Origin of the sequence: Streptomyces sp. DSM 15324 (genome assembly GCF_001514285.1) — a bacterium.
In the GTDB taxonomy this organism is placed as follows: Bacteria; Actinomycetota; Actinomycetes; order Streptomycetales; family Streptomycetaceae; genus Streptomyces.
The window spans coordinates 171,446-284,713 of sequence record NZ_KQ949027.1 but is presented as its reverse complement, the minus strand read 5'-3'; the positions used below and the strand labels follow the sequence as shown (position 1 = coordinate 284,713).

Here is a 113,268-nt window from a genome sequence, read left to right as displayed (position 1 = left end):
CCGCCGGTCTCCGTGACGGCGTCCTCGGGCTCCTCGTCCGGCTCCGGACGGGCGTCCTCGGGCTCGGGCTCGGGACTGGCGTCCTCCGGCTCCTCGGGCGCCTCCTGGGCCTCGGGACGGGCGTCCTCCGGCTCCGGACGGGCGTCCTCGGGCTCGGGACGAGCGTCCTCCGGTTCCTCGGGACGGGCATCCTCGGGCTCCGGACGAGCGTCCTCCGGTTCCTCGGGTTCCTCGGTCCGTTCGGGTTCCTCGATCTCCAGTTCGCGTACGGAGAGAACCCGTGTCGCCGTGTCGACGCCGCCGCGCGAGGCCTTCGGGGCCCCGTTCTCCCGGGCCACCGCCACCCGCGGATCGCGTGCCTCGGGAACCGTACCCGCGCTCCCCGACGTCGGTTCCGCCGACGACTCGCGCTGCTTCGACCTGTCGGGGGACTCGCCCGCCACCGATGCCTCCTTGTGCCTGTCGAACCGTGAACGCCCGCCCCGGACCCGCCTCGGGGCGTGTCCGAACCATGTACCAGTGTCCTGTGCAGAGGGCTTGGCTCCTGCGGTAGACGAGAACGACATACCTACTGGTTCCACTACAAACAGGTCACGCACCCTCGACAGACCAATGTGAGAGGGGTCACCCTGTCATTCATCCACGCGGGGAGGCATGGATGGGCAGGAGCCGCAGAACGATTCCGGAAGAGCTTCTTCTGCTGGCGTTGGACCCGACCACGGGTACCACCGCACAGCCGCAGTCGCTCGACCTTGGTCTGGCCGGAGCACAGCTAGTGGAGCTGGCGCTGGCCGGGCGGATAGCCCCTGACGGGGATCGTATCGCCGTGGTGTCCCCACGGCCGACAGGAGATCCGACACTGGACTGCGCACTGGAGTTGCTGCGAAGGCGTGGCGCTCCGGTTCGTGCCGTCCACTGGATCGGCGGGCCGCGTCTCGGGCTGCGCCAGACCTACCTCTCGCATCTGGAGCGGTGCGGCATGGTGCATGCCGTGGCGGGTCAGATGTGCGGGGTGCTGCCGACCACTCGCTACCAGGCGACGGACACCGAGATCAGCCGGGAGATCAGGGCCCGGCTGGACTCCGCGATCCGCACCGGCGTACCGCCGGACCCGCGGACCGCGGCGCTCGCCGCACTGGCGCACGCGGTCGGCCTCGGCAAGCACCTGTACCCGGGGAACGAGGGACGCTCGTCCCGCTCCCGGCTGCGGGACCTGATCAGGCACGACCCCATGGGCGGTCTCGTGGCGCACGCCGTGATGGACGTCCAGAACGGCGCGGCGGCCCAGCCGCGCCGCAACCCGGCGGCCCCGGCCGGCCGGCCGACCGGACCGGGCGGACGGCCCGTACCGGAACCCGCCCGTGGAGTTCCGGCACAGCCGCGCCGCGGTCCCATGGCGCGTGTCGTGGCCCACTGAGCCGCACTTCCACGACACACCCGGCACGACCCGCATGACCGCACTCGCAGGACCTGTAGAACCCGTAGAACCCGTAGAACCCGCAGAACCCGTAGGCCCGTTCGGGAGCCGCCGCGGCCGCGCGGGGTGGTGAGGCCGTACGTCCGTCGCGACGCACGGCACCGCCGCCCCGCGCGGACGCATGTCCGGGGCGTGCCGGGGGTGTTGTGCGGGGCCTGCTCCGAACTGGCCTGGGGCGGCCGCATATCCACCGTTTTCCAGCGGTACGAAGCGCCTTGGTGGCAGTCTGCTGAACAGCAGATACGCAAAGTGTCAATGACAGGCATGCAGCCGGAGGTGCGCGTCCCGTGACGTCCAATGTCAATCCCACGGTCAGGCGACGCCGGTTGGGCCAGGAACTGCGCCGGCTCCGTGAGGAGAAGGGCATGACCGCCGAACAGGTCGCCGAGCGCCTGCTCGTGTCCCAGTCGAAGATCAGCCGTCTGGAGAACGGCAGGCGCAGCATCAGCCAGCGTGATGTGCGCGACCTCTGTGGAGTCTACGAGGTCGAGGACCAGCGCATGGTGGAATCGCTGATGGAAATGGCGAAGGACTCCCGGCAGCAGGGCTGGTGGCATGCCTTCGGGGACATTCCGTACAGCGTGTACATCGGTCTGGAGACGGACGCGGAGTCGCTGCGGGTGTACGAACCCCAGACCGTCACCGGCCTGTTGCAGACCCGCGCGTACGCCGAGGCCATCATCCGGGGAGCGTTGCCGGAGCGGCCGGAGGCCGAGGTCGAGAAACGGGTGCAGGTGCGGCTGCGGCGGCAGGAACGAATCACCACCGAGGACGGGCCGTTGCGGCTGTGGGTGGTGCTGGACGAGGCGGCGCTGCGCCGGGTCGTCGGCAGCCGGCTGGTGATGCGCGAGCAACTGGAGCATCTCGCCGAGCTGTCGAGGCTTCCGCACGTCACCGTGCAGGTGCTGCCGTTCGAGGTCGGCGCCCACCCCGGCCTCAACGGCCAGTACACGATCCTGGAGTTCGCCGACGCCTCCGACTCCAGCGTGGTCTACATCGAGGGTGTGACGAGCGACCTCTACCTGGAGAAGGCGTACGACGTCCAGCAGTACTCGGTGATGTACGAACACCTGCGGGCGCAGGCGCTGAACGTGGAGCACTCGCGCCGTGTCATCGACGACCTGGCGAAGGAGTACGCGCGGTGAACCTCCCCCGGGAGGGGCCTTCCGGGGGAGCGGCGGGGGATAGTACACCGTCGACATGCTCGACTGGAAGACTCACCTGGAATATGCCATTCGACCGAGTGAATGACTCCTCCGATTAGCGGGGTTGGCGAGTAGCGTCGATCACGCCAACGATCACCGACGTTGGCGCAAAACCGTGACTCGCCAACTGGCTAACGGAGCAATCAATGGCAATTCGTCTGGGCGCCACGGAAACGTGGACGACGTCCTCCTACACCAACGGCAACGGCGCCTGTGTGATGGTCAGGTCGACCGTCCTGGAGACGCTGGAGCTCGGGGACACCAAGATCCCCGAGGGCCCCAAGCTGGCCTTCCCGGCCGGCGCGTGGAACGCCTTCGTGGCGTCGGTGAAGGAGTAGGGCGAGGAACGCTCCCCGCACCACACACCGGTTCCACCTCGACCATCGCACAGCCACCGACAGAGCCCTCTCGACAAGATCGCCGTCCTTGCCGAGGGGGCTCGGCCTGTTCCGGCCGGTCCGCCGTCTCTCCGCTAGCCGCGACGGACGGGGAACGCCACGTCGCACACCGGGTCCTCGGGACCCGCCGCGTCCCAGTCGGCGAAGTAGACCTCGCGGCACGGGCCGTCGTACTCCCAGCCCTCCCGCTTCATCCACGCCTCCACCGCCTCGAACGCGGCGATGATCTGCGGATGGGCGACCTGCGCCTTGCTGATCCGGGTGGACGCCAGCCGACGGGCCGGTTCCACCTTCACCTCGATCCGCCGGGACCGCCCCTGGGCGGCCGCCCACGCCCGGGCCGCCGCCGCGTCGGCGACCGGCACACAGGACTCCGCCGGTCCGTCGCTCTCCATCGACACCTCGGCGTGGTACGCCACGAACGGCGCGCCGGTGGCGCCGCCGCACGCGCCCGCCGCCTCCTCCAGCCGGCCCAGGGCGGCGGGGATCCAGCTGGGCAGCTCGTCCGCCAGCACATGACGGGTCTCGGTGATGATCACCTGCTCGGGCACGTCGACGATCTCGACCTCGAACTTCTCGTACATCTCGGAGTTCCTCCCCGACAGTCGTCCACGGAGGTACTCGGCGAGCGTGCGCCGGGCGGCGAACCGGCCCTCGGCCTCGGCCCAGTACGCGGCGAGCAGCTCCGCGCCCTCCGCGCCACCGGTCTCGACCACCTCGGCGATCCGGGCCAGCGGCATGTCGAGCTGGCGCAGCATCGCCACCAGCCGGGCCCGGTCCACCTGCCCGGCCCGGTAGTAGCGGTAGCCGCTGGTCTCGTCGACCCGTGCCGGGGCCAGCAGGCCCAGCCGGTCGTACAGACGCAGCGCCTTGGCCGTGAGCCGGGCCCGCGCGGCGAATGCGCCGATGGTCAGCAGTTCGTCGTCGTCGCGTACGTCCACCTGGTCATCCTCCGTCACCGGACGGTCTGCTCCGCCCGGCGACGAGGAGACTCCGCCTTGCCCCAGGGACAAGGTCAAGCGGTCAAGCGGTCGAGCGGTCCCGAACGGCAGGCCTAGCCGAGCTGCGCCTCGATCGCGGTGACGATCTCGTCGGACTCCGGCTCGGTCTGCGGCGAGAAGCGGGCCACGACCGTCCCGTCCCGGCCGACGAGGAACTTCTCGAAGTTCCAGCGGATGTCACCCGTGTGGCCCTCCGCGTCCGCGAAGCCGACCAGCCGCTCGTACAGGGGGTGCCGGCCCTCGCCGTTCACCTCGACCTTCTCGGTCAGCGGGAAGGTCACGCCGTACGTCGCCGAGCAGAACTCCGCGATCTCCTCGGCGCTGCCGGGCTCCTGCCCGAGGAACTGGTTGCAGGGCACGCCGAGCACGGTGAACCCCTGGGCGGCGTACCGCTCCTGGAGCTTCTCCAGCCCGTTGTACTGCGGGGTGAGACCACACTTGGAGGCCACGTTCACGATCAGGACGACCTGCCCCGAGTACTCCGAGAGCTGCGCGGACCCGCCCTTGAGGGCGCCGATCTCGACATCGAGGGGGGAGGAAACGGCATCAGTAGTCATGGGCGGATGCTAGCCCCGCCCGGTGCACCCCTCCTCAACCGGGGGCACTCTCCCTTTCCGGTGCCGGTGCCGGTGCCGGTGCCGGTGCCGTCCCTGGTGCAGCTCCCCGTTCCGATGCCGTCGCCGTCCCCGTCGCCGTCGCCGCACCGGCCAGTACCTCCCCGGCCGCCGCCCGCGAGTACAGCACCGAACGGCCCGCCCGTCGCCGCTCCACCAGGCCCGCGTCCCGCAGGACCCGCAGATGCCGGCCCACCGAGCCCAGCCCCTGCCCGGTCAGCGCGACCAGCTGGGTGGTGCTCAGCGCCCCCTGCCCGAGCAGCACCAGCACCGCCGCGCGCCCCGGACCCAGCAGCGCGCCGAGGGCCGCCGGCACCACCCGCTCCCGGTGGTCCCCGGCCAGCGGCCCCGCGCATGGGTACACCACCGCGTACCGCTCCCGCCCCTCCCACGACACCCACCCGGCCCTCGGCGTGACCGGCACGAACACCAGCTCCGCACCGGAGATCTCGCGGGGCGGGTACGCGTGCGCGTTCACCTGGAACCGGCTCTCCCCGAGCCAGCGCGTCCCCGGCCGCAGCGAGTCCAGCACCGCCGCCCAGCCGCCCCGGCTGACCTGCGCCGTCCGTGCGACCACATCCGCCTCCAGCACATGCCGCCGACGCTCCCAGGAGGGCCGTACGGCCGTCTCCCAGACGTACTCCAGCAGCGCGGCCGCCCGCTCGGGCAGATCGTCGCGGTCCAGGGCGGCGGGCGGCGGCCCGCCGACCGAGAGCCGCAGATGCGCGCGGGCCTGAGCGGGATCCGCCGCCCGCACCCGCGCCACCCCCTCCTCGAAGCTCTCGCCGTCGCGCGGGGTGGGGGTGAGGAAGTCGGCGATCCAGCTCCGCCCCAGCCCCGCCCGGATCAGCAGCCCGGTCACCGGGTCCGCCGCCAACCGCGCGCGGTAGGACGGCAGATGGGCCCGCAGCCAGTCCTGCTCGCCGGGATGGGCGCCCACCCCCCACTGGAGCAGCTTCACGCTCGCGAAGGTCTCCGCGAGCGGCGAGAGCACGAACCGGCTGCGGGCCAGCGTGTCCGCGTTCACCTGCCACCAGCCCACCGCGGACCTCCGGGTGCCGTACGACGTTTCGCGGGACCGCGAAACAATAACCGGCCCCTCCCGGGCCGCCCGAGACTCCGGCCATGACCGCTACCGGCTACCGACAGCTCCTGCGCACCCCGGAGTTCACTGCGCTCTTCCTCTCCTCCGCCGCCCACACCGCCGCCCGGACGATGAGCGGACTCGCCCTGGGCACCCTCGTCTTCCGGGCCACCGACTCGCCGCTGCTGTCGGCGGTGAGCATGTTCGGCCCCTCGCTCGCCCAGGCCGTCGGCGCGACCCTGCTGCTGTCGGGCGCCGACCGGCTGGCCCCGAGGTCCACCCTGATCGGCCTGTCCCTCGCCTTCGCCGTCACCACGGCGGCCGTCGCCCTGCCCGGCCTCCCGGTCCGGGCCGTCCTCGCGGTCGTCCTCCTGGAGGGTCTGATCGCCTCGCTCGGCGGTGGTGTCCGCTGGGGCCTGCTGCACGAGATCCTGAGCGGCGACGGGACGTACCTGCCGGGGCGTGCGCTGTTCAACGTCATGAGCGGGCTGACGCAGGTCGCCGGGTACGCCGTCGGCGGCGCCCTGGTCGTCGCCCTCGCCCCCCGTCCCGTGCTGCTGCTCGCCGCCCTGCTGCACGCCGCGGCCGCGCTCGCCGCCCGGCTGGGCCTGACCGCCCGGCCGCCGCGTGCCACGGGCCGCCTCTCGGCCGCCGCGACCTGGCGCACCAACGGCGTCCTGTGGTCCGCGCGGCCCCGTCGCCTCACCTACCTCGGCCTGTGGGTCCCGAACGGCCTGGTCGTCGGCTGCGAGGCGCTGTTCGTGCCGTACGCCCCGGATGAGGCGGGCACGCTGTTCGGGTGCGCGGCGCTGGGGATGCTGGCGGGCGACGTCACGGTCGGCCGGTTCGTCCCGCCGGCGGTTCGGGCCCGGCTCGCCACGCCGCTGCTGCTCCTGCTGGCCACCCCCTACCTCTGCTTCGTCCTGCGGCCCGCCCTGCCCGTCGCCGCCCTCTGCGCGGCCCTCGCCTCGGTGGGCTTCGGGGCGAGCCTGGTCCAGCAGGAGCGCCTGATGCAGCTCACCCCGGCCGGGCTCGGCGGGCAGGCGCTGGGGCTGCACTCCGCCGGGATGGCGGCCATGCAGGGCGTGGGCGCGGCGGTGGCGGGCACGCTCGCCCAGTTCGGCTCCGCGGCCACCGCGACGACGGTGATGGCGCTGATGTCGCTCGCGGTGACGGTGGGGCTGGCCCTGGCGGGCGGCCGGGGCGACGGGGCCGGTAGCCCGGTCGGGCGGGCCCGGTCCGCGACACGGCGGTGACCGTCACCGTGTCGTCGCACGCGGCGTCGGGTACGTCACCGGGTCCGCGCCTGGACGAACGTCAGCTTCACCCTGCGGGCGGTTGCGGTCGGGAGAGCCGTTGCCCGCGCCGCCCGCACCGCCTACCGTCCCCGACGCGGAGTTCTACGGTGTGACGATCCGTACGTGGCGGTGGCCCTCCCGCGGGAAGGCGGGCGGGGCGGCGGGCAGGACGCCGTCGAGCACGTACCCCGTCTTCTCGGCGACCCGGCAGGACGCGTCGTTGTCCGCCTGGTGCAGGAGTTCGAGGCGGCTCAGGCCGGCCGGCGCGAAGGCGGCGCACGCCCAGTCGGTGAGGGCGCGCAGGGCGCGGGGCGCCACGCCCCGGCCGCGCGCGGGGGCGGCGGTCCAGTAGCCCACCTCGGCGGTGGGGGCGCCGGGACCGGCCGTCTTCAGGACCGCCTGACCGACCAGCGGTCCACCCGGACGGCCGTCGTCGGTCCTCGCGCCGTCCTCCGGGCCTGCGGGCTCCTCCACCACGGCGAAGCAGAACCGGGTGCCGGACGCCCACCCCTCCTGCTGGGCGGCGATCCAGCGCGCCCCGTCGGCCTCGTCGTCCACCCGGTGGCTCGTCCAGCGGCGCAGCACGGGGTCCCGCAGCGCCGCGACCAGCGCGGGGGCGTCCGTCGGGCGCCAGGGGCGCAGGGTGAGGGCGGGGGCGCCGGGGTGGGCGGCGGCGCGGAGGACGACGGGGAGGGGCGGCATCGGGCGATCGTACGCCGGGCCCTCAGGCGAGCAGCCGGCGCTTCTGCTCCTCGAACTCGGCCTCGCTCAGGATGCCTTGGGCCTTCAGATCGCCGAGCTGCTTGAGCTGGTCGATCTTGTTGGTCATCTCGTCCGCGGTGGAAGGGGGAGCCGCGGGCGTCGGCGGGGGCTGCTGGTAGCCCTGGGGCTGCTGGTAGGCCTGCTGCTCCTCGGCCTGGGCGGCCCAGCGGCCCTGCTGACGGCGTGACACTCGGTTGGATACCGCGGTCGCCGTTCCCGCCACCACCGCGGTGCGGGCGACTCCGCGCAGAAGACCAGGCATGGCGATCCCCTTCTCGTCCGGGACGGGTCCTCGGGGTCCCTCCATTGCAGCACGCTCTGTCCTGATCTGCCGGGTTCGGTAATCCGTGGCAGCCTGATCCTGTGTGTTCGCCGAAGCGAAGGAGCTCGACATGGCCACGCACGGCAGGGGAATGACGGACACCACGGCCCGCGGGGGAATGGCCGTGTCCGGCTGGACACTGTTCGCCGCGATCATGATGGTGTTCGGCGGCGTCATGGCGATATTCGAGGGAATATCCGCCATAGCCGAGGACGACGTGTTCGTCTCGACGCGGAACTACACCTTCCAGTGGAGCCTCACCGGGTGGGGCTGGATGCATCTCGTGCTCGGCATCGTGGTCACGCTGGCGGGCATCGCCCTGTTCAGCGGAGCCATGTGGGCCCGTTTCGTCGGTATCGTGCTGGCGGGCCTGTCCATGATCGCCAACTTCGCCTGGCTGCCCTGGTACCCGTTCTGGGCCATCATGCTGATCGTCATCGACGGCTTCGTGCTGTGGGCGCTGTGCGTCGGGCCGAGCCGGGACACCCGGGCGATGACCTGATGACCACCTGACCCCACCCGTGCACGTCTCCCCTCTCCGCACGGCAGGCATCACTGCGCCGTTCGGCCCCGGCGGTCACCCGCACGTGCCGCCGGGGCCCGACTGGCCGGGCCCGAGGGCGCGCCGGTGTCTTCGTGGGGTTTCCACCTGTGTGAGGGCCCGCGTGGGAGCCCGCGTGAGGGCCCGCGTGAGGGCCCGCTCGAGCGGGCGCCGCCCCGGCCCGGATTCATACGACTGGTCCCGTCCCGGATGACGCGGACCGCGGGTCGCGGGAGCCTGGGCGCAAGAGAGCCCGACGACCGGAGCCCGACGACCTTTCCGCAGGGCTTCCCGCACAGACGAGGACCCGTCGCCATGATCTGTCACAGCCGCGCCGGCCGGCGGGCCGCAGCCGTCGCTCTCCTGCTCGCCGTCGCGGGCTGTACCGGGCACTCCGCCGTGGGCACGATCGAGTACACGACCCCCGAGAAGCGGGTGGTGCAGATCCAGAGCCCCTCCCGCGACGGCTGCCACCCGCTGCCCGGCGGCGCTCACCACGTCGACAACTTCACCGACGACGACATCCGGCTGTACGCCAACACGGACTGTGCGCTGACGACGGCAGGCAACAACCAGAGCGGCCGCGTCGGCGGCGAGTCCTTCTACCTCGGCACGCAGATGTCCGTCGAGTACACGGACGGTCAGTCCCCCTGGCTGAGCTACTCCGTCGTGGGCGGAGGCGGCTGAGACGGCCGCACCCCGGCCGGGCCCGCCGGGACGCACCCCGGCCGGCCCGGCCGGGGTGCGTCCCGCGGACCGTCAGGTCAGTCAGGAGGCGGCCTCGGCGGCTTCGAGCGAGGCGAGGACGGCCTGGACGTTCAGCCGTCCGGAGGCGACCAGTTGGGCGCCGCCGCGCCGCAGGGCCGCGGCGAACGGCGCCGCCCACAGGTTCTCGTACACCAGCAGCCCGGCGGAGTTGCCCGGCTCCACCGCCGCGGCCGCCTCCTCCAGGTCGTCCTGGCCCAGCACACCGGAGTGGACGCCCTCGAAGACGGTGAGGTCCAGTTCCCCGTCACCGGTGAGATCGGCGATCTCCAGGGCGGTCACCGAGCCGTCCTCGTCCTTCCTGATGAACATCAGGTCCAGGATCCGGACGATGCCGCGGTCCACCAGATCGACCAGCAGCGGGAAGGCCTCACCCGTCATGCGGTTGCCGGGGAACTCCACGACCAGGTAGTCGATGGGTCCCATCTCCTCGATGTGCTCGCTCACGGCCGTCACCTCTGGTGCTCGGGGGTCCCCCGACAGCCATTGCAACACCGGACCAGGGCCGTCGCACCCGCTGCCCGGTCACCCGCCCGGCCGCCCCGCGGCCCGTCCGGTCACCCCACCGGCCCCTCCCGGCTCGCCCGCCTGCCCCCGCCGGGATCTTCTCGGAGGCATGACAGGCAGCGAAACACCGCCGCCGGAGCGGCAGCCGGACCGCGCGCAGGAGCGTGAGATCGAGGAACTGCACCGCCGGGTGCGGGAGCTGGAGAGCGCCCGCCACGAACCGAAGCACCGGCTGCGCGCGCTCGGCTCCACCCTGCTCATCATCCTGGCGTCCCTGCTGGCCCTGCTCGCGGTCGTCGCGGTCTGGGCGAACAGCATCGTGCGGGACACCGACCGCTATGTCGCGACGGTGGCGCCGCTCGCCTCGAACCCGGACGTCCAGAAGGCCGTCACGACCCGCGTCACCGACGCCGTGATCCGGCAGATCGACGTGGACGCGCTGGTCAAGCAGCTCAGCGACGCGGCGGCCGAGAAGGGCGTGCCGCCCAAGGTCGCCGGTCTCGTCGCCAACCTCGACGGCCCCATCACCAGCGGATTGAAGGAGCTGATCAGCACCACCGTGATGCGCGTGGTCTCCAGCTCCGCCTTCGAGACGGCCTGGAAGAACGCCAACCGCCGGGCCCACGCGGCCGTGGACAAGGCGCTGACGGGCAGCTCCGACAGTGTCGTGCAGCTGAAGGACGATCAGGTCGCCATCGACGTCGGTCCGATCGTCGCCCAGGTGAAGGACCGGCTGGTCGCGTCGGGACTGACCGTGGCGTCGAAGATCCCGGCCGTCCACACGGACTTCGTGGTGGTCCAGGGCAAGGACATCGGCAAGATCAAGACGTATATGCGCATCCTGGAGGTCGTCGGCAACTGGCTGCCGATCATCGCGGTGCTGGTCGCCGCCGCGGGCGTGTTCGTGGCCGCCCACCGGCGAAGGGCGCTGATCGGGGCCGCGATCGGCTTCTTCCTCGCCATGGTGCTGCTGGGCGTGGCCCTCACCGTCTTCCGCGCGGTGTACCTCGACCATCTGCCCCAGGGCACGAACGAGGGCGCGGCGGGCGCGATCTACGACGCGCTGGTGCGGTTCCTGCGCTCCAGTGTGCGGGCGGTCGGGGCGCTGGCCCTGGTCACGGCCATCGGCGCGTTCTTCGTCGGGCCCTCCCGGCCGGCCGTCTTCACCCGGCACTTCTTCAGCAAGGGCATCGGCGCGGGCCGGGACGTGGCCCTTTCGGCGGGCCTGCGGCTCGGCCCGGTGGGGCGGTTCGTGCACCGCTTCAAGATGTGGATCGGGGTGGTGATCCTCGCGGTGGCCGCGATCGTCCTGTTCACCTGGAGCTATCCGACCATGGCGGTGGTGATCTGGACGGCCGTGATCGTGCTGGCCGCCTTCGGCATCCGCGAGTTCCTCGACACCGGGGAGACGGGGGAGACCATCAGGAAGACCGGAGACACCGGAGAGCCCGGGGGCACTGGGGGCACCGGAGGCGCCGGGGAGACCGGGGGCAGCGGGCCGGAGGGCGCACCGAGCACCGTCTGACGGGCCGAGGGGCCACCGGGCCGACGCGCTGAAGAGGCTGACAGGCCGACCGTCCTGCTCTGGGTGCGCGCGGCCGGATGCCGGGGCCGGCTGGGCGGGACGGCGATCGCCACACCGATCAGCACCAGGTCAAGGACCATCGTGCCCCCCGCGCGGCCGCGCGCCCCCCACCACGCGACCGCTCTCGCCCATGGCCCCATGGTCACCGCCGGGCCGCACCCCCGCACCCCGGCGTCCCGCCGGCGGCGCTCGCCGGGGCCGACTCGCCGGGTCCCCCGTCCGGGGCTACGTTGGAAGACGGACCGCGGCCGATCATTTCCCCCCTCACCACCCGGAACAGCCCCTGTGCCCCCGTGCCCCCGTGGCCCTGTTCCCGAGTTCCCTCTTCCATCCGGCAGCACGTACGTGCTCCGAGGACGGCGGTCCGTATGTCCGAGGCGCGGCACTACGACGTCATCGGCACCGGTGCGGGCGGCGGCACCCTCGCCCACCGGCCGGCCCCCGGCGGGAAGCGCGTCCTGATGCTGGAACGGGGTGACCACCTCCCCCGGGAACGCGACAACCGGGAACGCGACAACCGGGAACGCGACAACCGGGAACGCGACAACTGGGACTCCACGGCGGTCTTCGTGCGCGGCAAGAACCACGCCCCCGAATACTGGTACGACCGACACGGCCCGCGAGGACCCCACCGAGCGGCCCACGAGCGCCCAGTACGCCCATGAGCCGGTCCGGCACGAGCCGCCGATCCATGCCCCTCGGTGCCACCGCCCACCAGGCCGGCACGGTCCGCTTCGGCGACGATCCCGCGAGTTCCGCGCTCGACGTCACCTGCAAGGCCCATGACCTCGACACCCTCTACGTCGTCGACACGAGCTTCTTCCCGAGTATCGGCGCGGTCAATCCGTCGCTGACGGCCATCGCCAACGCCCTGCGCGTCGGCGACCACATCGTGGAGCGTCTGCAATGAGCGAAAGCAACCCCACCGGTCACGACATGCGCCACCGCACCCCGAAGGAGCGCGCCGAGCGCGGCAAGGCCGCCCGCGACGCCGTCCCGAGGTCCGCGCACGCCGAGTTCACCCCGCCCCCCAAGCGCACCGACCCGGTCGACATCATCGAGGGCCAGTCGGCGAAGCGGGTCCCCGAACTCGTGCCCATCCGCTACGGCAGGATGAGCGAGTCCCCGTTCCGCTTCTACCGGGGCGCCGCCGCCATCATGGCCGCCGACCTCGCGGAGACACCCCGCACCGGCATCCGGGTCCAGTGCTGCGGTGACGCGCACATGCTGAACTTCCGGCTGCTGGCCTCGCCGGAACGCCGGCTGATGTTCGACATCAACGACTTCGACGAGACCCTGCCCGGCCCCTGGGAGTGGGACGTCAAACGGCTGTCGGCCAGCCTGGTCATCGCGGGCCGCGCCAACGGCTTCGGGGCCAAGCAGCGGGCGCGCGTGGTGCGGGCCGCCGTAGGGGCGTACCGCGAGGCGATGCACAAGTTCGCGGGCATGACCAATCTGGAGGTCTGGTACACCCGCTTCGAGGCGGACGAACTCCAGCGGCAGTCCGGCCTGGACCTCGACGCCGAGACCAGTGAGCGCTGGGCACAGACCCGGGAGCGGGCCAGGGAGCACGACACCCTTCAGGTCTTCGGGAAACTCACCCATGTCGTCGACGGCGAGCGCCGCATCGCCAACGACCCGCCGCTGCTGGTCCGGCTCGACAGCCTGTATCCGAAAGGCGAGCGCGGCGCGCTGGAGACGGAGCTCAGCCGGCTCGTCGAGCGCTACGGCCAGACCCTGGAGACCGACCGCCGCTTCCTGCTGGAGAGCTACCGCGTCGCCGACATCGCGCGCAAGGTCGTCGGCGTGGGCAGCGTCGGCACCCGCTGCTGGATCATCCTGCTGCTCGGCAAGGACGACGAGGACCCGCTGTTCCTCCAGGCCAAGGAGGCCGACGAGTCGGTCCTGGCGCCCTACGCGGGTGCCAGCGGGTTCCGCACCCAGGGCGAGCGGGTCGTCGCCGGGCAACGGCTGATGCAGGCCACCAGCGACATCTTCCTCGGCTGGGAGCGCGTCACGGGCATCGACGGCCGCCGCCGGGACTTCTACGTCCGCCAGCTGCGCGACTGGAAGGGCATCGCCGTGGCCGAGAACATGTCGCCGAAGCGGATGGCTCTGTTCGGGCGGCTGTGCGGCGCCACCCTGGCCCGCGCCCACGCCCGCTCCGGCGACCGCATCGCGATCGCCTCCTACCTGGGCCGCGCCGACGTCTTCGACCGCGCGCTCGCCACCTTCGCCGAGCTGTACGCCGACCAGAACGAGAAGGACCACCAGGCCCTCCTGGACGCGGTCAGGTCAGGACGCGTCCTTGCCGAGTCGGCCTGAGAGGAGGGCACGCCGTGGACCGCTACCCGCCCATCGCCGACCACGGGCTGATCGGGGACCTCCAGACCGCCGCGCTGGTGACCTCCGAGGGGGTCGTCGACTGGCTGGCGGCGCCCCGCTTCGACTCGCCGAGCGTCTTCGCGTCCCTGCTGGACCATGAGCGCGGCGGACACTTCCTGTTCGCGCCGACCGCCCCCGACGTGACGCGCCGCCAGCTGTACTACCCGGACAGCGCCGTCGTCGTGACCCGGTTCCTGTCACCGGACGGGGTCGGCGAGGTGATCGACCACATGCCCGTCATCACCTCCGGCACCCCGTCCGACCGGCACTCCGTGGTGCGGGTGGTGCGGACCGTGCGCGGCACCGTGCGCTTCGACCTGGACTGCCGGCCCCGCTTCGACTACGGCCGGGCGAGCCACACCCTCGACCTGGCCGACGCGTCCGCCGCCTTCCGCACCCGCGGGGCGACCGGTTATCTGCGCACGACGTTCCCGCTGGAGCCGCACGGCACGGACGTCCGCGGCTCGGTCACGCTGAACGCGGGCCAGTCGGCGGCGGCCGTGTTCACGGTGTGCGGCCCGGACGGCGAGGCCCCGCCGCCGCCCACCGTCGACTCGGTCGAGGCGGGCATGTGGGACGTCATCGACTTCTGGCAGCGCTGGGTGCGCACCTCCCGCTACCGGGGCCGCTGGCCGGACATGGTCAACCGCTCGGCCATCACCCTCAAGCTCCTCACGTACGGCCCGACCGGCGCCCCCGTCGCCGCCGCCACCATGGGACTGCCCGAGCAGGTCGGCGGGGAACGCAACTGGGACTACCGCTACACCTGGGTGCGCGACGGCTCGCTGTCCGTGCGGGCCCTGCTCGACCTGGGCTTCCTCGAGGAGGCCGCCCAGTTCATACGCTGGCTGGGCGACCGGCTGCGGTCCCGCGCCGGCTCCGGCGCCGAACCGCTGCAGATCATGTACCGGGTCGACGGCGACCCCGTGCTGACCGAGGAGACCCTCGACCACTTCGAGGGCTACCGGGGGTCGAGCCCCGTACGCGCCGGGAACGGCGCCGCCGACCAGCTCCAGCTCGACATCTACGGCGAGATGTTCTACGCGATGTCCGAGGGCATCGACGAGATCGGCCAACAGGTCGGCTACCACGGCTGGAAGGGCCTGACCCGGCTCATGGACTGGCTGAGCGAGCACTGGGACCGGCCCGACGAAGGCGTCTGGGAGACCCGCGGCGGCCGCAAGGACTTCACCTACAGCCGGGTGATGTGCTGGGCCGCCTTCGACAACTGCCTGCGCATGGCCGAGCAGTTCCGCCGGCCCGCCGACACCGCGCGCTGGACCCGGGCCCGCGACGAGATCCTGGAACAGGTCATGGAGCGCGGCTGGAGCCAGAAGGAACAGGCCCTCGTCCAGCACTACGGCGGTGACGTCCTCGACGCCTCGCTGCTGATCGCCCCGCGCGTCGGCTTCATCGCCCCGCGCAGCCCCGGCTGGCTGTCCACCCTCGACGCCATCGACCAGCGACTGGTCTCCGACAGCCTGGTCTACCGCTACGACCCGGCGGCCTCACCCGACGGACTGCGCGGCTCGGAGGGCACGTTCAGCCTGTGCACCTTCCTGTACGTCGACGCCCTCGCCCGCTCCGGCCGGCTCCCGCAGGCCCGCTACACCTTCGAGAAGATGCAGACGTACGCCAACCACGTCGGCCTGTTCGCCGAGGAGATCGGCCCGAGCGGGGAGCAGCTCGGCAACTTCCCGCAGGCCTTCACCCATCTGTCGCTGATCATGGCCGCTTCGACCCTGGACGACGCGCTCGACCGGATTCCGGCGCGCTGAACGGCGGGATCTCCGGACCCTGCGGCAGCATCTCGACCACGACGAAGGCGAGCACGGCGGCCAGCACCACCAACGCCACTGTGTCCACATTGCCCAGCAGCAGCACGACCAGCACCACGCTGCTCACCGGCACCTTGAGGGCGGCGGTCACCGAGGCCGCCATCCCGGCCGCCATCGCCGGCACCAGCCCGAGCCCGGGCAGCGGCGCGAGCAGGGCGCCGGCCGCCCCGCCCAGGAACAGCGAGGGGAAGATGGGGCCACCGCGCATGCTGCCCAGACACAGCCCGTACGCGAGCGACTTGAAGGCGAGGACGGCGATCAGGGCGCCCACCGGCCAGGCGTGCGGGTCCTTCGCCAGCTCGGACAGGGTGGCCTCCCCGGACAGCGCGGCCTCGGCCGGGGAGCGCCCGGTGGAGACCGCGTACAGCGTGACGCAGACCGCGACACCGATGCCGCACAGGGTGGTGTTGCGCACGGTGTGCGTCGTGACAAACCCGGCGGTGAACCGTCCGCCCACGAAGATCCAGTGGACGGCGAACGCGATGACCGGCGCCAGCACCAGCACCCACAGCACATCCGGCCAGTCGAGCGGCGGCGGCTTGGGCAGACCGATGTCCAGGCTGCCCGTCTCGAAGCCGGTCCAGTGTACGAACCCGGTGAAGATCAGGTCCCCGACGCCGCTGGCCAGCAGGGCCGGCAGCATCACCGCGAACAGCTGCGGGCCGCCCACGCCGGCCACCTCCATCAGCAGCACCGCGCCCACCACCGGGTTCCCGAACAGCGCCGAGATGGACGCCGCGGACCCGGCCGCCGCCAGCAGCCCCGCGCTCGCCTCGGTCTGCGGCGCCCGCACCAGGCTCGCGAACAGCAGCGCGAGGCTGCCGCCCAGCGCGATCAGCGGCGCCTCGGGGCCCAGCACGACCCCGAGCGGCAGACCGACCATGGCGGCCACCACGACCCCGGGCAGCGCCGCCTTGGTGATCCCGCCCGCGTGCAGTCCGCCCGCCGGCACATGTCCGCCCCGTCCGGGGAACCGGGCGGCCACCACACCGACCACGAGCCCCGCCACCGTCAGCAGCGGCAGCCCCCACCACCAGGGGGCGTGCTGCCAGCCCAGGTCCTGCGGCCACTCCTGCCAGACCAGACGCTCCAGCTTGTTGACCGCCGCGAGGAACCAGAACGCGATCAGCGCCACCGGGACGCCGATCAGCCCGCAGAACACCAGCGCCTTGCGGTACTCCGGCCGGTTCAGCATGGTCCGCAGCACGTCGGCTTCCTTGGGCTGGCTGCCCGTCGTCCGGTCGGCCGTCGTCCGGCTGGCCGTCGTCTCTCCGCTCTTGTCTTCGCTCATAACGGAACGAAGCTATCCGTATCGCCCGGTGTCGCCCGCTGCCACGCCGTGGGCACCCGCGGCGCCCACCCCTGTGCGATCGTGGTCCCGTGACCCTGGAGGACCTCGTCCGGCTGCGCCGGGCCCGTGACGCGATGGACCGGCACTACGCCGACCCGCTCGACGTGCCGGCGCTGGCGCGCCTCGCCCTGATGTCCCCCGGCCACTTCTCCCGCAGCTTCCGCGCCGCCTTCGGCGAGACGCCGTACAGCTATCTCATGACCCGCCGCATCGAGCGTGCCAAGGCGCTGCTGCGGCGCGGCGACCTCAGCGTCACCGAGGTCTGCTTCGAGGTCGGGTGCACCTCGCTCGGCTCGTTCAGCTCGCGGTTCACCGAGATCGTCGGCGAGACGCCGAGCGCCTACCGGGCCCGCGCCCACGACGAGGGCGCCGCCGTCCCCGCCTGCTACGCCAAGATCCACACCAGGCCGGTCAGGAGGGCCGCCGGGGATGCGGGCAGGAATGCGGGCAGGGATGCGGCCAGGAATGCGGGCGGCGACGCCGCCGGGGAGCCGCCCGGGCCCGCGGGGGCTGCCGCCGCGGGTGCGGCCGCGGATGCCGTCAGGAATGGAGAAGCGAAAGCGGGTCCCCGCCCGTAGCGTGAGCCGCATGGCCCACACCGTCGCTCCGCACCTCGCCGACAGCCACGACCTGATCCGTGTGCACGGCGCACGCGTGAACAACCTCAAGGACGTCAGCGTCGAGATCCCCAAGCGCCGGCTGACGGTGTTCACGGGCATCTCCGGCTCCGGCAAGAGCTCGCTCGTCTTCGGGACGATCGCGGCCGAGTCGCAGCGGCTGATCAACGAGACGTACAGCGCCTTCGTCCAGGGCTTCATGCCCACCCTGGCCCGGCCCGAGGTCGACGTGCTCGACGGGCTGACCACCGCGATCATCGTCGACCAGCAGCGGATGGGCGCCGACCCCCGCTCCACCGTCGGCACCGCCACCGACGCCCACGCGATGCTCCGCATCCTCTTCAGCCGCCTCGGCACCCCGCACATCGGCCCGCCCAGCGCCTACTCCTTCAACACCGCCTCGGTCCGCGCGAGCGGCGCGATCACCGTGGAGCGCGGCACCCAGCGCGCCGTGAAGGCGACGTACACCCGCACCGGCGGCATGTGCCCGCGCTGCGAGGGCCGCGGCTCGGTGACCGAGATGGACCTGACCCAGCTCTACGACGCAACCAAGTCCCTCAACGAGGGCGCGCTCACGATCCCCGGCTACAGCATGGACGGCTGGTACGGCCGCATCTTCCGCGGCTGCGGCTTCTTCGACCCCGACAAGCCGATCCGCCGCTACACCAAGCGCGAACTGCACGACCTGCTCCACAAGGAACCCACCAAGATCAAGGTCGAGGGCGTCAACCTCACCTACGAGGGGCTCATCCCGAAGATCCAGAAGTCGATGCTCGCCAAGGACGTCGACGCGCTGCAGCCGCACGTACGGGCCTTCGTGGAGCGGGCCATGACCTTCACCGTCTGCCCCGAGTGCGACGGCACCCGGCTCAGCGAGGGCGCCCGCTCCTCGAAGATCGAGGGGCTGAGCATCGCCGACGTCTGCGCGATGCAGATCAGCGACCTCGCCGACTGGGTGCGCGGACTGTCCGAGCCGACCGTGGCGCCGCTGCTCGAAGCACTGCGGCAGAGCCTCGACTCGTTCACGGAGATCGGCCTCGGCTATCTCGCCCTCGACCGGCCCGCGGGCACCCTCTCGGGCGGCGAGGCCCAGCGGGTGAAGATGATCCGTCACCTCGGCTCCTCGCTCACCGACGTCACCTACGTCTTCGACGAGCCCACCACCGGACTGCACCCGCACGACATCCAGCGCATGAACGACCTGCTGCTGCGCCTGCGGGACAAGGGCAACACCGTCCTCGTCGTGGAGCACAAGCCACAGGTCATCGCGATCGCCGACCATGTCGTCGACCTCGGCCCCGGCGCGGGCACCGCCGGCGGCACCGTCTGCTTCCAGGGCGGGGTGGCCGGGCTGCGGGGGAGCGACACCGTCACCGGCCGCCACCTCGACGACCGGGCCGCCGTCAAGGACACCGTGCGCACCCCCACCGGGAAGCTGGAGATCCGCGGCGCGACCACCCACAACCTGCGCGACGTCGACGTGGACGTCCCGCTCGGGGTGCTGACCGTCGTCACCGGCGTCGCCGGCTCCGGCAAGAGCTCCCTGATCCACGGCTCCATCCCGGCCGGCGAGGGCGTCGTCTCGGTCGACCAGGCGCCGATCCGCGGCTCGCGCCGCAGCAACCCGGCCACGTACACCGGACTCCTCGACCCGATCCGCAAGGCCTTCGCCAAGGCCAACGGCGTCAAGCCCGCGCTGTTCAGCGCCAACTCCGAGGGCGCCTGCCCCACCTGCAACGGCGCCGGGGTCGTCTACACCGACCTCGCGATGATGGCCGGCGTCGCCACCACCTGCGAGGAGTGCGAGGGGCGGCGCTTCCAGGCGGCGGTCCTCGACCACCACCTCGGCGGCCGGGACATCACCGAGGTGCTGGCGATGTCGGTGGCCGAGGCCGAGGAGTTCTTCGGCGGCGGTGAGGCGCACACCCCGGCCGCGCAGCGGGTCCTCGGCCGGCTCGCCGACGTCGGCCTCGGCTACCTCACGCTCGGCCAGCCCCTCACCACCCTCTCCGGCGGTGAACGCCAGCGCCTGAAGCTCGCCACGCACATGGCCGACAAGGGCGGCGTCTACGTCCTCGACGAGCCCACCGCCGGCCTCCACCTCGCCGACGTCGAACAACTCCTCGGCCTGCTGGACCGCCTGGTCGACGCCGGCAAGTCCGTCATCGTCGTCGAGCACCACCCGGCGGTCATGGCCCACGCCGACTGGATCATCGACCTCGGCCCCGGCGCGGGCCACGACGGCGGCCGCGTCGTCTACGAGGGCACCCCGGCCGACCTGGTCGCGGCCCGCTCGACACTCACCGGCGAGCACCTGGCGGCGTACGTGGGAGCCCCGCAACGGGGTTGAGAGCGCCCGTGGTTGACGGGTGAGATGGCCCGCCACTACCTGTGGCAGGCCGGGCACCGCGCCCTCCTCGGCGGCGTCCTGCTCTTCCAGCAGGAGCACGTCTGGCTCGCCGACACCCCCACCCCCGGTGACCGCGCCGCCTGGATCGGCCTGCTGGACGACATGGCCGCCCTCGGCCCGGACCTGGTCGTCCCCGGCCACCGGCTGCCCGGCACCGCGGCCGACGCCTCCGCCATCACCGCCACCCGCGACTACCTCCTCGCCTTCGAGGAAGAGCTGGGTAAGGCGGCCGACGGCGCCGCGCTCACCGAGGCGCTGGTCAAGCGCTACCCGGACAACGGCATGCTGATCGCCGCCCCGATCGGTGCGAAGGTCGCCAAGGGCGAGATGAAGTGGGGCTGACCGGCATGAACGACTTCGCCACCTCCCCCGCGCCCGCCGACGTCGTACGCCGCCAGTACCTCGCCTCGGCCGCGGGCGACCTGGACGCCCTGCGCGCCACCCTCGCCCCGGACGTGGAGCGGACCGAGATGGCCGGCTTCCCGCTGGCCGGCACCTACCGCACCCCCGAGGGCGTGACCTCCCACGTCATGGAGAAGCTCGGCCAGGACTGGGACGGCTGGACCGCCCACGACGACACCTACGTCGTCGACGGCGAGAACGTCGTCGTCCTGGCCCGCTGCACCGCGACCAAGAAGGCACCGGCAAACCGTCGACGTCCGCGTGGCCCATCACTTCATCGTCCGCTTCGAACAGTTCGTCGACACCGCCCTCGTCCGCCGGGCCATGACCGACTGAGCCCGCGCCCACCGGGGAACAGCCGCCCGGGCGGCACCGCTGACGGGGTGCCGCCCCGGTCCTTCACGAAGCCGGTTCCTGGCGCCGCCGGCCGAGGACACAGAACTCGTTGCCCTCGGGGTCCGCGAGGACGACCCACGACTGCTCACCCTGTCCGATGTCGACGTGCCGGGCGCCGAGGGCCACCAGACGGGCCACCTCGGCGTCCTGGTCGTCCGGCACGAAGTCGAGGTGCAGCCGGCTCTTGCCCTGCCTGGGCTCGTCGAGCCGGATGAACTCCAGCCCCGGCAGACGGTCCGGCGCCGGGCGGATCGCGAACTCGTCCTCGGAGGAGTGGACCACCACCCAGCCGAGCGCCTCCGCCCACCACCGCCCCAGGCCCGCCGGGTCCGCCGTGTGCACGATCACATGCCGCCATTCCAAGGTCATCGGCCGAGCGTAGACGGGCGCACGCGGAGACGGAAAGCGCCCTCCTTCACCACCCGCTCCCCTCCGGCACCCCCAGCTCTCCCCAAGGCCCCCGTACGCCCCTCTGTCACTCTTCCGGGACCGTAACCGGCGCCTCAAGAATGGCCCTTCGTGCCGCCGCTCGTCGCAGTGGTGGGGTCCGCTCCCGGCCGGCGACAGTCGGCACCGGGCGGCAACAGGCAGTGGACGGCCCGAAGGCCGTCGCGGAGAGAAGCGGCGCTCACGCCGCGGGGGGCAACACCACACCATGTCCGAGCACATGACCAACGCCGGCCACGCGCGCGTGGCGGCGCGAGCGCCGTCAGGTGCCTCGTCCACGGACGACACCACCCGGCCCGCCCGGTCGAGCCGGTCGAGCCGGTCCAGTCGATCCGACCGATCCGACCGATCCGACCGATCCGGCCCTTCCGACCCTTCAGACCGACCCGACCCTTCCAAGCGATCCGACCGATCCGACCGATCCGACCGTTCCGACCACGGGCGCGGAGGCCGGCGCGCCCACGGCTCCCACCGGCGCCGGCTGGTGACCCAGGCGGCGTCCTCGCTGCTGGAGACCACCGTGATCCTCCCCGCGCGCAACGAGGAGGCCGGTGTCCTGCCGGCTCTGGAGTCCCTTGCCGCGCAGACCACACCGCCCGACCTGATCGTGATCGTGGTCAACAACTCCACCGACCGGACCGAGGAGTTCGCCCGCGCGTTCGCCGACCGCCCGGGCGTACCGCGCACCGTCGTCTTCAACCTGCCGGACAACCCGCACAAGAAGGCTGGCGCCCTCAACCACGCCATCGCCTGGCTGCACAGCACACCGGGCGGACTCGCGGCCGCCGCGAAGTACCTGCTGGTCATGGACGCCGACACCACTCTGCACCCGAAGTTCCTGGAACGGGCGCGCAACGTCATGGCGTCCGACCGGCGCGTGGGCGGCCTCAGCGCCACCTGCCTCGGCCGCACCGGACTGTGGAAGAACCTCTGGCAGCGCTACCTGCTGGGCATGCAGATCATGGAGTACGGCCGCTACGCCCGGGGCCGCTACCGCTTCGGCATCCACAGCATGTCGGGCGCCGGCTCCTTCTACCGCACCGAGGCACTGCTGAGCATCCTGCGCTGGCGCGGCGCGGTGTTCTGGGAGGACCACGCCAACCTGGTGGAGGACTACGAGACGACGCTCGCGCTGAAGGAGGCGGGCTGGAAGGTCACGGCCAACCAGCACTGCATCGCCTACACCGACCTCATGCCCACGCTGCGGGAACTGATCGGCCAGCGGGAGCGCTGGGGACGCGGCACGGTCGACACCCTGCGCCGCCGCGGCTGGACGAAGCACACGTGGTTCTCCATCACCAGCATGGTGCTCGGCTTCGCCGGCTTCCTCTACACCCTGGGCTGGCTGGCCGCCTGGACCGGCGTGATCGCGAGCAAGGGCTTCGTCCTGGATCCGGCCTGGCTGTGCCTGGTCGCCTTCTGGATCGTGTATGCCGCCTTCCGCACCCGCCACCTCGGCTGGAAGGGCGTCCTGGTCGACGTCCTCATGCTGCCCGGCCTGGTCTTCTCCACCGTGCGCGCCTACTGGTTCGTCACCTCCCTGGTGAAGTCGTACGCCACCGGTGTCTCCGCCTGGAAGTGACCGCTTCCCCCTGTCCTGCCCATCCCACACGACCGACAGGTCACCGAGAGGAACAAGATCGTGAACTACCTCAGCGGCACCGGCACCGGAATCGTCGCCGGGGCCGCCTCCCTGGCGGCCACCGGCACCTCGTCCACCACCGACCTGATCATCGCGGCCAGTCTCGCCCTGGTCCTGGGCGGCCTGACGACGTACGCCGCGGCCGTCCGCCGCCGCCGTCACGACGCCAGCGCGGCCGGCCACTGACGCTCACCTCAGATGCCGGTCCAGGAACCTGCACCCGTCCTCCAGCTCGAACCACGGGGTGCCGGTGTGCCCTCCCGGGTTGGCGTGCAGCGTCTTCTCCTTGCTGCCGAAGGCGTCGAACAGGTCCAGGGCCCGTTGCCGGGGATTGCCCTCGTCGTCCCACTGGAGCAGGAACAGCAGCGGAACGGTGACCCGCCGGGCCTCCTCGCGCTGGGCGCGGGGCACGTACCCGCCGGCGAAGAGGCCGGCGGCGACGATCCGCGGCTCGGTCACCGCCAGCCGGATACCGAGGGCGGCCCACCCGCCGGAGTAGGCGACCGGGCCGCCGATCTCGGGCAGTTCGAGGAGCGCGTCCAGGGTGGTCCGCCACTCCGGGGCCGCGTTCTCGACCAGCGGGCCGACCAGCGACTCGAAGATCTCGTCGACGGGCTCACCCGCCCGCATGGCGCGCCGGAGGTCGGCGCGGGCCTGCTCGGCGGCGGCCGACCGGGGACGGTCGCCGCACCCGGCGGCGTCGATGGTGGCCACCACGTAGCCGCGCGCCGCGGTGTAGCGGGCCCGGGCCACCAGCCGGGGTTCCGCCTTGGGCAGGCCGTTGTTGTGGGCCATCAGGACCAGCGGGGCCGGTGCGGGGCCGGACGTCCACAGGGTGCCCGGGATCTCGCCGAGGAGGAACTCGCGTTCGAGGACGCCGTCGTCGAGACGCCGCTCGGAAAGGAAGCGCATGGTCGTGCCTTTCGGGAGTGCTCGTGAAAACGGCGCTCCCGGACGACCTGCCTATCGCCCGACCGTGACCCCGGAGGGGAGCACCCATGTCGATACTGCGTTCACGGGTACCACCTCCTCGTTCTGTCGCACGGCCTCCCGGAAGGTAGCAGCGGCCACCGCGGCCCGCCAACACCTTTTTCCGTGCGTACGCGAGCCGCGTCCTGCTCAGCCCCAGCCCACCGGGCCCGACGATCGAGACCGGCCGCGAGGAGCGCAGCAGCCCGGCCACCGCGGTGAGTTCCCCGGCCGTGGCGGACCAGGGGAGGGGTGGTACGGCGCCCGCCCGGCCCGCAGCTCCGCCACCGGATCGCCCGCCACAGCCCGTCCACGAGCCCCGCACACTGCGACCGGATCAGGTGGTCGACGGCGACCCACCGATGACTTCCGCCGACGGGACGGGTCTACCAGGACGCACGCATCGACAAGCGAGACGTAAGTCGCTGGACACACGTCGCGAGACACCGACTGGAGACCCGCCATGACCGCGCCCGCACACCCCGGCCGCATGCTGTTCGTGAACCTCCCCGTGGCTGACCTCGAACGCAGCAAGGCGTTCTTCGCCGGCCTCGGATTCCGTTTCAACCCGCTCTTCACCGACGAGACCGCCGCCTGCATGCTGGTCGGCGAGCACGCGTTCGTCATGCTGCTCACCCGCGAGAAGTTCGCGGAGTTCGCGAAACTGCCGATGGCCGACCCCACCACGCACACGCTGGCGCTGTACTGCTTCAGCGTCTCCTCCCGCGACGAGGTCGACGAGGTCAGCGCCGCCGCACTCGCCGCGGGCGCCTCCGAGGCGGACGGCGCGGAGGACCACGGCTTCATGTACTCCCGCAGCTTCTACGACCTCGACGGCCACGGCTGGCAGGTCATGTGGATGGACCCGAAGGCGGTGGAGCAGGGCCCGGAGGCCTCCACGGCCTCCGCTCAGGACACGGTCACCCCGGCCTGACCGTGTCGGCTGCCCGGCGCGGCAGGGGCTCGGCGTCCCGGGGCGCCGAGCCGCTGAGCGGGCTCGGGCCGTGGTCCCGGGCGGTCACCGACCGCTCCGACCTGCCTCGGGTAAGGTGACAACCTTCGGTCGGCGGAAGCCGTACGGAGTCCTCGAAGGCCGGCACATGAATCTCGCCGACTGTCCCGCACGCCGCCGTCTCGGCGCCGCGCTGGAGAACCTGTCCGTCACCTTTCGCGGCATGACCGCGCATCCCGACGAGCACAACTGTGAGTGCCACTGGGGCAGCCCGGAGGAGCTATCCCTGCTGAAGACTCCGGACGTGGAACTGGAGCCGGATCTCCTGCGCCGGACCTGGCAGGCCGTCGACTGGACCGATCACGCCGCTGTGCTGCGTCGCATCCTGCCGCAGTTCGCCAAGGCCCTGGTCGCTGATCGCGCGGAGCCGCTGGGCGGACTTGAAGAGGCCGGTTCCTCCCTGGCCCGCGGCCGCTGGCAGCAATGGCCCGAAGATCACGCCGGTGCGGTACGCGAGTTTCTCCATGCCTGGTTGGCGCAGAGCCTCACTGATCCGGATGCACTCGTACCGGCACACCAGGTCTTCGCGCTGTGCGCCGAGGCGTCCGGCACGCTCGGCCCCTGGCTGGCCGAATGGGAGAGGCAGGCCGGGTATCTCAGCGACCGACGTCTCGCCGACGCGGTGGCGGAATGGGAGTACGAGCTCCTGGGAGACAGCCTGCCGTGGAGCGTCGACTGGTACGAGAACGACGAGGGGGAGATGCGCGCCGAACTGGTCGCGTGGCTCCTCGGCCACGCCGTCGTGCGCCTCCGCGAGTCGGGCGCGTCAGCGGACCTGCGGCACCGGATACGGCTGCTCGGCCTCACGGGCGAGGACCGCTGGACGGATCCGCACTGGCCCGGCCACCGCTACTGACGGCACCTCAGCGAGTCGTGGCGTGTGCTCAGGCCACCGCGTCCCGTCTGGTCTAGTTAATGAAGGTGCTCGTCTGCTTCCCCAGCCATGTTGATGTCGTGGAAGAAGGATGAGTGACTGGAGGCGCAGGCTTTGAAAGCCAACACCCGAGCGGTATCCCGCGGACGAATCGAGGCCCGTCGCCGCATCGTCAGTGCCGCTCTGCGTGTGATCGGTTCGGTTGCCGCGCTGGTGACCCTCTTCTACCTGGTGCCACTGGACCGATCCTCCACGGCTGCCGCCGTCGGCAGGCTCGTCATCGCGCTGGTGGGGTTCGCCGTCCTGGTCGCCGTCCAGGTCCGCTCGATCCTCCGGTCCACTTACCCCGGGCTGCGGGCGGCAGAGGCACTGGCCACCAGCGTCTCGTTCTTCCTGTTGCTGTTCGCGGCCACCTACGTCACGCTCGCCGCGCAGTCACCCGGCAGTTTCGGGGTGCACCTTTCGCATACCGGCGGGCTCTACTTCGCGGTCACCGTGTTCTCCACCGTGGGGTTCGGCGACATCACGGCCAAGTCGGAGACGGCACGCCTGGTGGTCACCGGGCAGATGCTCGCCGACTTGATCATCCTTGGCCTGGCCGTCAAGGTCATCGTGGGGGCATTCCGCCGGAGTCGGCAGGGCAGGCACGCGGCGACCGACGCGCAGCCCTCCGGAGAAGGACCATGAGCTCCCGCTCTGCGTGGGGACGGCCTGGACCACCGCCGGCCCCGCGGTCCGACCGCCTCAGCCACCTCGATGGTGCGGGGCGTTCCGCCCAGCTCCCTGAGCTCGTCGGTCACGTCAGCCACGACGGCGAGCGCGCCGAAGGATCCCGCACGCGCGTTCCTCGAGCAATCCGCGACGGCGGATCAGTGCCCGGCGGCCTCTCGCCTCACCACCGGCCTCCGGCTGGTCGCTGAGCCGCGAACTCTGCGGGATCGCAGAATTCCTCCGTAAAGGTGCATACCTGCCGAATTGTGAGTGTGTTCGAGAGAGGGCGGTCGTGACCACCGAGAGCAGACCCGCAGGACGGCCCGTTGGTCGCGGAAAGGCCATGACGTGGCTGTCGAAGGTGTTCGAGCGCAACGCCGAGGGGCTGAACTGGCCGCGGGCGGTGGCGTTCCTCGATGCCGCGCTGGTGCCGATGTTCGTCTTCTGGGCGATCGGGCATGAGGTGTACCTGCTCAGCGCGTTGTTCGGCCTGCTGTTCGCGGCGCTGGCCGACCCCGGGGGCGGCTTCGGACACCGTGCGTCCTCCATCTCGGTCTTCGCTCTGGTGGGCGCCGGGGTGACCGCACTGGCCTTCGGTATCGGCTCGGACGCCTGGGGCTGGCTGATGCTGGCGGCTTTCGCCGTCACGCTGGTGGCCGGACTGGCGGTCGCGTTCGGGGTGCACAGATTCGTCGACGCGCTGCTTCTCAACACCTGGTTCGTCGTCGCCGTCGGATTCGAGTCCAGCATTCACGGAAACGCCCACGTCACCAGCTACGTCTGGGCTCAGGTCCTCTCCTGGGCCGGAGGGGCGGCGCTGTGGATCACGGTGACCTTCCTCTGGTGGCTTCTCCGGGGGCGTACGGACCAGGGCCGGCCCTTCTCGGAGCTCCCGGGGGACACCTCGCGACGGAAGCTGACCCGGCCGCTGATCGTGTTCGCGGTGATCCGCGCCGTGGTCATCGCCGGAACCGTCGCGCTGGCGTTCGGACTGGATCTCTCGTACGGCTCCTGGCTCCCCATCGCGGCCATGATCGCGATGAAGCCCAGCCTGGAGCAGGCGGCGCTCGTCAGCGCGCAACGCCTCGCCGGCGCGCTGATCGGATCCATCGCGGCCGCGCTGCTGCTGTGGGTGCCCGCGAGCGAAAGCGGCCGCAACCTGTTCGCGGTGGAGCGCGGACTCGAAGTGGTCGCCCTCGTCCTGCTGATGCACGGAGCCCTGATCCGCTTCTGGAACTACGCCCTCTACAGCGCGGCCATCGCCGCCGGAGCGCTCATCCTGGTGGACTTGCCGCAGCCCTCCGACAATGCCGCCGAGGGCTACCGGGTGCTGTGGACGCTCTGCGGTGTGGGCATCGGCCTGTCCGTCATGCTGCTGGCCGGACTGCTCGCCAGACGCACCGCCGGGAAACCACCGCAACAGGCCTGACACCGGGCCGCTGATCCCGGCGAACGGACACGACAGCCGGCGAGCCGCCCCAGGCAACGAGGGTGTCTCCTCGACGCCGGCCTGTAGTCGCCGGCGCCGTGCACTCGGCAAGCGGACGTCAACGAGCGCTTGGGCACAGGAGCACTCCGGCTCCGTCCGCACCGCAGTCACTCCGGTTTTGCCGTGATCACCGCTGTCTCTTCCGGCGCCGCGACGCCTGCCGCGCTGTCGGCCGTGACGCAGGGCTCCTGACCGGGCCGCCGTGCGCCGACGCGTGCGAGGGCGAGCGCGGCGGTCACGGCCAGGACGACAACGGCGGCTCCCGAGAGGACGAAGGCGTTCTCGACCCCGGCGAGGGTGATGGCGGTCGAGGCCACGAAGGGGGAGATCGCCAGGGCTCCTGCCACCCCGGCCTCCCACAGGCCGAGCGCCTTCGCCAGATGATGGCTCGGTATCCGCTGCTGCACCAGGGCGATCAAGGGAATGTCCGTGAGGGCCGAGGCCAGCCCCGTGGCGGTCAGGAGAACCGCCGCCACAGCAGGGGAGGTGACCGCTCCCAGCGGAGCCCGGAAGATCCCGAGCAGGGCCCAGGCCAGCACCGCGGCCAGTGCGAGTCGACGGATGCGCAGGCCGGCCAGGAGCAGGGCGCCCACCACTTCGGCGACCCCGGCGACGCCGAGCAGCAGGCCGTACTGACCGCCCTGTCCCACGACCGCGACAAGTCCGACGGTCAGGAAACCGTTGGTCAGGGCGAGGGCGAGCACGAAGGTCACGATGACCACGAGGACGTCGGGAGAGGCCCGTACCGCCCTGAGCCCGGCGCTGAGATCGGCCCACAGCCGCGTCTGACCGCTGGTCGGAGCGGGGCGGGTCACGCGGATGGCGGCCACGGCGGCCGCCGAGCCCAGGAAGGTCAGCCCGTTGACCACCAGCGCCGACTCCAGCGAGCCGAAGGCCAGCAGCGGCGCGAGCACGAGCGGGCCGACGAAGAAGGCGGCCCGGAAGGCGACTTGCAGCAGTCCGTTGGCCTGCTGGAGGCGGTCGTCCGGCACGATCTGCGTGACGATGGCGTTGCGGGCCGGGGCGAACGGGGCGCCGATCAGCGCGAGCAGCGCCGTGGTGGCCACGAGCAGGGGCAGGTTCAGCAGACCGAGGGAGAGCAGGACCGAAGCCACGGCCACCACGGCGACCCGGGCCAGGTCGGTGGCGATCATCAGCTTCCGGCGGTCGCGGCGGTCGGCGTACGAGGCGACGACGAAGGTCGCCACGAACGCCGGCGCGAACGCGGAGACGCTGACCAGGGCGACGGCCGTGGGGTCCTTCGTCAGTGACCAGGCCAGCCAGGCCGTCGCGGCGGTGTACAGGCCGTCGCCGAAACGGGAGATGCCCTGGCCGGCGAAGAGAAGCAGGAAGTCGCGGTCCTTCAGCAGTGACATGCGGCCACTGTCGGGTCCGTTCGGAGGTCTGATCCACTTATTAGGCAGATGGCTAATCAGTCGCCCTCAGCCGCTCCGCCGTCGCCGTGCAGGAAACTTTCCAGGCTGGGGGTCAAGCCCGCCACCTGTCCGGGCGCAAGCCGGTACAGGACGTAATAGCCCTCGCGGCGGCGCTCCAGCAGGCCCGCGTCCGCCAGCACCCGCAGATGCTTGGACAGGGCCGCCTCGCTGACACCGACGAGCGGGGCCAACTCCTGCGTACTGCGCGGGCGTTCGGCGAGCAGCCGCAGGGCGCGCAGCCGGGTGTCGTCGGCCAGCGCGCGCAGTGTGCCGACGAGCCTGGTCGGCGGAATCCGCGGGCGGGCTTCCCGGACGATCGAGGAGACGGGGAAGACGAGCCCCAGGGGCCACGGACCGTCGCAGTTGACGCGTACGTGCGGCCACACATACGCGCTGGGGGCGAGGACGAGCGTGTCGTCCGGGCCGATGGCGACCTCATGGTCGTGCGACCGCTCCAGCCAGAAGCGTTCGGCCTGCGGATCGCTGCGCACCTCCGGCCACAGGCCGCGGAGCATCCCGTACAGGCCGCGCTGCTCGATCTGGTGTCCGGCCTCGCTGACGCCGGCGGCGAGTTCGGGTTCGAGCCGTACCCATTCCTCCTCGAACGCCTCCCGCCAGTAGCGCTCCAGCATGCGCAGGAACCGTTCGAGCAGCGCGCGGGGGTCGTCGAGGAGCATCGCGGCCATCGCTTCGTCGCTTTCCCGTGCGACTCGCTCCCGCAACAGGCGGCGTACCTCCGGTTCGCCCAGCACGTGCGGATCCCTGCCCTCGCCGCCGCCCGGCCAGGGCATGAGCAGGGGGACGGCGAACTCCAGGCGGACCAGCTCCGGATCCGCCTCGCGCAAGCGGGCCAGTTCGTCGTCGAAGCCCGCCAGTCGGCCGGTCGGCTGCGGAAAGAGGAACTCGGGGAAGTACGAGCGCACCGCGTAGGAGAACGCCTCGATCTCCCGCTTCAGCGCCGGGGACAGTTTGCGCATCGCACGCACCCAGCCGTGCTGGACGGGGTGATGCTTGGGCTCCACCAGCACATGGAGACTCAGTACGGCTTCCATCGTCGGCGAGTAGGCGAACCCCACCCGCTCCGCACCGCCGGCCGGGACCCGGAACACGATCGTCATGACCCGTCATCCTTGCCGCACGGCATCCGCGACGGGAAGCCGCGCCGCGCCGCGTTCCCGGCCTTCGGCCTACACCGATGTCGGTGAGGAGGGGCGGCGGCGGCAACCCCGTGCTGTGTCATTCGGCAGGGGGTTACCGCGTGCCGGTGTGTCATTCGGCCCTGATGTCGTCCACGTACACGATGCCCTTGGTCGCCGCGTCGCTGCCATGGACGAGGTACAGATTGAACGCCGTCACCTTGGCGAGGCGAGCCGCGTCGAGCACGGCTCCGGCGTGTGCGGTGTCCCAGGGAGCGGGCGTGAACTCGCTGAAGGGTGCCCTGATCTCCTGCCCGCTCGTGTCGGACAGCGGAACCTGGTACCAGAAATCGACTCCGCCGGCGACGATCTGGAGCGCCCCGCCGTTTGCGGAACCGTCGCCCTGCATCCACAGCGCAAGGGACGTGAAGGCGGACCAGTCCGCGTCGACCGGCTTGCCTGTGCCGGTGTACTCGGCGCCGGTGAAGTCGTACGCGTAGGCCAGTCCGTAGGAGCCGGAGGACTTGTGGTCGGCGGACAGGGTGAGGGTGTGGGAGTTGACATGGGTGTATGCCTGGCTCAGGGCGGTGTCGTCTCCGGCGTATCCCTCGAAGTCGTCGACCCAGCCGGCAGGCAGGGGGGCGACCTCGCCGAGGAGGATCACGGCCGAGTCGGTGAGCGTCGTGCCGTCCACCCGCGCGCTCACGGTGAGGGTGACCGAGCGGTTGTTCCGCGTGGCCGGGTCGATCGACCAGTCGCCCGAGTAGAACCCGTCGGCGTCCAGGCGCAGCCGTCTGGCGCGTCCGCCGTTCACGCAGTAGGTGACCCGGCTCGCCCTCGCGGGTGTGACACGCACCCGGACGGTGGTCTTGGAGGCCGCTACGCGCTGCCGGTCCGTAGGGGTCACGAGGTGCATGAACGGTGCGTTCCTGACAGCGGTGGTGCGAGCGGAGAACACCCCCCGGAGATCGGCGGCGAACAGGGTGTAGGGGTCCTGGTGGTAGGCGACGAAGTCGGGCAGCAGGACGTGGCCCGGGTACGGGACGTACGCATGCTTGGTGCCTCCGAAGTTGGCCCAGGTGAGCATGTACGTCATCTGACGGGCCAGCGGGTCCGCCTGGACGGCCTGCGACAGCTGGGTGAACCACTGCGGGTTGCGGACCTCGGTGCCGTTGTCCCCGAACTCGGTGAAGGCCGGAGCCTTGCCCCGCTCGTTCGCCAGCCGGACCACCATCGCCAGATCCTTCACGACACCGTCCAGCCAGGGGGTCGGTCCGGCGTTTTCGTCGTAGGAGTCGTAGCCGAGGATGTCGACGAAACGGTCGCCGGGGTAGGTCTTCAGGTAGCCGGTCGGGTCGCCTCCGAAACTCGAGTTGGGCGAGTAGGCGTAGAGCAGGTTGTGGACGCCCCTGGTGTCGCGCAGGTACTCGACGGTGTAGCGGAACAGCTCGATGAACTCGGCCGGGGTGGCGTGGCCGGCGCCCCACCAGAACCAGGCTCCGTTGTTCTCGTGAAAGGGGCGGAAGACGACCGGGATCGCGGTGCCGTCCGGCCGCCGTGCGCCCTTGACCGCCTTCGCGATGCGGTCGAGGAAGGCGGTGAAGTCCGCGTGTTTCGCGCCTCCGGGAAGGATCTGGCTGACCACTCGGCCCGTTGTGTCGGAGAAGTTCTCGCCGGTGACGAAGTTCGGCATGTGAGCGCTGAGGGTGTTGATCCCGCCGCGTGCGTCCCCCTGCCGGATGCACCGGCTGAGCGCGGCGATGTTCTCGGCTCCGGTCCCGCCCTCGACGCCGGGGCGTTCGTCGCCGTCGAGGATGAGGGTGTCCCAGCCGAAGACCGCGGGGTAGTCGCCCACCGCCGCCCTGGTGTCGGACGCCTTGCCGTCGGGGGTGGTGAAGGTGAAGCCGTAGGTGAGGTCGTGCTGGTGACCGAACAGGATGCCGCTGCCCTGTTGCCGCTTCAGGTACGCGAACAGGGCGCGGGTGGCCGGGGTCGCCTTGTCGTCGACGATCCGGACCGGCGTCGGCGCGCCGGCGAGGCCCGTGGGGGAGGTCGCCGCGGCGGCCACCGATGTTCGGGCGCCGGCCGCCGCGGCGACCGTGGCACCGAGGAGGACGAACGTGCGACGGTTCAGGGGAGAGCTGGTCATGTGTGTCTCCGTTTGGCGTGGCGATCTCTCGCCAGAGGTGACCCCCCGGGGGCCGGGGTGCCCGCACGGAGGGGTGTCGTGGGCCGTACCCCGTCGGCGGCGCCAGGCGTCGTGGTCGGGCACGGCGGCTGGTCGCCGTAGCCGTATGCCGGGCCGGGGGACGCTCAGGCAGCTTCGGACAGACGGCTGCTCGGCCGGCTCAGTCGGCCGTCGCACAGTCGCGGCACTCCGGGGGACGAGCCGTCTTCCACGCGCAGGTCTGCGACCCGGAGCCGTGAACCCGGCCCGGACTGCTTCGCGGCGCCTCGCGCGGACCCGTTGACACGGCGGGGCCGACCTTGAGCATGATCATGGAGTCGTCCCTGGACTCCCTGACGATCTCGACCTTGATGGTGGCGCCAAGTCGTGGTCGGGCCTGGCGTAGTCCACCGGATCGCGGCGGTCCGCGGCCGCCGTCGGTGCACCCTCGCGGCCTGCGCCACCACGAAGGCCGAGAACGCGGCTGCCACCGCGGCAAGGGCGACACTGGTCGCCGCTGCCCTGAGCATCGAGGGTCTGTAGGTCACTTGCGGGGGGTCCTTCCCGTGACGTGGTCGGCTGCAGGTACATGGGGTCCTGGTCGGGGACATCCGCAACAGGCGACACACGTGTGCTTCAAGTGGCGCTATTCGACTAGAGGTTGAGGAAAAAAGAAAGGCCGAGCGGCTCGCGGGAGCGCAGGACTGCCGTGCTCTGGCGAATGCAATCCCCCTCTGGAGAGATCCTCATGAGCCCGTGCGTCCGGGAGATCGTCGTGCGGCTGCCGTACCGGCTGGATGTGTGAGCCCGGTGATCGGCGACACCACGCGGCGCTCGCCCCCGTTGCCCGTGGAGTCGTGATCAGCGCCCGCCGTGCCTGCGGCGGCCGCGGAGCCTGAACGGCGACTGAGTGTTGTACCGGAGCGGCTTGTCCTGTGGGGGTTTGTGCGCTGGGGGCCGGCAGTGCGCTGAGGCGTTGGATACGCCAGGCAGCGCGACTCGTCCCGCATCGTCCGCTCCCGCAGATGGCCCTGGACGAGGAGTCCGGGTCGGGTGCGGCCAACCAGCCGCAGCGTGTGATCCACCGTGTTCGCAAGCCTCATCTGCGGGTTCAAGGCTGCCCGCCCGTCGGCGGTCCCGGAGGCGACCCGACGACCCCTGACCAGCGGCGAGGACCGCGGCGATGGATGGCGGTTCGGGCGCGGTGCCCATTTTCGTCAAACAGGGATGTTCCGATCGACTTCCTTCACCGCAGCTTCCCTTCTCTTGATCGCCTCAAGACATCCTGGAATACTATTGCGACACCCCAGAAGGAGAATATTCCACATGTCGATTTGGCGCCTTTTGGCCCCAGTAGTGACGACCATCGCCATGACCGCGGGGACATGGGTGGCGACTGCTGCGCCCGCTGAAGCCGTGGGAGGCTGCCCGTCGGAAAAGCTCTGTCTCTACAGAAGCACCGAATACAGGACGCTTTCCTTTACGGCCGCCAGCACCGGGGCCTGTTTCTGGCTGTCGGATTATGGACTCACAGAGCCGGGCAACGGCATCATGTCCTACGTAAACAATCTGTCGGTGAAGGCGACGCTTTGGAGCTCCCAAGACCTCGTTCACTGGTACGCAGACGGAACAATCCGATCCGGTGGCTTCAGTAGCGACACGGGAGGATCCTTCCCGTTCAACAGTTCCGACAAGATTTGCACCGGTAGCGCCTTGCCTTATTAGGCTACTTCGACGAGCGGCCGGCGATTATGTAATCGACCAGAAAGGGACTCCCTGTGAGCTTCAAGTTGAAAGCCGTTACCGCGATATCAGCGGTCGCGCTGTCCTTTGTTGGAGTAACGGCGAATGCATCGCCGGCGCAGGCCGTCGGTGGCTGCCCCTCCGGCAAATTGTGTCTGTACGCGGGAACGGACTATACAAAGCTATGGTTCACTGCCGCCAGTACCAATGCATGTTATCGGCTGTTGGATTATGGACTCTGGCACGGCGTCAAGTCTTATGTGAACAATTTGCCGGTGAATGCTGTCATGTACTACTTTCCCCGGACGCCGCTCGGAACAATCCGTCCGGGTGGCTTCAGCAGTGACACAGGCAACAGTCTGATTGCCACAAGCAGTGAGATTGCGTGCATGGGCGCCGCACAGCCGTAGTTCAGGAGAGCGGTGGGGGATCGTGCGGCTGGCCCGGCAGCGCCACGAACCCGAACCAGCGCCGCCACCCTGGGCATCACCGACAACCCGATGCGCACGGAACTCGATCAAGCCTCCCTTCCCCACTGCCATCGACACTCAGGTCCGGGATGCGGATCACTGTGGATCAGTTACGGAAATGCTGGATTCCTCGGCTCTGAGGTCGGGGAGATGGGGAACGACTCTGTCCGGGACGTGCCGAAGACGATGGACTTGCCGCCGTTCAAGGACACTTTCCTGATCACTACGTCGGTCTCCACCGCGTGGGCGGACGGGACGGCGAGCGCGGTGCCGCACAAGGCGAGGGCGCCGGTGAGAACGGCCCTCATGGCACACCCTGGAGCGCGGCCAGCGCGTTGGTGACCTGGCCGAGCTCGGCGCGGCACCGGGCCGCCCGGGCGCGGCAGGCGCGGGCCTGCTCGCCGGTGGGCCCGGCGATACGGGCGTAGGCGGCGCCAACCGAGCGCCTCGGCGGCCTGCGCGAACCGCTCCTCCTCCAGCAGGGCGTCGGAATGCGCGTACGCCTCCTTGATGTCCTCGCGCAGCCGGGCGGGGACGGGCACCGGCGCGGCCCCCGGGAGGACGGCCGTCGGCGCCGGACCGCCGGGCGCCGGGGCCTGGGCGCGGGCGCGGGGAGCGAACGGGCGACGGAACACGCCCGTCGGGTCGGGTGCGCCGGCCGGTCCGGCATCCGCCGTGCCGGGCTCCTGGCCCGGCGGCGGGAGGAACGGCAGCAACCGCGCGTACACCTCCTGTGTGTCGGCGGGCCGCGCCTCGGGCGCCTTGCGCAGCAGGTGCAGGACCAGCTTCTCCAGCGCCTCGGGGACGTCGGGCCGCAGCTGCCGAAGTGGGGTGGGGGCCGCGTTGACGTGCTGATACATCAGCACGTACTCGCTCTCCGCCTCGAACACGAGCAGCCCGCTGAGGAGTTCGTACAGCACGCAGCCGAGCGCGTACCGGTCGGTCTGTGGGGTGGTGCGTCCGCCGCGGACCTGCTCGGGGGACATGTACTGGTGGGTGCCGATGGGGCTGCCGGCGGCGGTCAGCTTGGTGACGTCCGTCCGCAGCATCGCCGCGATACCGAAGTCGAGGACCTTCACGGTGCCGTCGCGCGCGGCGAGCATGTTGCCCGGTTTGAGGTCCCGGTGGATCACCGGCACGTCGTGCGCGCCCAGCTGACCGGCAGCGGCCGGGGGCGAAGTAGGCGGACAGCGGTACCTCGTCGACGAGTTCCATCACCAGGAACACCACTCGTACGACGCGTCGAGCACCGCGTCGTACACCTGCGGCACGCCGGGGTGCTGGATACGCGCGGTGATGCGGGCCTCGCGACGGAAGCGCTGGCGAACTCCTCGGCCGGGTGCGGGGAGGTGACCGACGCCTGCCGGATGAGTTTCACGGCGACGGGCCGGTCGAGCACGGCGTCGTAGCCGCGCCACACGTCGCCCATGCCGCCGTGGCTCAGCTCCTCCAGGAGTTCGTAACGGTCGGAGATGGCCTCCTGCGGCACCTTGCCCCCGGTGTGCGCGATGAACAGTCACGGTCAGGGGTGCTCTGCGGGCCGCCCTGGAGCTCTCCATCGATCGCGTACTCGACGCCGCGGTACCAGGGCTCGCCGACACCACGATGCGGGCCACGATGCTGTGCCTCCACTGCCACACCGCAGCGGAGACCCTCGCCGCGCCAACGCCGTCTGGTCGCACTTCTGCCCCTGGGATGCCACTACCACCAGTACGAGATCGGCCCCACGCATGAGCCAGGTTCGCGCCTGGCGGGCGGAGGCCGGAGAGCCAGCCGGGACGTTGACCATCTGACTGTTCGTTACCAGCAGGTCTCTGTAGTTATTTCGACGGGGCCGGGCGTATGCCCGTCGCAGCGTCCTCCGGGGTGTTGCAAGGGGAGGGGACATGTACATGGGCACCACCACGCGCGACGAGATCATCGCCGTCGAGCAGAAGGCGGTGGACCGCGCCTATGACTGTTATGCCGCGCGGCTGGCCGAAATGACCGCAGGCTCGGTCGCCATGGCCTCCGCCAGCGGCAAGGACAGCGTCGCCAACCGGATCGTGGCCGAGGAGCGCGCCGCGGCATACGACGGACTCGGCAACGAGTCGCTGGTCATCAGCCGCGTCGACGCACCGGACGAGGACGAGCCGGATAGGGCGCCCAAGACCTGGTACGTCGGCCGACGTGCCGTTTCCGACGTCCGTACCCGCGACACCGTCGTCGTGCTGTGGACCAGTCGCCTGGCCAAGAAGTGGTTCGAGGTGCTGCCCGATGCCCCGGGCGAGGTGCTCCTGCGGCGGCGACTGCGCTGTGTGCAGAGCGTCGTCGAGGACTACTTCGACGAGATCACCGCCACCGCCTCCGTCCCGCAACCACGGACGGCGGCAGACGACGCCCGGCGGGAGGCCCAGCCCGCGGAGCCGGCCACCGTCACGCAGAAGGAGGGCGCACCGAGCCCACCCGTCCCCACGCCCGCCGGCATCGCCCGCGTCCAGTGCCAGAAGCCGCTGCACCCGACGCCTTCCTCCTGCGCGAGCTTCAGCGCTCTCGCCGCGGCAGCATGCGGGACATCGTCGAGACCATCCGCCGCGACCAGATGTTCCGGTGCCAGCGGAGCGGTGCAATGCAGAGGGCAGGGATCGGTGCGCGTGCTCGGAGTCGGCCCTGCCCGGGCTCGACCGACAGCAGTCAGTAACGCCCAGCGGGATGGGACTACCGGTTCACCTGGGTGCGCGACGGCGCGCTGTCCGTGCGGGCCATGCTGGATCTCGGCTTCGCCGACGAGGCCGTCGCCTTCGTCCACTGGCTGGTGGACCGGCTGCGCGAGCGCGAGGGCAAGGAGGAGGAACCGCTCCAGACGATGTACCGCATCGACGGCAACGCCGACCTGCCCGAGGAGACGCTCGATCACTTCGAGGGCTACCGCGGCTCCTCGCCCGTCCGTGCCGGCAACGGCGCCGCCGACCAGCTCCAGCTGGGCATCTACGGCGAGGCCCTCTACGCGGTGTCCGAGGGCAGCGCGGTCGCGCAGCAGGCCAGTTCCGAGGGGTGGCGCACGGTCGCCAGGACACTGGACTGGCTCGCCGACGCCTGGGACCGGCCCGACGAGGGCATCTGGGAGACCCGCGGCGGCCGCAAGGAGTGCGCCAGACAGCGGCTCGCGCCAAAGCGGGGGAGAACTGGCAGGGCTCCGACTACGTCTTCGCCACCCGCACCGGCCGCCCCGTCGAGCCGCGCAACCTCTACCGCTCCTTCACCCGCGTCGCCGAGTCCGTCGGCCTCCGCGTCATCCGGCTGCACGACGCCTGCCACGGCACCGTCCCCCTCCTCACAGCGGCCGGAGTCGCGCCCCGCGTCGTGATGGAGATCCTCGGACACTCGCAGACCAGCATCACCATGGATGCCTACACCCACGTCGTCCAGGACACCCAGCGCGAAGCCATGAGCCACATGGACCGGCTCCTCAGGAAGAGGCGCCTCGGTCGTGGCTGACCGCCCCCGTTGATGTCAAAAGCAGATGTCAAAGGCCCCGGACCATGATCGGTCCGGGGCCTTTTGGCTGGTGCCCCCGGCAGGATTCGAACCTGCGACACCCGCTCGAGGAGTTCGATGCCGCGGCCCGCATACCGCCCTCGTGGTGCTGTCGGGGGAGCGTGAACGTTCACTCAAGGCCGCCCGCGTGCAACGTCATTGATGTCAGCTGGCGTTGTCAGGGTCGATGGTTGACGCAACAGCTCCGTTCACCTGCCTTCATGGGCGGCTGGCTCCTGTTGCGAGGGTGTGGCTGGGGCGAAGAAGTGACACGACGTGGCGGAGGAAAAATACGCAACAGTTCAGCATCCTGTCCGGTGAAATCGCCGGTCAGCAGGGGGAGGAAGCACGGAGCGACACGCTCACAACCTCGCCTCGATCGGAGTCCCTCTGGATGAGCAGCAGCCTCCAAGATCTCGTTGTCAACCTCGCTTCCGCTGCAATCGCCTTTGTGGCCGGCTGGTCATTCGACCGGCTGAGCGACTTGTGGCGCTTTCGTAGTATTCGAGGCTTCTGGAAGCCGTTCGCCACCAGTGACCTCAGGGTTGTGACGTCGATCTTCATCAAAGAAGAACATTATATTTGGGAGCGATCAGGACTCGTCGGCGTTGGGGATGTGTTGGCCCTGAATGAACTTCGACAACAATTGAAGCGAGCGGGAGTTGACCAGCTTCCTATTACGCCGAGCCATCAACTCACAGGACTTGAGCGTCAAGGCAACCTCGTGCTCGTCGGCGGACCGCACTCCAACCGAATAACTGCCGAAGTCATGCAGCGATTGCCCGTGACGTTCACCTTTGGTTCAGCCGAGACGCATGATGCAAATATCTATGATTCCGTGACAGGCAACGTCATGCGATGCGTCATGAACTCGGATGATCAACTTGTCGTCGATCAAGGCATACTCATTCGAGCGACTAATCCTTTCGATCGGGAGCGAAACGTCGTCATCCTTGCCGGAAGCTTCGGGTTTGGTACGAGTGCAGCGGCGCGCCTCCTCGCCAGCTTGGAGATCCTCACCCGAGACATCGTTGCTCAGGGGAATCCGTTTGAAGCCGTCTTCTCTGTCGAGGTAGCCGGAGGCACACCTCAGCACGTCGAATTGAAGGAAATACGGCAGCTGGATTCCACGGTGCTTCGGGTAGGGACTTAGGCGCAGCTCCTCGTGGTGGAGCCCGGGCAACCGTGGCATCTTGCCGGCCAGGTTGAGAGGCCGGCGGAGTCTCAGGGGCCCGAGCTGCCGGTTCCCCGGCTTGGGGCAGTGCGGCCATGCCGTCCGCTTCGTGCCCCGGTGCCCGTGAGTTCCCGCCTGTGGGACGCACAGTGACTCGGCCCGAGGACTCGGGGTTGCTGGCGGCTTGCGCCGGTCACCTGAGGTCGGCGCGGTTGCTGTTTCTCGCTGCTGCACCGAACCGCGGGGCCGGCCCACCGATACGGGACATCGTGACGGTCAGCTGTTGCGCGGTCATGAGCGCATGGAATCGTGGACGGTCGAACACTTCTCCCAGTCCAACCCGGCGGGAGCCGGGCAAGATGACGTGCCCGTTCTTCTACGCCGAGTCGCAGACTCCATCGAAAGCCTTGGCTTGACAGGGGTCTACCAACGTCGACCAACCGCCTCTGTGCCTCGGGTCTTCGTTCAATGGGGTCCGGTTTCGACTGCTGCCGTTCGCGCTTGCGGGTGTCAGCCGCTGGTGTCAGGCGCCGCGCGTGATCCATTACTTGTCCGCTCGGTAGGGCTTGATGTCCTTGGTGGCGAAGAGGTGGACGTAGCCGCACCGCCAGCAGATCAGGCCGGTGGCGTTCTCGTCGGCCCAAGCCAACTTCTCCAGCCGGGTAACCCACCGTCAGTCAGCAGCTGTGCCGGCGCCGGGTCTTCGAACGGTTCGACCTGGTCGTCGTCGGGTCCAGGCCGTAGCCGGGACCCAGCGAGCGCGTCATGCCCGATGCGGAAGCGGAGTCCTCACGGCACGGCTCCGATCGGGACGGACACGGCCGCGGCCTCGGTGGCGTCCGTGGGCACCTTCGCCTCGGCGCGGCGCAGGTCGAGCACGATGAGGACTGCCGCGGCGACGCCGAGATAGATGAGCAGGTTGATCAGCGACTGGCTGGTTCCGTGGCCGTCGAAGTAGATGGTGCGGTGGAGGAGAAGGTAGCCGTTGCGGGGTGGCAGGTAGGGCCCGATGTCACGCCAGAACGCAGGCAGGTACGGCACCCCGTTCGCGCCGCCCGAGGACGGGTTGCCGAACAGCATGATCACGACGACCGTCAGGAGGGTGCCGATGGGCCCGAGCAGTTTCTGCAGGATCGCGGCGACGAAGGCGACCACGGCGACGATCAGCGAGCAGATGGGCCAGGTGATCCAGAACTTGCTGCTGGGGAATCCTTCGAGCCAGTAGCAGACGATCAGGTCGACGACCAGGCCGCTGACGACGGCGAACCCGGCGAGTTGGGCGGCGCGCCAGCGGCCTGCCGCTTTCCCGGTGGCGGTCATGAGCAGGGTCGAGCTCATGTAGCCGCCGATGAGCAGGGGGACGAGCATGAGTCCCTGGACCAGGCCGAACGGGTCCTTCGCCGCCAGCGGGAGCGGGGTGTACTGCTGCACCGTCAGCTTCTGCCCGGTGCTCCGGGCCGCCTGTTCGAACCGGACCGCGAGATCGAGCGGTGCCAGGTCGCTCATGGACGGCGCCACGATGAGGGTGTTCTGTCCGCCCGACGTGACCAGCGCACCGTAGATGCGGGCGTGGTCGATGGCGGACTTCACCGCCGCTTCGTCCGCATACCGGGTGACCTTCAGCGAGATGTCCTTCTCGGCCGCCGCCAGGACGGGAGAGGATCCGACCGCGCCGAAGGGCAGGTTGGTGGCCTTGGGAGCATGCGAGGCGATCATGTAGGTGGTGGAGAACAGGCATTGCACGACGGCGCAGACGCCCAGCGCGACGAGCATGCCGATCACGGCCCGTCGGTGACGGGAGGCACGCGCCGCAGGGGACCCCGGCTCCGATGCCCGGGGCTCCGGGCTGCCTGCTGCGGCGGCCGACCTGCCCGGTCGGATACGGCCGTACCATCCGATGACGGCCATTCCGGCACAGGCGTACCCGAGCAGCACGGTCAAGGGGGTGCTGATGTCGTTGCCGTCGAAGTAGAGCACGTGGTTGATCAGCGTGGCCGCGCTCTGCGGCGGGAGGACCACGCCGATGTTGCGCCAGTAGACCGGCAGCAGGTACGTGCCCAGTCCACCGGCCGGTGGACCGCCGATGATGATGAACAGCAACGCCACCACCAGCGTGCCCAGTTTCCCCACCAGCGCCTGGATCCCGGCGGCCGCCAAGGCCACCGCGGAGGTGATGAGCCAGAAGCACGGCAGCAGCGGCCAGAAGTGACTGCTGGAGTACGCGCCGATCCCCGGTCCGGCGATCAGGTCGGTCAACAGCGCGCCCACCAGGGCGTATCCGACCAGGATGGCCGCCCGCCACGGCGCTGCGGCGACTCCGTGGGCTGCCTTGAAGACCAGCACGGCGGCCAGATAACCGCCGATCAGCAAAGGAATCAGCAGCAGCGACGTCACTGCGCCCACCGGGTCACTGGAGGTGAGCGGCTTGACCGTCTTCACGGTGACCGGTTGTCCCAGCTTGTGCGCCGCGTCCAGGAACGCCGGCTCCAGCTCGGTCTGGGCGAAGAAACTCTTCGCGGGGACCACGACCAAGGTGTCGGACGAACCGCTGCCGATGTACGCGCCGTACAGCTCGCCCTGATCGACCGCGTCCATCACCGCCGACGTGTTCGGATAGGAGGTCAGGTCGAGCCCTGCTCGTGATGCCACCGCGGCGACCACAGGCGAGGGCGGCCCGGCCACACCGAAGGGCATGTTCCGTGGCACCAGGAGCTGCTGGGCGCTGACCAGGCTCAACGCGAACAAGGACTGGACGACCAGCACCATCCCCAGCGCGGCAATGATCTTCAGTACGCTGCTCCGCCCGCCCGTGGCCGGAGCAGCCTGGGCCAGTCGCCTCGCCATTCCTGTCCTCCATCAGCTTCCATGGCGGCACCGGAGCCGTACTCGGGTGCGGGCAGGTCCGAAGTCGCGGCCCTTCCCTGAGCCATCACCACACGGGCCCGGTCGGGCGGCAACTCGGCAGACGCTGTCGATTCCGCGGAAGCGGACCGCCCGGGACGGCGATTTCCTGGGCACGCTGTTCGCATTCGCCCGCCAGGCGGGGCAGACCATGTGCCGGCCGCGGGCCGCAGGGAAAATCGTCGCGACGGCTCATAGCCCAGGCGTGTGACATGCCCGGCTGAATACGGCTGGGCAGCGTGCCGTTCTGTCCCGCCCCCGGCGCAGGATGCTTTGGTCGGAACGCCGGGCTGCGACGGCTCATGTGTCCGGACCAGTTCCCTCCTGCATCCGTTGTGGCCTGACCGGCCCGTCTCCCGGCCTCTGCGCGTCGCCCGCTCGCGGCGTGCGTGCCGTCCGACATACAGCGAAGGAGAGACCGTGATGGCAGGAACGGCCGACGAGAGCCGGCACACCGTGTCCGGGCCCCTTCTCCGGGGGCAGAAGGCCCTGGTGACCGGCGCCAACTCGGGTATCGGCCTGGCGACCGCCGTGGCCCTGGGCCGGGCCGGGGCGGACGTCGTGGTGAACTACGTCGCCGGCGCGGACGAGGCCGAGAAGGTCGTGGGGCAGATCCAGGGCTTCGGGGTCCGCGCCTACGCCCACGAGGCCGACGTGTCCGACGAGGACCAGGTGGTCGCCATGGTCGCGCGGATGGTCGAGGAGTTCGGCACCATCGACATCATGGTGGCCAACGCCGGCCTGCAACGGGACTCGCCCGTCACCGAGATGACGCTCGCCCAGTGGCAGAAGGTCATCGACGTCAATCTGACTGGCCAGTTCCTGTGTGCCCGGGAGGCCGTCAAGGAGTTCCGGCGACGCGGCGTGGTCGAGGAGGTGTCGCGGTCGGCCGGGAAGATCATCTGCATGAGCTCGGTCCACCAGGTCATCCCCTGGACGGGGCACGTGAACTACGCCTCCTCCAAGGGCGGTGTGTCCATGCTGATGCAGACCCTTGCCCAGGAGCTGGCCCCCGAGCGGATCAGGGTCAACGCCGTCGCCCCCGGCGCCATCCGCACCCCGATCAACCGCGACGCCTGGTCCACCCCCGAGGCCGAGGCCGACCTGCTGCGCCTCATCCCGTACAAGCGCGTGGGCGACCCCGAGGACATCGCCAACGCCGTCGTCGCCATGGCGTCGGACCTGCTCGACTACGTCGTCGGCACCACCCTCTACGTCGACGGCGGCATGACGCTCTTCCCCGGCTTCGCCACCGGAGGCTGATCCCGATGGATGATCACGTCGCGCCCCGCCGGGTGGTGATCATCGGTGGGGGCTTCGCCGGGCTGTTCGCCGCGCGCGCCCTGCCTCACTCACCGGTCGCCGTGACCGTGGTCGACCGCCGGGCCCACCACCTCTTCCAGCCGCTGCTCTACCAGTGCGCCTCCGGAATCCTGTCCGAGGGGCAGATCGCCCAGCCTCTGCGCAAGGTCCTGCGCCGCCACCACAACGCGGACTGCCTGCTCGCCGAGGCCACCGACATCGATGTCCGGGCCCGCCTGGTCCACGCCCGGCGGCCCGACGGCAGTGCGTTCGCGCTGCCCTACGACGATCTGATCGTCGCGGTCGGTATGCGTCAGTCGTACGTCGGACACGACGAGTTCGCCGCGTACGCCCCCGGTATGAAGACCCTCGACGACGCGCTGGACATCCGCCGACGGCTCTACGAGGCGTTCGAGATGGCCGAAACCGCCGAGGACGCGGAGGAACGGCAGCAGTGGCTCACCTTCGCGCTGGTCGGCGGTGGACCGACGGGCGTGGAACTCGCCGGTCGGATCAGGGAGATCGCCGGTCACACCCTCGACCGGGAGTTCCGGACGATCGACTCCGAGCGGGCGAGGGTGCTGCTCTTCGAGGGCTCGGACGAGGTGCTGGGCGCGTTCGGCCCTCCCCTGGCCCGTCGCGCCGCCCGGACCCTGCGGGATCTCGGCGTGGAGCTGCACCTGGGCACGATCGTCACCGACATGGACGCGCACGGCCGGACGGTGCGGGACCACGCGGGCACGGTCTCCCGGTTCACCGCCCGCACCGTGCTGTGGACGGCCGGGGTCGAGGCACCTCCGATCGCCGCGGCGCCGGCCCGGGCCACCGGTGCGGAGCAGGACCGGGCCGGGCGCATCGCCGTACAGCCCGACCTCACCCTCGCCGGTCATCCGGAGATCCGGGTCACGGGTGATGTGATGAGCCTGAACCGGCTGCCGGGCCTGGCCGAGGTCGCCGTGCAGTCGGGCGCGTACGCCGGCCGGGCCGTGCGTCACGCGGTGGAGGGCAGGACGAAGCAGCCGAAGCCCTTCAGGTACCGCGACCTCGGCAGCGCCGCGTACATCTGCCGCGGACGGGCCGTCGTCAAGGTCGGCCCGCCGCATCTGTCGGGCGCGCTCGGCTGGTTCGTCCGGCTCTTCATCCATCCGGCCTTCCTGACCGGATTCCGCAGCAGGCTGGGGGCGGTGCCCAGCTGGGCCGTCACCTTCGCCACCGGTGCGCGACGCGAGCGGGCCTTCGTCTCCTCCGAGGGCGGCGCCGAGCCGAGGCGGCAGGAACCCTCTCGGCCTTCCTGACCGAGGCGCCCCCCGACAGCCCTCCCGTCCCCCTCCCCCTGCCTGCTCCTGCTCCTGCCCCTTCCCCGCCCCCGCATCACGCGGGGCAGACCTTCGAGGCGCACATGAACGGCACAGCGGCCCTTCTGGCGAACACCCCGCCCCAAATGCTCCCGGCCCGCGAGCTGATGGCCTTCACCCTCGCCTCGCACATCCTGCTGGTCCCGTTCGGTGTGGCACTGCCGTTCATCACCCTGCTGATGCACCACCGCGGGCTGCGGCGCAACGACGCCGTCGCCCTGACCCTCGCCCGGCGCTGGTCGGCGGTGATGGCGGTCCAGTTCGCGATCGGAGTCGTCACCGGCACCGTGCTGTCCTTCGAGTTCGGGCTGCTGTGGCCCAAGATGCTGGGCCGCTGGGGTGATGTGTTCGGCCTGGGGTTCGGGATCGAGGCCTGGGCGTTCTTCCTGGAGGCCGTTCTGATCGCGGTCTACCTCTACGGCTGGCGCCGGCTCAAGCCCTGGACGCACTTCTGGCTGGCCGTGCCGCTGCCGCTGACGGCCCTGATGGGGGCGTTCGGCATCATCGCGGCCAACTCCTGGATGAACACGCCGCAGGGGTTCTCACTCGACGCCCAGGGCGATCCCGTCCACGTCGATGTCCGGCAGGCGATCTTCACACCGATCTTCGGCCCGGAGTACTGGCACTTCGTGGTGGCGATGTTCCTCACCGCCGGCTACGTGGTCGCCGGCGTGTACGCGGTCGGCTGGCTGCGCGGGCGCCGCGACCGCTACCACCGGCTGGGCTTCACACTGCCGTTCACCGTGGCCGCGATCCTCACCCCGGTCCAGTTCATGCTCGGCGACTCCGCCGCCCGGGCCGTCTTCCACAAGCAGCCGGTGAAGTTCGCGGGCACGGAGCTCGTCTGGAAGACCGACACCCACGTGCCCGAGTACATCTTCGGGCGGCTGAACAGCAACGGGACGATCTCCGGCGGTCTGAAGATCCCGCAGCTGGACTCGATCCTCGCGGGCTTCAAGCCCAGCACCAAGGTGACCGGGCTGACCTCGGTACCGGCCGACGACCGCCCCACCGTCGTCCAGGCCACCATCGCCCACTGGGCCTTCGACATCATGGTCACCATCGGCAGCCTGCTGATCCTGCTCGCACTCTGGTACGGCTGGTGCCGGCTGCGCCACCGGGACCTGCCCCGCAGCCGCTGGTTCTTCCGCTGTGCCGCGGTCGCGGGAGCCGCCTGCCTGGTCACGGTGGAGTGCGGCTGGATCACCACGGAGGTCGGCCGCCAGCCCTGGATCGTCTACCAGCACATGCGGGTCTCCGAGGCCGTGACGTCCACCCGTGCCGGGGGGCTGTGGACGATGCTCGGCATCGTGATCGTGGTGTACGTGGCCGTCCTCGGCTCGTTCCTCGCGGTCCTCCTGAAGATGCGGACACGCTGGCGCGCCGCCGACGAGGGCCGAGCCGCCGCGCGTGGCTCACTGCCCCCGGAGACCGACACACCCTACGGGCCCAGAGGCCCTCAGCCGGCGGGCGTCCAGGCCGGGCACCGCCACGGCTCGGACGGCTCCGAGGACGGTGCGTCATGATGGCCGATTGCATCGCCTGGGTGCTGGTGCTCGCCATCGCCGCCTACGCCTGCGCCGGGGGCACCGACTACGGCGCCGGTTTCTGGGACCTGCTGGCCGGCGGGGCGGAGCGCGGGAAACGGCCCCGGTGGCTCGTCGACCACGCCATGGCACCCGTCTGGGAGACCAACAACGTCTGGTTGATCTTCGTGCTGGTCATCATGTGGACCGGCTTCCCGACCATGTTCCAGGCCGTCTTCACCGCACTGTGGCTGCCCCTGGTCCTCGCCGCGGTGGGCCTGGTGCTGCGCGGCGCCGGGTTCGCCCTGCGCAAACCGACCCGCCGGCTCGCCCAACGCCGCGTCTACGGCGCGGTGTTCGCCGTGTCGTCGCTGCTGACGCCGTTCTTCCTCGGCGCGGTGCTCGGCAGTGTCGCCTCCGGCCGGGTCGCGGTCGGCACGCCCGCCTCCGCGGATGCCTGGGCCAATCCGACCTCCGTCATGGCGGGTCTGCTGGCCATCGCCTCGACCGCGTTCCTGGGGGCGGTGTTCCTCTGCTCCGACGCCCTGCGGTTCGGTGCCGACGACCTGGTCGGCTACTTCCGGTGGCGCGCGCTGTTCGCGTTCGCGGCCGTCGTCGTCCTCGCGCTCATCGCCCTGCCCGTCACCCACGACGACGCCCGGTACGTCTGGGACGGCCTCACCGGAGGCTGGGGTCTGCTGCTGGTCGTCCTCGCCGCGCTCTGCGGGCTGGCCACGGTGCTGCTTCTGCTGCGCCGTTCCCACGGCTGGTCCCGGTACACGTCGGTGGCGAGCATCGCCCTGAGCGTCGGCGCGTGGGGCCTCGCGCAACGGCCCTACCTGCTGCCCACCTCGATGACCGTGGCCCAAGGGGCGGGCGCCCCGCACACCCTGCGCTGGCTGGGGATCGTCACGGTCATCGCCGTCGTGCTCGTCGGCCCGGCTCTGGTGCTGCTCTACCGGCTCGACACCATGGGCGAACTGGAGCCGCTGACGGATTCCGACACCGAGGCCGCCGCGACACCGGGGGACAACAGCTGACGGTGCCGGGCCGTCAGCCCAGCCGTGCGGCGATGCGGTCGCCGACCCGCAGGGCGTTGGCGATGGCGGTCAGTGACGGGTTCACCGCGCCGATGCTGGGGAAGAAGCTGGTGTCGACGACGTAGAGGTTGTCGAGGTCGTGGGCCTTGCAGTCCACGTCAAGGGCCGAACTCTTCGGGTCCTCACCGAACCGTACGGTGCCGGCCTGATGTGCGGTGGCACCGATCGGCATGCCCTTGTGCAGGTAGATGCTGTGGGACAGCAGATGGTGCTCGTGCATGCCCAGGTGCCCGAGCATCCCCTGCAACTTGTGCCGCAGACGCTTCAGCCCGGCGATGTTGTTCTTCTCGTCGAGGACGAGGTGGATGCGGTCGTCCTCGTCGAGGGTGACGCGGCTCTCGGGCAGTGGCAGGTCCTCACCGCACAGCCAGAAGTCGACCGCGTGGTGGGCGATCATCTCGAACGGCATGTCGGGCGAGACGGCGCCGGCCCAGCGCGGGGCCTCGCCGTGGATCTGGTCGGCGTCGGACTTGCCGAGCATCTGGATGCCGCCGAGGGGGAAGGCCCAGTCGTCCGAGCCCAGGTACCAGTCGTGCAGGGCCAGGGTCTTCTGGAACCTGGTGGGGTTCGGCTCCTTGGACACCGCCATCAGGGCCAGGTTGTTGTGCCGCATGTAGTGGCGTCCCACCACGTCCGAGCTGTTGGCCAGGCCACGGGGATGCCGGTCGTTGGCCGAACGCAGCAGCAGGACGGCGGAGTTGACGGCACCGCAGGCCACCACCACGATGTCGGCGGCGAACGACTCGGTCGTTCCGTCGTCGAATGCGGCGACGGCCCCGGTGACGGTCCGTCCGGTCGGGTCGGTCTCCAGGCGCCGCACATGGGCACCCGTCACCATCGTGACGTTGTCGTGCTTCAGTGCCGGGTCCACGCAGATCACCTGGGAGTCGGACTTGGCTCCCAGCAGGCAGGGGAAACCGTCCACCCGGTCACAGCGGATGCAGACGCTGGAACGGGTGGCGTCGCCGTTGTCGTCCTGGGTGAGGTTCACGCCGATGGGCAGGTGGAAGGGGTGCAGCCCCCGCTTCTCCAGGTCGTCACTGAGCTGCTGGATGCGCGGCTCGTGCTCGACCGGGGGGTGCAGGTACTGGCCGCTGGTCGGCCCCTCGGTGGGGTCCTCGCCGTGCCGCCCGTGCACCAGATAGAGCTGCTCGGCCTCGGTGTAGTACGGCTCCAGGTCCTCGTACCGGATCGGCCAGGCCGGCGAGACGCCGTCGTGGTGGCGCAGTTCACCGAAGTCCTCGGGCCGGAGCCGGAAGAGGGCGGCGCCGTAGAACTTGGTGTTGCCCCCGACGTAGTAGTTGACCTCAGGGGGGAACTCGTTGCCGTGCTTGTCGCACCAGAACTCCGGGGCGCGGTACTTGCCCTTGACGAAGACGGCGGTGGAGTCCCAGTTGTCCCGCTCCCGCGGCAGATAGTCGCCTCGTTCCAGGATCAGGATCCGCTTGCCGGTGGGAGCCAGCCGGTGCGCGAGCGTACCGCCGCCCGCTCCGGTACCGACGATGATGACGTCGTAGTGGTGATCGTCAGCCATGAGGACATCCCGTTCACAGTAGCGCCCAGCAGGGCGATGGGAACATTCATGCCTATGTCGACGCTATCGGGCGCCCTCGGCGACGGCGACTCGGAAGAAATCGACCATGTGCCCGTTCACGGGGCGTCCGACACCGCTCTCACCGCCTCCTCGGCGATGGTCCGCGGGGCAGTCGCCGCGTCGACCGTCATCCCCGCTTCGTCCGGTTCCAGCGGCTCGAGGACGTCGTACTGCGAGTCCTCCAGCCGAGGCGGCATGAAGTGGCCCGTCCGAAGGGCGACCCTGCGTGCGGCGGCCGTCGGGTCGAGCGCCAGGTACAGGAACCACACGCCTGCGCCTGCCTCGCGGAACAGATCCCGGTACGCGCGCTTGAGAGCCGAGCACGCCATCACACCGCCCCGGCCGGAATCCGTCGCCTCCCGGATCCACCCGGCCAGCGCCGACAGCCACGGCCGGCGGTCGCCGTCGTCGAGTGGACGGCCGGCGGCCATCTTGGCCCGGTTCGCCGCCGGGTGAAGGTCGTCCGCGTCCAGGAACGGCAACGCGAGCCGCTGTGCGAGCAGTTGCCCCACGGTGGACTTGCCGGACCCCGAGACGCCCATGACCACGACGACGGTCGGCCCCGCGCGATCGGTGCGCATGACGTTTCACCCGGGTTCGGGGGCGGTCCTCACAGGACGGCGATCGGATTGACCGGTGAGCCGGTGGCGTGCGGCAGCCTCAGGGGAGCGACGACACAGAGGAACGACCAGCGACCCTCCTCTTCGCAGACCGACGCCAGGTCCTCGAACTGCAGGTAGTCCAGCAGATGAAGACCCATGGCGTGGATCGCGAGCACATGGACGGGGAAGTCGACGCCCTCGGTGCAGCTCGGGGCGGTGTCGTTGTTGCCGTCGCTGCCGAGCACGGTCACCCGGCGGTCCGCCAGGAACTCCAGCGCGGACGGATGGAGCCCCGCCCTCGCGTCCGCCGTGTGCCACGCGCCCAGCTCGGCACGGCGCCGGCGATGTCCGACCCGCACGAACAGCAGGTCGCCGTCGCTCACCTGGACGTGCTGGGCGCTCTCGGCCGCGGCGAGATCGTCGGCGGTCACATGATCACCCGGCTCCAGCCACGGCACGCCGCGCAGCCGCGGCACGTCCAGCAGGACGCCCCGCCCGACGATCCCGTCGTGAGCCGCCTCGATCGAGAGCGCGTCGGCGCCGTCCGCGGTGACGGTGTCCGCGCTCACGCCGCCGTGCAGCGTGCCGTCGTAGATCACATGGCACAGGGCGTCGACATGGCTGTCGGCGTCCCCGTGCACGTTCATGGCGAAGCTGTCCATGGCGAAGTGGAGTCCGCTCGCGGCGTCGCCGGGAGCCTGTGGCCACGCGCGCATCCGGTGCGTCGCGGGCTCCGCGTCGTCGGGACCGGGCGCCGTCTGCACCGGCGCGGCCATCGTGACGGACCGGCCGCTGCGCACCTCGCGGCCCGCGACCAGCACACGGTCGGGAGTGAGCGCGGTCAGCGCACCCCGCTCACCCTCGGCCCAGGCGGCACGCGAGGCCACCTGCCGGTACAGCGCCTCGAACTCCGCTGCGGTCAGCCGGGGTTGTCCTGCCGGTCGGGCATGCGTGGCCATGGGTCAGCGCCCGTCCTCCGCGTCGAGCGCCTCGTCGAGGGTGATGGCGGCCTTGATCAGGGACAGGTGGGTGAACGCCTGCGGGAAGTTGCCCAGTTGCTCCCCGGACGGACCGATCTCCTCGGCGAACAGGCCGACATGGTTGGCGTAGGTCTGCATCTTCTCGAAGGTGTAGCGGGCCTGGGACAGCCGTCCGGCCCGGGCCAGCGCGTCGACGTAGAGGAAGGTGCACAGGCTGAAGGTGCCCTCGGAGCCGCGCAGCCCGTCCGGCGACGCGGCGGGATCGTAGCGGTAGACGAGGCTGTCGGAGACGAGCTTGCGGTCCATCGCGTCGAGCGTGGAGAGCCAGGCCGAGTCCCGGGGGGCGGTGAATCCTACGCTGGGCATGAGGAGCAGTGAGGCGTCGAGGACGTCCTCGTCGTAGTGCTGGACGAAGGCGCGCTCCTTCTCGCTCCAGCCACGGTCCATGACCTGGTCGTACACGGCGTCCCTCGCCTTGCGCCACCGGTCCACGTCCGCGGGCCTGCGGAGCGTCTCGGACAGCCGCAGCCCGCGGTCGAAGGCGACCCACGACATCACCCGGCTGTAGGTGAAGTCCTTGCGGCCGCCGCGGGTCTCCCAGATGCCCTCGTCGGGCCGGTCCCAGGCGTCGGCGAGCCAGTCCAGTGTCCTGGCGACCGTGCGCCACCCCTCGGAACTGGCCTGCTGCGCGACCGCGCTGCCCTCGGACACCGCGTAGAGGGCCTCGCCGTAGATGTCCAGCTGGAGCTGGTCGGCGGCGCCGTTGCCGATACGGACGGGCGAGGAGCCGCGGTAGCCCTCGAAGTGATCGAGCGTCTCCTCGGGCAGGTCGGCGTTGCCGTCGATGCGGTACATCGTCTGGAGGGGTTCCTCCTCCTTGCCCTCGCGCTCGCGCAGCCGGTCCACCAGCCAGTGGACGAAGGCGACGGCCTCGTCGGCGAAGCCGAGATCCAGCATGGCCCGCACGGACAGCGCGCCGTCGCGCACCCAGGTGAACCGGTAGTCCCAGTTGCGCTCTCCGCCGACCTGTTCGGGCAGGCCCATGGTGGCCGCCGCGATCAGCGCGCCGGTGGGAGCGTAGGTGAGGAGCTTGAGGGTGATGGCCGAGCGGTGCACCAGCTCCGGCCACCGTCCCCGGTAGCGGGACTGGCGCAGCCACTGCCGCCAGAACCGGGTCACTTGATCGAACTGTCCGGTCAGCCCGTCGACCGTGGGGGTCTCGGGCGGCTCGCCGCCGGACGCGCAGACGGTGAACACGACGCCGCCGGACTGCCCTGCGCTCAGCCTCACCCGTGCGCGCACGTCCTGGCCGTCCCGCTCCAGCGGGAAGGTGGACCGCAGGTGCCCGTCGGTCCCGTGGGTGCGGAACACCGCTCCGTCGTCGCCGAGTTCGAGTTCGTGCTCGGCCCGGCCGTAGTCGAAGCGCGGCCGGCACTCGAGGACGAATTCGACGGTCCCCCGCACGACACGCACCACACGGATCAGGGTGTGCCGGTCGGTGGCGGTGCGGCTCTCGCTCAGCGGCATGAAGTCGATCACTTCTCCGACCCCGTCCGGTGACATGAACCGGGTGACCAGGACGGCGGTGTCGGGGTAGTAGAGCTGCTTGCAGATTCCGTCGGGGTGTTCGGGGGCCAGCCGCAGGTAGCCGCCGCGGTCGTGGTCGAGCAGGGCGGCGAAGACACTGGGCGAATCGAACCGGGGCGCGGCGAACCAGTCGACGACGCCCTGCGACGAGACGAGCGCGGCGGTCTGCAGGTCACCCACCAGGCCGTGGTCGGCGATGGGAGGATAGCGGTCCATGGCTGCTCCGAAACGTTGCGAGAAGCCCCCGCATCCACTATCAGTCACCTCGGTCACGCCTGTCACATGGAAGCGGTCGCCGGGCACCCGCCCCGCGGCCGTGCCGCCGACCGCTCCGGACCGCCACCCGTACGGCGCAATCGTGAGACGCCTTGCCCGCCGTACGGGGAACCCGGGCGGCGGCCGAATCGGCTGCGGCCGCCGCGTCCCGGGTATCTCCCTTCGGTTTGCCGCCGCTGCCCCGCTGGGCGTTACTGACTGCTGGCGGTCGGGGCCAGGCAGGGCCGACTGCGAGCACGCGCACCGCTGGGGCGCCTCGGCCACCACCGGCCACACCGGGGAGATCGCGCATGCAGATGATCCACCTCCGGCTGGTGAGCCCGCCTGATCTCGCGCCCCGGGTGGTCGCCCTGCTGACCGGCAACCGTTTCGTGTTCAACCTGGTGGTCCATCCCGGCCCGGCGCACCATCCCGACGGCGACGCGGTCGAGTGCGACATGCTGGCGGGCGGGGCCAACGAGGTGCTGCGCGGGCTGCGGGAGCTCGAAGTCGACCGCCGTGGATCCATCGTCATCGAGCCGGTGGAGGCCGTCTTCTCCGGCATCGCCGCCGAGGCGGAACAGCGGCAGCTCGGCGCGCTCGCCCACGCGCCCGTCTGGGAAGAGGTCGAGGCCCGCATTCGCTCGCAGGGCACCTACGGGCCGAGCTTCTACGTGTATCTGGTCATCGCGGGCGTCATCGCGGCGGTGGGAATCCTCACCAACTCCCAGATCCTCATCGTCGCGGCCATGGTGGTCGGACCGGAGTACGGCGCCATCACCAGCGTCGCGCCGGCCATCGACCGACGCAACGTCCCCAGGATCCGGCAGGGGCTGTTCGCCCTGACCGCGGGATTCCTGATGGCCATCGTGGTGACGTTCCTGTTCTCCTGGGCGATCCGGGCCTCGACCGTCAGCCCAAGGCCTACGAACTGGGCTTCCGGCCGGTGTCCACGCTCATCGACGCCCCCAATCTCTTCTCCGTCGTCGTCGCGGTCCTGGCCGGTGTCGTCGGCATCATGTCGCTGACCCAGGCCCGGTCGAGCGCGCTGCTCGGCGTCTTCATCTCGGTCACCACCATCCCGGCCGCCGCCGACATCGGTGTGTCCTGCGCGTTCTCCAGCTGGAGCGAGGCGCGCGGGTCCCTGGGACAACTGCTGCTCAACATCGTGCTGTTGATCGTCGTGGGTGTGCTGACGCTCAGGTTCCAACGGGCCGTCTGGCGGCGCATCGGCCGACGCGGCGTGGGCTCGGACGCAGGATGAAGACCTCTAACGAGGTGCGGGCGGATCCGGCACAGGTCCGAGCACGACGGCGACGTCACCGGGCTGCGGCTTCGATGCACCACTGCCGTCCGTCGGCGTCAGTCGGCCGCCGGAGCGCACCAGGAGCAGGAGGTCGTAGCCGGGTGGAACAGGATCGTCGAAGCGCCGCGCCTCGATTCGGGCCCCCCGCGCATACCGCTGGGAGACGTCCAGACGCGTGAGTTCCGGGTCGAGCAGAGTCTCACCACCGCCGTAGGGCGCCACGACCCCGTACTCGTGGCTGCGCGGCCCGAGCCGGTAGACCGGGACCACTCCGCCACGACTGAGAACCGTTGCCGCCAAGGCGTTGAAATCGTCCTCGTCCGTGAGGAGCAGGACCGAGGTGATGCCCTCCAGCCGGGCACCGCGTCCGGTGGCCGCTGCCAGCAGCTCTCCCGGCGCCAACTCCAGTCCTGCTTCCCGGATACTCCCTCTCTGGTCCTCGGAACTCGCCCACATCAGCACATCGAGCCCCGCCGAGCGCAGGGCACGCCCGAGATCGACCGCCCACGCCTCCCCGCCGACCAGCAGGGGACGGGCGCGCGTGGGGCGCGTGACGCCCAGCCGGCGCGCCACGGGTACGGCGGTCAGACCGTAGAGCGTCACCGTCGCGGCGATCACCACGAACGTGACCGGGAGGATCTTCGAAGCCCCGCCGACGCCCGCCGCGACGAGACCGACCGAGAACGTCGATGCGCTGGCCGCCGCGACGATGCCCCGGGGGGCCATCCACGCGAGGAACCCGCGCTCGCCGCGTGTCATGCCCGCCCCGAGCGTCGCCAGCCGGACAGCCAGCGGACGCGCGACCAGGACGAGAACCGCGACGAGGCCGAGCGCCGGCAGGACGACATGGCGAACAGAGGCCGGGGTGACCGTGGAGGAGATGGAGACGAACAGCAGACCGATGATCAACTGCACCAGCGTTTCCGAGAAGGGGCGCTCCTCGGGCACGTCGAAAGCGGGCAGATACACCACGGAGAGCCCCATGAGGATCGCGGCGATGAGCCCGGCGTCGTCGCGGACCATGTCGCATGCCGCGGCCACCGCGATCACCGTGGCCATCTGCGCGGAAGTGGCCAGCACATCGCCGAGCCGGAGCCTGGTCAGCAGCAGCCACAGCAAGGCCGTCCCCACGGCGGCACCGGCCAGGCCGACACCGACACTGATCACGAACTGCACTGCCCGATGGCCGAAGCCGCTGCCGCCACCGTCGTTGAGGACCGCGGCGTAGACGACGGCCCCCAGGATGCCCCCCACGGGGTCCACGAGGGAGCTCTCCCAGGCGAGGATCCGCTGGAGCCGGTCGGTCGGCCGGACGAAGGCGAGCAGCGGCCCGACGACCGTCGGACCCGAGACCACGAGGATCGCACCGAGCATGAGCGCCACAGACCCGGACAGCCCCAGCACGGATGCGGCGAACAACGCGGTGGACGCCCAGGACAGCAGCACGCCGGCCAGGATCAGACCGGCCACGGTACGGCGCGGGCGTCCCCGGAGCTTGCGCGGGTCGAGCCCGAGCCCGGCGTCGTAGAGGATCAACGCCACGGCAAGCGACACCAGAGGCTGGAAGGCCGCCCCCAGCAACCGGTCAGGGTGGATGTCGTCGGTGAGCGCCCCCGCCACGAACCCCGCCGGGAGCAGGATGATCAACGCCGGCACCCGGAGACGAGAAGCGACGACCTGGGAGCCGACCGCGAGCACGAACGTCAGGCCCACGCCGAAGAGGATCTCGTCGGTCGTCACCGCTCGCCCTCTCCTCCGACTCCGCCACCATCGATGCCGCCCGCTGTCCGCGTCTCATGCTCACTCCGTGGGAAGCCCCGCGCATCCCCGGCGGGCTGTGCGGGGCTTCCGCACCCCTGGCACGGGACAGTCCACCTCGTGGTGCCGGCCAACCACGACAGCGTCCTGCCCGCCCGGGTACCGATCACCCGGCGGCCCGATCACCCGGGGGCCCGGTGGCCCGGCGGACGCTGCGGAACTGCCGCCTCCGACGGCGGCCGCGATGCCGCGACCACCGGCCGATGACGGACTGGCTCGCGGCCCTGCCAAGCCCCGGCGTCGCGGCAGACATCGCCGTGTGCGCCTTCGCGAGAATCGTGATTCCGCGATACGCCCGGCGGCAGTTGGCGAGTGAGAAGGAAACTCGTTCATCCTGACAGGGGGGTGAATGCCCATCAGTCCTTCGCTGTCTCTGTTGAACGGCAAGCTCCACTGTCGTGTTTCCGCCGCTGCATTGAGTAGGAAGGCAACCTTCGGACCGTCACGTGCCACGAGGTCGGCGGAACGATTTTGGCCTGGAGCTGCTTTGGCGCGAGTGATCATGGTCCCGCAAGCTTCCGGCGCGTCGGGCAGCCTGTGGACCTGCGCTCTACGCGGCCTTCGTCCTCGCCATCGCCATGGGGCTCCGCCGGTGAGAGATCGTCGGTCCTCACTGGTCGGACGGCGACCTCGACATCCGCGTCCTCTACGTCCACCACCAGGCCCAGCGCCGCCGTGGCGTCCTCTACGGCGACGACCCGAAGAACCGCCGTCGTCGGGCCGTCCCGCTCCCCGGCCTCTGCATCGCACCCCTGTGCTGGCACCGCATGCGGCAGGCGGTGGTTCGCGCCAAGGCGGGGGAGAAGTGGCAGGAGTCGGACTACGTCTTCGCCCCCCCGCACCGGCCGCCCCGTCGAGCCGCGCAACCTCTACCGCTCCTTCACCCGCGTCGCTGAGTCCGCCGGCCTCCGTGTCATCCGACTTCACGACACCCGCCACGGCACGGCCACCCTCCTCACGGCGGCGGAGTAGCACCGCGCGTCGTGATGGAGATCCTCGGGCCCTCCCAGATCAGCATCACCATGGACGTGTACACGCACGTCGTGCAGGGCACCCAGCGCGGTAGATGTCAAAGGCCCCGGACCATGATCGGTCCGGGGCCTTTTGGCTGGTGCCCCCGGCAGGATTCGAACCTGCGACACCCGCTTTAGGAGAGCGGTGCTCTATCCCCTGAGCTACGAAGGCGTGGGCTTGTGGGGAACCTTGCTGAAGATCCAGGGCGTGGATCTTCGACGAGGAGCACAAGCCCGCTGGTCAGACGTGGTTCGAAGGGTGCCGCAGCACTAGCTGAGCGGACACGCGACGTACCAACGACTGGCCAGGGACAGCGTAGCGGATGTGCGCCAGCAAGGGGTCTCGGTATAGGCGCTGGAGATCGGGGCGGCGAGCCGGAGCGCCCCTGATCTGCTGTTTTTGTGTCTCATGTGGTGCCGATCAGGTCCACGTCGATCGCGGGCTGAGCGTTGGGGTGGGGGAGCGCGGGCGCTGCTGGTCCAGCAGCGGCATTGCGGTGCTCGTTGCGGCGGTCTCCCTTGAAGCTGACGCGTCCTGCGCCGTGCGTCGAGGCCCGACAGTTCGTCCGCGGAGAGCGCAACGCGCGTACTGCCGGGTGTTCTCGTCGATGTGTGCGGTGCGCCGGTACCGGGGATCCGCCGACCTCGCCAAACCGCACACCTACGGGGAGACCCTGCCCGCCGCGAAGAACGACGAGGACCGCGTGATCACCGTGTCGTGCCGCGCACGCGAGTCGGTGTTCCGGCCTGAGCGAGCCCGGCCCAGGCGGGCGTCCGGTCGGGGTCATCGGCCCGCGAGGATCTCCAGGTAATGCCTGTTCTCCATGATCCCCAGGACATTGCCGAACGGGTCCAGCACCGCGCCGCCCATGAAACCGTCGCCGAAGGTGCGCAGCGGCTCGTGGAGGGTCGCGCCCAGGGCGAGGAGGCGGGCCAGGGTCGCCTCGGCGTCGTCCACGTGCCAGTACGTCACCGCGCCTCCCGCCGAGTCCGCGTGGTCGCCCAGCGTTCCCGTGAACCGGCTGTCCAGCAGCCCCAGTTCGTGCTGGTAGTCGCCGATGCGGAACTCGGCGTAGCCGGGGCGCTCGAAGTACGGCCCGATGCCCAGGAGTTCGGTGTACCAGCGCTTCGCGGCCTCCAGGTCGGCGGCGTGGAAGCGGACGGTCGTGAGGCCTCGCAGCATCGGGGCTCCTTGGGGGAAGGGGCGTATGTGCCGACGACAGTAGGGGCCCATTAGGTCGATTCTTGTCCTAGTCGAACGCACGTAGCTCCGGACCCGCACGTCACCTCCGGACCCGAACCTCGTTTCGGACCCCCACGTCGTTCCGGGCAAGCACCTCGTTCCGGACCCGCACGTCGCTTCAGGACAGCGGTACTCGCGTGAAGCGGGCAGCCACCCGCAGATCCGTCTCCACGAGCGCGGCGGTCGCCTTCAGTTCGGGGACCAGGTCGCGGACGCACTCCTCGGCCGTCCGCCGCGCCGTGTGGGTGGCGATCCCGAGCGCGGCGACGACGCGGCCCGTCCGGTCCCGTACCGGAACCGCGACCGACCGCAGCCCCTGCTCCAACTCCTCGTCCACGAAGGCGAACCCGCCCCCGGAGCCGCCGACCGCGTACCCGCCGTCGTCGGAGCCGCCGCCCGCGTACCCGCCGCCCCCGTACCCCCCGCCCCCGTAACGCCCCGTCAGCACCCGTCCCGCCGCCGTCAGGTCGGCCGGGCGGCGGGTGCCCACGGTGACGTCCACGTCCACGCTCATCCGGTGGTGCGCGGCCACCCCGGCCGTGTACTGGATCTCGTCGCCCCCTTCGGTGAGGACCGCGAGCGCCGTCGACTCGTTCACCCGTTCCGCGAGCGCCGCGAGGTGCGGGGTCGCGATGCGGGGGAGCGTCGTACGGGACAGGGGCGGGAAGCCGAGGGAGAGGACGCGCGGGGTGAGGGCGAAGGTCTGTCGGGGGCGGCCGGGCCCCACCAGGCCCAGGTGCTCGTAGGTGATCAGGGCGCGGCGGGCGGTGGCCCGGGCGAGCCCCGTCGACTTGGCGACCTCCGTCAGCGTCAGCTCGGCCCGGCCCTCGCCGAACGCGGTCAGGACGGTCAGCCCGCGCGCCAGGGACTCGACGAACTCCCGGCCCAGCTCCTGCTTGGACGCGCCCGTCCACAGCGCGAGCCCGGCGGGCGGCGGCCCCGGACGGGGCGCCGGCGCCCGCCGCAGTTCGCCCTCCATCGCCGCGACCGCCGTGCGCAGCCGGGGCAGCAGGGTGTCGCGCAGGTCGGCCGCCGTGTGCCGGCTGGTGTGGCTGACGACGTTCGCGACGCACACGACCCGCCCCGTGCCCGGCGCCCGCACCGGCACCGACACCGCCACCAGCCCCGGCTCGATCAGCTGGTCGTCGAGGGACCAGCCCTCCTCGGCCGCCCGCTCGGCCCGTCGTACGAAGTCCTCGTCGGGCGTGGGGTGCGGGGCGGCCGGTACGGCGGTGAAGGACCGGTCCTGCGGGTCCGCCGCCCGCCGCTCGCGCCACCGTTCCCAGTCGGCGTCCGTCCACTCGGCGGCGAACAGCGGACCCGGCGCGGTGCGTTCGGCGGGCAGCAGATCGCCGATGCGGAAGCTCAGGGACATCGCGCGGCGGCGGGTCGCCTGGTGGATGAAACGGATGCCGTCCCGGTCGGCGACGGCCAGGGACACCGACTCGTCGAGCTCGTCGGCGAGCGCGTCGGCCCGTGCGCCCAGCAGCGCGGGCAGCCGGAGCGCGGCCAGACAGGCGTTGCCCAGCTCCATCACGCGCGGGGTGAGGATCGCCTCCCGGCCCTCCAGCCGGGCGTACCCCATGCGCACCAGGGTCGCGACGATGCGGTCCACCGTGGAGCGGGCCAGCCCGGTGGCCCGTTCGAGCTCGCTCAGCCGCATCGCCCCGCCCGCCGCCGTCAGCTGCCGCAGCACGGCCACCCCGCGCATCAGCGGCACCACGGCCTCCGCGGGCGCGCCCGCCTCGGGGCCGGGGATGGTGGTCGTCTTCGCGGGCATCGGCTCTCCCGTACGGGGGTCTGGGCAGCCCTACGGTAATGCGGCCCCACCGCACACAGCTCACGGCCCACGGTCCTACGACCGTGCTCTTGCCCCCACGGTCACCCACGCCCTGCTCCTCACCTCCGGGTGACCCGCACCCGGTAGTCCCCCTTCAGGTCCGCGCCCGTCACCGAGATCCGGATGCCCCGCTCGGTGTCGGTGAAGGACTCGCCGGGCGCGTAGGGCGCGTCGGAGAGTTCCGCGTGGACGTTCGGGCTGCGCGTGCAGCCCCCGCTGTCCTCGGCCGAGTCGTACACCGTCACCGGCCCCATGCCGGTGTCGATCCCCGCGTCCACCTTGTAGACGAGCACCCCGGGCCGGCACACCGTCTCGTCGTTGCCGCCGCGGGTGCGCAGCTCGACGGCGTAACCGGTGCGCGCGTCGACGGGCACGAACACCAGCTTCGGGCCGCCGGTCCGCCACAGCGGGGTCAGCCGGTACTCCGCCGACCCGCGCACCGCCGAGCAGGCGATCTGGTGCGCGTCCAGCCAGCCCAGCTTCCACTTGTGCCAGCCGAGCAGGTCGTTGTTGGCCCCCCAGTCCTCGCTCATGATGTCCCAGTGCCCGACCGCGCCCCCGCCGTCCTGGGTGTAGAGGTCGGGCAGCCCGAAGACGTGCCCGTTCTCGTGCGGCAGGACCCGGTAGCCGGTGCGGCCGTAGGAGCCGGAGCCGTCGTCCTGGCGGGAGTAGACGAAGGACGCGTTGGCGACGGTCACCCCGTCGGCGACCGGCGCCTCGGTGTTCCCGGCGAACGTCACCGACAGGACCGTGTCCAGCGCGGAGGGGCCGGCGTTCGGGGTGACCAGCACGTTCAGCAGGTCGTACGAGCGGAAGTCCACGCTCGGGTCGGCGGCGGCCACGATGTCCTGGACGAGGCGGCGGTAGCCGGGGTCGAAGGGTGCGCCGCGTTCTATGCCGTACGCCCGGAACGTCTTCGGCATCCGCAGCCAGTGCCGGATCGGGGTCTCGGAGCGGTAGTCGAGACGGCCGTAGGACGCCGTGCGGAACCATTCCTCGGTCTGCGGGAAGAACTCGCGGTAGCGGTCCAGCGCGGTGCCCCGGCCCGGCGCGTCGGAGAAGTCGACCATCAAAGTGAGGGCGTGGACGGTGCCGGTGGAGCGGGCGTAGCCGCCGGGGGTCGGCAGGCCCTCGGACATCTGCACGGTGGGGCCGCCTCTGATCATGCAGGGGGCGAGGCCCACGGTACGGCCCAGCGAGATCGGGCCCGCCCCGGCCCGGGTCGGCCCGAGCGCGAGGCCGGGGTCGAGGCGGCCGGTGCCGGCCGAGGTGCTGACGGCGAAGGTCAGCGCGGTCACGGAGGCGAGGACGGCGACGCGGCGCGCACGTATCCGGCGGCGGAGGGGTTCCGGGGCGGTGCGCGCGGGCTGCGGCTGCATGCGGGGCCTTTCCCTCCGGGCAGCCACCCGGTCACCGGCTGCTCCCTTTCGCTCACCCTGTGACGCGGGGCCTACGGGCGCGCGCTGGGAACGACCGATCGTGTGCATGTGATCCAGGTCACAAAAGAAAGTTCCGGCGGGGGAAATAACCGGGGATCGCTTCCCCGTTTAGTCAGGTGTCCAAGCGAAACGGGGAGAGCTTCCCCGGATCGCCCCGCCCCAGCTTCGAGGAGTACGCCGTGCAGACCGCGACCGCGACCTCGGCGCAGCCCGCCACGCGCAAGGCGCCCCGCCCCCGGGCCGACGCCCTGCGCAACCGGGAGCGGATCGTCACCGCCGCCCGCGAGATGTTCACCGAGCTCGGTCCCGACGTACCGCTCGACGACATCGCCCGCCGGGCCGGCGTCGGAAATGCCACGGTGTACCGCCACTTCCCCGACCGCGACGCCCTGGTCCGCGAGGTCGTCTGCTCCGTCCTGGACCGCACGGTCCTGGCCGGCCAGGCAGCGCTCGCCGAGTCCGGGGACGCCTTCGCGGCACTGGAGCGCTTCGTGCACGCCACCGCCGACGAACGGGTCGGCGCGCTGTGCCCGATGGTCTCCAGCGCCTTCGACCAGCACCACCCCGACCTGGAAGCCGCCCGCCTGCGCGTGGAGCGGATCATCGAGGGGGTCATGGACCGCGCCAAGGCCGCAGGACAGCTACGGCACGACGTCGGCGTCGGCGACGTGATGATCGCCGTGGCCCAGCTCAGCCGGCCCCCGGCCGGCACGGGCTGCCTGAGCGCCGACCGTTTCGTCCACCGCCACCTCCAGCTGCTGCTGGACGGACTGCGGGCCCCGGCCCCCTCCCTCCTGCCGGGCACCGCCGTGACCATGGAGGACCTGCGTCAGGCCTGACCCCGACCCGTAACCAGCCGGTGCTCCAGCGGCCGTCACCGTAGACGAGCCGCTCGCTCGCCTCGCAATTTTTCAGCTCTTCCCGTCTTTTTTCCGTCACGAAGTCCCGAAGTGGGTATCCCCATGTCCGAAACAGCCCTCAAGGCCCCCGGCGTCCCCGACGCCAACCGCTGGAAAGCCCTGGCCTTCATCGCCATAGCCCAGCTGATGGTCGTGCTCGACGCCACCATCGTGAACATCGCGATGCCCTCCGCCCAGCAGGATCTCGGCATCTCCGACGGCAACCGCCAGTGGATCGTCACCGCCTACGCCCTCGCCTTCGGCGGACTGCTGCTCTTCGGCGGCCGTATCGCCGACCTGTGGGGCCGCAAGCGCGCCTTCGTCACCGGTCTCGCCGGCTTCGCCGCGGCCTCCGCGCTCGGCGGCGCCGCCACCAACGAGGCCATGATGTTCGGCGCCCGCGCACTCCAGGGCGCCTTCGGCGCGCTCCTCGCGCCCGCCGCGCTCTCCCTGCTCGCGGTGATGTTCACCGACGCCAAGGAGCGCGCCAAGGCCTTCGGCATCTACGGCGCGATCGCCGGCGGTGGCGGCGCGGTCGGCCTGATCCTCGGCGGGTTTCTCACCGAGTACCTCGACTGGCGCTGGACGTTCTTCGTCAACATCCCGTTCGCGATCGTCGCCGCGGCCGGCGCGTACTTCGTGATCCGTGAGCCCGAGGGCGGCCGCAACCGCTCCTCCCTCGACATCCCCGGCGTCATCCTGTCCACCCTGGGCCTGGTCTCCCTGGTCTACGGCTTCACCCGCGCGGAGTCCGACGGCTGGAGCGACTCCCTGACCGTCGCCATGTTCGTCGCCTCCGGTGTGCTGCTGGTCGCCTTCGTGATCGTCGAGTCGAAGGTCAAGGCCCCGCTGCTGCCCCTGCGCGTGATCACCGAGCGCAACCGCGGCGGTGTCTACCTCTCCCTCGGCCTCGCGATCATCGCGATGTTCGGCCTGTTCCTGTTCCTGACCTACTACCTGCAGGTCGTCAAGGGCTACTCCCCGGTCAAGACCGGCTTCGCGTTCCTGCCGATGATCGCGGGCATGATCACCGGCTCCACCCAGATCGGCACCCGGCTGATGACCCGGGTCGCCCCGCGCCTGCTGATGGGCCCGGGCTTCCTGGTCGCCGCGCTCGGCATGCTGCTGCTGACCCGCCTGGAGATCGGCTCCTCGTACGCGGCCGTCCTGCTGCCGGCGATGCTGCTGCTCGGCCTCGGCATGGGTACGGCGTTCATGCCGGCGATGTCCCTGGCCACGTACGGCATCGAACCGCGTGACGCGGGTGTCGCCTCCGCGATGGTCAACACCTCGCAGCAGGTGGGCGGCGCCATCGGCACCGCCCTGCTGAACACGATCGCCGCGTCCGCGACGACGTCGTACATCAAGGACCACATCGCGGGCGCCGCCTCCCGGCCCCAGCAGCAGCTGGTCCAGCTGGAGGGCATGGTGCACGGCTACACCAGCGCCATCTGGTTCGCCGTGGGCATCCTGGTCGCCGCCGCCGCGATCGCGCTGACCCTCATCACCGCCGGCAAGCCGGAACTGGGCCCGGCGACGGGCGAGGGCGCGACGGACGCGGAGGACGCGGTCCACATCCCGGTGGTGGCGCACTGACGTCACTGACGTAAGGGGCGGCGCATCCGAAGGAGCGCGGGCCGTACCGATCTGCGGCTTCACGGATCTACGGCTCCACCGATAGCGGCTCCAACGATCTGCGGCTCCGCCGCGTGGGCGCGCCACCCCGCGACGGCGCCGCACTGAAGCACGACACCGACCGGCGTTCCTAACGGAGCCCGTTCCTAACGGAGCCCGTTCCTAACGGAGCCCGTTCCTAACGGAGCCCGTTCCTAACGGAGCCCGTTCCTAACGGAGCCAGGGAAGGTCGGCCCCCGCCTCGTCCGGCTGAAGGCCCTCGGCGATGATCAGCATGATCTCGCCGAGGGCTTTCTGCTGTTCCGCGCTGAGCCGGTCGAACACCGCGTTGCGCACGGCGGTGACATGCCCCGGCGCCGCCCGGCGCAGCACGTCGATCCCCTCCTCGGTGATCACGGCGAACTGCCCGCGCTTGTCGGAGGGACAGTCCTCACGCCGTACCCAGCCGCTCTTCTCCAGCCGGGCGACGGCGTGCGAGAGCCGCGAGCGGGTGATCTTCGCGTACATGGCGAGCTCGGTCATCCGCAGCCTGCGGGCGGGCGAATCGGCGAGTTTGACCAGAAGGCCGTAGTAGATGTGGGGCATCCCCGCGTCCCGCTGGAGCTGCCGGTCCATGTGGTCCTCGAGCAGCATGCTCGCGTGGACGTAGGAGCGCCAGACGATCTGTTCTTCGTCGGTGAGCCATCGGGGCTCTTCAGCGGAAGTGGATGCGGTGTTCATGGAGTCCACTGTAAGCGCACGCTCCTTGAATTTTAAACAAATTGGGAATATGCTGTGTGACGTTGACGTTTTAGATTTCAAGCAACGGCTCCGGTAGGGAGTCGACCGGGCACCGGAAGGAGCCGCCGTCATGTCCGCCGCCACTCAGGAACGCATGCCCGCCCTGTACCTCAGCCATGGCGCGCCACCGCTCGCGGACGACCCGATCTGGCCGGGCGAACTCGCCGCCTGGTCCGCGGGCCTGCCCCGACCCAAGGCGATCCTGATGATCTCCGCCCACTGGGAGGAGGCCCCCCTCGCCCTCGGCGCCGTCGAGCCCGTACCCCTGGTCTACGACTTCTGGGGCTTCCCCGAGCATTACTACCAGGTGAAGTACGACGCCCCCGGCGCGCCGGAGCTCGCCGAGAGCGTGCGCAAGTTGCTGCGCGCCCCCGGGATCCCCGTCCAGGACATCCCCGACCGAGGCCTCGACCACGGCGCGTACGTCCCGCTCGTCGAGATGTTCCCGGCCGCCGACATCCCCGTCCTCCAGGTCTCGATGCCGACCCTCGACCCCGTCCGGCTCATGGAGATCGGCCGGAAGCTGGCCCCCCTGCGCGACGAGGGCGTCCTGATCGTCGGCTCCGGCTTCTTCACCCACAACCTCGCAGCCCTGCGGCAGGGCGGCATCCCCTCCTGGTCGGTGGAGTTCGACGACTGGGGCCGGCGCGCCATGGAGGCCCGCGACTGGGACTCCCTGCTGGACTTCCTCCACAAGGCCCCGGCCGGCCGCTACGCCCACCCCCGCACCGAGCACTTCGCCCCGCTCTTCGTGACCATGGGCGCCGCCGAGGTCTCCGGCGAACTGGACGCGCAGAAGTCGGTGATCGACGGGTTCTGGATGGGGCTGGCCAAGCGGTCGGTGCAGTTCGGCTAGGAACCCTTCCCCCAGGACCCCGGGAGCCCCTTCTCGTACCAGGCGACGTCCCAGTAGCGGCCGAACTTGCGGCCCACCTCCCGGTAGGTGCCCACATGCCGGAAACCGAAGCGTTCATGCAGCCGCGTGGACGCTTCGTTAGGCTGCGCGATCCCCGCGTACGCCCGGTGCAGATCCTCCCCGGCGAGCGCCTCGAAGAGCGCCGTGTAGAGCAGTGTGCCGATCCCGCGGCCCGCGGCGTGCGGGGCCACGTAGACCGTCACCTCCACCGACGTCGAGTAGGCGGCCTTCGGCCTGTAAGGGCTGGATGTGGCGTACCCCAGAATCTCCTGTGAGTTCGCGTCCGCGGCAACCTTCAGCCGGTACGGGCCGTCTTCAGGGTGGGAGAGCAGCCAAGGACGGCGCTCTTCCGGAGTGAAGACCGCGGTATCGAATGTGATGGGCGTCTCACGAACGTAGTGGTTGTAGAGGTCGGTGAGAGCCGCGAGGTCCCCCTCGACTCCTGGCCTGACCTGCACCTCCGCGTGCTCGGACGCCATCGCTTCTCCCCGTGTGGCCCGCCATGGCCGGACAGGGTACTGCATGATCAGAAAATCCGGGGTGCCGGTTGGGAATTCTGTCCTGATTCCAGTCGTTGTTTCCATCGGATGCAGGGCACACGAGCAGAGTCCCGAAGCGAGAGTCCCGGGACCACTGAGCGAGGGCCCGGTGTCCACGGACCACCCGCTGACCCCACCATCGCAAGGGAGCACGCATGGCAACCCGTGCCGTCGCCCGTCGTCAGTCCGCCAGTGGCCGGACCGGCGCGGCAAGCAGTGTTCGCGCCCATGGCGGCGAGATCGCCGACCGCGACCTGGTCGGCATGTACCTCGACGAGATCGCGCGTACACCGCTGCTCGACGCCGCCAAGGAAGTCGAGCTGTCCCAGATCATCGAGGCGGGTGTGTTCGCGCGACAGGTCCTCGACGGGTACGAGGAGTCCCGCGCGGACGCCACCCGTGAGGAACTGGAGGCCCTGGTCGCCGAGAGCGAGCGCGCCAAGGACGTCTTCATCCGCTCCAACCTCCGTCTGGTCGTCGCCGTCGCCCGTCGCTACCCGCGCAGCGGTCTGCCCCTGCTCGACCTGATCCAGGAGGGCAACGCCGGACTGGTCCGCGCGGTGGAGAAGTTCGACTACCGCAAGGGCTTCAAGTTCTCGACGTACGCCACCTGGTGGATCCGCCAGGCCATCACCCGCTCGATCGCCGACCAGTCGCGCACGATCCGCCTGCCCGTCCACCTGGTGGAGGAGCTCGGCCGGATCCGCCGCGTCCAGCGCGAGTTCAACCGTGAACACGGCCGCGAACCCGAGCCCCAGGAGATCGCCGCGGAACTCGGCTCCACCCCCGAGCGTGTCACGGACGTCCTGGACTGGGCCCGCGACCCGGTGTCCCTGAACATGTCGGTGGACGACGAGGGCGAGACCCAGTTCGGCGACCTCCTGGAGGACACCTCGGCGGTGTCGCCCGAGCAGTCGGTCCTCACACTGCTGCGCAGTGAGGAACTCGACGGCCTCATCGACCGCCTCGACCCGCGCACCGCCTCCATCATCAAGATGCGGTACGGCATCGAGGACGGCCGGGAGCGCACCCTCACCGAGGTCGGCAAGGAGCACGGCCTCACCCGCGAACGCATCCGCCAGATCGAGAAGCACGCCCTGCTGGAGCTGAAGAAGCTGGCCCGCGACACCGGGTTCGAGGCCGCGGCCTAGGCGCGGAGGCTTCCCGGCCCACCGGCGCCCCGGCTCCCCGCCGGATCATCATCCTCGGCACACCCCGGGGCACGCGGGTCCGCCCCGGCACGCGGGTCCGCCCCGGCACGCGGGTCCGCCCCGCCTGCGCCGGGTGGTGGGGCTGCGCCGGGTGGTGGGGCTCGCCGGGGCGCGTGCGGCAGCGTGCGCGGGGATGTCGTCGACCGCCTACGCGGGGTGGTCGCGGACCGCTTACGCGGAGGGGGCCCGCCGCGCGAACATGGCGATACAACGCCGCTTCAAGGCCGGGGACCGGGGAACAAGACTTCAGGGCACGGGGGTTCGAGACCTGCGCCACCCGTCCCGCTTCCCGAGAACCACGTCCCGACGCACCATCCCCCCGGCGCCGGGACTTTCCCCGAGCCGGGCTTCGGCGCCTTCCCCCGGGCGCCGGGGCCCGGCTCGCCCTGGTCCGCGGGTCCATTGCCGACCCGGGTTTGTTCCGATGCCGCGGTGGGCCGCCGATGCCGTCCCAGGCTCTGCGCGATGCCGAGGGGGGCGGGTCACCCCGTACCTGAACCACGGGGTGCCCCGCCCGGATGGCAGATTGTGCCACATGGGCATAGCCTGCCGAGCGTGACCAGCACCACCCCCGCCACGGCCTCCCTGACCGAGCGGCGCAAGGCGGCGACCCGGATGGAGATCGCCAGAGCCGCGGCGGGCCTCTTCGTCGCCCATGGCCTCAAGGCCACCCGCGCCGAGGACATCGCCCAGGCCGCCGGCATCGCCCCACGCACGTTCTACCGCTACTGCGCCACCAAGGAAGAGGCCGTCGCCCCCCTCTACGCGGCGGGCGCCCAGCGCTGGGTCGAAGCGGTCCGCGAGGCCCCGCCCGCCCTTCCGCTGCCCGACGCGCTCGCCCACGCCGTCCACCACACCCTCGTCCCGGGCCAGGGTGTCTCGGCCGCCTCCTGGGAATGGGTCCGCACCCTCATCCGCCTGGCGGAGGCCGTGCCCGCCCTCGGGAAGGTCTGGGCGGAGGTCTGCCAGGCATCGGAGGAGTCACTGGCGCGGGTGCTGGCGGAACGGCTCACCGGCGCGCAACGGCACACCGGCGCGCAGCAGCCCACGGGCGAGGGCGGGGAGGGTGATTCCGGGGTCGGTGATGCCGGGCAGGGCGGTGTCGGGATGGGCCACGCCGGGCCGGGCGGTGTCGGGATGGGCCAAGCCGGGCAGGGCGGTGTTGGGGCGGCTGGCCTCGGCCCGGCTGGCACCGGTACGGCCGGTGTCGGGGCGGCCGGTGTCGGGGCGGCCGGTGTCGGGAACGCCGGGGTCACGCCGCACCTGCGTTTCGGCGCCGCCGTCGTGAGCGCCGCGGTCCGGGTCGCCGTACAGAGCTGGGCCGTGAACGACACCCCCGCCACCGCCCCGGACGGTCCGGCGGCGCTGGCGCTGCGCAACCTGGAGGCGCTGAGGGGGTTCGCCTGGGAACCGGAGCGCACCTGACTCAACGCGCGCCCCCGGCACCTCCCGCGCGCCCCAACCGTGCCCCCAACTCCCTTACGCACTCCACCAGTTCCCGGGGTTCCCGCACCGAGAACTCGCACCCCAGCATCGCGAGCCGCATCGCCAGCCACTCCACGGGATCGGCCGTCGTCCCGCGCAGCCGGCTCCCGGCCGTCCCGTCCTGCTCCGGCCGGCCCATCCAGGCCGGCAGCCGCGCCGCGACGGCCTCGGGCGGCTCCGCGAAGGCGACGTCGAACACGTACTCGGGCGTCTGGCCCTGCAAGGACCGCCGCAGGTAAGCCGCCGCGTCCCCCTCTGGCAGCTCCCGGGGTGTGAACCGCGCCCCGGTCGCGAACGGCTCGCTCACCCGGTCCACGCGGAAGGTCCGCCAGTCGGCCCGGTCGACGTCGTAGGCCACGAGGTACCAGCGCCGTCCCGTCGACACCAGCCGGTACGGCTCGGTCAGCCGCCGTGACTCGGTGCCGTCCTTCGCCTGGTAGGCGAACCGCAGCCGCTCGTGCCCGGCGACCGTGGAGGCCATCACGGTCAACGTCTCCGGCGCGATGGTCGCCCCGTCCCCGCTGGTCAGCGGGGTGGTCGCGGCCTGGAGCGTGGTGACGCGGCGGCGCAGGCGGGCGGGCAGCACCTGTTCCAGCTTGGCCAGGGCCCGTACGGACGCCTCGTCCACACCCTCCACCGCGTGCCCCGCGCCCGCCCGCAGCCCGACCGCGATCGCCACCGCCTCCTCGTCGTCCAGCACCAGCGGCGGCATCGCCTTGCCCGCGACCAGCCGGTACCCGCCGTCCGCGCCCTTGCTGGCCTGCACCGGATACCCGAGCTCGCGCAGCCGGTCGATGTCCCGCCGCACGGTGCGCCGGGACACGCCGAGCCGCCGGGACAGCTCACCGCCGGGCCACTCGCGGGGCGTCTGGAGGAGGGAGAGCAACTGCAGCAGCCGTGCCGGAGTGTCCGTGGTCATGCGTCCGAGCATGCCGCAGAAGTAGGACGGGAACCGACCTACTTCGCGATCGCTTGGGGTAGGGAAGTCCGTTCATGCCCGAATGAAGCCCGAACCTGTTTACTTTGCGGAAATCCGGGCGTAGCCTCGGCTTGAAACCACAAGTTCGGACATGATTCGGAATGAATCAGAAGTAGCCAGAAGTAGCCAGAAGTAGTCGGGCGCAATCGGAAGGCGAGCGGACATGTACGCACCGGAGCGGCAGCAGGAGATCCTGCGGCTCGCCCGTGAGGGCGGCCGGGTGGACGTCCTGTCGCTGGCCGAGGAGTTCCAGGTGACGGCGGAGACCATCCGCCGCGACCTGAAGGCCCTCGACCGCGCCGGACTGGTGCGCCGGGTCCACGGCGGTGCCATACCGGCCGGACGCCTCGACTTCGAACCGGACCTCGCCGAACGCGAAGGCACCTCCACCGACGAGAAGGACCGCATCGCCAAGGCGGCCCTGACGGAAGTGCCCTCCGAGGGCACGATGATCCTCGACGCCGGCACCACGGTCGCCCGCCTCGCGGCCGCGCTCCCGCTGGAGGCCGAGCTCACCGTCGTCACCCACAGCCTGCCCGTCGCGGCCCGCCTCGCGGACCACCCCGGCATGCAGCTCCACCTCGTCGGAGGGCGCGTACGGCACCGTACGCGCGCCGCCGTGGACGCCTGGGCGCTCCGCGCTTACGGCGAAATCCGGGCTGATGTACTTTTTGTGGCGGCCAACGGTTTCTCCACCGAGCACGGACTGACCACCCCCGACCTCGCCGAGGCCGCGGTCAAGCGGGCGGCCGTCGCCGCAGCGCGCCGGGTCGTCCTGCTCGCCGACTCCGCCAAGCACGGCCAGGAGCACTTCGCCCGCTTCGGCGACCTGAGCGACGTGGACCTGCTGATCACCGACAGCGGGCTGAGCGACGACGACGCGGCCGCCATCGAGCGCGGCGGCACGGAAGTGGTACGAGCATGAGCGGCACCCCCACCACCCCTCGCGGAGTGATCCTCACGGTCACCCCCAACCCGTCCCTGGACCGCACCTACGAGGTCCCCGCCCTCGACCGCGGCGAGGTCATCCGCGCCACCGGCGAGCGGATGGACCCGGGCGGCAAGGGCGTCAACGTCTCCCGCGCGGTCGCCGCGGCCGGCCGGCGCACGGTCGCCGTCCTGCCCCTCGGTGGTGCGCCCGGCGCACTCGTCGCCGAACTCCTCGACGCCCAGGGCATCGAGGTCGCCCCCGTCCCGGTCGCCGGGGCCACCCGCTCCAACATCGCGCTCGCCGAGTCCGACGGCGTCCTGACGAAGATCAACGCGCCGGGCCCCGAGCTCTCCCCCGACGAGCAGGAACTCCTCCTGGAGACTGTCCGCGCGCAGTCGCGCGACGCCGACTGGATCGCCTGCTGCGGCAGCCTGCCCCGAGGCCTCGCCCCCTCCTGGTACGCCGAGGTCGTCGCCCGGGCGCACGCCGGGGGCGCACGGATCGCCCTGGACACGTCCGGCCGCGCCCTCCTCGAAGCGCTGCGCGAGCGGCCCGACGTGGTCAAGCCGAACGCCGAGGAACTCGCCGAGGCCGTCGGCCGCCCCCTGGCCACGGTCGGCGACGCGGTGAAGGCGGCCGAGGAACTGCGCGAGATGGGCGCCCGTACCGTCCTCGCCAGCCTCGGCGCCGACGGACAACTCCTCGTCGAGGACGCGGGCACCTGGTTCGCGAGCGCCCGCGTCGACGCCGTCCGCAGCAACGTCGGCGCCGGTGACTCCTCCCTCGCGGGGTTCCTCATCGCCGGCGGCCGAGGCCCGGCGGCGCTCGCCTCCGCCGTCGCCCACGGCGCGGCGGCCGTACAGCTGCCCGGCAGCGTCATGCCGACCCCGGGCGACCTGGACCCGGCGGCGGTGACGGTCACCGCGGACGTGCCGGTGGACCGCGAACTGAGGGAGCCGACGTCATGACGACCCTCCTGTTACGCGCCGCCCGCCTCCCCTCTCCCCACCCCACCCCCACCCCCACCCCCGTCCCCACCCTCACCCGCGCCCACCCCACGTCCCGGGCGATACGCGTGCGAAGGAGCCCGCGATGAGCGACATGATCACCGCGGACCTGGTCGACCTCGACCTGTCCGCCGACACCAAGGAAGCCGCCGCGCGGTCCCTCGCCGCACGCATGGTGGCCCAGGGCCGGGTGACCGACCTGGACGGCTTCCTCGCCGACGTGGCCGCCCGCGAGGCCCAGATGCCCACGGGCCTCGACGGCGGCATCGGCATCCCGCACTGCCGCAGCGAGCACGTCACCGAGCCGACCCTCGCCTTCGGCCGCAGCGCCACCGGCATCGACTTCGGCGCGGCCGACGGCCCCGCCGACCTGATCTTCCTGATCGCCGCCCCCGCCGGCGCCGACGACGCCCATCTCACGATCCTGTCGTCCCTCGCCCGCCAGCTGATGAACGCCGAGTTCACCGACGCACTGCGCGCCGTCGGCGACCCGGCCGCCGCGGCGGCCCTGATCCGCGGCGAGGAAGCCCCGGCCGTGGCGGCCGAGGGTGCCGCTGCGCGTGAGGGCGCTTCTGCGGGCACGGGCGGCTCTGCGGGTGAGGGCGCCTCCTCGGGCGCCACCGCTGGTGCCTCCGAAAGCTCCGTGTCGGTGTCGGCGGCGGCCTCCGCCGACACCGACACGGCCACCACCCCCGAGCCCGCGGCCCGCCCCTTCCGGATCGTCGCCGTCACCTCCTGCCCCACCGGCATCGCCCACACCTACATGGCCGCCGAGTCCCTGGAGAACGCCGGCCGCGAGGCGGGCGTCGAGGTCACCGTCGAGACCCAGGGCTCGGCCGGCTTCACCCGGCTCGACCCGGCCGTCATCGCCGCCGCCGACGGCGTGATCTTCGCCCACGACGTCCCCGTCCGTGAGAAGGACCGCTTCGCGGGGAAGCCCACCGTCGACGTCGGCGTGAAGGCGGGCATCAACCGCCCCGCCGAACTCATCACCGAGGTGCGCGGCAAGGCGGAGCGCGGCGAGGTCACCGCCGCGGCCGCGCCCGGCACCCCGGTGGAACGCGCGGGCGACTCCTCCGAGGGCTACGGCACCAAGCTCCGCAAGTGGCTGATGTCCGGCGTCTCCTACATGGTCCCGTTCGTCGCGGCCGGCGGTCTGCTCATCGCCCTCGGCTTCGCGATCGGCGGCTACAAGATCAACAAGGCTCCGTCGGTCATGGACCACTTCGTGTGGACCCAGAGCGACAGCTGGGCCGCGCTGCTCTTCCAGATCGGCGTCGTCTCCTTCGGCTTCCTGGTCCCCGTCCTCGCCGGCTACATCGCCTACGGCATGGCGGACCGGCCGGGACTCGTGCCCGGCTTCGTCGGAGGCGCGATCTCCGTCACCATCAACGCGGGTTTCCTCGGCGGTCTCGCCGCCGGTCTGATTGCCGGTGGTGTGGTGCTGTCGATCCAGAAGGTGAAGATCCCACCGGCGGTACGCGGCATCATGCCGGTCGTGGTGATCCCGCTGATCTCCTCGGCCATCGTCGGATTCCTGATGTTCGTCGTCATCGGCAAGCCCATCGCCTCCGCCCAGAAGGCCCTCACCGACGGACTGAACGGCCTCACCGGCACCAACGCCGTCCTCCTCGGCGCCCTCCTCGGCCTGATGATGTGCTTCGACCTCGGCGGCCCCGTCAACAAGGTCGCGTACACCTTCGCCACCGCCGGCATCGCCGTCGCCAGCCCCAGCGACTCCGCCATGAAGATCATGGCCGCGGTCATGGCGGCCGGCATGGTCCCGCCCCTCGCGATGGCGCTCGCCACCACCGTCCGCGGCAAGCTCTTCACCGAGACCGAACGTGAGAACGGCAAGGCCGCCTGGGTCCTCGGCGCCTCCTTCATCTCCGAGGGCGCGATCCCGTTCGCCGCGGCCGACCCGCTGCGTGTGATCCCCTCCTCGATGGTCGGCGGCGCTGTCACCGGGGCCCTGTCGATGGCCTTCGGCGCCACCCTGCGCGCCCCGCACGGCGGCATCTTCGTCGTCCCGCTGATCGGCAACCCGTTCCTCTACCTGATCGCCATCGCGGCCGGCGTCTGCGTCACCACGGCCCTGGTCGTCGTCCTCAAGGGCCTGCGCAAGCCGGCACCCGGCAGCACCCCCAGCACGACGACCCCCGGCGGCGCGTCCGCCCCCGCGTCGGAGACCAAGCAGCCGGTCGCGGCCTGACCCACCGGCCCCGCGCCACCTGCACCAGCGGCCGGTCGCAGCCCCCACGACGGGGCCGCGACCGGCCGCTGCACGTCAGACGACGGCGGGAGTCAGAAGACCTGCGCCGCCCGGCGCTCCATCGCCTCCCGGGCCTCGGCCTCCGACTCGTACACCTCGCACATGTGCCGCCCGTCCGGCGTCGCCGTGTGCTCCACCTCCCACAGGGAGATCTCCCGCCCGTCACGCAACAGGAACGCGTGCTCGTACAGCGAGAACCCCAGACCCGCCCGGCCCGCCCGACAGGGCCGCCCGAACGCCTGCGTGATCTGGTGCGCGAACGCCGACCTCAGCAGCTCGGCCGTGTCCGGACCCGGCCGGTCGGGGTTCTCCGCGCGGCGCAGCAGCCGCCGCGCATGGTCCGCCGAGTCGTCCGGAACATACACGTGCCGGGGCGCGGACACCGGCTCCAGCGGCGCCAGCACCGGCAGCTCGAAATCCGGCTCGTCCGGCGGCAACGGCAGCCGCGCGGTGGCCGTACGCAACTCCTCCTCGTCGACGTACACCTCATGCTGCGGTTCGCTGCCCGGGGTGGCGTTGTGCACCAGCTCCCACAGCGTCAGAGCACACCCGTCGGCCAGCAGCCAGGTGTGCCGGTAGGTCTCACGGTGCAGACCCGCGCTGTGATGCGCGGAGTGCAGCGAGCTGTCGTGCGCCAGCGCACAGTCGAGCCGCCGAAGGACGTCGTCCGGCAGCTCGAACGAGTTCAGGGCACGACCTAGCAGCCGCGCGAGATGCTCCTCCGGAGACTCGGGCGACTCGGCTGGTTCGTACGCTGCGGTCTCGTACGGAACGCTCAAGGTTTCTCCCGGCGTTGCTGCATGTCACCTTGTGGGTGCATACCGTAGCCCCTCGGTCCGACATCATGTCCGGGAACCGAGAAACCTACGTCGGGGAAAACGCGAGGACCGCGCGAAAAGTTCCCGCGCGGTCCCACGATCCCTCAGAAACCCCCGGTGGGAGGCCTGTTGCCCCGGAACACCGGCATCCGCACCGCCCCGCTCAGGCCGCGCTCCCCGCGGTCCACTCGGCCCACGACATGTTCCAGCCGTTGAGCCCGTTGTCCGGCGCCACCGTCTTGTCCGGCGAGTTCTTCACGATCACGACGTCCCCGATCAGCGAGTTGTCGTAGAACCACTTCGCCGTCGTGTCGCCCTGCGCGCCCTGCACATCCGCGAGCCCCACACACCCGTGGCTCGTACCCGTCCGGCCGAACGGCGGGTTCCCCTTGTTGTACCAGTAGTTGCCGTGGATGAACGTCCCCGACGTCGTCAGCCGCATCGCATGCGGCACGTCCGGGATGTCGTACTCCCCGCCCAGACCGACCGTCTGGCTGTTCATCCGCGTCTGCGTGAACTTCTCCGAGATCACCATCTGACCGTTGTACGTGGTGTGCTGCGGGCTGCCCGAGGAGATCGGCACCTTCCGCAGGACCTGCCCGTCCCGCACGACCGTCATCATCTCCGTGTTCACGTCCACCGTGGACACCTGCGAACGCCCGATCTCGAAACTGACCGTCTTCTTCTGCACCCCGTAGACGCCGTTCGCGCCCTCGACGCCGTCCAGGTCGATCTTCATCGTGACCTTGGAGCCGGCCTTCCAGTACTCCTGGGGCCGGAAGTCGAGCCGCTGAGCCCCGAACCAGTGCCCCACCACCTGCTGCCCACTGCTGGACGTCACCGTGATGTGCGACTGCACGGCCTTCTTGTCGCTGATCACCTTGTCGAACGTGAACGACACCGGCATCCCCACCCCGACCGTCGTCCCGTCGTCCGGCGTGTACGTCCCGATGAAACTGCTCGCCGAAGTGACCGTGGTGAAGATCGAGTTGGCGGCGGCGACCTTGCCGCTCCCGTCCTTCGCGGTCGCCGATATCTCGTACTTCGTGCCGCGCTCCAACTGCTCCTTCGGCTTCCAGCTGCTGCCGTCGGCCGACAGTGTGCCCCCGACGACCTGCGCCGTACCGGCCACCGTCATCTTCACCTCGGTCAGCCGCCCGTCACTGACCTTCACCCCGGTCGTGTTGATGGACGCCCCCGTCGAGCCGTCCTTGGCCGAGATGACGATCTTCGCGGTGGACGTCTTGGGCGAGGTCCCCTTACCGCCCTTGCCGTCGTCACCGCTCTTGGCGTCGGCGCTCCCCCCACAGGCGGTCAGGGTCAGGGCGCCGACCACCAGGACGGCACAGGCTCCCAGTACGCGCCGCGCTGCTATGTCCGGCGTTGTCACGGGCTGCTCCAGCTTCATGTGATGTGCGTGATCCGCTCCAGTACGTGAGAAAGGAGGTCCCCGGCACCCGCCGGGGTTCCCTCCTTGGTCCAATGAACGCGATGACGTGACAGAACCAAGACAATGACCCCGCCGCCGGCCCCTCAGCCCCCGTACAACTCCCGGTACGACGGCCAGGCCCCGCCCGCCCCCTCCACCGACTCGGCGGCCCGCACGGCCCGTACGATCGCCCGCGTCACCACCTCGGCGCCCGCCGCGAGGATGTCGTTCAGGGCCAGGGGATGCGCGGGGGAGAGCGGCCGGCCCCCCGTGGCCAGGGTGAACACCGTGTCGCCGTCATGCAGCAGATGCACCGGACGCACCGCGCGCGCGATCCCGTCGTGCGCCGTACCCGCCAGCTTCTGCGCCTGCGCCTTCGTCAACTCCGCGTCGGTGGCGACCACCGCGAGCGTCGTGTTCAGCGGGGGAGGGGCGTTGCGCGCGGCGCTCTCGGCGAGCCGCCGACGCGCCACCTCGTGCACACGTGCCTCGGGATACTCCACCCGCCCCTGGAACAACTCCCCGTACAGCACCCCCGTCCCGGGATCCGTCACCGACCCGACCGCGTTGGCCACCACCAGCGCCGCCACCGTGATCCCCGAGCCGAGGACGACACTCGCACTGCCGACCCCACCCTTCATCGCCCCGACCGCCGCACCGGTCCCGGCCCCCACGCACCCCTCCGGCACCGGCGCCCCCGGCGCGCTCGCGGCAGCCGCCTCGACCGCGGTCCGCCCGAGCTCCGCGTCCGGCCGGGCCCGGAAGTCACCGCCCCGCCCCAGGTCGAAGACACAGGCGGCGGGCACCACCGGCACCACCTGGCCGGGATCCGCCCCCACGGGCACCCCGCGCCCCCGCTCCTCCAGCCAGGCCATCACCCCCGACGCCGCGTCCAGCCCGTACGCACTCCCGCCGGTCAGAACGATCGCGTCCACCCGCTGCACCACATTGCGCGGATCGAGGGCATCGGTCTCCTTGGTGCCGGGACCACCCCCGCGCACGTCCACGGCGGCCACGGCGCCGCCCTCCGGCGCCAGCACGACCGTGGTGCCCGTGAGCCAACCGTCGCCGACGCGGGTGGCATGCCCCACCCGTACGCCCGCGACATCCGTCAGAGCGTCAACTGTCATGACCGCCAGTCTCGCCCAGCCCCGGCCCCGGTACGGCTATCCCGCTCGGCCCGCCCCGTCCGCCGCGCTCTCCCGCACGGCCGCGCGCGCCGTCAGCGTCGTCCCCGTCGCCACCGTCAGCGCCGCCACCAGGCCGGCCGCGAGGACCGCCCAGTCGCCGAGGAAGGTGCAGCAGATCACCAGCAGCGCGGCGCCGGGCAGCACCAACTGCTGGGCCAGACCCACCTTGAAGTGTCGGGCGTGCAGCGCCCAGACCGTCAGCAGATACAGCGCCGTGGGCAGTGTCACCGCCGCCGACGCGGCCGGCGTCGACAGGTGCGCCTTGCCGGCGGCCTGCTCCACCGCCACCTCCAGGCCCGCACCGATCGCCGCGGCAGAGGCGAACACGAAATAGTGACCGTAACCCCACACGAACGACTGCTGGTTGGACCGCAGATGCCCGTGGATGGGCACCACGAAGTAGATCCACCACGCGGCGAAGACGATCAGCAGACCACCCACCGCGATCGGCAGCAGCTCGCCCAGCGCGTCGCTCTCGTCGACGGCCGACTTCACTGCGACCGTGGCCGCCGCGATCGTCTCGCCCAGCACGATGATCGTGAACAGCCCGAACCGCTCCGCGATGTGATGCGGATGCCAGGTCGTCGGATGGTCCTTCTCCGCGTACACCGGCACGCACATCTCGAGCACCGCCATCACCAGGAACAGCCAGACCCTGCCGCCCTCCGGCAGGACCAACAGCCCCGCCCAGCCCACCTGGCACAGCAGCACGCCCCCGGCGTACCGCAGTGCCATCGTCCGCTCCGGGCCCTCGGCCGACCACGCGACGCGCAGCCACTGCCAGCTCAGCGCGAACCTCATGATCACGTAGCCCAACCAGACGACCACGAAGTCGTGGTCCTCGAACGCCCGCGACACGCCCGCCGCCAGCACCAGCACCCCGGCGATCTGCACCAGCGTGACCACCCGGTACAGCACGTCGTCGTTGTCGTACGCCGACGCGAACCACGTGAAGTTCATCCACGCCCACCAGATGGCGAAGAACACCATCGCGTAGTTGAGGACGCCCTCCCCCGCATGGGACTCGGCCACCGCGTGCACCAGTTGCACGCCCGCCTGGGCAACGGCAACCACGAAACACAGGTCGAAGAAGAGTTCGAGCGGGGAGGCGACCCGGTGCGCCTCCCCGCGCCCCCGCGCGGTGAGCCTGCGCAGCGGTCTCGCGTGATCGCGAGCAGTACTGGACGTCATGAGCCACAGCACAGCAGATGCGCGCCGAAAAGTCCTGACCGGGGGAGACGTACCCTGGAGGCATGAGCACCCCGACCGCCCCCGAGCCGCGCGACCCGAAGGCCGCGCTGTCCTTCGACGACCCGCTGGACCAGCAGTCCTCGGACGACACCGACGGAGGCTGGGGCGAGCGTCCCACCTCGTCCGGCGACAGCGCGGCCGACCTCAGGCGCTTCCTGGACGAGAAGCCGCCCCACCACCTCTGAACCGTCCCGCGCGCCGTCCGGACGGTGCCGCACAGCCTCCGGTAAACGGCGACTACCGCCCGACGGACCCCGGACCCCGCTGCGCCACCATCACGTCGCGGATCTCCTTCAGCACCTCCAGCTCGGTCACGTCGATGACCTCCCGCGTGCCCTCGCGCGCCTTCCTGCGGGCCTCCACCCGCGCCAGGTACTTCGCCATCGGCAGCACCATCAGGAAGTAGACCACCGCCGCGGTGATCACGAAGTTCAGCGCCGCACCGAGGACGGCGCCCCACAGGATCGGCACACCGCTCGTCACCGTCCCGTCCGCCGCGACCTTGCACGGATCTTCCAGGCAGGAGCTGTAGCTGTCCAGGCTCTTCGTCCCGATCGCGCCGACCAGCGGGTTGATGATGCCCTTCACCACCGAGTTCACGATGTTCGTGAAGGCCGCGCCGATCACCACCGCGACGGCCAGATCGACGACGTTCCCTCGCATCAGGAAGGCCTTGAAGCCGTGCCAGATGCTCGGATTCTGGTTCTTGCTCACCGCGGGGACTCTCCTTGTGTGGACGCTTTGTGGCACACGAGGTGACACAAGTCGTGGAACGAACAGCTCCGCAACCTACGTCACCCTGAGCCACACGTGCCCCGTCCGGTAGCCCCAACGAAGGACTTGACTTCTTCTTCACCACAAGGTCACCGCCAGCCGGGACGATGCGCTCGCGCCCGCCAGGCGCGTCGCGGTCGAGCGGGACACCGACAGCACAACCAGCGCTCCTCCGCCACCGTCGTCGGTGACCGTGGAAGGGTCCACGGGCTCGGGCACCTTCGTCACGCGCGCCCCGCGCGCGACCACTCGCGCCTCTGCGTCAGCCGCCATGGGGCCTTCTGTGGGTACGGCGATGACGTCGACCCGGTCACCGGGCCGCAGCAGCCGGACGGTCGCCGCGTCCGCGATCCGCACCGGCGCCGTCACCTTTACCTCCACGTGGGCTGGGCGCCCGCGGACGGGCTCGCCCGCCGTGGAGCGCGCACGGACGGATGCGTCGCCGTCCGGATGCCCGCGCGCCGGAGCCGGCTCGCCGCCCCTGGGTCCCGCCGCCACGAGCGCGGCGGCGGTGACGGCCAGACCCAGCGCCACGGCACGCTGCCGGTTCCGCACGAGCCGGCGCAGCAGACACCACCCGCCCTTGACCCGCACCGGAGCGAACTGCGGCACCTCGCACGGCGGAGGTACCGGGTGGGCGGGAGAGGAAGAGGAGGAAGGGGAGGAAGCGGAAGGAGAGGAAGAGAACTGCGACAACGGGATCACCGCCTGCGACGAGGGAACGGTCAGCCAGGCCACGATGCCCGCTCACGCAGCCGCCCGCCGAAGCCGGTGGATCATCCACGGATTGTGGAAAAATCCGCCACCCGAACGATGCGTTCCGCTACGGCAGCTCGAAGCCCGGATCCATACCGCCCAACGCCTTCCCGCAGGTGCAGTCCCGCCCCTCGTTCGGCGGTAGCGCGGCCACCGCGTCGAACAGCACGCCCCGGAGCCGGTCCACGTTCGCCGCGAACACGGTCAGCACCTCTTCGTGCGACACGCCCTCACCGGACTCGGCGCCGGCATCCAGGTCGGTGACCAGGTTCAACGACGTGTAGCACAGCTCCAGTTCACGGGCGAGCGCCGCCTCCGGGTGGCCTGTCATGCCCACCACCGACCAGCCCTGTGCCTGGTGCCACAACGACTCGGCGCGCGTGGAGAACCGGGGCCCCTCGATCACAACCAGAGCCCCGCCGTCCACCGGCTCCCACTCCCGTCCGCGAGCCGCCTTGAGCGCGGCCGCGCGCCCGGTGGGGCAGTAGGGGTCGGCCAGTGACACGTGCACCACGTTGGGCACTGTGCCGTCGGGCAGCGGCAGTCCGTCGAAGTAGGTGCCCACCCGGGATTTCGTACGGTCGACCAGCTGATCGGGCACCAGCAGCGTGCCCGGCCCGTACTCGGGGCGCAGCCCGCCAACGGCGCACGGGCCCAGAACCTGGCGCGCCCCCACGGAACGCAGCGCCCACAGGTTGGCCCGGTAGTTGATCCGGTGGGGCGGCAGGTGATGCCCCCGCCCGTGCCGGGGCAGGAAGGCGACCCGTCGCCCGGCGATCTCGCCGAGGAAGAGGGAGTCGCTGGGCGCCCCGTAGGGGGTGTCCACCTGGATCTCTGTCACGTCGTCGAGGAACGAGTAGAAGCCCGAGCCACCGATGACGCCGATCTCTGCGTTCGCCATGACCAGCACAGTAGCCGGAAATCGAACACGGTCAGCTCTCGATCGTGAAAACACCGAGGACCCGGTCGTCGTACGACGACCGGGTCCTCGGGAGGTGGCCTTACGCGGCGGAGGTGCCCGCCGAAGTGCCCGAACTCGACTTCGACTCCGAGGAGGACGACGAAGAGGAGGAGGACGAGGAGTCCGTGGAGGACGACGAGGACGTCGACGGCTTCGACGAGGCCGGCGAACTGCTCGACGAGGAGCCACGGCTGTCGTTGCGGTAGAAACCGGAGCCCTTGAAGACGATGCCGACCGCGGAGAACACCTTCTTGAGGCGGCCACCGCACTGGGGGCACTCGGTCAGCGCGTCGTCGGTGAACTTCTGCACCGCCTCGAGGCCCTCGCCGCACTCGGTGCACTGGTACTGGTAGGTCGGCACTGTCTTCCTCCTGGCACTCTCACTCAATGAGTGCTAACGAGGGTCCATAGTGACGTATTCCTGAGGATCAGTCCACTGTCAGCGGCACGCGGTGACCGACGCCACGTGCCACGGTACGGCCCCGGGGGTGCGCCACCAGCCGCGACCGCAGTGCCAGCAGCGTGGTCAGGGCGAGCAGCGTGCCGCCCAGCGGCACCAGGAATCCGGCGCCCGACCACAAGCGGTCCTCCAACTGGCCGGCGACCGTGACGGCGGCCGCCTGCCCCAGCGCGACCGCGCCCGTCAGCCAGGTGAACGCCTCGGTGCGTGCCTGGGCCGGCACCAGGCCCTCGACCAACGTGTAGCCGGTGATCAGTGCGGGCGCGATGCACATGCCGACCAGCAGGCCCAGGCCCGCCAGCAGGAGCGCCGAATGCGCGGCCCACAGGCCGGAGGCCGTCAGCGCCAGTGCGGCGTACCCGACGAGCAGACGTCGCTGCGGGGCGGTCTTCCAGGCGACGGCCCCGCAGACCAGGCCGGACAGCATGTTGCCGGCGGCGAACGTCCCGTACAGGACACCGTTGAGGCCGGGCTCGCCGATCGACTCGCTGAACGCGGCCAGCGAGACCTGCATGCCGCCGAAGACCGAACCGATGCCCAGGAAGGCCACGACCAGTACGCGCACACCAGGGACGCGCAGCGCCGAGGCGTGCTCCACACGCGCGTGGCCGGCGGTGGCGGTCTGCGGCTGGGTGCTCTTCTGCGCGGCGAACAGCAGACCGCCGATCAGGGTCAGCGAGGCCTCGGCGACCAGTCCGGCCGCCGGGTTCACGGCGGTGCACAGGGCCGTCGCCAGCAGTGGGCCGACGACGAAGGTCAGCTCGTCCGTGACGGACTCGAAGGCCGCCGCGGTGGTCATCAGCGGCGACCCCTTCAGCTTCACGCCCCAGCGAGCCCGCACCATGGGGCCGATCTGCGGCACTGAGGCGCCCGTGGGCACGGCAGCGGCGAACAGCGCCCACAGGGGCGCGTCGGCCAGGGCGAGCGCCGTCAGCGTCAGGGCCGAGAATCCGTGCACGAGGACGCCGGGAACGAGCACCGCGCGCTGTCCGTAGCGGTCGGCGAGCCGTCCGCCGTAGGGCGCGAACAGCGCCATGGAGACGCCGGTGACCGCAGCGGCGGCGCCTGCCGCGCCGTAGGAGCCGGTGGTGTGCTGCACGAGCAGCACGATGGAGATGGTGAGCATCGCGAACGGCTGGCGCGCCGCGAAACCGGGAAGCAGGAACGTCCAGGCGCCGCGCGTGCGCAGCAGCCGGCCGTACCCGATGGAGACCGTGGATGCCACGGCCCGTGCCTTTCTGCCGCCTGGTAGCGCGACCCCACTGTGCGGGCGAGGGGCGCCGAGAGCTGTCCTCTTGCGCTACTGCGGTAGATACCGGGCCCGTCGGGGAGGCGTCCCGGCCGCCATACGGTCGCGCCAGCTCTGCGTCAGGCAGAGTTGGTTCGATCAAGGTGCGGGATCATCGTACCGGGCGTGGCGTGCTCATGGCCTGTGAGAGTGAGCACTCCGAAACCTGCCCTTAACGCGTCGCGGACGTGACCGGACGCGGCGCGGGACGTGCCCTCAGCCGTTTCCGCCTGTGCCCAGCCATCCGGCAAGTTTGCCCCCGTGTCCCACGGCGCGCAGCCGCTTCTCGGCGGCGTCACGGACGGGGTCGGTGGCGACGACGAGGAGTTCGTCACCGTGCCGCAGCACGGTCGTCGGCATCGGAACGAACGATTTTTCCTCGCGGACGACGAGGGTGACGGCAGCTCCGGCGGGCAGCCGCAGCTCGTTGACCTCGACGCCGTGCATCTTCGACCCCTCGGGGATCGCGACCGAGAGCAGATGCCCGCGCAGCCGTTCCAGCGGCGCCGACTCGACTCCGAGGTCGGCGGCCTCGGAGTCCTCACCCAGGCGCAGTTTGCGGGCCAGCCAGGGCAGCGTCGGCCCCTGGACGAGGGTGTAGACGACGACCAGGACGAACACGATGTTGAAGATGCGACGACTGGCCTCGATGCCGCTGACCATGGGGATCGTCGCCAGGATGATGGGGACGGCGCCTCGCAGCCCCGCCCAGGACATCAGGGTCTGCTCCTGCCAGGGCACCCGGAACGGCGTCAGGCACAGCACCACGCTCAACGGGCGAGCGACCATCGTGAGCACCAGACCGATGACGAGTGCGGGCCATACGTCGTCGCCCAGCTCGTGCGGGGAGACGAGCAGGCCGAGCAGGACGAACATGCCGATCTGCGCGATCCAGCCGAGCCCGTCGGCGAACCCGCGCGTGGCCGGCCAGTGCGGCAGCTTCGCGTTGCCCATGACCATGGACGCGAGGTAGACACCGAGGAAACCGCTGCCGTGCGCCAGGGCGCCGGCCGCGTACGCCGTGACCGCGATCGCCATGACCGCGATCGGATAGAGGCCGGAGGCGGGGAGCGCGACGTGCCTGAGGCCCCAGGAGCCGAGCCAGCCCACGGCGAGCCCGACGGCGGCGCCGATGGCCAGCTCCAGGGCTATCTCGCCCACCAGGACGTACCAGTGCTCGACGGGGCCGGTCTGCGAGAAGGCCACGACCAGGATGACCACGGGGGCGTCGTTGAAGCCGGACTCGGCCTCCAGGGTCCCCGTCACGCGCGCGGGGAGCGGGATGCGGCGCAGGACGGAGAACACCGCCGCCGCGTCCGTGGAGGACACCACCGCGCCGATGATGAGGGCCTGCCGCCACTCCAGCCCGGTCAGATAGTGCGCACCGGCCGCGGTGACCCCCACGCTCACCGCGACGCCGCCGAGCGCCAGCGCGGAGGCTGCCGGAAGGGCCGGCTGGATCTCCTTCCACTTCGTGCCCAGACCGCCCTCGGCGAGGATCACGACCAGGGCCGCGTAGCCGATGACCTGGGTGAGCTCGGCGTTGTCGAAGCGGATGTCGCCGATGCCGTCCTGGCCCATGAGGACGCCGATGCCGAGGTACACGAGCAGGCTGGGGAGCCCGCTGCGCGAGGAGATGCGTACCGCTGCGACGGCGACGAGCAGGACGAGCGAGCAGACGAGCAGGAGCTGGTTGAGGTGGTGGACGGTCAGCGGCGGTTTCCCTTCCCAGCCGCGCACGACTCGCGCGCGGGCGCACATGTACATGGGACACGAAGCGGTCCGCCCCGAGCCCAACTACTTCATTACCTTACCTAACTCTTGACGAATTCTTGACGCTCGAAGAGGCAAGATCGAACATCCTTCCGTGCTGGTACCCGACTCCGCGTCAAGTGGCGCAGACCCCTGCGCCTATGGTTGCTCCAGCACTCCAGGACCGCCTGCCGCTCGCGTTAGGACAGCAAGGACAGCGATGCCCCCCAACACCACCGCCTCAACGGGTGACAAGCCCGGCAAGTCCGGCAGGAAGAAGGGGCGAAAAGCCCGTCTTATCGTGCTCGTACTGGTGCTGGCCGTCATCGGCGGCATCGCTTTCGGTGCCTACTGGTCCATCAGTACGGTCCGTGCCTCCTTCCCGCAGACCAAGGGTTCGATCGCGCTCGACGGCCTCTCCGGGCCGGTGGAGGTGAAGCGGGACGGCTACGGCATCCCGCAGATCTACGCGTCCTCCGACGGGGACCTGTTCATGGCGCAGGGCTACGTCCAGGCGCAGGACCGGTTCTACGAAATGGACGTGCGCCGCCACATGACGTCCGGCCGCCTGTCGGAGATGTTCGGCAAGAGTCAGATCGACAACGACGAGTTCCTGCGCACCCTGGGCTGGGACCGGATCGCCAAGAAGGAGTACGACACCAAGCTGTCGGACTCCACCAAGAAGTACCTCCAGGCGTACGCCAAGGGAGTCAACGCCTACCTCAAGGGCAAGGACGGGGCGGACATCTCCCTGGAGTACGCGGCGCTCGGTTTCACCAATGACTACAAGCCGGCCGAGTGGACCCCGGTCGACTCGATCTCGTGGCTGAAGGCGATGGCCTGGGACCTGCGCGGCAACATGCAGGACGAGATCGACCGCGCCCTGATGACGAGCCGTCTCGGCCCGCAGCAGATCGCCGACCTGTACCCGGAGTACCCGTACAAGGTCGACGGCAAGGCCAACACGATCGTCCAGCAGGGCGAGTACAACGAGCTCACCAAGGCGTTCGAGGACAGCGACGGCGCCAGCACGAACGGCGGCTCCGGCGAGACCTCGTCCAGCGGCTCCACGGGGACCGGCGGCTCGACGAGCGGTTCCGGGACCTCCTCGGGGACCTCCGCGGACGGCACGGGCCTGCAGGGCCAGCTGGAGGGCCTCTACGAGGTCCTGGACGACCTGCCCACGGCCGTCGGTGTGAACGGCAACGGCATCGGCTCCAACTCCTGGGTCGTCTCGGGCGACCACACCATCACCGGTAAGCCCCTGCTCGCGAACGACCCGCACCTGTCGGCCTCACTGCCGTCGGTCTGGTACCAGATGGGCCTGCACTGCCGCACCGTCTCCAGCAAGTGCCAGTACGACGTCTCCGGCTACACCTTTGCCGGCATGCCCGGTGTGATCATCGGCCACAACCAGGACATCGCCTGGGGCATGACCAACTCCGGCGTCGACGTCACCGACCTCTACCTGGAGAAGCTCTCCGGCGACGGCTACCTCTACGACGGCAAGACCAAGCCCTTCGAGACGCGCACCGAGACCATCAAGGTCGCCGGCGGCAGCCCGAAGAAGATCGTCGTCCGCGAGACCCAGGACGACATGCCCCTGCTGTCCGACCGCAGCAAGGAACTCGTCAAGGTCGGACAGAAGGCCGCCGTCGACAACGCGGCACCCGACCGCGGTGACGGCTACGGCGTCGCCCTGAAGTGGACCGCCCTGCAGCCCGGCACCACCATGGACGCCGTCTTCGCGCTGGACAGGGCCAAGGACTGGGACGAATTCCGTGACGCGGCCAAGCTGTTCGAGGTGCCCTCGCAGAACCTGATCTACGCCGACAAGGACGACAACATCGGCTACCAGCTCCCCGGAAAGATCCCCACGCGCGCGAAGGGCGACAACGGCGCGATCCCGGTGGCGGGCTGGGACTCCAGGAACGCCTGGACCGGCTACATCGACTTCAAGGCGCTGCCCAACGAGCTCAACCCGAAGCGCGGCTTCATCGTCACCGCCAACCAGGCCGTGGTCGACGACACGTACCCCTACACCCTCACCACCGACTGGGGCTACGGCACCCGCAGCCAGCGCATCACCGACCTGATCGAGCAGAAGATCAAGGGCGGCGGCAAGATCTCCACCGATGACATGCGTCAGATGCAGATGGACAACAGCAGCGAGATCGCGAAGCTGCTCGTCCCCACCCTGTTGAAGATCAACATCGATGACCCGGACGTCCGCGAGGCGCAGGAACTGCTCCAGAACTGGGAGCGCACGCAGGACGCCGACTCGGCGGCGGCCGCCTACTTCAACGCGGTCTGGCGCAACATCCTCAAGCTCGCCTTCGGCAACAAGCTGCCGAAGGAGCTCCGCGTCGAGGGCCAGTGCCTGTGGGTCGACCCGGCGAACGCCACCAACGCCGTCGACGACACCGCGAAGGTCCGCGAGTGCGGCCAGCGCGACGCCGACCAGGCGCAGCCCGACGGAGGCGACCGCTGGTTCCAGGTCGTGCGCAACCTCATGGACAAGCCGGACAGCGACTGGTGGACCACGCCCAAGTCGGCCACCGGCCGCGAAGGCGCCGACCGCAACCGCGACGACCTGTTCAAGCGCGCCATGATCGACGCGCGCTGGGAGCTCACCGCCAAGCTCGGCAAGGACATCGACACCTGGAGCTGGGGCCGGCTGCACCGCCTGTTCCTGAAGAACCAGACCCTCGGCACCAGCGGCCCCGGCTTCCTGCAGTACATCCTCAACCGCGGCCCCTGGAAGCTCGGCGGCGGCGAAGCGGCAGTCGACGCGACCGGTTGGAACGCGGCCGGCGGCTACGGCGTCGTGTGGGTGCCGTCGATGCGCATGGTGGTCAACCTGGAGGACTTCGACAAGTCGAAGTGGATCAACCTCACCGGCGCCTCCGGGCACGCGTTCAGCGCTCACTACACCGACCAGACCGGCAAGTGGGCCAAGGGCGAACTGCTCGACTGGTCCTTCTCGTCGGCGGCGGTCACCAAGAGCACCAGCGACACCCTCGTGCTCAAGCCATGACCGACTGAGAGCGGCCATGCAGAAGGGGCCCTTCACGCACACGCGCGTGAAGGGCCCCTTTCTCGCGGCAGGCGCGCTAGGAGAAGCGCCGCACTCCGGACGGTGTCACCACCGCCCGCACCGGCAGATCGTGCGGCTCCTCGGGGACGTGCTCGACCACCTCGTCGTCGTACAGCAGCACCACGAGCGAGGGGCGCACGCCGGCGCGTTCCAGGCGGGCCAGGACGCGGTCGTACGATCCTCCGCCGCGCCCTAGACGCATCCCGCGTGTGTCGACCGCGAGCCCCGGCAGCAGCACCACGTCCGCACCCGTCACGGCGTCCGCGCCGAGCCGCTCGCCGACCGGCTCCAGAAGCTCCATTTTGCCGCCGTGCCGGACCGGCGCGAGGGAGCCCGGACCCTCGTACGCGCCCCAGTCGAGGTCGTTGTCCGGCAGCAGCGCGGGCAGCAGTACGCGCACGCCCCGGGCGCGCAGGGCGTCCAGGAGCGCGAGGGTGCCTGGCTCGGTGCCCACAGAGACGTACGCCGCCACCACGCGCGCGTGCGCCAACTCGGGCAGCTCCAGGGCATGCCCGGACAGCGCCGCGGCCGCCGTGCGCACGTCGTCCGCCGTCAACCTGCTCCTCATGTCGAGGAATCCTCGCCGCAACACAGTTTTGTCAGAGTCCGCTGTGCCGTTCCCACGGCTCATGGATCGCATCCGCACTGCTCCAATACGCTCAAATGAACACTTATTAAGCGGAGCTTCAGATTCCTCTCAAAGTCACCGGATAAGGTTGCGAACATGACTCAGTCTCCCCCCAGGATCAGTAAGGCTGTCATCCCCGCAGCAGGCCTCGGCACCCGGTTCCTCCCGGCGACGAAGGCCACTCCCAAGGAGATGCTGCCGGTCGTCGACAAGCCCGCGATCCAGTACGTGGTCGAGGAGGCCGTGTCCGCCGGCCTCGACGACGTCCTCATGGTCACCGGTCGCAACAAGCGCCCCCTCGAGGACCACTTCGACCGCAACTACGAACTCGAGTCGGCGCTGGAGAAGAAGGGCGACGCCCGGCGGCTCGCCAAGGTCCAGGAGTCCAGCGACCTCGCCACCATGCACTACGTCCGCCAGGGTGACCCCAGGGGCCTCGGCCACGCCGTCCTGTGTGCCGCCCCGCACGTCGGGAACGAGCCGTTCGCCGTCCTCCTCGGTGACGACCTGATCGACCCCCGGGACCCGCTGCTGCGGCGCATGATCGAGGTTCAGGAACTGTACGGCGGCAGTGTCGTCGCCCTCATGGAAGTAGCGCCCGAGCAGATCCACCTCTACGGCTGCGCGGCCGTGGAGTGCACCGCCGACCGCGACGTGGTCAAGGTCTCCGGCCTGGTCGAGAAGCCCGAGCCCACGGACGCCCCCTCCAACTACGCGATCATCGGCCGCTACGTCCTCGACCCGGCCGTGTTCGAGGTGCTGCGCGAGACCGAGCCGGGCCGCGGCGGCGAGATCCAGCTGACCGACGCCCTCCAACTGCTCGCCCAGGACGAGAAGGTCGGCGGGCCGGTGCACGGCGTCGTCTTCAAGGGCCGCCGCTATGACACCGGCGACCGCGGCGACTACCTGCGTGCCATTGTCAGACTCGCGTGCGAACGTGAAGATCTGGGTCCGGACTTCCGTTCCTGGCTTCGCAGTTACGTCACCGAGGAGATGTAGCCACTTTGAGCACCGCCGCGCCCCGCCCCACCGACCAGGGCCACCTCTGGTCGGTGGACGAGCACCTGGAGGACATCCTCGCCACCGTCCGCCCCCTGGAACCCATCGAGCTGCCACTCCCCGACGCCCAGGGCTGCGTCCTGGTCGAGGACGTCACGGTCGCGCTCTCCCTGCCGCCGTTCGACAACAGCTCCATGGACGGGTACGCCGTACGGGTCGCGGATGTCGCGGGCGCGAGCGAGGAGTTCCCAGCGGCCCTGGAGGTCGTGGGGGACGTCGCGGCGGGACAGGCGGCCGATCTGCTGTACGTGGGGCCCGGCCAGGCCGCCCGCATCATGACCGGTGCCCCGCTGCCCCACGGCGCCGAGACCGTGGTCCCCGTGGAGTGGACCGACGGAGGCCTCGGTGAGGGGCCGGTCACCGGCATGCGCGCCCGCAGTCTCGCCCCCGAGCAGGCCTCCGGGCACGTACGCGTGTACCGCCCTGCGGAAGCACGCGCGCACGTGCGCGCGAAGGGCAGCGACGTCCAGGCCGGGGACCGTGCCCTCGACGCCGGCACCGTCCTCGGGCCGCCCCAGATCGCCCTGCTCGCCGCGATCGGCCGCGGCACGGTCCGGGTGCGGCCACGTCCGCGCGTGGTCGTCCTGTCCACCGGCAGCGAGCTCGTGCAGCCCGGCGAGGAACTGGGCGCCGGCCAGATCTACGACTCCAACAGCTTCGCCCTGACCGCCGCGGCCCGTGACGCCGGCGCCATCGCCTACCGGGTCGGCGCGGTCGCCGACGACGCCGAGACCCTCCGCTCCACCATCGAGGACCAACTGGTCCGCGCCGACCTCCTGGTCACCACCGGCGGCGTGAGTGTCGGGGCCTACGACGTCGTCAAGGAGGCGCTGTCGCACGTAGGCGACGAGGACGAGGCCGGCAGCGGCATCGAGTTCCGCACCCTCGCCATGCAGCCGGGCAAGCCCCAGGGCTTCGGTTCCATCGGCCCCGACCACATCCCCCTGCTGGCCCTGCCCGGCAACCCGGTCTCCTCGTACGTCTCGTTCGAACTGTTCGTCCGCCCCGCCATCCGCACGCTCATGGGACTGGAGGACGTCCACCGGCCCACCACGCGCGCGAGGTTGGCCGCCGACAAGGCGATCCGCTCGCCCAAGGGGCGCCGGCAGTTCCTGCGCGCCACCTGCGCCGACGGCACCGTCCGCCCCGTCGGAGGCGCCGGCTCGCACCTCGTGGCCGCCCTCGCGCACGCCGACGCGCTGATCGTCGTTCCCGAAGACGTGGAGTCCGTCGAACCGGGCACCGACGTCGAGGTGGTCCTGCTCGGCTGAGCACCCCCCGTTGGGGGTACCGTGTCGCGCACAACAGGCCCGGACCGGGAGCGCCGCACCACCATGAGTACGCAGGACCGACTGACGCACATCGACGACGCGGGCGCCGCGCGCATGGTCGACGTATCCGGCAAGGACGTCACGGCACGCACCGCGCGCGCCAGTGGGCGTGTCCTCGTCTCGCCCCGCGTGGTCGAGCTGCTGCGCGGCGAGGGCGTCCCCAAGGGCGACGCCCTCGCGACCGCGCGGATCGCCGGGATCATGGGCGCCAAACGCACCCCGGACCTGATCCCGCTGTGCCACCCGTTGTCGGTGTCCGGTGTGAAACTGGACGTGTCGGTCGCGGACGACGCCGTGGAGATCAGCGCCACCGTGAAGACGACGGACCGCACGGGCGTCGAGATGGAGGCGCTCACCGCGGTCTCCGTCGCGGCGCTCACTGTGATCGACATGGTGAAGGCGGTCGACAAGGGAGCGGTCATCACGGACGTGCGCGTGGAGGAGAAGACGGGCGGCAAGTCGGGCGACTGGAGTCGGACATGACCTTGGACGCGTCGGCAGGAGGTGCCCTCCTCGCGCCCTACAGCGCACTGGTGGTCACCGCCTCGAACCGGGCCTCGGCCGGGGTGTACGAGGACCGGGGCGGCCCGCTGGTCGCCGAGGGCCTCAGCGGCCTCGGTTTCGCCGTGGACGGGCCGCAGGTCGTGCCCGACGGCGACCCGGTGGAGGAGGTGCTGCGGGCGGGCGCCGAGGCCGGCTTCGACGTGATCGTCACCACCGGCGGCACGGGCGTGTCGCCCACGGACCGCACCCCCGAGGCGACCCGCAGGGTGATCGACTACGAGGTGCCGGGCATCGCGGAGGCCATCCGCGCCTACGGCCGTGACAAGGTGCCCACCGCGGCGCTCTCCCGGGGCCTGGCCGGCGTCGCGCGCGGGACCCTGATCGTCAACCTGCCCGGCTCCACCGGCGGCGTGAAGGACGGCCTCACGGTCCTCGCGCCGCTGCTGAAGCACGCCGTGGACCAGATCCGGGGCGGAGACCACCCCAGACCGGCCGCCACTGCGGGGGGTGCGAGCTGAACGGCGCATCCTGGCCCGTGGAGCTGACGGAGGGCGACATCGTCCTGCGGCCGATAAAGCTGCGCGACCAGCGGGCCTGGCGCGAGGTGAACCGGCGCAACCGGGACTGGCTGCGCCCCTGGGAGGCGACCATCCCTCCTCCGGCGCCCAGTGGGCCGATCGCGCACCGGCCGACCTACCGCCAGATGGTCCGCCACCTGCGCTCCGAGGCGAACGCGGGACGGATGCTGCCGTTCGTGATCGAGTACCGGGGGCAGCTGGTCGGGCAGCTGACCGTCGCCGGGATCACCTGGGGGTCCATGTGCTCGGGGCACATCGGCTACTGGGTGGACGAGGCGGTGGCCGGCCGCGGGGTGATGCCCACGGCCGTGGCGCTCGTCGTCGACCACTGTTTCCGGACCGTGGGGCTGCACCGCATCGAGGTCTGCATTCGCCCCGAGAACGGGCCCAGCCGACGGGTCGTGGAGAAACTCGGATTCCGTGAGGAAGGGCTGCGGCCGCGCTATCTCCACATCGACGGCGCCTGGCGCGACCACCTCGTGTTCGCGCTGACGGCGGAGGAAGTTCCCGAGGGCATGCTGGGCCGCTGGCGGCGCGCACGCTCACAGAACGCCTCCAATTGAATACGGCACTCCGGAACGCGTGCGGAAAGGCCCCACAGTCTCCGAATAGATGTTCGAAAGCGATCGGTTGATCGCACTGGTCGCAAAAAAAGCTCGAAATATCAGCCAGATCGTGCGACACACCGGCCCAATTGGCGGATGGCCCCACGCGAATCCCTCTACGGTGTGAGGCGTGAGCAGCAGCGGCCTCATCTACGCAGTCATCGTCGGGGCCTGGGCCGCCTACTTGGTGCCGATGTGGCTCCGTAGGCAGGACGAGCTGAACGAGGCCCGTCCGACGGAACGCTTCAGCACCGCCATCCGGCTGCTGTCCGGACGGGCGGGTATGGAGCGCCGGTACGCCAAGGACCTGCGGGCGCGCTCCTCCGAGGAGGGGGAGCGGGACTCCGGCGCCCCGGACGCCGTCACCGAATCGGTGGACGTCCGGGCCTTCGCCATGCCCCCCACCCGTCCGCAAGTGAAGGCGCCGGTTCAGGAACGGACGCCGGAACGGACGCCGGAACGGACGCAGGAGCGGGCGCCGGAGCGCGGCCACGCGCGCCCGGACGCGGCACGCGACCCGGGGCGCGAGCCGAAGCGGGATCCCGCGCCCAAACCCACGCGCGAGCAGGTCGCCGCCGCGCGGCGCACTCCCGGCGGGCAGGCGGCCGCAGCGCGCGCCCAGCGCTCGAAGGCGCTCGCGCGCCGCAGGCGCACCACGATCATGCTGTTCCTCGCCTTCACGCTCGGCACGGTCGTCGCCGCCGTCGGAGGGCTCGCATTCCTTTGGGCGCCGGGCGTGCCCGCCGTCCTGCTCAGCGGGTACATCGCCTATCTGCGCGCCCAGGAGCGCCGCCGTTTCGCCTTCCAGATGGACCGCAGACGCGCCGAGGCCGCCGCGCAGCGGCTCCGCGAGCGTCAGCCCCGCCGCCGCGCCCCCGCTGCGGCCTCGGCCGCCGCGACCGCCGAGCCGGCCGCGGACGCCGGCGCAGAGGAGCCGCACGAGGCCGCCGAGCCGGAGACCGATCCCGGCCTGCTGGCCCTCGCAGCCGACCGCAGGGCGCTCGTCGAGCAGACCGATCACGCGGAGTGGGTCGACCAGCAGCGCGAACGGCAGCGCAGGCCGGGCCACGGCGACAGCTGGGACCCGGTGCCCGTACCGCTGCCCACGTACGTGACCGCGCCGGTCGCACCCCGGGCCACCTCCGACGTCGACCTCGGCGCCCCGGACGCGTGGAGCTCCGCCCGCTCCAGCGCGGTCGTGCCGGAGCAGGGCGCGGCGGACGCCACCGCCGTACCGGACGCGGAGCCGCGGGAACCGGGGCACGCCGACGGCGGGACGGCGGACGGCGACGAGCGCAGCGACGCCCGCCGCGCGGCCTCGGCCCGGCGCTCGCGCGAGCGCGGCCACACCCCGCTCTTCGACCAGTACGAGGACGGCGAGCGGCCCCGGGCGGCCAACGAGTGACACGCGCGTGTGCCCCGCGGCGGGCCCCGGGAGCCTCCGGGCGCCCGGGCCCCCGGCCTCCGGGAACGGATTTTCAAGCAGCCCGATCGGGGTGCTAGAGTTTCACTCGTTGCAAGGGCCTGTGGCGCAGTCCGGTAGCGCACCTCGTTCGCATCGAGGGGGCCAGGGGTTCAAATCCCCTCAGGTCCACGCAGCATGAAGGTCCGCCCCCGTCGGGGGCGGACCTTCTGCCATGTCCGGGGTGACCTCACCGCGCACGCCGCCGTCACCGCGCCGAGCGCCGGCCAGGGCACGACGAGCGTTGCCGGGGCCGACACCAGACGCAACGCGCCCCACATCCCCGCCAGGTTGACGAGCGGCACCAGCAGGCCCAGCACGGCACCCACCCCCACGACCGTCAGCGCCTCCGCCGCGGTCAGTCGCAGGATCTGCCCGCCGGTGACCGCCAGCACCGACCGCCGAATCTGACCCGGTGTCGCACCCGCGGTGCGCAGCAGTCCGAACTCGCGGCGGCGCCGGACCAGTGCCCTGGCTGTCGCGCCGTTGGACCGGCCCTCGGCCACCAGGGCCAGCACCTCCCGCTCGCGCGGGGTCAGCCGGGCCAGCGGGTCCCGGCGGCGGCGCAGCAACTGCCGTACGACTTCCGGGTCGACGACCGTGCCGCCGGCCGCCACCTCGCGCAGGGCGGTCACGAACTCCTCGCCCTGGCCGACCCGGTCCTTGAGGGGATAGCCGACGCCGGTGCCGTCACCGGAGCCGAGGAGCTCGGTCGCGTTCGCCGTGGGGACCCTGAGGCGGCCGTCGGCAAGCACATCGGCAGCATGCTCACCAAGCTGGACCTGCCCCCGGCGGACGACACCCACCGCCGGGTGCTCGCGGTGCTGGCCTACCTCAGGGGCTGAGGCCGCAGGGTCTGAGTCCTCACGGTCTGAGTCCTCACGGTCTGAGTCCTGACGGTCCAAGTCCTCAAGGGCTGAGGCCCCAAGGCCCCGGTTCTCAGGGGCTGCGTCACCCGGAGACGAGCGGCTTGGCGAAGCACCGGCTCGAGTCGTACTCCCGGTAGTAGCCGAACTTGGTGCACGGCGTGTACCCGCTGGAGGTGTACAGGGCGATCGCCTCGGGCTGCTCGGTGCCGGTCTCCAGGACCATCCGCACCCGGCCGGCCGCCCGCGCGTCCTCCTCCAGGGCGGTCAGCATGCGCCGCGCCAGCCCGCGCCCGCGCATCTCCCGGATCACGAACATCCGCTTCAGCTCGGCGTCGCCGTCCTCGTTGCCCTCGCCGTTACTGTCCTGGCTGCGCCAGCCGCCGGTGGCCACGGGCCGGTCGCCCTCGTCGTAGGCGATGAAATAGACCCCGATCGGCGGCTCGAAGTGGGACGGTTCCAGGACCGTCGCGTCGCCGCCGTCGCCGTAGCGCTCGTGGTACTCCGCCTGGACCTCGTCGTTGAGTGAGACGGCGTCGGGGTGGTCGAAGGACACGCGGCGTATGTTCATGCTGCTCACAGTACGTGTATGCACAATCTGGGTGGAATCCGATGTCGGGGCCTCGTCCAGTGTGCCGGTATCGTGCCCGGGTGCTGACTGTGACCTCCGTCAATGTGAACGGGCTGCGTGCCGCCGCGAAGAAGGGCTTCGTCGAGTGGCTCGCGGACACCTCCGCCGATGTGCTGTGCCTCCAGGAGGTGCGCGCCGAGCCGGAGCAGCTGCCGCAGGCGGTCCGCGCGCCCGAGGGCTGGCATGTCACGCACGCCCCCGCCGCCGCCAAGGGCCGGGCCGGCGTCTCCCTCTGCACGCGCCGCGAACCGGACGCCGTGCGCGTCGGTTTCGGTTCGTCCGAGTTCGACGGCAGCGGACGGTACGTGGAGGCCGACCTGCCCGGTGTGACGGTCGCCTCCCTCTACCTCCCCTCCGGCGAGGTCGGCACCGACCGGCAGGACGAGAAGGTCCGCTTCATGGACGCGTTCCTCGCCCACCTCAAGGACCTGCGCGAGCGCGCCGCCGCCGACGGCCGGGAGGTCCTGGTCTGCGGCGACTGGAACATCGCCCACCAGCAGGCCGACCTGAAGAACTGGCGCTCCAACACCAAGAACTCCGGCTTCCTGCCACAGGAGCGGGAGTGGCTGACCAAGGTCTACGCCCCCGAGGACGGCGGCTACGTCGACGTCGTACGCGCCCTGCACCCGGACGTGGAGGGGCCGTACACCTGGTGGTCGTACCGGGGGAGGGCCTTTGACAATGACGCGGGATGGCGCATCGACCTCCATGTCGCGACGCCCGGCCTCGCGGACAAGGCCGTCAAAGGCTTCGTGGAGCGCGCCGCCACCCACGCCGAACGCTGGTCGGACCACGCGCCGGTCACGGTGGTCTACGACCTCTAGCGACCTCTAGCGACTTCTGACGACCTCTGCGCCTCGCCGAGAGCCCCCGGGGAAGTCACCGAGGCGTGCCCGGGGAAGTCCGCCCGGTCCTGTCGGGTTCGTCGGGTTCATTGAGTTCATCGGGTTCTTCGGTGTCCCCGGCTTCCTTCCGCAGCCGCCGGTCCAGTGCCAGTGACAGTTCCGCCTCGACCACGCTCCTCGCCAGTGGCCGCAGGCGGGGCAGGTCGGATTCGGGTGCGTGGCGCAGGACCAGGGTGGTGAAGAGGTCGGCGAGGGCGTCGGCGTGGGCCCGGACGCGGGCGCCGGCCGAGAGGACCTCGGCGAGCGGGATGCCCTCGCGGACCAGGGCGGCGGAGACGTCCAGGAGGCGGCGGCTGATGTGGACGATGTCGTCGCCGTCGGTGCCGAGGTAGCCGAGTTCGAGGGCGGCGGCGAGGTTCTCGGGGGTGACCTGGCCCTCGAAGCGGGCGGCGAGTTCCTCGGGGGTGAGGCGGATGGGCTCCTCCTCGGTGGGGCCGCCGACGCCGATCAGGTCGGCCACGTCCCGCCCGTGGTCGAGGGCGTCGGCCAGCTCCGCGATGCCGTTCAGGGTGTGGCCGCGCTCCAGGAGGGCGGCGATGGTGCGCAGCCGGGCCAGGTGGTGGTCGTCGTACCAGGCGATACGGCCCTCGCGGCGTGGCGGCCCGAGCAGTTTGCGCTCCCGGTAGAAGCGCAGGGTGCGCACTGTGATGCCGGCCTGGCCGGCCAGCTCCTCCGCCCGGTATTCGCGCTTGTCCGCCACGGCGGAAGCCTATGTCGAACCGCCGGTAACTTCCCTCTCCCGGACCCTACCGCTCGGTACGGAGCTGCTCTACAGTCCGATTGCGCCAGTGTTCACTGGCGCGGTGGCGAGGAGTCGTCGCGCCGAGGAGTCGTCGCGCCGGGGCGTCGTACGGCAGGAGGAGTCGGCATGACCGAACACGTGCGGGTGGCGGTGATCGGGTCCGGGTTCGGCGGGTTGGGGGCCGCCGTGCGGCTGCGCCGCGAGGGGATCACCGATTTCGTCGTGCTGGAGCGCGCCGACGGCGTCGGCGGCACCTGGCGGGACAACAGTTACCCGGGATGCGCCTGTGACGTGCCCTCCCACCTCTACTCCTTCTCCTTCGCGCCCAACCCGGACTGGCCGCGCACCTTCTCCGGGCAGGAGCACATCCGCGCCTACCTGGAGCACGTCACGGACACGTTCGGGCTGCGGCCGCATCTGCGGTTCGGCCGCGAGGTCCGGCGCATGACCTGGGACGCGCAGGAGCTGCGCTGGGACATCGAGACGAGCGCCGGGCGGTACGTCGCCGACGTCGTCGTCTCCGCGACCGGGCCGCTGTCCGATCCCAAGGTGCCGGACGTACCCGGCCTCGGCACCTTTCCCGGCGAGGTGTTCCACTCCGCCCGCTGGGACCACGGCCACGACCTCACCGGCAGGCGGGTCGCGGTGATCGGCACGGGCGCCTCCGCGATCCAGATCGTGCCGGCCCTCCAGCCGGACGTCTCGCGGCTGACCCTGTTCCAGCGCACCCCGCCGTGGGTGATGCCGCGCGTCGACCGGGCCGTCAGCGGCGCCGAGCGCGCCCTGCACCGGGCGCTGCCGTTCACGACGCAGTTGCGGCGCGGGCTGCTGTGGGGCATCCGTGAGCTCCAGGTGCAGGCCTTCACCAGGCACCCGGACGAACTCGGGTTCGTCGAGCGGCTCGCCAAGGTCAACCTGGCCCGTTCGATCAAGGATCCGGTCCTGCGGGCCAGGCTCACCCCCGACTACCGCATCGGCTGCAAGCGGATCCTGCTGTCGAACACCTACTATCCGGCCCTCGCGCAGCCGAACGTCGACGTCGTCGCGAGCGGGCTGAGCGAGATCCGCGGCTCCACGCTGGTGGCGGCCGACGGCACCGAGGCCGAGGCCGATGTGATCGTCTTCGGTACGGGGTTCCACGTCACGGACATGCCGATCGCCGAGCGGGTGGTGGGCGCCGGCGGGCGGACCCTCGCGGAGAGTTGGAAGGACGGGATGGCCGCGCTGCGCGGCGCGTCCGCCGCCGGCTTCCCCAACTGGATGTCGATCATCGGCCCCAACACCGGTCTCGGGAACTCCTCGATGATCCTGATGATCGAGTCCCAGCTGAACTACATGGCGGACTATCTGCGGCAGCTGGACGTCCTCGGAGGGCGTGCCGCCCTCGACGCCCGGCCCGGCGCGGTCGACGCCTGGAACGCGCGCGTGCAGGAGCGTATGAAGAGGACCGTGTGGAACACCGGCGGCTGCACCAGCTGGTACCTCGACGCGAACGGCCGCAACACCACCGTCTGGCCGGGCACGACGAGCGAGTTCCGGCGCGCGACCCGGCGCGTGGACCTCTCGGAGTACGAACTGCTGCGGGCGCCCGCCCCGACGGCACCGGCCCCCGCGGCACCGGCCCCCGCGCCAGAGGTCGCAGTCACAGAGGCCCCGACGGCACCGGCCCCCGCGGCACCGGCCCCCGCGCCAGAGGTCGCAGTCGCAGAGGCCCCGACGGCACAGGTCCCGGACGCCGCCGGGAAGAGCGAGGTCACCGCATGAGGGCGAGCAGGGGCGCGAAGCCCGCCCGCGAACTCACCGCCGTCTCCGCCGACGGCACCCGGCTGCACGTCGAGGTGCACGGCCCCGAGGACGCGCCCCCGGTCGTCCTCGCCCACGGCTGGACCTGCTCGACCGTGTTCTGGGCGGCCCAGATCGGGGACCTCGCCGCCGACCACCGGGTCATCGTCTACGACCAGCGCGGCCACGGACGCACCCCGCCGTCGCCGGTGTGCAGCACGGACGCGCTCGCCGACGACCTGGAGGCGGTGCTCGCCGCGACCCTCGCGCCCGGTGAACGCGCGGTGCTCGTCGGCCACTCGATGGGCGCCATGACCGTGCTGGCCGCCGCCGCGCGCCCCCGGGTGCGGGAGCACGGGGCGGCCGTCCTGCTGTGCAGCACCGGCGCCTCGCGGCTGGTCGCCGAGTCCACCGTCGTCCCGCTGCGGCCGGGCCGGCTGCGGACCTGGCTGACCGGGCGCGTCCTCGGCTCGCGGGCGCCCCTGGGGCCGGTCACGCCGGTCGCGAAGTCGGTCCTCAAGTACGCCACGATGGGCGCCGCTTCGGCCCCGCACCTGGTGGAGCGGTGCGCGCGGATCGTGCACGCCTGCCCGCGACAGGTGCGGCACGCCTGGTCGCGGGTGCTGAGCGCGCTCGATCTCGACCACGCGGTGGGGGAGTTGCGGGTGCCCACGGCCGTCGTGGTCGGCACCGCGGACCGGCTGACCCCGCCGGTGCACGCGCACCGGATCGCGGCGGCGCTGCCGCACTCCCTGGGCGTGACCGAACTGCCCGGACTCGGCCATATGACGCCGGTCGAGGCGCCCGGGGTGGTCACGGGCAGGATCCGGGAACTCGTCGTCACGTACACACAGTTGAAGGAGGGCGCATGAGCAGGGTCGGGCTTGAGGGACAGGTCGTCGTCGTCACCGGTGCGGCGCGCGGGGTCGGTGAGCTGCTCGCCCGCAAGCTCTCCGCGCGCGGGGCGACCCTCGCGCTGGTGGGGCTGGAGCCGGACGCCCTCAAGCAGGTCTCGGAGCGGCTGCGCGGCGACAGCGGCCACTGGTACGCCGACGTCACCGACCACGAGGCGATGACCCGGGTCGCGGCGGAGGTGAAGGAGCGCTTCGGCAGGGTGGACGTCGTGGTCGCCAACGCCGGTGTGGCGTCCGGCGGTCCGTTCGTCGACTCCGACCCGGAGTCCTGGCGCCGGGTCATCGAGGTCAACCTCATCGGCTCGGCGGTCACGGCCCGCGCCTTCCTCCCGGCGCTGCTGGAGAGCCGCGGCTACCTCCTCCAGATCGCCTCGCTCGCCGCGATCACGCCCGCGCCGATGATGACGGCGTACTGCGCCTCGAAGTCCGGGGTGGAGGCGTACGCGCACAGTCTGCGGGCCGAGGTCGGTCACCGGGGGGTGCGGGTCGGCGTGGGCTATCTGTCCTGGACGGACACCGACATGGTGCGCGGCGCCGATCAGGAGGAGGTCATGCGGGAGTTGCGGCAGCGGCTGCCGTGGCCGTCGAACAAGACGTACCCGCTCGGGCCGGCGGTGGACCGGATCGTCGCCGGCGTGGAGCGGCGGTCCTCCCATGTGTACGGGCAGTGGTGGCTGCGGGGGATGCAGGGCGTACGCGGCTACCTCCCCGGGATCATCGGGACCGTCGGGCAGCGGGAGATGAAGCGGTTCGCGCCCAGGGTGCGGGGAATGCGGACGGGGCTGGTGGGCGCGGGCGGCGAGGCCGACGAGGCGGCCCGTGCTACGCACCGTAGTTGATCGACATGCGCAGCGTGTCCGCCCGTGTGAATCTGGTCGAGGCCCCGGCACGGGGCCGGATCCCCTCATCTCCCTACAGGAGTGAACCCACATGGGTACGAAGGACAAGACGCAGGACCAGTCCCAGCAGTGGCAGCAGCAGGCCAAGCAGAAGGCCCAGCAGGCCAAGGAGCAGGTCCAGCAGCGTGGCCGCCGGCGTGAGACGGAGCCGGAGGCGGAGCGGATGCGCCGTGAGGACGAGGACCGGCTCGACCGGGACTACGACGCCTAGGCGCTGCGCTCGGCTTCGGCCGTGAACGTGGGGGTGCCCTTCCCTTTTGGGGGAGGGCACCCTGCGTTGTCCGGGAGGGTTCGGGGGACGGGGGCGCTTGGGTTCGTCGTCGGGTGCGGGGTGGTGGGGGCTTGTCGCGCAGTTCCCCGCGCCCCTTGAAAGCAGCAGTGGCCCGCGCTCCTTGAAAGCAGCAGTGGCCTGCGCCCCTTGGAAAGCCCCGTGTCCACCACCGCGCTCACCCGTGCGCGCCGGAAGCAGCAGCCCCGCGCCCCTTGCACAACAGCACCCGCGCCCCTGCGAAGCGGCAGTGGGTCACCTCCGTGGGGGGAGTTTGGGGCGGGTGCGGTTCGGGACGGTGCTGTAGTCCGGTGGGGACGCCGGGGGGTGGGTGTCGAGGAGGTCCACGGCGAGGCGGACCGCGTCGTCGAGTTGGGCGTAGCGGCCCTCCGCCCAGTCCAGGGGGGTGCGGAGGATCTCCAGGTCGGGCAGGACGCCGCGGTTCTCGATGCTCCAGCCGTAGGCGTCGAACCAGGCCGCGTTCATGGGGACGGTGATGACGGTGCCGTCGCCGAGCTGGTGGCGGCCGGTCATGCCGACGACCCCGCCCCAGGTGCGCTGCCCCACCACCGGCCCGAGCTTGAGCAGTTTGAACGCGGCGGTGATCATGTCGCCGTCCGAGGAGGTCGCCTCGTCGGCGAGGGCGACGACCGGGCCGCGGGGGGCGTTCGAGGCGTACGACACCGGCTGGGCGTTGCGGGTGAGGTCCCAGCCGAGGATCGTGCGGGTCAGCTTCTCCACGACCAGTTCGCTGATGTGGCCGCCGGCGTTGCCGCGGACGTCCACGATGAGCGCGGGCCGGGACACCTCCATGCGCAGGTCGCGGTTGAACTGGGCCCAGCCGGAGCCGCCCATGTCGGGGATGTGGAGGTAGCCGCACCGGCCGCCGCTCAGCTCCCGCACCACCTCGCGCCGTTTGGCGACCCAGTCCTGGTAGCGCAGGGGGCGCTCGTCGATGAGGGGCACCACCGCCACGCGCCGTGCGCGCCCCGCGGTGCCCTCCGCCGGGGTGAACGTGAGCTCCACCGTCGTACCGCCCGCCCCCGCGAGGAGGGGATACGGGCCGTGCAGCGGGTCCACGGGGCGGCCGTCGACGTGGGTGAGCACCGCGCCCTCACGGATGCCGGTGCCCGCGAGCGGCGAGCGCGCCTTGGAGTCGGAGGAGTCGCCGGCCAGGATGCGCTTGACGGTCCAGCCGCCGTCGCGCCGTACGAGGTTGGCGCCCAGCAGGCCCTGGCGGCGCTGGTAGTGCGGTGGCCCCTCGTTGCGGCGGGCGGGGGTGACGTAGGCGTGCGAGGTGCCCAGTTCGCCGAGGACCTCGCGCAGCAGGTCGGCGAACTCGTCGGGGGAGGCGACCCGTTCGACGAGCGGGCGGTACTGGTCGAGCACCGCGTCCCAGTCGATGCCGCACATCCCCGGGTCCCAGAAGTAGGCGCGGATGAGCCGGCCCGCCTCCTCGTACGCCTGCCGCCACTCGGCGCCGGGGTCCACCTCGTGCAGGATGCGGCGCAGGTCGATCCAGACGGTGGTGTCGTGGTCGCCGGACTCGCTCGACGGCACGGCCCGCAGCTCGCCCTCGTCGACCACGACGAGCCGGGTGCCGTCGCCGCTGACCCCGAACCAGTCGAGGTGGCCGACGAGTTCGGACTTCTTGGCCTTGCTGACGGTGAAGTGCTCCAGGGTGGGCCGCCCGCTCATGTCGTCCGGGTTGGCGAAGGTCTCGCCGAGCGCGCCGGAGATCGGCCAGCGCAGCCAGACCAGTCCGCCACCCGCGACGGGGTGCAGTGAGGAGTACTTGGAGGCGGGCACGGGGAACGGGGTGACCCGGCTCTCCAGGCCCTCGACCTCGACGGTCACGGTCCCGTCGGCGCCGCCCTCGTCCTCCTCCACCGGGTCCAGTCCCCCGGCGGCCGGCCGGCCCTCCGGGGTCAGCGCGAACGGGGACGGGGTCGCGGAGGACAGGGGCACGAGGTACGGGCGGCAGCCGAGCGGGAAGGAGAGGTCGCCGGTGTGGACGTCGTACACCGGGTCGAAGCCGCGCCAGGAGAGGAAGGCGAGGTAGCGGCCGTCCCGGGTGAACACGGGGTTCTCGTCCTCGAAGCGGCCGTTGGTCACGTCGACGATCAGCCGCTCGCCCTGCCCCACGCCGGGGATGCGGGCCATCTTGATCTGCCGCAGGGACCTCCCGATGCCGGGGTGCGACCAGGTCAGCCAGGTCCCGTCGGGGGAGAAGGCGAGGTCGCGGACGGGCCCGTTGACGGAAGTGATCAGTTCGGTGACCTCGCCGCCCGAGTCCTCGGTCGCGTCGACGAGAAGCAGCCGTCCGTCGTGCGCGGCGATGGCGAGCCGCTCGCCGTCGGGGTCGGCGGCCATCTCCAGGACCCGGCCCAGGTCGCCCGAGGCCAGCCGGCGCGGCTCGCGGTCCCCGCTGGCGCGCGGGAGGTAGGCGATCTCGACGGCGTCCTCGCCCTCGGCGTCGGTGACGTACGCGACCTGTCCGCCCGAGCCGAGCATCTCGGGGAGCCGTACCCGTACGCCGGGCGTGTCGGTGATGGTCCGGGCGGGGCCGTCGCGGTGGGTGAGCCAGTACAGGCTGCCGCGGACCACGACGGCGCTCGCGCGCCCGGTCTCGTCGACCGAGAGGCCGTCGACGTGCTGGGCGGCCGGGATCTGGTAGCGGCGCCGGCCGGCCCGCTGGCCGCCCATCCGTACGTCGATCCGGCGGGGCTCGGAGCCGGCGGCGAGGTCGTCGACGATCCACAGGTCGCCGGCGCACTGGTACACCACGCGCGTGCCGTCGGTGGCGGCGTGGCGGGCGTAGAAGGCGTCGTGGTCGGTGTGCCGGCGCAGGTCGGAGCCGTCGTGGGCGCAGGAGTAGAGGTTGCCGACGCCCTCGTGGTCGGAGAGGAAGGCGATCCGGCCGCCGGCGAACAGGGGCGAGTGGAGGTGGCCGTCGAGGTCCTCCAGGAGGCGCTGTCCGTGCAGCCACAGGCGGCCCGTGGCGCCGCCCCGGTAGCGCTTCCAGCCGGCGGGTTCGTGCGGGGGAGTGCCGGTGAGCAGCAGGGTCCTGCGCTCGTCGTCGAGGTCGGCGACCTGGATGTCGGAGACGGGGCCCCAGGGCAGTTTGCTGCCGGGGGAGCCGTCGGTGGGGACCTTGTAGGCCCAGGTGAAGTAGGAGAAGGGTTCGCCGTGGGAGGCGACGGCGAGGATGTCGCCCTCGGGGGTCCAGCCGCACACCTGGGTGTCGGGGCTGCCCCAGTAGGTCAGCCGGCGTCCGGGGCCGCCGTCCACCGGTACCAGGTGGATCTCGGGGACGAGACTTCGCCAGCTCGTGTACGCGAGGTGGCGGCCGTCGGGGGAGAAGCGGGGGTGTCCGGTCTTCGTGCGGTCGACGGTGAGCCGCCAGGCACGGTCCGGGCCGTCCAGCCGGGTCAGCCAGAGGTCGTCCTCGGCCACGAAGCACAGGAGGTCACCGCTGAGATGGGGCAGGCGCAGATAGCTCACCTCCCCATGCTTTTCCGGCGAAACGGGCCGGGCAACTTCTCGGGGCGCGCGGTCCGCGCTTATGCGGCCTTCACGGACGTGAGTCAGCACACGTACGAAACGGTTTCGTTTCGTTGAGGCTCGGGGTATCTTCATGGGTGTACGTGCTGGACGTACGGGACCAGTGGGTCACGGAGCCGAAAGGTGAGCGGGATGACCGAGACCGCAACCGCGCGTCGCAGTCGGATCACACCCGAGCGCGAGGCCGAGCTGTACGGCGCCGTGCTCGATCTGCTCCGCGAGGTCGGCTACGACGCCCTGACCATGGACGCCGTCGCCGCCCGCACCCGCTCCAGCAAGGCCACGCTCTACCGCCAGTGGGGCGGCAAGGCCGAGCTGGTGGTCGAGGCCATCAAGCACAGCAAGCCGGGCCCGGCCGACGAGGTCGACACCGGCACGCTCCACGGCGACATGCACGCGCTGATGGCGCGCGAGGACGACAGCGCCCTGGAGCGCAACTCCGCGCTGATGCGCGGGGTGGCCATGGCGATCCACCACGACGGGCATCTGCGCGAGGTGTTCCGCAGCCAGCTGGTCGAACCCGAGATGGCCGCGTTCCGGCGCGTCCTGCAACGGGCCGTCGACCGGGGCGAGATCCCGGCGGACTGCCCGGCGCTGGAGTTCCTCATGCCCATGATGATCGGGGCCTTCGCCGCCCGGGCGCTGATCGACGACCAGCCGCCCACCCGGGCCTACCTCACCTCGTACGTGGACGGCGTGGTCCTCCCCGCCTTCGGCGCACCCACCCGCTGACCCTTCCCCACCGCCCCACCTGACGTCACCGCTCACGTCGTCGGGCCGATCAGCCCTGCCTCCCCCCTGTGGGTTGATCACCCCTGCCCTGAAAACCCCACGACTGACCGGGAGTACGCCTCCGTGGCCATGTTCCTCTATCGAATCGGCCGGTTCTCGTTCCGGCGGCGGCATGTCGTCGCCCTGCTCTGGATCGCCCTGCTGACGCTCGCGGGCGTCGGTGCCGCCTCCGCGCCCGCCGCGGGGTCCTCCTCCTTCTCGATCCCCGGCGTCGAGGCCCAGAAGGCCTTCGACCTGCTGGAACAGCGCTTCCCCGGCTCCAGTGCCGACGGTGCCACCGCGCGGGTCGTCTTCAAGGCGCCCGACGGGCAGAAGATGACCGACGCCGCGCAGAAGGCGACCGTCGAGAAGACCGTCAAGGAGCTGGGCGACGGCTCCGAGGTCGTCTCCGTCACCGACCCCTACACGACGCACGCCGTCAGCAAGGACGGCACGGTCGCGTACGCCTCCGTGAAGTACAAGGTCTCCTCCGTCGAGCTGAAGGACTCCTCCAAGGAAGCCCTCGAGACCACCGCCGACAAGGCCAGGGACGCCGGGCTGACCGTCGAGATGGGCGGCGACGCCCTCCAGGCCGAACCCGAGCAGGCCGCCACCGGTGAGATCATCGGCCTGGCCCTCGCCGCGGTCGTCCTCGTCGTCACCCTCGGCTCGCTCGTCGCCGCCGGACTGCCCCTGCTGACCGCGATCATCGGCGTCGGCATCGGCGTCTCCACCATCACCGCGCTCGCGAGCGCGCTGGACCTCGGCGACACCACCTCCACCCTGGCCCTGATGATCGGTCTCGCGGTCGGCATCGACTACGCGCTGTTCATCGTCTCCCGCTACCGCGCCGAACTCGCCGAGGGCCGCAGCCGCGAGGAGGCGGTCGGCCGCGCCACCGGCACCGCCGGTTCGGCCGTCGTCTTCGCCGGTCTCACCGTGGTCATCGCCCTCGCCGGCCTCTCCGTCGTCGGCGTCCCGATGCTGACCAAGATGGGGCTCGCGGCGGCCGGCACGGTCGTCGTCGCCGTCCTCATCGCCCTCACCATGATCCCGGCGCTGCTCGGCTACGCGGGCCGCAAGGTCAAGCCGGCCGGCGAGAAGGGCAAGCGGCTCGGACGCCGTACCGCCGAGGACACGGCAGGGGGCACGGTAGGGGACACGCGCGGTGACCTGCGCGGTGGCCTGCGCGGGGACACGGCCGGGGCCGCGAAGCCCAACATGGGCGCCCGCTGGGCCAGCTTCGTCGTCCGCCGTCCCGTCGCCGTGCTGCTGCTCGGCGTGGTGGGCCTCGGCGCGATCGCCCTGCCCGCCACCAGCCTGGAGCTGGGCCTGCCCGACGACGGCTCGCAGCCGACGTCCACCACCCAGCGCCGCGCCTACGACCTGCTCTCCGAGGGCTTCGGCCCCGGCTTCAACGGCCCCCTCATGGTCGTCGTGGACGCCAAGGGCAGCGACGACCCCCAGGGCGCGGCCACCGCGGTGAGCGACGAGGTCAAGGGGCTCAAGGACGTCGTCACCGTCACCCCCGCCACCTTCAACAAGGCCGGCGACACCGCGATGATCACGGTCGTCCCGGACTCCAAGCCGTCCTCGACCGGCACCGAGGACCTGGTGCACGCCATCCGCGCGGCCGGCACCGGGGTCACCGCCGACACCGACGCCAAGGTGCTGGTCACCGGCACCACGGCCATGAACATCGACTTCTCGCAGAAGCTGACGGACGCCCTGATCCCGTACCTGGCCCTGGTGGTGGGCCTGGCCTTCCTCCTGCTGATCGTGGTCTTCCGCTCGATCCTGGTCCCGCTGAAGGCCGCTCTCGGCTTCCTGCTCAGCGTGCTGGCCGCGCTCGGCGCCGTCGTCGCGGTCTTCCAGTGGGGCTGGCTGGCGGGCCTGATCGGCGTCGAGGAGACCGGTCCCATCATGTCGATGATGCCGATCTTCATGGTCGGCGTGGTCTTCGGCCTGGCCATGGACTACGAGGTGTTCCTCGTGACCCGGATGCGCGAGGCGTACGTCCACGGCGAGAGCCCCGGCCAGGCCGTGGTGACCGGGTTCAGGTACAGCGCCCGGGTGGTCGTCGCCGCCGCCGTGATCATGATGGCCGTCTTCGCCGGCTTCATCGGCTCCGGCGAGTCGATGATCAAGATGATCGGCTTCGGCCTCGCGATCGCCGTCTTCTTCGACGCGTTCGTCGTCCGCATGGCGATCGTCCCCGCCGTCCTCGCCCTGCTCGGCAAGAGGGCCTGGTGGCTGCCGAAGTGGCTGGACCGCGCCCTGCCCGACGTGGATGTCGAGGGCGAGGGACTGCGCACCCCCGCCGACGCCAGGGACACCGATCCCGACGACGACAGGGAGCTCGTACGGGCGTGATCCGACCGCTCGTGTGAAGACCGCCGGTGAGGGTTCCGTGGGGACGGGGCGCCCTCACCGGCTTTTTGTTCGTCTCGCCCGTTGTGACCCACTTTCGGGTGACGGCGGATCGCCGCGACCGCCCGGAGGGTAGATCTGACAACGACTCAGAGCGTTCAGTACATAGATGGACAGAGAAGGTTACTGTCACTGAAATATGGATGATTCGTAACGTCAGGCGCCAATCGGATGCTTGCGGGACGTGTGGTGGTCAAGTGTGGGTTCTGCGGCCGATGCGGTCGTAACTCGCACAAAACTAGGAGACCTTGTGTCCGCTTCCGTTGTTTCCGCCCGCAGCCTGGCTGCCGCCACGCTCGCCGCCGCCGCCGTGGTCGGCGCCGTGGCGCTCCCGGCGTCCGCCGCCGGCTACCCCCGTGCCGAGCGGCCCAGGGTGGAGATCAGCGCCGTCCAGTACGACGCACCGGGTCGTGACGACCGCTCCAACCGCTCCCTCAACAAGGAGTGGGTCGAGCTCACCAACACCACCCGCCACACGGTCAACCTGGACGGATGGACCCTGTCGAACCGGGACGGCGACACCTACACCTTCGACAACTACCGCCTGGCCCCCCGCGCCACCGTCCGGATTCACACCGGTGAGGGCCGCGACACCCGCACCGACCTGTACCAGGACCGCCGCCGCGAGGTGCTGGACGACCGCAGCGACACGGTCACCCTGCGCAACGACCGCGACCGCTTCGTCGACGACGAGTCCTGGGGCGGCCGCCGCCACCACGGCTGGGGCCACCACCACGGCTGGGGCCACCGCCACGGCGACGAGCGTGGCGACCGCGGCGACTACCGTCACCACGGCGACTACCGCGGGGACCGCGGCGACGAGCGCCGCGACCACGGCGACTACCGCGGCGACCGCCACTGATCCACCCGCACCGGCGGCGCGCCCGACCCCCTCTGCCGGGGGCGGGCGCGCCGTCGTCTGTCGTCGAGCCGTCCCACGCCGTGACCGGCGGTATGGCATCATCCCGGCTCGGGCGCTCACGCCAGGGGAGTCCCTGGCCTCGTCGAACAAGCGCCGGGGGAGACCATGACCGCCACGGAACCCGACCGGTTCGGCGCCGGATGAGCGCGCGCGTGCGGATACACCAGGTCCGGCAGGCCGGCGGCGCCGGGCTGCGGGTGATCCGGGCCGAGCCCGCCCCCGTACGGCTGGCCCTGCGGGACGACCGGCACTGGCTGTCGCTGTACGCCGACCGGGAGGGCGCGGGCCGGCTCGTCGAACTGTGGGCGCTGGCCGCGCGGTCCGCGCACTCGCTGGTCCACCTGCCGATCCGGGCCAACCCGGCGCCGGAGGGCGTCGTCGGCGAGGGCGAACCGGTCGCGCTGGACCTGGTGCTGCTCCACCACAGCCTGCAGTTCCCCACCGCGTCCTGGAAGGACGTACGGGGGCGGCTGGGCGCCGGGAAGCCGCAGACCGTGTCCACCCCCGAGGGGGACCTCCCGGACGGGACGGACGTCGACCACGAACGGTGGCGGCACCAGGAGTACCGCGACCACCTCGACTTCCACGTCGCGGCGCACACCCTCTTCGTCGTGGGCAGCGCCACCGCCTTCCGGGAGCAGGGCGCGGCCCTGCGCGGCCTCGTCGACGAGGCTCCGTCCCACGCCCACCGCCACCCCGGCGCCTCCCACCACTGCGTCGAACTGGTCCCCGGCCCCTGGCCGCACACGAGGACCCGCCGTCACGTGCCGGGCCCTCTGCACATCCAGTACGTCGACGGGTGGCGCGTGTAGGGGAAGCCCTCCCGGAGGAGGCGTCAGGCGAGGATCGCGGTCGCCTCGATCTCCACCAGGTGCTCGGGGATGTGGAGGGCCGCGACGCCCAGCAGGGTGACCGGCGGGGTCGCGGTGACGCCGAGGCGGCCGGCCGCGCGGGTGACGCCCGCCATGAACGCCGGCATCTTCTCCGGGGTCCAGTCGACGACGTGGACGGTCAGCCGGGTGACGTCGTCGAAGCCGGCGCCCGCCCCGGCGAGAGCGGCGCCGACGTTGACGTAGCACTGCTCGACCTGGGCGGCGAGATCGCCCTCGCCGACCGTGGCGCCCTCGGCGTCCCAGGCGACCTGCCCGGCGACGGAGACGAGCCGGGAGCCGGTCCCGACGGATACCTGGCTGTAGGCGTCGGTCCGCGGCAGTCCGGACGGATTCACGAGTGTGACGGGCATGGGTGCCTGCCTTCCCTGGGAGCGGTCGTGCTCTCTTGTGGTTACTGGGAAACCGTAGGAGAGTGAGCGCTGACATGGAAGAACGCACTTTTCGGTGACTGGGGAACCTGATGGTGACCAAGCAGTACACAGGCACGCCCGACGAACAGGCGGACCTCAGAAGGGCCGACTCGCTCGGCCGGGAGATCTTCTCGGACGTGGCCAACAAGTGGGCGCTGCTGATCATCGAGGCGCTCGGGGACCGCACCCTGCGGTTCAGCGGCCTGCGCGACGAGGTCGAGGGCGTCAGCCACAAAATGCTCACCCAGAACCTGCGCATGCTGGAGCGCAACGGCCTGGTCGTGCGGACCGTGCACCCGACCGTGCCGCCGCGCGTCGAGTACACCCTGACCGAGGCGGGACAGGGACTGCGGGCCACGGTCGACGGGATGTGCGCGTGGACCCACCGCTGGTTCGGGCACATCGAGGACTCCCGCCGCAGCTTCGACGGCTGAGCACGCGGCGGGGAACTCCGTCGCGTGGCCCCTGCGGCGACCGCTAGCGTGCCGTGCATGACGACCACCACCGCTGCCCACCCCCGTTTCGCCGAGGCCCTCGCCGAGCTGGGGCTCGACGATCTGAACGCCCGGGTGCGGCGCTTTCCGGAGGCGATCCGCACCGCCGCCGAGGCCGCCGCAGCGATCGGGTGCGAGCTGAGCCAGATCTGCAAGTCGCTGATCTTCGCGGCGGACGGCGTGCCGGTGCTGGTGCTGATGGACGGCGCGTCCCGGGTCGACGTGGAGCGGGTGCGCGCGGAACTCGGCGCCGGAGAGGTGACCAGGGCCGACGCGGGCGTCGTACGGGAGACCACCGGGTACGCGATCGGCGGTGTGCCGCCCTTCGGGCACCGCACCCGCACCCGGGTCCTCGCCGACCGTGGTCTCCTCGCGCACGACGTCGTGTGGGCCGCCGCCGGCACCCCGTACACCGTGTTCCCCATGGCCCCGGACACCCTCGTCGCCCATGCGGCCGCCACTGTCGTGGACGTGCGTGAGCGCACCGGGTGACGCCACGGCCTGATGCTGTACGCCGGTTGACCGCCACGGCGGTGGCCCGCGGTGCCGACGCGGGGACCCTGTGCGCGTTGCGCCACGCGCGCGTGCGCGCGTGGCCCTCCGCAGGGCCGCTGCTGCCGGGCCGAGCCCGCTGGGTGCGGGCGCCCGTGGGGAGGAGCACCCTGGAAGCAGGACTTCCGGAGGTGACCGACATGATGCACACCGCTGTGGGATGGCACGTCGAGCTGGAGTTCAAGGAGGACGACCAGCACACGAGCGCCGCCGCTCTGGTCCGGCTGCCGGACGGGACCGAGGTACGGTCCCGCGGGCACGCCAGCCGCCACCGGGTCGACAGCAACCAGCCCCGGGTCGGTGAGGAGATCGCGGGCGCCCGCGCCCTCAACGAACTCGCCATGCAGCTGCTGACGAAGGCGCACGAGGAGATCGACGAGGCCTCGGGGCGGACGTCCCACTCGATCAACATCTGAGGCCGTCGGGCGTCGGGCGGTGGGGCCCGCCGGAACGGGTCCGGTGCCGGGGGCTCGTCAGGCCGCGGCGACCGCCGTCCTGACCGCCCGCAGCAGCGCCTGGGCCCGCGGGTCGGCCGTCACGCCGGTGCGCAGGCCGTTGGTGACGTAGCCGAGGGCGATGCCCGTCTCGGGGTCCGCGAGGCCGAGTGCGCCGCCGCGGCCGGGGTGGCCGAAGGAGGTCGGGGAGAGCAGCGGGGACGCGCCGCCGTGCAGCATGTAGCCGAGGCCGAACCGGGTGGTGACCACCAGCACCCGGTCCGGTCCGGCGGACTGCTCGGTGCGCGCCAGGGCGGCCGTCTCGGGGGCGAAGAGCCGCACGCCGCCGTCGACTTCGCCGATGAGGGAGGCGTAGAGGCGGGCCAGGCCGTCGGCGGTGGCGATGCCGTTGGAGGCGGGCAGGGCGGCCGCGCGGTAGGCGGGGTCGTTCTCGTCGGGCAGCGGGGTGATCGCGGCGAAGGCGCGGCGGGTGAGGGAGGCGGGGTCGGCGTAGGCGTCGGCGACGGACCGTTTGGGCCGGGTCCGCAGCCCGCCGGCCGGTACGGGCGCGTCGACCGGCCCGACGCGCCCCACGCGCGCGTGGAGCGACTGCGGCAGCCCCAGCCACAGCTCGGCCCCGAGCGGTCCGGCGATCTCGTCGGCGATCCACTCGCCGATCGGCCGCCCGGTGACCCGCCGCACCAGCTCGCCGGTGAGCCAGCTGTACGTCTGGGCGTGGTACCCGTGGTCGCCGCCCGGTTCCCAGAGGGGTGCCTGCGCGGCGACCGCCGCCGCGCCCAGGTCGGGGTCGGCGGCCTCGGCGGGCGTCAGCGGCCGGTCGAGGACGGGCACGCCCGCGCGGTGCGCGAGCAGGTGGCGCACCAGGGTGTGTTCCTTGCCGGCCGCCTTGTACTGCGGCCAGTACGTCGCCACGGGCGCGTCCAGGTCCAGGTGTCCGCGCTGGTGCAGCAGCAGGAGTACGGCGGCGGCGACGCCCTTGGTCGCGGAGCGCACGATCTGCGCGGTGCCGTGCTCCCAGGGAGCCGTGCCGTCCACGTCCCGCGTGCCGCCCCACAGGTCGACGACCTTGCGCCCGTCGCGGTAGACGGCGACGGCGGCACCGCGCTCCCCGAGGGTGGCGAAGTTCCGTGCGAACGCCTCCCGGACCGGCTCGAACCCCTCGGCCACCGCACCGTTCACGTCCACGCCCGCACTTCCTTCTCGTCCCGCCCGGCCGGCTCGCCCGGCCCGCTCGGATCACCTTCGGCCTTGCGGTCAACAGGTGCGGCGGGCCTGCGATTCCTGCGTCTCGTCAGCCGAGAATGATCGTTACGTCGATGTTGCCGCGGGTGGCGTTGGAGTACGGGCAGACCTGGTGGGCCGCGTCGACCAGTTTCTCGGCGAGGCCCTGGTCGAGGACGGGCAGCGAGACGCTGAGGGCGACCGCGAGGCCGTAGCCCTTGGTCTTGTTGGGCCCGATGCCGACCTTGGCGGCGACGGTGGAGCCGGTCAGGTCGAAGCCCGCGCGGTTGCCGACGAGGATCAGCGCGTTGTGGAAGCAGGAGCTGTAGCCGGCCGCGAAGAGCTGT

General features: G+C 71.2%; 95 protein-coding genes, 2 tRNA genes and 11 pseudogenes (2 of these 108 only partly in view). 63 read left to right on the top strand and 45 right to left on the bottom strand.

Translation table 11 applies throughout. The annotated features are described in order from the left end of the window. Positions 1-443, bottom strand: the beginning of a protein-coding gene (locus tag AQJ58_RS18045; RefSeq protein WP_067251318.1) for a serine hydrolase. 2,089 nt of this gene lie to the left of the window's left edge; 443 of the gene's 2,532 nt are visible here — the first part of the coding sequence; the start codon lies at positions 441-443; the stop codon falls past the left edge of the window. Between the two features lie 215 nt (positions 444-658). Here AQJ58_RS18045 and AQJ58_RS18040 point away from each other — a divergent pair, with 215 nt between their 5' ends. The 3 genes from AQJ58_RS18040 to AQJ58_RS18030 all read left to right on the top strand — a co-directional run bounded on the left by AQJ58_RS18040 (position 659) and on the right by AQJ58_RS18030 (position 3,020). Then, positions 659-1,417 carry a GOLPH3/VPS74 family protein gene (locus tag AQJ58_RS18040; RefSeq protein WP_067251316.1) on the top strand — a complete coding sequence of 253 codons (759 nt, stop codon included), beginning with the start codon at positions 659-661 and terminating at the stop codon, positions 1,415-1,417. A gap of 347 nt (positions 1,418-1,764) precedes the next feature. Then, complete coding sequence (locus tag AQJ58_RS18035; RefSeq protein WP_067251315.1) at positions 1,765-2,622, top strand: helix-turn-helix domain-containing protein; 858 nt, start codon at positions 1,765-1,767, stop codon at positions 2,620-2,622. Positions 2,623-2,828: 206 nt separating this feature from the next. Next, positions 2,829-3,020: a DUF397 domain-containing protein gene (locus AQJ58_RS18030; protein WP_055633126.1), complete on the top strand. Its 192-nt coding sequence runs from the start codon at positions 2,829-2,831 to the stop codon at positions 3,018-3,020. Between the two features lie 134 nt (positions 3,021-3,154). Here AQJ58_RS18030 and AQJ58_RS18025 read toward each other — a convergent pair whose 3' ends face one another. From AQJ58_RS18025 to AQJ58_RS18015, 3 genes are all read right to left on the bottom strand, one after another. After that, the gene (locus tag AQJ58_RS18025) at positions 3,155-4,039 is read right to left on the bottom strand and encodes a MerR family transcriptional regulator (RefSeq protein ID WP_067251313.1); all 885 of its coding nucleotides are present in this window, start codon (positions 4,037-4,039) and stop codon (positions 3,155-3,157) included. 95 nt (positions 4,040-4,134) lie between these two features. Then, positions 4,135-4,638, bottom strand: coding sequence for a glutathione peroxidase (locus AQJ58_RS18020; RefSeq protein WP_067251312.1), 504 nt, complete (start codon positions 4,636-4,638; stop codon positions 4,135-4,137). Positions 4,639-4,672: 34 nt separating this feature from the next. Further along, positions 4,673-5,737: an ArsR/SmtB family transcription factor gene (locus AQJ58_RS18015; protein ID WP_079079003.1), complete on the bottom strand. Its 1,065-nt coding sequence runs from the start codon at positions 5,735-5,737 to the stop codon at positions 4,673-4,675. Between the two features lie 83 nt (positions 5,738-5,820). On the opposite strand from AQJ58_RS18015, the gene AQJ58_RS18010 reads away from it, so the two are divergent. Continuing rightward, positions 5,821-7,035, top strand: coding sequence for an MFS transporter (locus AQJ58_RS18010; RefSeq protein WP_067251310.1), 1,215 nt, complete (start codon positions 5,821-5,823; stop codon positions 7,033-7,035). Between the two features lie 144 nt (positions 7,036-7,179). Here AQJ58_RS18010 and AQJ58_RS18005 read toward each other — a convergent pair whose 3' ends face one another. Both AQJ58_RS18005 and AQJ58_RS18000 read right to left on the bottom strand, forming a co-directional pair. Further along, positions 7,180-7,779, bottom strand: coding sequence for a GNAT family N-acetyltransferase (locus tag AQJ58_RS18005; protein ID WP_067251308.1), 600 nt, complete (start codon positions 7,777-7,779; stop codon positions 7,180-7,182). A gap of 22 nt (positions 7,780-7,801) precedes the next feature. Further along, entirely contained in the window at positions 7,802-8,101 is a 300-nt protein-coding gene (locus AQJ58_RS18000; RefSeq protein WP_067251810.1) for an SHOCT domain-containing protein, read from the bottom strand. Positions 8,102-8,231: 130 nt separating this feature from the next. On the opposite strand from AQJ58_RS18000, the gene AQJ58_RS17995 reads away from it, so the two are divergent. Both AQJ58_RS17995 and AQJ58_RS17990 read left to right on the top strand, forming a co-directional pair. Then, the gene (locus AQJ58_RS17995; protein ID WP_067251808.1) at positions 8,232-8,663 is read left to right on the top strand and encodes a DUF7144 family membrane protein; all 432 of its coding nucleotides are present in this window, start codon (positions 8,232-8,234) and stop codon (positions 8,661-8,663) included. A 354-nt stretch (positions 8,664-9,017) separates the two neighbouring features. Next, on the top strand, positions 9,018-9,389 hold the full coding sequence (locus AQJ58_RS17990; RefSeq protein ID WP_067251307.1) for a hypothetical protein: 372 nt from the start codon (positions 9,018-9,020) through the stop codon (positions 9,387-9,389). An 81-nt stretch (positions 9,390-9,470) separates the two neighbouring features. Here the strand turns inward: AQJ58_RS17990 and AQJ58_RS17985 are convergent, their stop codons facing one another. Next, positions 9,471-9,893, bottom strand: coding sequence for a DUF6325 family protein (locus tag AQJ58_RS17985; protein WP_067251807.1), 423 nt, complete (start codon positions 9,891-9,893; stop codon positions 9,471-9,473). Between the two features lie 190 nt (positions 9,894-10,083). On the opposite strand from AQJ58_RS17985, the gene AQJ58_RS17980 reads away from it, so the two are divergent. The 5 genes and pseudogenes from AQJ58_RS17980 to AQJ58_RS17960 all read left to right on the top strand — a co-directional run bounded on the left by AQJ58_RS17980 (position 10,084) and on the right by AQJ58_RS17960 (position 15,722). Continuing rightward, positions 10,084-11,499, top strand: coding sequence for a hypothetical protein (locus AQJ58_RS17980; protein ID WP_067251305.1), 1,416 nt, complete (start codon positions 10,084-10,086; stop codon positions 11,497-11,499). 428 nt (positions 11,500-11,927) lie between these two features. Further along, on the top strand, positions 11,928-12,224 hold the full coding sequence (locus AQJ58_RS44460; RefSeq protein ID WP_067251303.1) for a hypothetical protein: 297 nt from the start codon (positions 11,928-11,930) through the stop codon (positions 12,222-12,224). 20 nt (positions 12,225-12,244) lie between these two features. Beyond that, a pseudogene (locus AQJ58_RS44455) lies at positions 12,245-12,469 on the top strand (GMC oxidoreductase); the annotation flags it as partial. Next, positions 12,466-13,884, top strand: a complete 1,419-nt coding sequence (locus AQJ58_RS17965; RefSeq protein ID WP_067251299.1) for a DUF2252 domain-containing protein — start codon at positions 12,466-12,468, stop codon at positions 13,882-13,884. The pseudogene AQJ58_RS44455 and the gene AQJ58_RS17965, both read left to right, overlap by 4 nt. Positions 13,885-13,898: 14 nt before the next feature. Then, positions 13,899-15,722: a glycoside hydrolase family 15 protein gene (locus tag AQJ58_RS17960; protein ID WP_067251297.1), complete on the top strand. Its 1,824-nt coding sequence runs from the start codon at positions 13,899-13,901 to the stop codon at positions 15,720-15,722. Here the strand turns inward: AQJ58_RS17960 and AQJ58_RS17955 are convergent. Continuing rightward, complete coding sequence (locus AQJ58_RS17955; RefSeq protein WP_067251805.1) at positions 15,670-16,977, bottom strand: chloride channel protein; 1,308 nt, start codon at positions 16,975-16,977, stop codon at positions 15,670-15,672. The genes AQJ58_RS17960 and AQJ58_RS17955 overlap by 53 nt on opposite strands. Positions 16,978-17,162: 185 nt before the next feature. On the opposite strand from AQJ58_RS17955, the gene AQJ58_RS17950 reads away from it, so the two are divergent. The 4 genes and pseudogenes from AQJ58_RS17950 (at position 17,163) to AQJ58_RS40870 (ending at position 20,898) form a co-directional block, all read left to right on the top strand. Next, entirely contained in the window at positions 17,163-17,711 is a 549-nt protein-coding gene (locus AQJ58_RS17950; RefSeq protein WP_234360082.1) for a helix-turn-helix domain-containing protein, read from the top strand. Between the two features lie 10 nt (positions 17,712-17,721). Further along, complete coding sequence (locus tag AQJ58_RS17945; protein ID WP_067251801.1) at positions 17,722-20,100, top strand: ATP-binding cassette domain-containing protein; 2,379 nt, start codon at positions 17,722-17,724, stop codon at positions 20,098-20,100. 30 nt (positions 20,101-20,130) lie between these two features. Continuing rightward, positions 20,131-20,502: pseudogene (locus AQJ58_RS17940) on the top strand (MBL fold metallo-hydrolase); the annotation flags it as partial. Next, positions 20,493-20,898: pseudogene (locus AQJ58_RS40870) on the top strand (nuclear transport factor 2 family protein). The pseudogenes AQJ58_RS17940 and AQJ58_RS40870, both read left to right, overlap by 10 nt. A 63-nt stretch (positions 20,899-20,961) precedes the next feature. Here the strand turns inward: AQJ58_RS40870 and AQJ58_RS17935 are convergent. Further along, positions 20,962-21,327 (bottom strand): VOC family protein, encoded by a 366-nt coding sequence (locus tag AQJ58_RS17935; RefSeq protein ID WP_067251296.1) that lies wholly within the window; start codon positions 21,325-21,327, stop codon positions 20,962-20,964. Positions 21,328-21,889: 562 nt separating this feature from the next. Here AQJ58_RS17935 and AQJ58_RS17930 point away from each other — a divergent pair. Next, positions 21,890-22,987: a glycosyltransferase family 2 protein gene (locus AQJ58_RS17930; protein ID WP_067251294.1), complete on the top strand. Its 1,098-nt coding sequence runs from the start codon at positions 21,890-21,892 to the stop codon at positions 22,985-22,987. Between the two features lie 60 nt (positions 22,988-23,047). After that, on the top strand, positions 23,048-23,233 hold the full coding sequence (locus AQJ58_RS17925) for a hypothetical protein (protein ID WP_067251292.1): 186 nt from the start codon (positions 23,048-23,050) through the stop codon (positions 23,231-23,233). 3 nt (positions 23,234-23,236) lie between these two features. On the opposite strand, the gene AQJ58_RS17920 is transcribed toward AQJ58_RS17925, so the two are convergent. Next, the gene (locus tag AQJ58_RS17920; protein WP_067251290.1) at positions 23,237-23,959 is read right to left on the bottom strand and encodes a dienelactone hydrolase family protein; all 723 of its coding nucleotides are present in this window, start codon (positions 23,957-23,959) and stop codon (positions 23,237-23,239) included. A 520-nt stretch (positions 23,960-24,479) separates the two neighbouring features. Here AQJ58_RS17920 and AQJ58_RS17915 point away from each other — a divergent pair. The 4 genes from AQJ58_RS17915 to AQJ58_RS17900 all read left to right on the top strand — a co-directional run bounded on the left by AQJ58_RS17915 (position 24,480) and on the right by AQJ58_RS17900 (position 28,042). Further along, positions 24,480-24,950, top strand: coding sequence for a VOC family protein (locus AQJ58_RS17915; RefSeq protein WP_199844606.1), 471 nt, complete (start codon positions 24,480-24,482; stop codon positions 24,948-24,950). 166 nt (positions 24,951-25,116) lie between these two features. Then, a complete protein-coding gene (locus AQJ58_RS17910) occupies positions 25,117-25,884 on the top strand; it encodes a hypothetical protein (protein WP_067251288.1) in 768 nt (255 codons plus the stop codon). A 207-nt stretch (positions 25,885-26,091) separates the two neighbouring features. Then, complete coding sequence (locus AQJ58_RS17905; protein ID WP_234360080.1) at positions 26,092-26,589, top strand: potassium channel family protein; 498 nt, start codon at positions 26,092-26,094, stop codon at positions 26,587-26,589. A 367-nt stretch (positions 26,590-26,956) separates the two neighbouring features. Further along, complete coding sequence (locus AQJ58_RS17900) at positions 26,957-28,042, top strand: FUSC family protein (RefSeq protein ID WP_067251286.1); 1,086 nt, start codon at positions 26,957-26,959, stop codon at positions 28,040-28,042. 167 nt (positions 28,043-28,209) lie between these two features. Here the strand turns inward: AQJ58_RS17900 and AQJ58_RS17895 are convergent, their stop codons facing one another. From AQJ58_RS17895 to AQJ58_RS17885, 3 genes are all read right to left on the bottom strand, one after another. After that, complete coding sequence (locus AQJ58_RS17895) at positions 28,210-29,478, bottom strand: MFS transporter (protein ID WP_067251284.1); 1,269 nt, start codon at positions 29,476-29,478, stop codon at positions 28,210-28,212. 56 nt (positions 29,479-29,534) lie between these two features. After that, the gene (locus AQJ58_RS17890) at positions 29,535-30,656 is read right to left on the bottom strand and encodes an ArsR/SmtB family transcription factor (RefSeq protein WP_067251282.1); all 1,122 of its coding nucleotides are present in this window, start codon (positions 30,654-30,656) and stop codon (positions 29,535-29,537) included. Between the two features lie 151 nt (positions 30,657-30,807). Then, on the bottom strand, positions 30,808-32,823 hold the full coding sequence (locus AQJ58_RS17885; protein ID WP_067251280.1) for a glycosyl hydrolase: 2,016 nt from the start codon (positions 32,821-32,823) through the stop codon (positions 30,808-30,810). Positions 32,824-34,167: 1,344 nt separating this feature from the next. Here AQJ58_RS17885 and AQJ58_RS40865 point away from each other — a divergent pair. After that, positions 34,168-34,566: a peptidase inhibitor gene (locus AQJ58_RS40865; RefSeq protein ID WP_079079001.1), complete on the top strand. Its 399-nt coding sequence runs from the start codon at positions 34,168-34,170 to the stop codon at positions 34,564-34,566. Between the two features lie 53 nt (positions 34,567-34,619). Next, positions 34,620-34,994: a peptidase inhibitor family I36 protein gene (locus AQJ58_RS40860; RefSeq protein WP_079079000.1), complete on the top strand. Its 375-nt coding sequence runs from the start codon at positions 34,620-34,622 to the stop codon at positions 34,992-34,994. A gap of 370 nt (positions 34,995-35,364) precedes the next feature. Here AQJ58_RS40860 and AQJ58_RS17880 read toward each other — a convergent pair. Continuing rightward, a pseudogene (locus AQJ58_RS17880) lies at positions 35,365-36,543 on the bottom strand (protein kinase domain-containing protein); the annotation flags it as partial. A gap of 397 nt (positions 36,544-36,940) precedes the next feature. Here AQJ58_RS17880 and AQJ58_RS45885 point away from each other — a divergent pair. From AQJ58_RS45885 to AQJ58_RS40840, 4 genes and pseudogenes are all read left to right on the top strand, one after another. Then, positions 36,941-37,638 (top strand): annotated as a pseudogene (locus AQJ58_RS45885) (ATP-dependent DNA helicase); the annotation flags it as partial. A gap of 108 nt (positions 37,639-37,746) precedes the next feature. Then, positions 37,747-38,199, top strand: a pseudogene (locus AQJ58_RS40845) (glycoside hydrolase family 15 protein); the annotation flags it as partial. Further along, positions 38,184-38,531, top strand: a pseudogene (locus tag AQJ58_RS17865) (tyrosine-type recombinase/integrase); the annotation flags it as partial. The pseudogenes AQJ58_RS40845 and AQJ58_RS17865, both read left to right, overlap by 16 nt. A 433-nt stretch (positions 38,532-38,964) precedes the next feature. Continuing rightward, positions 38,965-39,723 carry a hypothetical protein gene (locus tag AQJ58_RS40840; protein WP_159056260.1) on the top strand — a complete coding sequence of 253 codons (759 nt, stop codon included), beginning with the start codon at positions 38,965-38,967 and terminating at the stop codon, positions 39,721-39,723. 810 nt (positions 39,724-40,533) lie between these two features. Here AQJ58_RS40840 and AQJ58_RS43825 read toward each other — a convergent pair. Further along, the gene (locus tag AQJ58_RS43825; protein ID WP_199844605.1) at positions 40,534-42,588 is read right to left on the bottom strand and encodes a hypothetical protein; all 2,055 of its coding nucleotides are present in this window, start codon (positions 42,586-42,588) and stop codon (positions 40,534-40,536) included. Between the two features lie 480 nt (positions 42,589-43,068). Here AQJ58_RS43825 and AQJ58_RS17850 point away from each other — a divergent pair, with 480 nt between their 5' ends. The 4 genes from AQJ58_RS17850 to AQJ58_RS17835 all read left to right on the top strand — a co-directional run bounded on the left by AQJ58_RS17850 (position 43,069) and on the right by AQJ58_RS17835 (position 47,868). Continuing rightward, positions 43,069-43,908, top strand: coding sequence for an SDR family oxidoreductase (locus tag AQJ58_RS17850; protein WP_067251271.1), 840 nt, complete (start codon positions 43,069-43,071; stop codon positions 43,906-43,908). 5 nt (positions 43,909-43,913) lie between these two features. Further along, on the top strand, positions 43,914-45,242 hold the full coding sequence (locus AQJ58_RS17845) for an NAD(P)/FAD-dependent oxidoreductase (protein WP_067251269.1): 1,329 nt from the start codon (positions 43,914-43,916) through the stop codon (positions 45,240-45,242). Between the two features lie 104 nt (positions 45,243-45,346). Beyond that, positions 45,347-46,828, top strand: coding sequence for a cytochrome ubiquinol oxidase subunit I (locus AQJ58_RS17840; RefSeq protein ID WP_067251267.1), 1,482 nt, complete (start codon positions 45,347-45,349; stop codon positions 46,826-46,828). Next, positions 46,825-47,868, top strand: a complete 1,044-nt coding sequence (locus AQJ58_RS17835) for a cytochrome d ubiquinol oxidase subunit II (RefSeq protein WP_067251266.1) — start codon at positions 46,825-46,827, stop codon at positions 47,866-47,868. The genes AQJ58_RS17840 and AQJ58_RS17835 overlap by 4 nt, the downstream gene beginning before the upstream one ends. A gap of 13 nt (positions 47,869-47,881) precedes the next feature. On the opposite strand, the gene AQJ58_RS17830 is transcribed toward AQJ58_RS17835, so the two are convergent. The 4 genes from AQJ58_RS17830 to AQJ58_RS17815 form a co-directional block, all read right to left on the bottom strand. Next, the gene (locus AQJ58_RS17830) at positions 47,882-49,462 is read right to left on the bottom strand and encodes a GMC oxidoreductase (protein ID WP_067251264.1); all 1,581 of its coding nucleotides are present in this window, start codon (positions 49,460-49,462) and stop codon (positions 47,882-47,884) included. Between the two features lie 116 nt (positions 49,463-49,578). Then, the gene (locus tag AQJ58_RS17825; RefSeq protein ID WP_067251262.1) at positions 49,579-50,103 is read right to left on the bottom strand and encodes a gluconokinase; all 525 of its coding nucleotides are present in this window, start codon (positions 50,101-50,103) and stop codon (positions 49,579-49,581) included. 29 nt (positions 50,104-50,132) lie between these two features. Further along, positions 50,133-51,083, bottom strand: a complete 951-nt coding sequence (locus tag AQJ58_RS17820) for a cyclase family protein (protein WP_107122075.1) — start codon at positions 51,081-51,083, stop codon at positions 50,133-50,135. 3 nt (positions 51,084-51,086) lie between these two features. After that, positions 51,087-52,907 (bottom strand): glycoside hydrolase family 15 protein, encoded by a 1,821-nt coding sequence (locus AQJ58_RS17815; protein ID WP_067251261.1) that lies wholly within the window; start codon positions 52,905-52,907, stop codon positions 51,087-51,089. A 350-nt stretch (positions 52,908-53,257) separates the two neighbouring features. On the opposite strand from AQJ58_RS17815, the pseudogene AQJ58_RS17810 reads away from it, so the two are divergent. Further along, positions 53,258-54,210, top strand: a pseudogene (locus AQJ58_RS17810) (DUF389 domain-containing protein). A gap of 6 nt (positions 54,211-54,216) precedes the next feature. Here AQJ58_RS17810 and AQJ58_RS17805 read toward each other — a convergent pair. Beyond that, positions 54,217-55,992, bottom strand: coding sequence for a cation:proton antiporter (locus AQJ58_RS17805; RefSeq protein ID WP_067251259.1), 1,776 nt, complete (start codon positions 55,990-55,992; stop codon positions 54,217-54,219). A gap of 626 nt (positions 55,993-56,618) precedes the next feature. Here AQJ58_RS17805 and AQJ58_RS44450 point away from each other — a divergent pair. Next, a pseudogene (locus tag AQJ58_RS44450) lies at positions 56,619-57,221 on the top strand (site-specific integrase); the annotation flags it as partial. Here AQJ58_RS44450 and AQJ58_RS17795 read toward each other — a convergent pair. The 4 genes from AQJ58_RS17795 to AQJ58_RS17780 form a co-directional block, all read right to left on the bottom strand. Then, positions 57,180-57,255: transfer RNA gene (locus tag AQJ58_RS17795), tRNA-Arg, on the bottom strand. The pseudogene AQJ58_RS44450 and the gene AQJ58_RS17795 overlap by 42 nt on opposite strands. Positions 57,256-57,867: 612 nt before the next feature. Next, positions 57,868-58,266 (bottom strand): VOC family protein, encoded by a 399-nt coding sequence (locus AQJ58_RS17790; RefSeq protein WP_067251257.1) that lies wholly within the window; start codon positions 58,264-58,266, stop codon positions 57,868-57,870. 178 nt (positions 58,267-58,444) lie between these two features. Further along, a complete protein-coding gene (locus tag AQJ58_RS17785) occupies positions 58,445-60,106 on the bottom strand; it encodes an IclR family transcriptional regulator domain-containing protein (RefSeq protein ID WP_067251255.1) in 1,662 nt (553 codons plus the stop codon). Between the two features lie 119 nt (positions 60,107-60,225). Further along, positions 60,226-61,545 (bottom strand): M6 family metalloprotease domain-containing protein, encoded by a 1,320-nt coding sequence (locus tag AQJ58_RS17780; RefSeq protein WP_067251253.1) that lies wholly within the window; start codon positions 61,543-61,545, stop codon positions 60,226-60,228. Positions 61,546-61,784: 239 nt separating this feature from the next. Between AQJ58_RS17780 and AQJ58_RS17775 the strand changes: the two genes are divergently transcribed. Further along, on the top strand, positions 61,785-62,444 hold the full coding sequence (locus AQJ58_RS17775) for a TetR/AcrR family transcriptional regulator (protein WP_067251794.1): 660 nt from the start codon (positions 61,785-61,787) through the stop codon (positions 62,442-62,444). A gap of 123 nt (positions 62,445-62,567) precedes the next feature. After that, entirely contained in the window at positions 62,568-64,100 is a 1,533-nt protein-coding gene (locus tag AQJ58_RS17770) for an MFS transporter (protein WP_067251251.1), read from the top strand. A gap of 249 nt (positions 64,101-64,349) precedes the next feature. Here the strand turns inward: AQJ58_RS17770 and AQJ58_RS17765 are convergent, their stop codons facing one another. Further along, on the bottom strand, positions 64,350-64,859 hold the full coding sequence (locus AQJ58_RS17765; RefSeq protein WP_067251793.1) for a MarR family winged helix-turn-helix transcriptional regulator: 510 nt from the start codon (positions 64,857-64,859) through the stop codon (positions 64,350-64,352). 130 nt (positions 64,860-64,989) lie between these two features. Here AQJ58_RS17765 and AQJ58_RS17760 point away from each other — a divergent pair, with 130 nt between their 5' ends. Beyond that, on the top strand, positions 64,990-65,775 hold the full coding sequence (locus tag AQJ58_RS17760) for a dioxygenase family protein (RefSeq protein ID WP_067251249.1): 786 nt from the start codon (positions 64,990-64,992) through the stop codon (positions 65,773-65,775). Here AQJ58_RS17760 and AQJ58_RS17755 read toward each other — a convergent pair. Then, positions 65,772-66,314: a GNAT family N-acetyltransferase gene (locus AQJ58_RS17755; RefSeq protein WP_067251248.1), complete on the bottom strand. Its 543-nt coding sequence runs from the start codon at positions 66,312-66,314 to the stop codon at positions 65,772-65,774. The two genes, AQJ58_RS17760 and AQJ58_RS17755, sit on opposite strands and share 4 nt — an antisense overlap. A gap of 215 nt (positions 66,315-66,529) precedes the next feature. Here AQJ58_RS17755 and AQJ58_RS17750 point away from each other — a divergent pair, with 215 nt between their 5' ends. Further along, a complete protein-coding gene (locus AQJ58_RS17750; RefSeq protein WP_067251246.1) occupies positions 66,530-67,525 on the top strand; it encodes a sigma-70 family RNA polymerase sigma factor in 996 nt (331 codons plus the stop codon). A gap of 615 nt (positions 67,526-68,140) precedes the next feature. Continuing rightward, positions 68,141-69,010 (top strand): TetR/AcrR family transcriptional regulator, encoded by an 870-nt coding sequence (locus AQJ58_RS40835; RefSeq protein ID WP_234360079.1) that lies wholly within the window; start codon positions 68,141-68,143, stop codon positions 69,008-69,010. A gap of 1 nt (position 69,011) precedes the next feature. Here AQJ58_RS40835 and AQJ58_RS17740 read toward each other — a convergent pair whose 3' ends face one another. Next, a complete protein-coding gene (locus AQJ58_RS17740) occupies positions 69,012-69,989 on the bottom strand; it encodes a helix-turn-helix transcriptional regulator (protein ID WP_199844604.1) in 978 nt (325 codons plus the stop codon). A 223-nt stretch (positions 69,990-70,212) separates the two neighbouring features. Here AQJ58_RS17740 and AQJ58_RS17735 point away from each other — a divergent pair, with 223 nt between their 5' ends. From AQJ58_RS17735 to AQJ58_RS17725, 3 genes are all read left to right on the top strand, one after another. Beyond that, entirely contained in the window at positions 70,213-70,974 is a 762-nt protein-coding gene (locus AQJ58_RS17735) for a DeoR/GlpR family DNA-binding transcription regulator (RefSeq protein ID WP_067251242.1), read from the top strand. A gap of 26 nt (positions 70,975-71,000) precedes the next feature. Beyond that, entirely contained in the window at positions 71,001-71,948 is a 948-nt protein-coding gene (gene pfkB, locus AQJ58_RS17730) for a 1-phosphofructokinase (RefSeq protein WP_067251240.1), read from the top strand. 124 nt (positions 71,949-72,072) lie between these two features. Then, complete coding sequence (locus AQJ58_RS17725; protein ID WP_067251238.1) at positions 72,073-74,199, top strand: PTS fructose transporter subunit IIABC; 2,127 nt, start codon at positions 72,073-72,075, stop codon at positions 74,197-74,199. Positions 74,200-74,291: 92 nt separating this feature from the next. Here the strand turns inward: AQJ58_RS17725 and AQJ58_RS17720 are convergent, their stop codons facing one another. The 4 genes from AQJ58_RS17720 to AQJ58_RS17705 all read right to left on the bottom strand — a co-directional run bounded on the left by AQJ58_RS17720 (position 74,292) and on the right by AQJ58_RS17705 (position 78,887). Beyond that, positions 74,292-75,038, bottom strand: coding sequence for a DUF6227 family protein (locus tag AQJ58_RS17720; RefSeq protein ID WP_067251236.1), 747 nt, complete (start codon positions 75,036-75,038; stop codon positions 74,292-74,294). Between the two features lie 202 nt (positions 75,039-75,240). Continuing rightward, complete coding sequence (locus AQJ58_RS17715; RefSeq protein WP_067251791.1) at positions 75,241-76,467, bottom strand: L,D-transpeptidase; 1,227 nt, start codon at positions 76,465-76,467, stop codon at positions 75,241-75,243. 143 nt (positions 76,468-76,610) lie between these two features. Further along, positions 76,611-77,636, bottom strand: a complete 1,026-nt coding sequence (locus tag AQJ58_RS17710) for a P1 family peptidase (RefSeq protein ID WP_067251234.1) — start codon at positions 77,634-77,636, stop codon at positions 76,611-76,613. A 36-nt stretch (positions 77,637-77,672) separates the two neighbouring features. Next, on the bottom strand, positions 77,673-78,887 hold the full coding sequence (locus tag AQJ58_RS17705; protein ID WP_067251789.1) for a low temperature requirement protein A: 1,215 nt from the start codon (positions 78,885-78,887) through the stop codon (positions 77,673-77,675). A 62-nt stretch (positions 78,888-78,949) separates the two neighbouring features. Between AQJ58_RS17705 and AQJ58_RS17700 the strand changes: the two genes are divergently transcribed. Further along, positions 78,950-79,132 carry a hypothetical protein gene (locus AQJ58_RS17700; RefSeq protein ID WP_067251232.1) on the top strand — a complete coding sequence of 61 codons (183 nt, stop codon included), beginning with the start codon at positions 78,950-78,952 and terminating at the stop codon, positions 79,130-79,132. Between the two features lie 52 nt (positions 79,133-79,184). Here AQJ58_RS17700 and mscL read toward each other — a convergent pair whose 3' ends face one another. The 6 genes from mscL to AQJ58_RS17675 form a co-directional block, all read right to left on the bottom strand. Further along, positions 79,185-79,661, bottom strand: a complete 477-nt coding sequence (mscL, locus tag AQJ58_RS17695) for a large conductance mechanosensitive channel protein MscL (protein ID WP_067251230.1) — start codon at positions 79,659-79,661, stop codon at positions 79,185-79,187. Between the two features lie 138 nt (positions 79,662-79,799). Then, the gene (locus AQJ58_RS17690) at positions 79,800-80,417 is read right to left on the bottom strand and encodes an RcpC/CpaB family pilus assembly protein (RefSeq protein WP_107122088.1); all 618 of its coding nucleotides are present in this window, start codon (positions 80,415-80,417) and stop codon (positions 79,800-79,802) included. Between the two features lie 127 nt (positions 80,418-80,544). Continuing rightward, on the bottom strand, positions 80,545-81,378 hold the full coding sequence (locus AQJ58_RS17685; protein WP_067251787.1) for an S-methyl-5'-thioadenosine phosphorylase: 834 nt from the start codon (positions 81,376-81,378) through the stop codon (positions 80,545-80,547). A gap of 100 nt (positions 81,379-81,478) precedes the next feature. Further along, positions 81,479-81,799: an FmdB family zinc ribbon protein gene (locus tag AQJ58_RS40830; RefSeq protein WP_079078997.1), complete on the bottom strand. Its 321-nt coding sequence runs from the start codon at positions 81,797-81,799 to the stop codon at positions 81,479-81,481. Between the two features lie 67 nt (positions 81,800-81,866). Next, complete coding sequence (locus AQJ58_RS17680) at positions 81,867-83,123, bottom strand: MFS transporter (protein WP_067251227.1); 1,257 nt, start codon at positions 83,121-83,123, stop codon at positions 81,867-81,869. A 279-nt stretch (positions 83,124-83,402) separates the two neighbouring features. Next, positions 83,403-84,953, bottom strand: coding sequence for a potassium/proton antiporter (locus AQJ58_RS17675; RefSeq protein WP_067251225.1), 1,551 nt, complete (start codon positions 84,951-84,953; stop codon positions 83,403-83,405). Between the two features lie 205 nt (positions 84,954-85,158). On the opposite strand from AQJ58_RS17675, the gene AQJ58_RS17670 reads away from it, so the two are divergent. Then, entirely contained in the window at positions 85,159-87,975 is a 2,817-nt protein-coding gene (locus AQJ58_RS17670; protein WP_067251223.1) for a penicillin acylase family protein, read from the top strand. Positions 87,976-88,051: 76 nt separating this feature from the next. Here AQJ58_RS17670 and AQJ58_RS17665 read toward each other — a convergent pair whose 3' ends face one another. Then, positions 88,052-88,603, bottom strand: coding sequence for a 5-formyltetrahydrofolate cyclo-ligase (locus AQJ58_RS17665; RefSeq protein ID WP_234360078.1), 552 nt, complete (start codon positions 88,601-88,603; stop codon positions 88,052-88,054). 156 nt (positions 88,604-88,759) lie between these two features. Between AQJ58_RS17665 and galU the strand changes: the two genes are divergently transcribed. The 7 genes from galU to AQJ58_RS17630 all read left to right on the top strand — a co-directional run bounded on the left by galU (position 88,760) and on the right by AQJ58_RS17630 (position 94,334). Continuing rightward, on the top strand, positions 88,760-89,662 hold the full coding sequence (gene galU / locus AQJ58_RS17660) for a UTP--glucose-1-phosphate uridylyltransferase GalU (protein WP_067251219.1): 903 nt from the start codon (positions 88,760-88,762) through the stop codon (positions 89,660-89,662). Positions 89,663-89,667: 5 nt separating this feature from the next. Beyond that, positions 89,668-90,993, top strand: coding sequence for a molybdotransferase-like divisome protein Glp (glp, locus tag AQJ58_RS17655; protein WP_067251217.1), 1,326 nt, complete (start codon positions 89,668-89,670; stop codon positions 90,991-90,993). 63 nt (positions 90,994-91,056) lie between these two features. After that, positions 91,057-91,536 carry a cyclic pyranopterin monophosphate synthase MoaC gene (gene moaC / locus AQJ58_RS17650; protein ID WP_067251216.1) on the top strand — a complete coding sequence of 160 codons (480 nt, stop codon included), beginning with the start codon at positions 91,057-91,059 and terminating at the stop codon, positions 91,534-91,536. Further along, positions 91,533-92,075: a MogA/MoaB family molybdenum cofactor biosynthesis protein gene (locus AQJ58_RS17645; protein WP_067251213.1), complete on the top strand. Its 543-nt coding sequence runs from the start codon at positions 91,533-91,535 to the stop codon at positions 92,073-92,075. The genes moaC and AQJ58_RS17645 overlap by 4 nt, the downstream gene beginning before the upstream one ends. Further along, positions 92,072-92,698, top strand: coding sequence for a GNAT family N-acetyltransferase (locus AQJ58_RS17640; RefSeq protein ID WP_420712163.1), 627 nt, complete (start codon positions 92,072-92,074; stop codon positions 92,696-92,698). Before AQJ58_RS17645 ends, AQJ58_RS17640 begins: the two co-directional genes overlap by 4 nt. A gap of 172 nt (positions 92,699-92,870) precedes the next feature. After that, positions 92,871-94,145 (top strand): divisome protein SepX/GlpR, encoded by a 1,275-nt coding sequence (gene glpR, locus AQJ58_RS17635; RefSeq protein WP_067251209.1) that lies wholly within the window; start codon positions 92,871-92,873, stop codon positions 94,143-94,145. A gap of 115 nt (positions 94,146-94,260) precedes the next feature. Continuing rightward, positions 94,261-94,334: transfer RNA gene (locus AQJ58_RS17630), tRNA-Ala, on the top strand. Positions 94,335-94,663: 329 nt separating this feature from the next. Here the strand turns inward: AQJ58_RS17630 and AQJ58_RS17620 are convergent. After that, a pseudogene (locus tag AQJ58_RS17620) lies at positions 94,664-94,918 on the bottom strand (DNA-binding response regulator); the annotation flags it as partial. A gap of 18 nt (positions 94,919-94,936) precedes the next feature. Here AQJ58_RS17620 and AQJ58_RS45880 point away from each other — a divergent pair. Further along, positions 94,937-95,047 (top strand): annotated as a pseudogene (locus AQJ58_RS45880) (DNA-binding response regulator); the annotation flags it as partial. Between the two features lie 106 nt (positions 95,048-95,153). Here AQJ58_RS45880 and AQJ58_RS17615 read toward each other — a convergent pair. Beyond that, positions 95,154-95,639: a GNAT family N-acetyltransferase gene (locus AQJ58_RS17615; protein ID WP_199844603.1), complete on the bottom strand. Its 486-nt coding sequence runs from the start codon at positions 95,637-95,639 to the stop codon at positions 95,154-95,156. A gap of 80 nt (positions 95,640-95,719) precedes the next feature. Between AQJ58_RS17615 and AQJ58_RS17610 the strand changes: the two genes are divergently transcribed. Further along, positions 95,720-96,523 carry an exodeoxyribonuclease III gene (locus tag AQJ58_RS17610; protein WP_067251204.1) on the top strand — a complete coding sequence of 268 codons (804 nt, stop codon included), beginning with the start codon at positions 95,720-95,722 and terminating at the stop codon, positions 96,521-96,523. 55 nt (positions 96,524-96,578) lie between these two features. On the opposite strand, the gene AQJ58_RS17605 is transcribed toward AQJ58_RS17610, so the two are convergent. Continuing rightward, on the bottom strand, positions 96,579-97,304 hold the full coding sequence (locus AQJ58_RS17605; RefSeq protein ID WP_234360077.1) for a MerR family transcriptional regulator: 726 nt from the start codon (positions 97,302-97,304) through the stop codon (positions 96,579-96,581). A 168-nt stretch (positions 97,305-97,472) separates the two neighbouring features. Between AQJ58_RS17605 and AQJ58_RS17600 the strand changes: the two genes are divergently transcribed. From AQJ58_RS17600 to AQJ58_RS17585, 4 genes are all read left to right on the top strand, one after another. After that, positions 97,473-99,110, top strand: coding sequence for a flavin-containing monooxygenase (locus AQJ58_RS17600; RefSeq protein ID WP_079078995.1), 1,638 nt, complete (start codon positions 97,473-97,475; stop codon positions 99,108-99,110). Continuing rightward, entirely contained in the window at positions 99,107-100,000 is an 894-nt protein-coding gene (locus AQJ58_RS17595) for an alpha/beta fold hydrolase (protein WP_067251202.1), read from the top strand. The genes AQJ58_RS17600 and AQJ58_RS17595 overlap by 4 nt, the downstream gene beginning before the upstream one ends. Further along, positions 99,997-100,881, top strand: a complete 885-nt coding sequence (locus AQJ58_RS17590) for an SDR family oxidoreductase (RefSeq protein ID WP_067251201.1) — start codon at positions 99,997-99,999, stop codon at positions 100,879-100,881. Before AQJ58_RS17595 ends, AQJ58_RS17590 begins: the two co-directional genes overlap by 4 nt. A 91-nt stretch (positions 100,882-100,972) precedes the next feature. After that, positions 100,973-101,152: a hypothetical protein gene (locus tag AQJ58_RS17585; protein ID WP_067251199.1), complete on the top strand. Its 180-nt coding sequence runs from the start codon at positions 100,973-100,975 to the stop codon at positions 101,150-101,152. 312 nt (positions 101,153-101,464) lie between these two features. Here the strand turns inward: AQJ58_RS17585 and AQJ58_RS17580 are convergent, their stop codons facing one another. Beyond that, positions 101,465-104,713, bottom strand: a complete 3,249-nt coding sequence (locus AQJ58_RS17580; protein WP_067251197.1) for a S41 family peptidase — start codon at positions 104,711-104,713, stop codon at positions 101,465-101,467. A gap of 192 nt (positions 104,714-104,905) precedes the next feature. Between AQJ58_RS17580 and AQJ58_RS17575 the strand changes: the two genes are divergently transcribed. The 4 genes from AQJ58_RS17575 to AQJ58_RS17560 all read left to right on the top strand — a co-directional run bounded on the left by AQJ58_RS17575 (position 104,906) and on the right by AQJ58_RS17560 (position 109,708). Continuing rightward, complete coding sequence (locus AQJ58_RS17575; RefSeq protein ID WP_067251196.1) at positions 104,906-105,505, top strand: TetR/AcrR family transcriptional regulator; 600 nt, start codon at positions 104,906-104,908, stop codon at positions 105,503-105,505. Positions 105,506-105,628: 123 nt separating this feature from the next. After that, positions 105,629-107,917: an MMPL family transporter gene (locus tag AQJ58_RS17570; RefSeq protein WP_067251194.1), complete on the top strand. Its 2,289-nt coding sequence runs from the start codon at positions 105,629-105,631 to the stop codon at positions 107,915-107,917. Positions 107,918-108,224: 307 nt separating this feature from the next. Further along, on the top strand, positions 108,225-108,836 hold the full coding sequence (locus AQJ58_RS17565; protein WP_067251192.1) for a lamin tail domain-containing protein: 612 nt from the start codon (positions 108,225-108,227) through the stop codon (positions 108,834-108,836). 212 nt (positions 108,837-109,048) lie between these two features. Beyond that, positions 109,049-109,708: a hypothetical protein gene (locus AQJ58_RS17560; protein WP_234360076.1), complete on the top strand. Its 660-nt coding sequence runs from the start codon at positions 109,049-109,051 to the stop codon at positions 109,706-109,708. Positions 109,709-109,731: 23 nt separating this feature from the next. Here AQJ58_RS17560 and AQJ58_RS17555 read toward each other — a convergent pair whose 3' ends face one another. After that, complete coding sequence (locus tag AQJ58_RS17555; RefSeq protein ID WP_067251189.1) at positions 109,732-110,139, bottom strand: RidA family protein; 408 nt, start codon at positions 110,137-110,139, stop codon at positions 109,732-109,734. A 110-nt stretch (positions 110,140-110,249) separates the two neighbouring features. On the opposite strand from AQJ58_RS17555, the gene AQJ58_RS17550 reads away from it, so the two are divergent. From AQJ58_RS17550 to AQJ58_RS17540, 3 genes are all read left to right on the top strand, one after another. After that, positions 110,250-110,633 (top strand): winged helix-turn-helix transcriptional regulator, encoded by a 384-nt coding sequence (locus AQJ58_RS17550; protein WP_067251187.1) that lies wholly within the window; start codon positions 110,250-110,252, stop codon positions 110,631-110,633. A gap of 57 nt (positions 110,634-110,690) precedes the next feature. Further along, positions 110,691-111,185, top strand: a complete 495-nt coding sequence (locus tag AQJ58_RS17545; RefSeq protein WP_067251185.1) for a YbaK/EbsC family protein — start codon at positions 110,691-110,693, stop codon at positions 111,183-111,185. Between the two features lie 200 nt (positions 111,186-111,385). Beyond that, positions 111,386-111,661 (top strand): DUF1876 domain-containing protein, encoded by a 276-nt coding sequence (locus tag AQJ58_RS17540; protein WP_067251785.1) that lies wholly within the window; start codon positions 111,386-111,388, stop codon positions 111,659-111,661. Between the two features lie 57 nt (positions 111,662-111,718). Here the strand turns inward: AQJ58_RS17540 and AQJ58_RS17535 are convergent, their stop codons facing one another. Both AQJ58_RS17535 and AQJ58_RS17530 read right to left on the bottom strand, forming a co-directional pair. Then, a complete protein-coding gene (locus AQJ58_RS17535; RefSeq protein WP_067251183.1) occupies positions 111,719-112,885 on the bottom strand; it encodes a serine hydrolase domain-containing protein in 1,167 nt (388 codons plus the stop codon). A 106-nt stretch (positions 112,886-112,991) separates the two neighbouring features. Continuing rightward, positions 112,992-113,268: the 3' portion of an organic hydroperoxide resistance protein gene (locus AQJ58_RS17530; RefSeq protein ID WP_199844620.1), read on the bottom strand. The gene runs 128 nt beyond the window's last position; the window shows 277 of its 405 coding nt (coding positions 129-405); the start codon falls outside the window, past its right edge; it ends in the stop codon at positions 112,992-112,994.

Excerpts from the sequence above, each read along its gene's own strand:
- AQJ58_RS18040 (WP_067251316.1), top strand. The coding sequence starts at position 659 with ATGGGCAGGAGCCGCAGAACGATTCCGGAAGAGCTTCTTCTGCTGGCG.
- AQJ58_RS18030 (WP_055633126.1), top strand. The coding sequence starts at position 2,829 with ATGGCAATTCGTCTGGGCGCCACGGAAACGTGGACGACGTCCTCCTAC.
- AQJ58_RS18020 (WP_067251312.1), bottom strand. The coding sequence starts at position 4,638 with ATGACTACTGATGCCGTTTCCTCCCCCCTCGATGTCGAGATCGGCGCC.
- AQJ58_RS18010 (WP_067251310.1), top strand. The coding sequence starts at position 5,821 with ATGACCGCTACCGGCTACCGACAGCTCCTGCGCACCCCGGAGTTCACT.
- AQJ58_RS18005 (WP_067251308.1), bottom strand. The coding sequence starts at position 7,779 with ATGCCGCCCCTCCCCGTCGTCCTCCGCGCCGCCGCCCACCCCGGCGCC.
- AQJ58_RS18000 (WP_067251810.1), bottom strand. The coding sequence starts at position 8,101 with ATGCCTGGTCTTCTGCGCGGAGTCGCCCGCACCGCGGTGGTGGCGGGA.
- AQJ58_RS17995 (WP_067251808.1), top strand. The coding sequence starts at position 8,232 with ATGGCCACGCACGGCAGGGGAATGACGGACACCACGGCCCGCGGGGGA.
- AQJ58_RS17990 (WP_067251307.1), top strand. The coding sequence starts at position 9,018 with ATGATCTGTCACAGCCGCGCCGGCCGGCGGGCCGCAGCCGTCGCTCTC.
- AQJ58_RS17985 (WP_067251807.1), bottom strand. The coding sequence starts at position 9,893 with ATGGGACCCATCGACTACCTGGTCGTGGAGTTCCCCGGCAACCGCATG.
- AQJ58_RS17980 (WP_067251305.1), top strand. The coding sequence starts at position 10,084 with ATGACAGGCAGCGAAACACCGCCGCCGGAGCGGCAGCCGGACCGCGCG.
- AQJ58_RS44460 (WP_067251303.1), top strand. The coding sequence starts at position 11,928 with ATGTCCGAGGCGCGGCACTACGACGTCATCGGCACCGGTGCGGGCGGC.
- AQJ58_RS17965 (WP_067251299.1), top strand. The coding sequence starts at position 12,466 with ATGAGCGAAAGCAACCCCACCGGTCACGACATGCGCCACCGCACCCCG.
- AQJ58_RS17955 (WP_067251805.1), bottom strand. The coding sequence starts at position 16,977 with ATGCTGAACCGGCCGGAGTACCGCAAGGCGCTGGTGTTCTGCGGGCTG.
- AQJ58_RS17945 (WP_067251801.1), top strand. The coding sequence starts at position 17,722 with ATGGCCCACACCGTCGCTCCGCACCTCGCCGACAGCCACGACCTGATC.
- AQJ58_RS17935 (WP_067251296.1), bottom strand. The coding sequence starts at position 21,327 with ATGACCTTGGAATGGCGGCATGTGATCGTGCACACGGCGGACCCGGCG.
- AQJ58_RS17920 (WP_067251290.1), bottom strand. The coding sequence starts at position 23,959 with ATGCGCTTCCTTTCCGAGCGGCGTCTCGACGACGGCGTCCTCGAACGC.
- AQJ58_RS17915 (WP_199844606.1), top strand. The coding sequence starts at position 24,480 with ATGACCGCGCCCGCACACCCCGGCCGCATGCTGTTCGTGAACCTCCCC.
- AQJ58_RS17910 (WP_067251288.1), top strand. The coding sequence starts at position 25,117 with ATGAATCTCGCCGACTGTCCCGCACGCCGCCGTCTCGGCGCCGCGCTG.
- AQJ58_RS17900 (WP_067251286.1), top strand. The coding sequence starts at position 26,957 with ATGACGTGGCTGTCGAAGGTGTTCGAGCGCAACGCCGAGGGGCTGAAC.
- AQJ58_RS17895 (WP_067251284.1), bottom strand. The coding sequence starts at position 29,478 with ATGTCACTGCTGAAGGACCGCGACTTCCTGCTTCTCTTCGCCGGCCAG.
- AQJ58_RS17890 (WP_067251282.1), bottom strand. The coding sequence starts at position 30,656 with ATGACGATCGTGTTCCGGGTCCCGGCCGGCGGTGCGGAGCGGGTGGGG.
- AQJ58_RS17885 (WP_067251280.1), bottom strand. The coding sequence starts at position 32,823 with ATGACCAGCTCTCCCCTGAACCGTCGCACGTTCGTCCTCCTCGGTGCC.
- AQJ58_RS40865 (WP_079079001.1), top strand. The coding sequence starts at position 34,168 with ATGTCGATTTGGCGCCTTTTGGCCCCAGTAGTGACGACCATCGCCATG.
- AQJ58_RS40840 (WP_159056260.1), top strand. The coding sequence starts at position 38,965 with ATGAGCAGCAGCCTCCAAGATCTCGTTGTCAACCTCGCTTCCGCTGCA.
- AQJ58_RS43825 (WP_199844605.1), bottom strand. The coding sequence starts at position 42,588 with ATGGCGAGGCGACTGGCCCAGGCTGCTCCGGCCACGGGCGGGCGGAGC.
- AQJ58_RS17850 (WP_067251271.1), top strand. The coding sequence starts at position 43,069 with ATGGCAGGAACGGCCGACGAGAGCCGGCACACCGTGTCCGGGCCCCTT.
- AQJ58_RS17845 (WP_067251269.1), top strand. The coding sequence starts at position 43,914 with ATGGATGATCACGTCGCGCCCCGCCGGGTGGTGATCATCGGTGGGGGC.
- AQJ58_RS17840 (WP_067251267.1), top strand. The coding sequence starts at position 45,347 with ATGAACGGCACAGCGGCCCTTCTGGCGAACACCCCGCCCCAAATGCTC.
- AQJ58_RS17835 (WP_067251266.1), top strand. The coding sequence starts at position 46,825 with ATGATGGCCGATTGCATCGCCTGGGTGCTGGTGCTCGCCATCGCCGCC.
- AQJ58_RS17830 (WP_067251264.1), bottom strand. The coding sequence starts at position 49,462 with ATGGCTGACGATCACCACTACGACGTCATCATCGTCGGTACCGGAGCG.
- AQJ58_RS17825 (WP_067251262.1), bottom strand. The coding sequence starts at position 50,103 with ATGCGCACCGATCGCGCGGGGCCGACCGTCGTCGTGGTCATGGGCGTC.
- AQJ58_RS17820 (WP_107122075.1), bottom strand. The coding sequence starts at position 51,083 with ATGGCCACGCATGCCCGACCGGCAGGACAACCCCGGCTGACCGCAGCG.
- AQJ58_RS17815 (WP_067251261.1), bottom strand. The coding sequence starts at position 52,907 with ATGGACCGCTATCCTCCCATCGCCGACCACGGCCTGGTGGGTGACCTG.
- AQJ58_RS17790 (WP_067251257.1), bottom strand. The coding sequence starts at position 58,266 with ATGCTGCGAGGCCTCACGACCGTCCGCTTCCACGCCGCCGACCTGGAG.
- AQJ58_RS17785 (WP_067251255.1), bottom strand. The coding sequence starts at position 60,106 with ATGCCCGCGAAGACGACCACCATCCCCGGCCCCGAGGCGGGCGCGCCC.
- AQJ58_RS17780 (WP_067251253.1), bottom strand. The coding sequence starts at position 61,545 with ATGCAGCCGCAGCCCGCGCGCACCGCCCCGGAACCCCTCCGCCGCCGG.
- AQJ58_RS17770 (WP_067251251.1), top strand. The coding sequence starts at position 62,568 with ATGTCCGAAACAGCCCTCAAGGCCCCCGGCGTCCCCGACGCCAACCGC.
- AQJ58_RS17765 (WP_067251793.1), bottom strand. The coding sequence starts at position 64,859 with ATGAACACCGCATCCACTTCCGCTGAAGAGCCCCGATGGCTCACCGAC.
- AQJ58_RS17760 (WP_067251249.1), top strand. The coding sequence starts at position 64,990 with ATGTCCGCCGCCACTCAGGAACGCATGCCCGCCCTGTACCTCAGCCAT.
- AQJ58_RS17755 (WP_067251248.1), bottom strand. The coding sequence starts at position 66,314 with ATGGCGTCCGAGCACGCGGAGGTGCAGGTCAGGCCAGGAGTCGAGGGG.
- AQJ58_RS17750 (WP_067251246.1), top strand. The coding sequence starts at position 66,530 with ATGGCAACCCGTGCCGTCGCCCGTCGTCAGTCCGCCAGTGGCCGGACC.
- AQJ58_RS17740 (WP_199844604.1), bottom strand. The coding sequence starts at position 69,989 with ATGACCACGGACACTCCGGCACGGCTGCTGCAGTTGCTCTCCCTCCTC.
- AQJ58_RS17735 (WP_067251242.1), top strand. The coding sequence starts at position 70,213 with ATGTACGCACCGGAGCGGCAGCAGGAGATCCTGCGGCTCGCCCGTGAG.
- AQJ58_RS17725 (WP_067251238.1), top strand. The coding sequence starts at position 72,073 with ATGAGCGACATGATCACCGCGGACCTGGTCGACCTCGACCTGTCCGCC.
- AQJ58_RS17710 (WP_067251234.1), bottom strand. The coding sequence starts at position 77,636 with ATGACAGTTGACGCTCTGACGGATGTCGCGGGCGTACGGGTGGGGCAT.
- AQJ58_RS17705 (WP_067251789.1), bottom strand. The coding sequence starts at position 78,887 with ATGACGTCCAGTACTGCTCGCGATCACGCGAGACCGCTGCGCAGGCTC.
- AQJ58_RS17700 (WP_067251232.1), top strand. The coding sequence starts at position 78,950 with ATGAGCACCCCGACCGCCCCCGAGCCGCGCGACCCGAAGGCCGCGCTG.
- AQJ58_RS17685 (WP_067251787.1), bottom strand. The coding sequence starts at position 81,378 with ATGGCGAACGCAGAGATCGGCGTCATCGGTGGCTCGGGCTTCTACTCG.
- AQJ58_RS17675 (WP_067251225.1), bottom strand. The coding sequence starts at position 84,953 with ATGTACATGTGCGCCCGCGCGCGAGTCGTGCGCGGCTGGGAAGGGAAA.
- AQJ58_RS17670 (WP_067251223.1), top strand. The coding sequence starts at position 85,159 with ATGCCCCCCAACACCACCGCCTCAACGGGTGACAAGCCCGGCAAGTCC.
- AQJ58_RS17665 (WP_234360078.1), bottom strand. The coding sequence starts at position 88,603 with ATGAGGAGCAGGTTGACGGCGGACGACGTGCGCACGGCGGCCGCGGCG.
- galU (WP_067251219.1), top strand. The coding sequence starts at position 88,760 with ATGACTCAGTCTCCCCCCAGGATCAGTAAGGCTGTCATCCCCGCAGCA.
- moaC (WP_067251216.1), top strand. The coding sequence starts at position 91,057 with ATGAGTACGCAGGACCGACTGACGCACATCGACGACGCGGGCGCCGCG.
- AQJ58_RS17645 (WP_067251213.1), top strand. The coding sequence starts at position 91,533 with ATGACCTTGGACGCGTCGGCAGGAGGTGCCCTCCTCGCGCCCTACAGC.
- AQJ58_RS17615 (WP_199844603.1), bottom strand. The coding sequence starts at position 95,639 with ATGAACATACGCCGCGTGTCCTTCGACCACCCCGACGCCGTCTCACTC.
- AQJ58_RS17600 (WP_079078995.1), top strand. The coding sequence starts at position 97,473 with ATGACCGAACACGTGCGGGTGGCGGTGATCGGGTCCGGGTTCGGCGGG.
- AQJ58_RS17595 (WP_067251202.1), top strand. The coding sequence starts at position 99,107 with ATGAGGGCGAGCAGGGGCGCGAAGCCCGCCCGCGAACTCACCGCCGTC.
- AQJ58_RS17590 (WP_067251201.1), top strand. The coding sequence starts at position 99,997 with ATGAGCAGGGTCGGGCTTGAGGGACAGGTCGTCGTCGTCACCGGTGCG.
- AQJ58_RS17585 (WP_067251199.1), top strand. The coding sequence starts at position 100,973 with ATGGGTACGAAGGACAAGACGCAGGACCAGTCCCAGCAGTGGCAGCAG.
- AQJ58_RS17575 (WP_067251196.1), top strand. The coding sequence starts at position 104,906 with ATGACCGAGACCGCAACCGCGCGTCGCAGTCGGATCACACCCGAGCGC.
- AQJ58_RS17555 (WP_067251189.1), bottom strand. The coding sequence starts at position 110,139 with ATGCCCGTCACACTCGTGAATCCGTCCGGACTGCCGCGGACCGACGCC.
- AQJ58_RS17550 (WP_067251187.1), top strand. The coding sequence starts at position 110,250 with ATGGTGACCAAGCAGTACACAGGCACGCCCGACGAACAGGCGGACCTC.
- AQJ58_RS17545 (WP_067251185.1), top strand. The coding sequence starts at position 110,691 with ATGACGACCACCACCGCTGCCCACCCCCGTTTCGCCGAGGCCCTCGCC.
- AQJ58_RS17540 (WP_067251785.1), top strand. The coding sequence starts at position 111,386 with ATGATGCACACCGCTGTGGGATGGCACGTCGAGCTGGAGTTCAAGGAG.